The organism is Pseudomonas sp. 21615526 (assembly GCF_013386245.1).
GTDB lineage: Bacteria > Pseudomonadota > Gammaproteobacteria > Pseudomonadales > Pseudomonadaceae > Aquipseudomonas.
This window is the reverse complement of record NZ_JACAOM010000054.1, coordinates 1-115,343: the sequence shown is the minus strand read 5'-3', so window position 1 is coordinate 115,343 and position 115,343 is coordinate 1. Positions and strand designations below refer to the sequence as shown.

The 115,343-nt window shown below is 61.5% G+C and carries 98 protein-coding genes, 1 tRNA gene, 1 pseudogene and 1 riboswitch (1 of these 101 running past the window's edge); of the genes and pseudogenes, 70 read left to right on the top strand and 30 right to left on the bottom strand.

Annotated features, from left to right (window positions below):
• The 6 genes in view from waaC to HX786_RS16370 are tightly spaced (each overlapping or abutting the next) and all read left to right on the top strand, a layout consistent with a single transcriptional unit that may run on beyond the window.
• Positions 1-950: the 3' portion of a lipopolysaccharide heptosyltransferase I gene (waaC, locus tag HX786_RS16395; protein ID WP_003209442.1), read on the top strand. Its footprint begins 109 nt before the window's first position; 950 of the gene's 1,059 nt are visible here — the last part of the coding sequence; its start codon lies beyond the left edge, outside the window; it ends in the stop codon at positions 948-950.
• On the top strand, positions 950-2,074 hold the full coding sequence (locus tag HX786_RS16390; protein WP_003209448.1) for a glycosyltransferase family 4 protein: 1,125 nt from the start codon (positions 950-952) through the stop codon (positions 2,072-2,074). Before waaC ends, HX786_RS16390 begins: the two co-directional genes overlap by 1 nt.
• The gene (gene rfaP / locus HX786_RS16385) at positions 2,071-2,877 is read left to right on the top strand and encodes a lipopolysaccharide core heptose(I) kinase RfaP (protein WP_003209450.1); all 807 of its coding nucleotides are present in this window, start codon (positions 2,071-2,073) and stop codon (positions 2,875-2,877) included. The genes HX786_RS16390 and rfaP overlap by 4 nt, the downstream gene beginning before the upstream one ends.
• Positions 2,877-3,611, top strand: coding sequence for a lipopolysaccharide kinase InaA family protein (locus HX786_RS16380; protein WP_003209451.1), 735 nt, complete (start codon positions 2,877-2,879; stop codon positions 3,609-3,611). Before rfaP ends, HX786_RS16380 begins: the two co-directional genes overlap by 1 nt.
• A complete protein-coding gene (locus HX786_RS16375) occupies positions 3,608-4,360 on the top strand; it encodes a lipopolysaccharide kinase InaA family protein (RefSeq protein WP_008439156.1) in 753 nt (250 codons plus the stop codon). The genes HX786_RS16380 and HX786_RS16375 overlap by 4 nt, the downstream gene beginning before the upstream one ends.
• Positions 4,360-5,802: a lipopolysaccharide kinase InaA family protein gene (locus tag HX786_RS16370; RefSeq protein ID WP_008439147.1), complete on the top strand. Its 1,443-nt coding sequence runs from the start codon at positions 4,360-4,362 to the stop codon at positions 5,800-5,802. The genes HX786_RS16375 and HX786_RS16370 overlap by 1 nt, the downstream gene beginning before the upstream one ends.
• A gap of 66 nt (positions 5,803-5,868) precedes the next feature.
• On the opposite strand, the gene HX786_RS16365 is transcribed toward HX786_RS16370, so the two are convergent.
• Complete coding sequence (locus HX786_RS16365) at positions 5,869-7,959, bottom strand: TonB-dependent receptor (RefSeq protein WP_178912335.1); 2,091 nt, start codon at positions 7,957-7,959, stop codon at positions 5,869-5,871.
• Between the two features lie 157 nt (positions 7,960-8,116).
• Between HX786_RS16365 and HX786_RS16360 the strand changes: the two genes are divergently transcribed.
• The 7 genes from HX786_RS16360 (at position 8,117) to HX786_RS16330 (ending at position 15,183) form a co-directional block, all read left to right on the top strand.
• Positions 8,117-8,449: a YceK/YidQ family lipoprotein gene (locus tag HX786_RS16360; protein ID WP_010169294.1), complete on the top strand. Its 333-nt coding sequence runs from the start codon at positions 8,117-8,119 to the stop codon at positions 8,447-8,449.
• A gap of 53 nt (positions 8,450-8,502) precedes the next feature.
• The gene (locus HX786_RS16355) at positions 8,503-8,856 is read left to right on the top strand and encodes a YceK/YidQ family lipoprotein (protein ID WP_008439144.1); all 354 of its coding nucleotides are present in this window, start codon (positions 8,503-8,505) and stop codon (positions 8,854-8,856) included.
• A 154-nt stretch (positions 8,857-9,010) separates the two neighbouring features.
• Complete coding sequence (locus HX786_RS16350; RefSeq protein ID WP_008439143.1) at positions 9,011-10,768, top strand: carbamoyltransferase; 1,758 nt, start codon at positions 9,011-9,013, stop codon at positions 10,766-10,768.
• Positions 10,769-11,665, top strand: coding sequence for a GNAT family N-acetyltransferase (locus tag HX786_RS16345; RefSeq protein ID WP_178912334.1), 897 nt, complete (start codon positions 10,769-10,771; stop codon positions 11,663-11,665).
• Positions 11,662-13,068 carry a PIG-L deacetylase family protein gene (locus tag HX786_RS16340; RefSeq protein WP_178912333.1) on the top strand — a complete coding sequence of 469 codons (1,407 nt, stop codon included), beginning with the start codon at positions 11,662-11,664 and terminating at the stop codon, positions 13,066-13,068. Before HX786_RS16345 ends, HX786_RS16340 begins: the two co-directional genes overlap by 4 nt.
• Positions 13,069-13,153: 85 nt before the next feature.
• Entirely contained in the window at positions 13,154-14,302 is a 1,149-nt protein-coding gene (locus HX786_RS16335; protein ID WP_134325632.1) for a glycosyltransferase family 4 protein, read from the top strand.
• Positions 14,299-15,183: a glycosyltransferase gene (locus HX786_RS16330; protein WP_102604281.1), complete on the top strand. Its 885-nt coding sequence runs from the start codon at positions 14,299-14,301 to the stop codon at positions 15,181-15,183. The genes HX786_RS16335 and HX786_RS16330 overlap by 4 nt, the downstream gene beginning before the upstream one ends.
• A gap of 66 nt (positions 15,184-15,249) precedes the next feature.
• Here HX786_RS16330 and HX786_RS16325 read toward each other — a convergent pair whose 3' ends face one another.
• A complete protein-coding gene (locus tag HX786_RS16325) occupies positions 15,250-17,127 on the bottom strand; it encodes an O-antigen ligase family protein (RefSeq protein ID WP_178912332.1) in 1,878 nt (625 codons plus the stop codon).
• Positions 17,128-17,286: 159 nt separating this feature from the next.
• Here HX786_RS16325 and msbA point away from each other — a divergent pair, with 159 nt between their 5' ends.
• Both msbA and hldE read left to right on the top strand, forming a co-directional pair.
• Complete coding sequence (gene msbA / locus HX786_RS16320; RefSeq protein ID WP_003209481.1) at positions 17,287-19,092, top strand: lipid A export permease/ATP-binding protein MsbA; 1,806 nt, start codon at positions 17,287-17,289, stop codon at positions 19,090-19,092.
• A gap of 154 nt (positions 19,093-19,246) precedes the next feature.
• Positions 19,247-20,668, top strand: a complete 1,422-nt coding sequence (hldE, locus tag HX786_RS16315) for a bifunctional D-glycero-beta-D-manno-heptose-7-phosphate kinase/D-glycero-beta-D-manno-heptose 1-phosphate adenylyltransferase HldE (protein WP_003209486.1) — start codon at positions 19,247-19,249, stop codon at positions 20,666-20,668.
• 117 nt (positions 20,669-20,785) lie between these two features.
• Here the strand turns inward: hldE and HX786_RS16310 are convergent, their stop codons facing one another.
• From HX786_RS16310 to HX786_RS16295, 4 genes are all read right to left on the bottom strand, one after another.
• Positions 20,786-21,754 carry a hypothetical protein gene (locus HX786_RS16310; RefSeq protein ID WP_003209488.1) on the bottom strand — a complete coding sequence of 323 codons (969 nt, stop codon included), beginning with the start codon at positions 21,752-21,754 and terminating at the stop codon, positions 20,786-20,788.
• A 41-nt stretch (positions 21,755-21,795) separates the two neighbouring features.
• The gene (locus HX786_RS16305) at positions 21,796-22,608 is read right to left on the bottom strand and encodes an aldo/keto reductase (protein ID WP_003209490.1); all 813 of its coding nucleotides are present in this window, start codon (positions 22,606-22,608) and stop codon (positions 21,796-21,798) included.
• Positions 22,605-23,780: an FAD-binding oxidoreductase gene (locus HX786_RS16300; RefSeq protein WP_008439128.1), complete on the bottom strand. Its 1,176-nt coding sequence runs from the start codon at positions 23,778-23,780 to the stop codon at positions 22,605-22,607. Before HX786_RS16300 ends, HX786_RS16305 begins: the two co-directional genes overlap by 4 nt.
• 153 nt (positions 23,781-23,933) lie before the next feature.
• Complete coding sequence (locus HX786_RS16295; protein WP_003209492.1) at positions 23,934-24,269, bottom strand: multidrug efflux SMR transporter; 336 nt, start codon at positions 24,267-24,269, stop codon at positions 23,934-23,936.
• 103 nt (positions 24,270-24,372) lie between these two features.
• On the opposite strand from HX786_RS16295, the gene HX786_RS16290 reads away from it, so the two are divergent.
• On the top strand, positions 24,373-25,263 hold the full coding sequence (locus tag HX786_RS16290; protein WP_008439125.1) for a LysR family transcriptional regulator: 891 nt from the start codon (positions 24,373-24,375) through the stop codon (positions 25,261-25,263).
• Between the two features lie 23 nt (positions 25,264-25,286).
• Entirely contained in the window at positions 25,287-26,564 is a 1,278-nt protein-coding gene (gene waaA, locus HX786_RS16285; RefSeq protein WP_177039703.1) for a lipid IV(A) 3-deoxy-D-manno-octulosonic acid transferase, read from the top strand.
• Between the two features lie 122 nt (positions 26,565-26,686).
• On the opposite strand, the gene HX786_RS16280 is transcribed toward waaA, so the two are convergent.
• Complete coding sequence (locus HX786_RS16280; RefSeq protein WP_102604279.1) at positions 26,687-28,126, bottom strand: TolC family outer membrane protein; 1,440 nt, start codon at positions 28,124-28,126, stop codon at positions 26,687-26,689.
• Between the two features lie 196 nt (positions 28,127-28,322).
• Positions 28,323-28,428: riboswitch (TPP riboswitch) on the top strand.
• Between the two features lie 145 nt (positions 28,429-28,573).
• On the opposite strand from HX786_RS16280, the gene thiC reads away from it, so the two are divergent.
• Both thiC and cytX read left to right on the top strand, forming a co-directional pair.
• On the top strand, positions 28,574-30,478 hold the full coding sequence (gene thiC, locus HX786_RS16275) for a phosphomethylpyrimidine synthase ThiC (protein WP_008439122.1): 1,905 nt from the start codon (positions 28,574-28,576) through the stop codon (positions 30,476-30,478).
• Between the two features lie 189 nt (positions 30,479-30,667).
• On the top strand, positions 30,668-31,957 hold the full coding sequence (gene cytX / locus HX786_RS16270) for a putative hydroxymethylpyrimidine transporter CytX (RefSeq protein ID WP_102604278.1): 1,290 nt from the start codon (positions 30,668-30,670) through the stop codon (positions 31,955-31,957).
• Here the strand turns inward: cytX and HX786_RS16265 are convergent.
• Positions 31,926-32,672, bottom strand: a complete 747-nt coding sequence (locus HX786_RS16265; RefSeq protein WP_087692488.1) for an RsiV family protein — start codon at positions 32,670-32,672, stop codon at positions 31,926-31,928. The genes cytX and HX786_RS16265 overlap by 32 nt on opposite strands.
• Positions 32,673-32,883: 211 nt before the next feature.
• On the opposite strand from HX786_RS16265, the gene HX786_RS16260 reads away from it, so the two are divergent.
• The 9 genes from HX786_RS16260 (at position 32,884) to HX786_RS16220 (ending at position 42,145) form a co-directional block, all read left to right on the top strand.
• Positions 32,884-33,501, top strand: coding sequence for an NUDIX domain-containing protein (locus HX786_RS16260; RefSeq protein ID WP_003209505.1), 618 nt, complete (start codon positions 32,884-32,886; stop codon positions 33,499-33,501).
• Complete coding sequence (locus HX786_RS16255; RefSeq protein ID WP_003209507.1) at positions 33,492-33,941, top strand: DUF1249 domain-containing protein; 450 nt, start codon at positions 33,492-33,494, stop codon at positions 33,939-33,941. Before HX786_RS16260 ends, HX786_RS16255 begins: the two co-directional genes overlap by 10 nt.
• Before the next feature lie 99 nt (positions 33,942-34,040).
• The gene (gene cpdA, locus HX786_RS16250) at positions 34,041-34,856 is read left to right on the top strand and encodes a 3',5'-cyclic-AMP phosphodiesterase (protein ID WP_102370213.1); all 816 of its coding nucleotides are present in this window, start codon (positions 34,041-34,043) and stop codon (positions 34,854-34,856) included.
• Between the two features lie 49 nt (positions 34,857-34,905).
• Positions 34,906-35,514 carry a YqiA/YcfP family alpha/beta fold hydrolase gene (locus HX786_RS16245; RefSeq protein WP_003209516.1) on the top strand — a complete coding sequence of 203 codons (609 nt, stop codon included), beginning with the start codon at positions 34,906-34,908 and terminating at the stop codon, positions 35,512-35,514.
• Positions 35,515-35,558: 44 nt separating this feature from the next.
• Positions 35,559-37,463 (top strand): DNA topoisomerase IV subunit B, encoded by a 1,905-nt coding sequence (parE, locus tag HX786_RS16240; RefSeq protein ID WP_003209518.1) that lies wholly within the window; start codon positions 35,559-35,561, stop codon positions 37,461-37,463.
• Positions 37,463-38,467, top strand: coding sequence for an esterase-like activity of phytase family protein (locus tag HX786_RS16235; protein WP_178912331.1), 1,005 nt, complete (start codon positions 37,463-37,465; stop codon positions 38,465-38,467). Before parE ends, HX786_RS16235 begins: the two co-directional genes overlap by 1 nt.
• Positions 38,464-38,985, top strand: a complete 522-nt coding sequence (locus HX786_RS16230) for a TIGR02281 family clan AA aspartic protease (RefSeq protein WP_008439113.1) — start codon at positions 38,464-38,466, stop codon at positions 38,983-38,985. The genes HX786_RS16235 and HX786_RS16230 overlap by 4 nt, the downstream gene beginning before the upstream one ends.
• 10 nt (positions 38,986-38,995) lie before the next feature.
• Positions 38,996-41,260, top strand: a complete 2,265-nt coding sequence (parC, locus tag HX786_RS16225; RefSeq protein WP_003217539.1) for a DNA topoisomerase IV subunit A — start codon at positions 38,996-38,998, stop codon at positions 41,258-41,260.
• A gap of 177 nt (positions 41,261-41,437) precedes the next feature.
• Complete coding sequence (locus HX786_RS16220; RefSeq protein ID WP_003217538.1) at positions 41,438-42,145, top strand: membrane integrity-associated transporter subunit PqiC; 708 nt, start codon at positions 41,438-41,440, stop codon at positions 42,143-42,145.
• Between the two features lie 187 nt (positions 42,146-42,332).
• Here the strand turns inward: HX786_RS16220 and HX786_RS16215 are convergent, their stop codons facing one another.
• Entirely contained in the window at positions 42,333-43,865 is a 1,533-nt protein-coding gene (locus HX786_RS16215; RefSeq protein ID WP_177039704.1) for an AhpA/YtjB family protein, read from the bottom strand.
• A gap of 134 nt (positions 43,866-43,999) precedes the next feature.
• Here HX786_RS16215 and serB point away from each other — a divergent pair, with 134 nt between their 5' ends.
• Positions 44,000-45,214, top strand: coding sequence for a phosphoserine phosphatase SerB (gene serB / locus HX786_RS16210; RefSeq protein WP_178912330.1), 1,215 nt, complete (start codon positions 44,000-44,002; stop codon positions 45,212-45,214).
• A gap of 144 nt (positions 45,215-45,358) precedes the next feature.
• Here serB and asd read toward each other — a convergent pair whose 3' ends face one another.
• The 3 genes from asd to HX786_RS16195 are packed head-to-tail and all read right to left on the bottom strand — an operon-like array spanning position 45,359 to position 48,645.
• On the bottom strand, positions 45,359-46,219 hold the full coding sequence (gene asd, locus HX786_RS16205) for an archaetidylserine decarboxylase (RefSeq protein WP_003217535.1): 861 nt from the start codon (positions 46,217-46,219) through the stop codon (positions 45,359-45,361).
• A 16-nt stretch (positions 46,220-46,235) separates the two neighbouring features.
• Positions 46,236-47,051 carry a rhodanese-like domain-containing protein gene (locus HX786_RS16200; RefSeq protein ID WP_102367974.1) on the bottom strand — a complete coding sequence of 272 codons (816 nt, stop codon included), beginning with the start codon at positions 47,049-47,051 and terminating at the stop codon, positions 46,236-46,238.
• 58 nt (positions 47,052-47,109) lie between these two features.
• Positions 47,110-48,645, bottom strand: coding sequence for an HDOD domain-containing protein (locus tag HX786_RS16195; RefSeq protein ID WP_003217533.1), 1,536 nt, complete (start codon positions 48,643-48,645; stop codon positions 47,110-47,112).
• 166 nt (positions 48,646-48,811) lie between these two features.
• Between HX786_RS16195 and motA the strand changes: the two genes are divergently transcribed.
• Together motA and motB are read left to right on the top strand one after the other, a co-directional pair.
• Positions 48,812-49,663 carry a flagellar motor stator protein MotA gene (gene motA, locus HX786_RS16190; protein WP_003217532.1) on the top strand — a complete coding sequence of 284 codons (852 nt, stop codon included), beginning with the start codon at positions 48,812-48,814 and terminating at the stop codon, positions 49,661-49,663.
• Positions 49,664-49,666: 3 nt separating this feature from the next.
• A complete protein-coding gene (gene motB, locus HX786_RS16185; protein WP_102367976.1) occupies positions 49,667-50,689 on the top strand; it encodes a flagellar motor protein MotB in 1,023 nt (340 codons plus the stop codon).
• A 75-nt stretch (positions 50,690-50,764) separates the two neighbouring features.
• Here motB and HX786_RS16180 read toward each other — a convergent pair whose 3' ends face one another.
• Both HX786_RS16180 and rsgA read right to left on the bottom strand, forming a co-directional pair.
• A complete protein-coding gene (locus HX786_RS16180; protein WP_102370214.1) occupies positions 50,765-51,160 on the bottom strand; it encodes a type II toxin-antitoxin system PemK/MazF family toxin in 396 nt (131 codons plus the stop codon).
• A 300-nt stretch (positions 51,161-51,460) separates the two neighbouring features.
• Positions 51,461-52,492, bottom strand: coding sequence for a small ribosomal subunit biogenesis GTPase RsgA (gene rsgA / locus HX786_RS16175; protein ID WP_003217530.1), 1,032 nt, complete (start codon positions 52,490-52,492; stop codon positions 51,461-51,463).
• Between the two features lie 106 nt (positions 52,493-52,598).
• Here rsgA and orn point away from each other — a divergent pair, with 106 nt between their 5' ends.
• Entirely contained in the window at positions 52,599-53,141 is a 543-nt protein-coding gene (orn, locus tag HX786_RS16170; protein WP_178912329.1) for an oligoribonuclease, read from the top strand.
• A gap of 197 nt (positions 53,142-53,338) precedes the next feature.
• Positions 53,339-53,956, top strand: coding sequence for a trimeric intracellular cation channel family protein (locus HX786_RS16165; RefSeq protein WP_172834585.1), 618 nt, complete (start codon positions 53,339-53,341; stop codon positions 53,954-53,956).
• Here the strand turns inward: HX786_RS16165 and queG are convergent.
• Positions 53,935-55,017, bottom strand: coding sequence for a tRNA epoxyqueuosine(34) reductase QueG (gene queG / locus HX786_RS16160; protein WP_003217527.1), 1,083 nt, complete (start codon positions 55,015-55,017; stop codon positions 53,935-53,937). The genes HX786_RS16165 and queG overlap by 22 nt on opposite strands.
• Before the next feature lie 62 nt (positions 55,018-55,079).
• On the opposite strand from queG, the gene HX786_RS16155 reads away from it, so the two are divergent.
• The 12 genes from HX786_RS16155 to HX786_RS16100 all read left to right on the top strand — a co-directional run bounded on the left by HX786_RS16155 (position 55,080) and on the right by HX786_RS16100 (position 69,435).
• Positions 55,080-55,940 carry an NAD(P)H-hydrate dehydratase gene (locus HX786_RS16155; protein WP_177020764.1) on the top strand — a complete coding sequence of 287 codons (861 nt, stop codon included), beginning with the start codon at positions 55,080-55,082 and terminating at the stop codon, positions 55,938-55,940.
• Positions 55,928-56,398, top strand: a complete 471-nt coding sequence (gene tsaE / locus HX786_RS16150; protein ID WP_003217524.1) for a tRNA (adenosine(37)-N6)-threonylcarbamoyltransferase complex ATPase subunit type 1 TsaE — start codon at positions 55,928-55,930, stop codon at positions 56,396-56,398. Before HX786_RS16155 ends, tsaE begins: the two co-directional genes overlap by 13 nt.
• Before the next feature lie 3 nt (positions 56,399-56,401).
• Positions 56,402-57,835: an N-acetylmuramoyl-L-alanine amidase gene (locus tag HX786_RS16145; RefSeq protein ID WP_202948682.1), complete on the top strand. Its 1,434-nt coding sequence runs from the start codon at positions 56,402-56,404 to the stop codon at positions 57,833-57,835.
• A gap of 14 nt (positions 57,836-57,849) precedes the next feature.
• Positions 57,850-59,748, top strand: coding sequence for a DNA mismatch repair endonuclease MutL (gene mutL / locus HX786_RS16140; protein WP_003217520.1), 1,899 nt, complete (start codon positions 57,850-57,852; stop codon positions 59,746-59,748).
• Positions 59,748-60,719 (top strand): tRNA (adenosine(37)-N6)-dimethylallyltransferase MiaA, encoded by a 972-nt coding sequence (miaA, locus tag HX786_RS16135; protein ID WP_003217518.1) that lies wholly within the window; start codon positions 59,748-59,750, stop codon positions 60,717-60,719. The genes mutL and miaA overlap by 1 nt, the downstream gene beginning before the upstream one ends.
• A gap of 93 nt (positions 60,720-60,812) precedes the next feature.
• Positions 60,813-61,076 carry an RNA chaperone Hfq gene (hfq, locus tag HX786_RS16130; RefSeq protein ID WP_003217515.1) on the top strand — a complete coding sequence of 88 codons (264 nt, stop codon included), beginning with the start codon at positions 60,813-60,815 and terminating at the stop codon, positions 61,074-61,076.
• 12 nt (positions 61,077-61,088) lie between these two features.
• A complete protein-coding gene (hflX, locus tag HX786_RS16125; RefSeq protein ID WP_003217514.1) occupies positions 61,089-62,390 on the top strand; it encodes a ribosome rescue GTPase HflX in 1,302 nt (433 codons plus the stop codon).
• A 96-nt stretch (positions 62,391-62,486) separates the two neighbouring features.
• Positions 62,487-63,662 (top strand): FtsH protease activity modulator HflK, encoded by a 1,176-nt coding sequence (gene hflK / locus HX786_RS16120; protein WP_087692480.1) that lies wholly within the window; start codon positions 62,487-62,489, stop codon positions 63,660-63,662.
• Positions 63,662-64,528 (top strand): protease modulator HflC, encoded by an 867-nt coding sequence (gene hflC / locus HX786_RS16115; protein WP_003217510.1) that lies wholly within the window; start codon positions 63,662-63,664, stop codon positions 64,526-64,528. The genes hflK and hflC overlap by 1 nt, the downstream gene beginning before the upstream one ends.
• A gap of 301 nt (positions 64,529-64,829) precedes the next feature.
• Positions 64,830-66,017 (top strand): ATP phosphoribosyltransferase regulatory subunit, encoded by a 1,188-nt coding sequence (locus tag HX786_RS16110; protein WP_177028646.1) that lies wholly within the window; start codon positions 64,830-64,832, stop codon positions 66,015-66,017.
• Between the two features lie 54 nt (positions 66,018-66,071).
• Entirely contained in the window at positions 66,072-67,361 is a 1,290-nt protein-coding gene (locus HX786_RS16105) for an adenylosuccinate synthase (protein WP_003217505.1), read from the top strand.
• A 139-nt stretch (positions 67,362-67,500) separates the two neighbouring features.
• Positions 67,501-69,435: a methyl-accepting chemotaxis protein gene (locus HX786_RS16100; protein ID WP_178912328.1), complete on the top strand. Its 1,935-nt coding sequence runs from the start codon at positions 67,501-67,503 to the stop codon at positions 69,433-69,435.
• Positions 69,436-69,543: 108 nt separating this feature from the next.
• Here HX786_RS16100 and HX786_RS16095 read toward each other — a convergent pair whose 3' ends face one another.
• The 3 genes from HX786_RS16095 to HX786_RS16085 all read right to left on the bottom strand — a co-directional run bounded on the left by HX786_RS16095 (position 69,544) and on the right by HX786_RS16085 (position 72,366).
• On the bottom strand, positions 69,544-71,109 hold the full coding sequence (locus tag HX786_RS16095; RefSeq protein ID WP_008439096.1) for an iron ABC transporter permease: 1,566 nt from the start codon (positions 71,107-71,109) through the stop codon (positions 69,544-69,546).
• Entirely contained in the window at positions 71,109-72,134 is a 1,026-nt protein-coding gene (locus HX786_RS16090; RefSeq protein ID WP_008439094.1) for an extracellular solute-binding protein, read from the bottom strand. The genes HX786_RS16095 and HX786_RS16090 overlap by 1 nt, the downstream gene beginning before the upstream one ends.
• A gap of 145 nt (positions 72,135-72,279) precedes the next feature.
• Positions 72,280-72,366: transfer RNA gene (locus HX786_RS16085), tRNA-Leu, on the bottom strand.
• A 224-nt stretch (positions 72,367-72,590) separates the two neighbouring features.
• On the opposite strand from HX786_RS16085, the gene rnr reads away from it, so the two are divergent.
• From rnr to HX786_RS16020, 13 genes are all read left to right on the top strand, one after another.
• On the top strand, positions 72,591-75,224 hold the full coding sequence (rnr, locus tag HX786_RS16080; RefSeq protein ID WP_003217496.1) for a ribonuclease R: 2,634 nt from the start codon (positions 72,591-72,593) through the stop codon (positions 75,222-75,224).
• Positions 75,221-75,976 (top strand): 23S rRNA (guanosine(2251)-2'-O)-methyltransferase RlmB, encoded by a 756-nt coding sequence (gene rlmB / locus HX786_RS16075; protein ID WP_003217493.1) that lies wholly within the window; start codon positions 75,221-75,223, stop codon positions 75,974-75,976. The genes rnr and rlmB overlap by 4 nt, the downstream gene beginning before the upstream one ends.
• A gap of 307 nt (positions 75,977-76,283) precedes the next feature.
• A complete protein-coding gene (rpsF, locus tag HX786_RS16070) occupies positions 76,284-76,706 on the top strand; it encodes a 30S ribosomal protein S6 (protein ID WP_003217491.1) in 423 nt (140 codons plus the stop codon).
• 28 nt (positions 76,707-76,734) lie between these two features.
• Positions 76,735-76,965, top strand: a complete 231-nt coding sequence (gene rpsR, locus HX786_RS16065) for a 30S ribosomal protein S18 (protein ID WP_002551829.1) — start codon at positions 76,735-76,737, stop codon at positions 76,963-76,965.
• Between the two features lie 36 nt (positions 76,966-77,001).
• Complete coding sequence (locus HX786_RS16060) at positions 77,002-77,889, top strand: hypothetical protein (RefSeq protein WP_003217488.1); 888 nt, start codon at positions 77,002-77,004, stop codon at positions 77,887-77,889.
• Positions 77,890-77,907: 18 nt separating this feature from the next.
• The gene (rplI, locus tag HX786_RS16055) at positions 77,908-78,354 is read left to right on the top strand and encodes a 50S ribosomal protein L9 (protein WP_003171376.1); all 447 of its coding nucleotides are present in this window, start codon (positions 77,908-77,910) and stop codon (positions 78,352-78,354) included.
• Between the two features lie 120 nt (positions 78,355-78,474).
• Positions 78,475-79,869: a replicative DNA helicase gene (gene dnaB / locus HX786_RS16050; protein ID WP_003217484.1), complete on the top strand. Its 1,395-nt coding sequence runs from the start codon at positions 78,475-78,477 to the stop codon at positions 79,867-79,869.
• A 99-nt stretch (positions 79,870-79,968) separates the two neighbouring features.
• Positions 79,969-82,272 carry a YgiQ family radical SAM protein gene (locus HX786_RS16045; protein WP_008439091.1) on the top strand — a complete coding sequence of 768 codons (2,304 nt, stop codon included), beginning with the start codon at positions 79,969-79,971 and terminating at the stop codon, positions 82,270-82,272.
• A 222-nt stretch (positions 82,273-82,494) separates the two neighbouring features.
• A complete protein-coding gene (locus HX786_RS16040) occupies positions 82,495-83,415 on the top strand; it encodes an NAD synthetase (protein ID WP_177022497.1) in 921 nt (306 codons plus the stop codon).
• Positions 83,412-83,861 carry a hypothetical protein gene (locus tag HX786_RS16035; RefSeq protein ID WP_134325642.1) on the top strand — a complete coding sequence of 150 codons (450 nt, stop codon included), beginning with the start codon at positions 83,412-83,414 and terminating at the stop codon, positions 83,859-83,861. Before HX786_RS16040 ends, HX786_RS16035 begins: the two co-directional genes overlap by 4 nt.
• Before the next feature lie 187 nt (positions 83,862-84,048).
• Positions 84,049-87,339 (top strand): transglutaminase family protein, encoded by a 3,291-nt coding sequence (locus HX786_RS16030; protein WP_178912327.1) that lies wholly within the window; start codon positions 84,049-84,051, stop codon positions 87,337-87,339.
• A 175-nt stretch (positions 87,340-87,514) separates the two neighbouring features.
• On the top strand, positions 87,515-90,001 hold the full coding sequence (locus HX786_RS16025; protein WP_177036427.1) for a circularly permuted type 2 ATP-grasp protein: 2,487 nt from the start codon (positions 87,515-87,517) through the stop codon (positions 89,999-90,001).
• Positions 90,001-90,891, top strand: a complete 891-nt coding sequence (locus HX786_RS16020) for a transglutaminase family protein (protein ID WP_003217471.1) — start codon at positions 90,001-90,003, stop codon at positions 90,889-90,891. Before HX786_RS16025 ends, HX786_RS16020 begins: the two co-directional genes overlap by 1 nt.
• Before the next feature lie 70 nt (positions 90,892-90,961).
• On the opposite strand, the gene HX786_RS16015 is transcribed toward HX786_RS16020, so the two are convergent.
• Both HX786_RS16015 and HX786_RS16010 read right to left on the bottom strand, forming a co-directional pair.
• Positions 90,962-91,141 carry a hypothetical protein gene (locus HX786_RS16015; RefSeq protein ID WP_003217470.1) on the bottom strand — a complete coding sequence of 60 codons (180 nt, stop codon included), beginning with the start codon at positions 91,139-91,141 and terminating at the stop codon, positions 90,962-90,964.
• A gap of 68 nt (positions 91,142-91,209) precedes the next feature.
• Positions 91,210-91,797, bottom strand: coding sequence for a TIGR00730 family Rossman fold protein (locus HX786_RS16010; RefSeq protein WP_003217468.1), 588 nt, complete (start codon positions 91,795-91,797; stop codon positions 91,210-91,212).
• Positions 91,798-92,134: 337 nt separating this feature from the next.
• Here HX786_RS16010 and azu point away from each other — a divergent pair, with 337 nt between their 5' ends.
• Complete coding sequence (gene azu, locus HX786_RS16005) at positions 92,135-92,581, top strand: azurin (protein WP_008439083.1); 447 nt, start codon at positions 92,135-92,137, stop codon at positions 92,579-92,581.
• Positions 92,582-92,692: 111 nt separating this feature from the next.
• Here azu and nadE read toward each other — a convergent pair whose 3' ends face one another.
• From nadE to HX786_RS15990, 3 genes are all read right to left on the bottom strand, one after another.
• Positions 92,693-93,520 carry an ammonia-dependent NAD(+) synthetase gene (gene nadE, locus HX786_RS16000; RefSeq protein ID WP_003217462.1) on the bottom strand — a complete coding sequence of 276 codons (828 nt, stop codon included), beginning with the start codon at positions 93,518-93,520 and terminating at the stop codon, positions 92,693-92,695.
• A 3-nt stretch (positions 93,521-93,523) separates the two neighbouring features.
• On the bottom strand, positions 93,524-94,738 hold the full coding sequence (gene pncB, locus HX786_RS15995) for a nicotinate phosphoribosyltransferase (RefSeq protein ID WP_003217456.1): 1,215 nt from the start codon (positions 94,736-94,738) through the stop codon (positions 93,524-93,526).
• Between the two features lie 225 nt (positions 94,739-94,963).
• The gene (locus HX786_RS15990; protein WP_178912326.1) at positions 94,964-95,860 is read right to left on the bottom strand and encodes a LysR family transcriptional regulator; all 897 of its coding nucleotides are present in this window, start codon (positions 95,858-95,860) and stop codon (positions 94,964-94,966) included.
• A 154-nt stretch (positions 95,861-96,014) separates the two neighbouring features.
• Here HX786_RS15990 and HX786_RS15985 point away from each other — a divergent pair, with 154 nt between their 5' ends.
• The 9 genes from HX786_RS15985 (at position 96,015) to HX786_RS15945 (ending at position 107,227) form a co-directional block, all read left to right on the top strand.
• Positions 96,015-97,505: an aldehyde dehydrogenase family protein gene (locus HX786_RS15985; protein ID WP_003217452.1), complete on the top strand. Its 1,491-nt coding sequence runs from the start codon at positions 96,015-96,017 to the stop codon at positions 97,503-97,505.
• Between the two features lie 170 nt (positions 97,506-97,675).
• Positions 97,676-98,959, top strand: coding sequence for an FAD-binding oxidoreductase (locus tag HX786_RS15980; RefSeq protein ID WP_177036426.1), 1,284 nt, complete (start codon positions 97,676-97,678; stop codon positions 98,957-98,959).
• Positions 98,960-99,335: 376 nt separating this feature from the next.
• Positions 99,336-100,472: a branched-chain amino acid ABC transporter substrate-binding protein gene (locus HX786_RS15975; RefSeq protein ID WP_003217449.1), complete on the top strand. Its 1,137-nt coding sequence runs from the start codon at positions 99,336-99,338 to the stop codon at positions 100,470-100,472.
• Positions 100,473-100,725: 253 nt separating this feature from the next.
• The gene (locus HX786_RS15970) at positions 100,726-101,640 is read left to right on the top strand and encodes a branched-chain amino acid ABC transporter permease (protein ID WP_003217447.1); all 915 of its coding nucleotides are present in this window, start codon (positions 100,726-100,728) and stop codon (positions 101,638-101,640) included.
• Between the two features lie 2 nt (positions 101,641-101,642).
• Positions 101,643-102,920: a high-affinity branched-chain amino acid ABC transporter permease LivM gene (gene livM / locus HX786_RS15965; RefSeq protein WP_003217445.1), complete on the top strand. Its 1,278-nt coding sequence runs from the start codon at positions 101,643-101,645 to the stop codon at positions 102,918-102,920.
• A complete protein-coding gene (locus tag HX786_RS15960; RefSeq protein ID WP_003217442.1) occupies positions 102,917-103,792 on the top strand; it encodes an ABC transporter ATP-binding protein in 876 nt (291 codons plus the stop codon). The genes livM and HX786_RS15960 overlap by 4 nt, the downstream gene beginning before the upstream one ends.
• Positions 103,789-104,505: an ABC transporter ATP-binding protein gene (locus HX786_RS15955; protein WP_003217439.1), complete on the top strand. Its 717-nt coding sequence runs from the start codon at positions 103,789-103,791 to the stop codon at positions 104,503-104,505. Before HX786_RS15960 ends, HX786_RS15955 begins: the two co-directional genes overlap by 4 nt.
• 824 nt (positions 104,506-105,329) lie before the next feature.
• Positions 105,330-106,097: an SDR family oxidoreductase gene (locus tag HX786_RS15950; protein ID WP_003217437.1), complete on the top strand. Its 768-nt coding sequence runs from the start codon at positions 105,330-105,332 to the stop codon at positions 106,095-106,097.
• Between the two features lie 224 nt (positions 106,098-106,321).
• Positions 106,322-107,227 carry a cation diffusion facilitator family transporter gene (locus tag HX786_RS15945; protein WP_003217435.1) on the top strand — a complete coding sequence of 302 codons (906 nt, stop codon included), beginning with the start codon at positions 106,322-106,324 and terminating at the stop codon, positions 107,225-107,227.
• On the opposite strand, the gene HX786_RS15940 is transcribed toward HX786_RS15945, so the two are convergent.
• The 5 genes and pseudogenes from HX786_RS15940 to ureE all read right to left on the bottom strand — a co-directional run bounded on the left by HX786_RS15940 (position 107,199) and on the right by ureE (position 110,809).
• On the bottom strand, positions 107,199-108,329 hold the full coding sequence (locus HX786_RS15940) for an AGE family epimerase/isomerase (protein WP_178912325.1): 1,131 nt from the start codon (positions 108,327-108,329) through the stop codon (positions 107,199-107,201). The genes HX786_RS15945 and HX786_RS15940 overlap by 29 nt on opposite strands.
• A gap of 79 nt (positions 108,330-108,408) precedes the next feature.
• A pseudogene (locus HX786_RS15935) lies at positions 108,409-108,975 on the bottom strand (HupE/UreJ family protein); the annotation flags it as partial.
• A gap of 24 nt (positions 108,976-108,999) precedes the next feature.
• Complete coding sequence (gene ureG / locus HX786_RS15930; protein ID WP_003217431.1) at positions 109,000-109,614, bottom strand: urease accessory protein UreG; 615 nt, start codon at positions 109,612-109,614, stop codon at positions 109,000-109,002.
• A 23-nt stretch (positions 109,615-109,637) separates the two neighbouring features.
• Entirely contained in the window at positions 109,638-110,312 is a 675-nt protein-coding gene (locus tag HX786_RS15925; protein ID WP_003217429.1) for an urease accessory protein UreF, read from the bottom strand.
• The gene (ureE, locus tag HX786_RS15920) at positions 110,309-110,809 is read right to left on the bottom strand and encodes an urease accessory protein UreE (RefSeq protein ID WP_008439076.1); all 501 of its coding nucleotides are present in this window, start codon (positions 110,807-110,809) and stop codon (positions 110,309-110,311) included. The genes HX786_RS15925 and ureE overlap by 4 nt, the downstream gene beginning before the upstream one ends.
• Before the next feature lie 338 nt (positions 110,810-111,147).
• Here ureE and HX786_RS15915 point away from each other — a divergent pair, with 338 nt between their 5' ends.
• Positions 111,148-111,636 carry a C40 family peptidase gene (locus HX786_RS15915; RefSeq protein WP_087692460.1) on the top strand — a complete coding sequence of 163 codons (489 nt, stop codon included), beginning with the start codon at positions 111,148-111,150 and terminating at the stop codon, positions 111,634-111,636.
• A gap of 1 nt (position 111,637) precedes the next feature.
• Here HX786_RS15915 and HX786_RS15910 read toward each other — a convergent pair whose 3' ends face one another.
• Positions 111,638-112,270: a TetR family transcriptional regulator gene (locus HX786_RS15910; RefSeq protein ID WP_003217423.1), complete on the bottom strand. Its 633-nt coding sequence runs from the start codon at positions 112,268-112,270 to the stop codon at positions 111,638-111,640.
• Between the two features lie 151 nt (positions 112,271-112,421).
• Positions 112,422-112,871, bottom strand: a complete 450-nt coding sequence (locus tag HX786_RS15905; RefSeq protein WP_178912324.1) for a hypothetical protein — start codon at positions 112,869-112,871, stop codon at positions 112,422-112,424.
• A 369-nt stretch (positions 112,872-113,240) separates the two neighbouring features.
• Between HX786_RS15905 and HX786_RS15900 the strand changes: the two genes are divergently transcribed.
• Positions 113,241-115,310, top strand: coding sequence for an AsmA family protein (locus HX786_RS15900; protein ID WP_003217419.1), 2,070 nt, complete (start codon positions 113,241-113,243; stop codon positions 115,308-115,310).
• Positions 115,311-115,343: the final 33 nt, after the last annotated feature.

The window sequence follows — 115,343 nt, the reverse complement described above, 5'->3', positions numbered from 1 at the left end:
TGGAAGAAGGCTTCGCCGAGATTCCCACCTGGCACCCGGCGGTGGACAAGGTGATCCCGGTGGCGATCCGCCGCTGGCGCAAGAACCTCTGGCAGACCTTCAAGAGTGGCGAATGGCGGCGCTTCAAGAAGAGCGTGCAGTCGACCAAATACGACCTGGTGATCGACGCCCAGGGCCTGCTGAAAAGTGCCTGGCTGACCCGCTACGTACGTGCCCCGGTGGCCGGTTTCGACAAACAGTCGGCTCGCGAGCCATTGGCGGCGCACTTCTATTCCCGACGCCTGGCCGTGGCCCGTGGGCAGCACGCGGTGGAGCGCTTGCGCCAGCTGTTTGCCGTCGCCCTCGGTTATGACCTGCCAAAAGGCCTGGGCGACTACGGCCTCAGTGTCGACAAGCTGCTGGGCCTGCCGCCGAAAAAACCGTTTGTACTGCTGCTGCACGGCACCACCTGGGACACCAAGCACTGGCCGGAAGCCTACTGGCGCGACCTGGCCGAGCGCATGGACCGCTTTGGCGTGGACGTGAAGTTGCCGTGGGGCAATGCCGCCGAAAAAGCCCGGGCTGAGCGCCTGGCCCAGGGCCTGAAAAACGCCGAAGTGCTGCCCAGGCTGAACCTCGCGGGCGTGGCCCGGGTGCTGGCGGGTGCGAAGGCGTGTGTCGCGGTCGACACCGGCCTTGGCCACTTGGCCGCAGCGCTGGATGTGCCAACGATTTCCCTGTTCGGCCCTACCAATCCTGGCCTGACCGGGGCTTATGGCAAGGCGCAGATTCACCTGGCCAGCGACTTCCCGTGTGCGCCTTGCCTGCAAAAGAAATGCACTTATCAACCGACTGCCGAAGACCAGCGTCGGTTCGATCTCAAGCGCGAGTGGCCCCTGTGCTTCACTCGCCTGAACCCTGAGCGTGTCGCAACTCGTTTAAGCACGTTGTTACTGGCTGAGGAACACTGATGCAACTGGCTTTTGTCCTCTACAAATACTTCCCCTTTGGTGGCCTGCAGCGCGACTTCATGCGTATTGCCCTGGAGTGCCAGCAGCGCGGGCATCAGATTCGCGTCTATACGCTGATCTGGGAGGGTGACGTGCCGCCGGGCTTTGAAGTGCTGGTGGCGCCGGTCAAGGCGCTGGTCAACCATCGGCGCAATGAAAAGCTCTACGCCTGGATCCAGGCCGACCTGGCCAAGCGCCCGGTGGACCGCGTGGTGGGCTTCAACAAGATGCCGGGGCTGGACCTGTACTTCGCCGCCGACGGCGTGTTCGAAGACAAGGCGCAGAACCTGCGCAACCCGATGTATCGCTGGTTCGGCCGGTACAAGCACTTTGCCGAATACGAGCGTGCAGTGTTCGACAAAGACGCCAAGACGCAGATCATGGTGCTGTCCGAACACCAGCAGCAGCTGTTCACCCAGTATTACGGGACCCAGGCCGAGCGTTTTCATTTGTTGCCGCCGGGCATCGCCCGCGACCGCCGCGCGCCGCCCAATGCTGCCGAGATCCGCGCCGAGTTTCGTCGCGAATTCGGCCTGGCCGACGATGATTTGCTGCTGGTGCAGATTGGCTCGGGCTTCAAGACCAAGGGCGTTGATCGCAGCCTCAAGGCCGTGGCCGCGCTGCCGTCGAGCCTGAAGAAACGCACCCGGCTATTTGTAATCGGCCAGGACGACCCCAAAGTATTCCAATTGCAGAGTGCTGCGCTGGGACTGGGCGACCAGGTGCAGTTCTTCAAGGGCCGCAGCGACATCCCGCGCTTTCTGCTGGGCGCCGACCTGTTGATCCACCCCGCGTACAACGAGGCGGCCGGCATGGTGCTGATCGAAGCGGTGGTCGCCGGCCTCCCGGTGCTGGTGAGCAAGGTCTGCGGCTACGCGTTTTACATCGACAAGGCCCAGAGTGGGCGGGTGTTGGACGAACCGTTCGAGCAGGCCCAGCTCAACCAGTACCTGGTGGATATGCTCGACGATCCACAAGCGCGCGCGGCCTGGAGCCGCAATGGTCTGGCCTTCGCTGAGACGGCCGACCTCTATAGCATGCCGCAGTACGCTGCGGACCTGATTCTGGCGGAGCCAAACCGATGAAGTTGATTCTTGCCGAACCGTTCAAGACCCTGTGGGCCGGACGCGATGCGTTCGCCGAAGTCGAGAAGCTGGACGGCCAGGTGTTTCGTGAGCTGGCCGCGCGCCGTACCCTGCGTACGGAAGTGGAAGGCCGCCATTATTTTGTAAAGATCCACCGGGGAATTGGCTGGGGTGAAATCCTCAAGAACCTGATCACGGCCAAGTTGCCTGTCTTGGGCGCGGGCCAGGAGTGGGACGCGATCCAGCGTCTGCGGGAACTCGGCGTGCCCACCATGACAGGCGTGGCCTTTGGTGAAAAGGGCAGCAACCCGGCCGACCAGCACTCGTTCATCGTCACTGAAGAGCTGGCGCCTATCGTCAGCCTTGAAGACCTGACCATGGACTGGGTCAAACAGCCGCCCGTGCCGGCGATTCGGCATGCCTTGACCGTTGAGCTTGCGCGCACCCTGGGCACGATGCACCGGGGTGGCGTGAACCATCGTGATTGCTACCTGTGCCACTTCCTGTTGCACACCGACCAACCGGTTACCGTGCACAACATCAAGCTCTCGGTGATCGACCTGCACCGTGCCCAGGTGCGTTCGAAGATTCCCCGGCGCTGGCGTGACAAGGATCTGGCGGGGCTTTACTACTCCGCCCTGGAGATCGGTTTGACCCGGCGCGACAAACTGCGGTTTCTCAAGGCGTACTTCCAGCAGCCTTTGCGCCAGATCCTGGGCGAGCAAAGCGCGCTGCTGTCGGCGCTGGAACGCATGGCCGCCAAGCTTTACGCACGCAAGCAACGATACGGGGATGCGCTCTGATGGCGGGTTGGAACCTGGAACCCGCTTACGCCGCCCTGGCGGATGACTTTGGTAGCCTGGAAGCCGTGTTCGCCCTGCAAGGCGAGCGGCTGACCCGCGATCCGTTGTCCGAAGTGATTCGCGTGGAGCGCGGCGGGGTCAACTATTACGTCAAGCGCTACGTCGGTGCGGGCAAGGGTTTGCGCCGCTATCTGGGCAAGCCACGAGTCAAGTCCGAATGGCAGAACCTCAAGCGCTTCGCCAAGTGGGGCATACCCACCGCCGATGTGATCGCCTGGGGTCTGGAGCGTAAAGGCCTGGCGTATCACCGCGGGGCGATGATCACGCGCGAGCTGCCGAAGACTGAAGACTTGTCGGCATTGGCCGAGCGCAATGACCCGCAACTGTCAGACCCGGTGTGGGTCAACAAGATCAGTCGCCAGCTCGCTGAATACACGCGGACCATGCACGACCACCGGTTTACCCACAACGATTTGAAGTGGCGCAATTTGTTGGTGGATGACCAGCAAACCCTGTACCTGATTGATTGCCCCAACGGCGATTTCTGGCGCGGGTTCTGGCTCAAATACCGCATCACCAAGGACCTGGCCTGCCTGGACAAGGTCGCCAAGTATCACTTGTCGGCCACCCAGCGCCTGCGCTTCTACATGCAATACCGTCAGCGCAAACACTTGAGCGCGGCGGACAAACAGCGAATTCGCCACGTGGTGAAGTTTTTCGAGGGGCGAGAATGAGTGATTTCCTGGCGGCCGAAGATCGAGCATTGCTTGAGCGCAACGGCCTCGGCACTTTCGACGCGCTGTGGGCCAAGCAACTGGATGCGGTGGACGAGCCCAATACCAGCCGCGGCGGCTGGAGCAGCGTGTTTCGCCTCGAACTCGAAGGCCAGGGCTACTACCTCAAGCGCCAGAGCAACTACCTGACGCGCACCTTGCACCGCCCGTTTGGCGAGCCGAGTTTTGCCCGCGAATTTCGTAATATCAGCCGCTATCGGCAATTGGGTATTCCGGCATTGCAGGCGGCGTTTTTCGGTGAGCGCAAAGTGGCCGGAGAGCATCGGGCGATGTTGCTGACCCGGGCGCTGGATGGTTGGAATGACCTGGATTCATTGCTGGAGCAATGGTCTGAGTTGAGCGACGTGCAGCAGCGGGCAATCCTGCTGGCCTGCGGTCAGCTTGCTCGTCAGTTGCACAGCGTGGGCCAGGTGCATGGCTGTTTTTATCCCAAGCATATTTTCCTGCAGGCCACCGGCGACGGGTACGCGGCGCAGTTGATCGACCTGGAGAAAACCCGCCCGCTGCTGTTCGGCTGGCGTGACCGGGTCAAGGACCTGGAACCGCTGTTGCGCCGTGCGCCGCAGTGGTCGGACGATCAGGTTCGCCAGCTGTTGGCGGCCTACCTGGACCAGCCGCAGGACAGCGCATTGGTTGCCACCTGGCACCAGCGCCTGGCGGCCCGGCGCAGTCACAAGGAGAACCGCTGATGCGTTTGTCCGAACTGAAAAATGCCGGCCGCACGCCAAGCCTGCCCCTGAGCATCGAACTGGCAGACGCTGCCGGGCCTGGGCAGTTGCAACTGCTGAGCCTGCTGCGGGTATTGCCGGGCCAGCGTTATGTCGGCGCAGCTGTGTGGCGCGGGCGCCCGGTGCTGGCCAAATTGTTGGTGGGCAGCAAGGCGGCGCGGCATTTTCAGCGTGAACTCAAGGGCGTGCGGTTGTTGGCCGAACAAGGCCTGACCACACCGCTGTTGCTGGCCGATGGTCTGCAAGAGGGTGAGGGTGGTTGGCTGCTGTTCGAGTTTCTGGAAGGCGCCGACAGCCTGGCTGATGCGTGGCAGGCTGTTGAACACTTGCCGCCGCTGGCTGACCAGCAGCAAGCGGTGCTCGCCGAAGCGCTGGGTGCGATTGCGCAGATGCACGCCAAGGGCCTGTGGCAGGAAGACCTGCACCTGGACAACCTGCTGCGTCAGGACGGCAAACTGTATTTGATCGACGGCGCCGGGATCTGTGTCGAAGAAGCGGGCAAACCGCTGTCGCGCAACCGGGTGCTGGAAAACCTTGGGGTGTTTTTCGCGCAGTTGCCGAAAAACCTCGAGCCGTTTACCGAAGAGTTGCTGGTGTATTACCTGCTGAGCAATGGCGAACACGCGTTGCCGCTCGAAGCGTTACAGAAGCAGGTACGCAAGGTCAGCGTCTGGCGCTTGAAGGACTTCCTGAGCAAGGTTGGCCGGGAGTGCACGCTGTTCAGCGTCGTGCGCGGGCCGTTCGCCCTGCGCGCGACTCGTCGTGAGGAAGAAGCGGCGATGCTGCCAGTGCTGGCGCAGGCCGATGCGCTGCTCGACCAGGGCCACCTGTATAAAACCGGTGGGGCGGCCAGTGTCGCCAAGGTCGAGGTGGCCGGTCGACCACTCGTGATCAAGCGCTACAACATCAAGGGTTTTGCCCATTGGCTCAAGCGCTTCTGGCGCCCGAGCCGGGCCTGGCATTCGTGGCGCGAAGGCAATCGCCTGGCGTTCCTCGGCATCGCCACGCCCAAGCCGCTGGCGTTGCTGGAAAAGCGCTTCCTGTGGCTGCGCAGCCGCGCGTATCTGGTGACCGAGTACCTGCCGGGGCCGGACATCATCGAGCGGTTCGCGCCGTATGTTGAGAGTGGCGAGGCACCCGAGGCCGAATTGCAGGCCCTGGATTATTTGTTCGCAGAGTTGATCCGCGAGCGCATCAGCCATGGGGATTTCAAGGGGCATAACCTGTTCTGGCACACGGATCGCTGGGCGCTGATCGACCTGGATTCGATGTGTCAGCACACGTCCTTGAGCAGCTTCGCTCCGGCATATGCCAGAGATCGGGCAAGGTTTATGCGTAACTGGCCTGAGAGCAGTGCGTTGTATCGGGTGATTGATCAGCGGTTGCCAAAGGCAGTGGGCTAGGGGTTTAGGGCCGCTGCGCGGCCCAACGGGAGCAAGCTCCCTCGCCACAAGTTCAATGGTCAGTTTCTAAAATGTGTACTCGGCGCCTGCGCCGGCGTACCAGGAGCGTCCCGGCGCTGCTTCGTAATAGCGGCCGTTGCCGTCTCCGACGATGACCGACCCTACGTACTGGCGATCCAGCAAGTTATCCAGACGCAAGGTCTGGTGAAAGGTCCAGTGCTCCACCTTCTGCTCAAACCGCGCGCGCCAGTTGAATACGCTGTAGCCCGGTGCCGCGTGTTGCTGGTTGGTGTCTTCGACGTAGACCTTGCTGCGGTACATGCCTTCCACGGCGGTGCTGACCCAGTCCCGGGGTTTCCAGTTGAGCTCTGCGAATAGTGTGGTTTGTGGCACACCGGGGAGGTAGTTGCCTTTGTCCACCGGTTTGCCGCCGCCGATGAAGTCGCTGTCGTAGGTGGCTTGCAGGCGGGTGTAGGCGATGTTGGTGCTCCACTGTTCGCTGAGCTGGCTTTCGATGCCCAGTTCGAAGCCGCGACGCAGGGTGCGTCCGGCGTTCTGGTAGCTGGTGCGGCCGCCGATCGATTGATCCACCACCAGCTCATCCTCGGTGGTGATCTGGAAGACAGCGGCGTTGACTCGGGTATCGTTCAGCTGTGCCTTCAGGCCCACTTCATATTGAGTGCTTTCAGACGGCTTCAGGCCGAAGTTGAACCCTTCGATATTGCCTGGCGCATAGGCCAGTTCCGCCTGGGTCGGCGTCTCGAAACCCTTGCCGGCACTGACGTAGGCGTGCAGGTCGGGCGTGAAGGCGTACATCACGCTCACGGACGGCGTGTTCTTCTGGTAGGTCTTGTTGCCGCTGGAGTCGCCGTTGCTCAGGAACTGGTCGTCGACGTCCAGTTCCATGGTGCTGTGGCGCACCCCGGCTTGCAGGGTCCAGCGGTCGATGGCCCAGTTGGCCTGGATGTAGGGGTCGAGGCTGCGGGCGGTGTCGATTTCATCCCGGCGCAACTGGCCTTTTACGCCAAGGGTGTTGCCGCTGTAATTCTGGTAGCCGTGGCGGCTGTCTTCGCTCTGGTCGAAATCCAGGCCGGTGATGATCATCAGCTCGCCCGGCACGCTGTCGACCGGTTGCATCCAGCGCACGGAGCCGCCGTAGAACTTGCGGTCGAACTGCACCACGCCGCCGCCGCGTTCGTTAGCGGGCGTTCCCTTGGGAATCGACAGGTACTGAATCACGCTCCGTCGCCCGGTATAGGCATTCACCTGCAGTGTGGCATCACCGAAATACCGCTCGTAATTCATCCCCAGTTGCTGGTGGTCGATGCTTTTGCGGGTGTTGTATAGCTCGGCGGCGCTGCTGACTGAGCGCGGGTCGGCCTTGTACGCATCCCACGCCTGCCCCAGCGGATCCTGCGTGCCGTTCTGTTCCAGGCTGCTGTAGATCAGCGCCAGTTTGCTGTCTTCATCGGGCTCGAAATTGAGCTTGGCAAAGGTCTGGTCGCGGCGGGCGCTGCTGTGGTCGCGATAACCGTCGGTGTCCATGCGCGAGGCGTCCAGCACGAAGCCTGCGCCGTCTGCCGCGCCTTCGGCGGTGAGGTGGTTCTTGCTCAGGCCGTCACTGCCCACCAGCGTCTCGGCACCGATGCGCGGCGGGCCTTCGCCGTTGCGGGAGAACATCTGGATCACGCCGCCGGCATTGCTGCCATACAGTGTGGCGGCCGGGCCGCGCAGGACTTCGATGCGCTCGGCGGTGTCGAGGTTGAACGTGGCCGCCTGGCCCTGACCGTCCGGGGTGCTGGCGGGTATGCCGTCGGCGATCAGCTTGATACCGCGCACACCAAATGCCGAGCGAGCACCGAAGCCACGGGAGGAAATCTGCAAGTCCTGGGCGTAGTTCTGGCGATTTTGAACCACCAGGCCGGGCACGCGGGACAGTGCCTCTGAAGCATTGATGCCCAGTTGGCCATCGCTGATTTGCTCGCGGCTGATGCTGTCCACCGAATACGGCAGGTCAAACGACGGGCTGGCACTGCGCGAACCGGTGACCACGCTGGGGTCCAGGACCAGTGGCGCTTCATCGGCCTGGGCGCTGCTGTACAGGCCAAGCAGTCCGGGAAGCAGCATCGCAAATCGAGTGGGTACAACAACTTTCATGAGTAAACCAGCATCCATGGCGCACAAAAGTGCGCGAGTTTAACGATTCAGCCAGCTTTTGCCATTTCGGAATCTTCTTACATGGCGCGGCGGTGCGTGGGGTCTGGGTCGCCAACAGGGCCGATGTTAGCGTTGCTGGCCATTCAGAGGGCTTGCCATGACGCTAAAAATGACTGCTGCGCTAAGCATTGGAATCCTTGTGTTGAGCGGCTGTGGAACGGCCAATACGCTGTTGCGCGAAGACGCGGCGGCGGCACGTGAACTCAGGAAGCAAAAAACCTACTGCCAGTCGATTCCCCGTGTCTACAGCGGGGTTGCCTTTGATTTCTGCCTGCTGCACGCCGCGCCGGACCTCACTGGCGTGCTGATGCCATTCGTTCTATTGGATATAACGGTCTCGGGCATTGTTGATACAGTGGTCCTGCCCTATACGGTCTACAAGCAAGGTACCGATGGCAACATCAGTATCTATTGGCGCCCGGGTTCATAAACGGATCCGGCAAGGTTGTATGGGGCAGGGATGAATGCCCACACTTATGCCAAATGGAGTTGTCCGTGAGTCTTGCAACCAGAGTCCTTCTCGCCGCTGTACTGGTATCCACCACCGGTTGCGGCACCATCAACACGGTGTTTCGCCCGGACGCCGTTGCCAGCCAGAACCTCAAGGAATCGCGCAGTTATTGTGAAAACGTGCCGCGTATCTACAGTGGGGTGATCTACGGTTTCTGCACCTTGAACGGCGCGCCCGACACCACCAAAGAGCACACGCGCGATGCCTCCGGCTCCCTGCCGATCTTCGCCGCCGAGCTCGTGGCCTCCGGCTTGCTCGACACCCTTGTGCTGCCCTACACGGTCTACCGCCAGAACAGGGACGGCAGCATCGAGATTTTCCGCTAGGCCTGCAGTGACAACCGGTCGCCACAATCCCTAGATCATCCCGCGCCGTGTTTACGCTATAATCCCGCCCTTTAGCTGTTTCTCGCCCAGGCGGGGAGCACACTTTTTTCAGGCGTGACGCGCCTGCATGCAGACTAAAAGAGGCTAGACCCCTGTGGCATTGACGATTCTTGGCCTGTCCGGCGCCCTTAGCCATGATCCTTCCGCAGCCTTGTACATCGACGGCAAGCTGATCGCGGCCGCCGAAGAAGAGCGCTTCGTACGCGACAAACATGCAAAGAACCGCATGCCCTACGAGTCGGCGAAGTTCTGCCTGGAACAAGCCGGTATCAAGCCTTCCGACGTTGATGTGGTGGCGATTCCGTTCGCCCCCATCAGCCTGTTCGGCGAGGCCCGCTGGCACTATGCCAAGCGTTACTGGTACGCCCCGGACCGCGCCCTCGACGCGATCCTGATGGGCAACCGTCGCTACAAGCGCTATCGCAACAAGATCGTCTGGTGCCTGGAGCAACTGGGCTTCGATCCGAAGAAAATCAAGATCGAACCGGTTGAACACCACCTGGCCCACGCCTCCAGTGCCTACCATTGCTCGGGCTTCCAGGAGAAGACCGCGATCCTCGGGATCGACGGCAAGGGCGAGTACGCCACCACCTTCTTCGGCTACGGCGAAAACGGCAAGATCCACAAGATCAAGGAATTCTACGATCCGGACTCCCTCGGCGGCCTGTATGGCGCGATCACCGAGTTCCTCGGTTTCGAGATGCTCGACGGTGAGTTCAAGGTCATGGGCATGGCGCCGTATGGCGATGCCAGCAAGTACGATTTCTCGCGCCTGGCCTCCTTTGAAAACGGCGAGCTGGTGATCAACACCGACTACGCCAACGTCATCGGCCTGCGCCGCTACAAAGAGAAGGGCAAGGGTTTCTACTTCTCGCCAAAACTGATCGAGTGGCTGGGTCCGAAGCGCGAAGGCGATATCGCCGACGAGCCGTACATCCACTACGCGGCCAGCATGCAGGCGCTGTTCGAGAAGCTGGCGTTGCAGATGATCGACCATTACCTGGGCGACATCCTCAAAGACACCGGCAAGCTGGCCTTCGCCGGCGGCTGTGCGCTGAACGTCAAGCTGAACCAGAAGATCATTGCCCGCGACGACGTCAAGGAGCTGTTCGTGCAGCCGGCGTCCGGCGATGCCGGTACTGCGGTGGGTGCAGCCGCCTACGTGTCTCACGCCCGTGGCGTACCGGTTGAGAAGATGGAACACGTCTATCTCGGCCCGTCCTACAGCAACGAAGACGTGATCGCGGCGTGCGCCAAGCACGAGAGCAAGCCGGTTTGGCGCAAGATTGAAAACATGCCCAAGCGCATCGCCAGGATCATGGTCGACGGCAACCCGGTGGCCTGGTTCCAGGGCCGCATGGAGTTTGGCCCGCGTGCCCTGGGCGGTCGTTCGATCATCGGTTGCCCAAGCGCCACCGGCGTGGCTGACCGGATCAACCACCAGATCAAGTTCCGCGAGCGCTGGAGGCCTTTCTGCCCGTCGATGCTCGACACCGTTGCGCCACAGATGATCAAGGTCGATCACCCGGCGCCGTTCATGACCTTCACTTTTGAAGTGTCGGAAGAGTGGAAAACCCGCGTGCCGGAAGTGGTCCATGAAGATGGTACCTCCCGTGCCCAGGTGCTCAAGCGCGAATACAACCCGCGCTACTACGACATGATGAAAGAACTGGAAGTACTGACCGGCAATGGTGTGTCGCTGAACACCTCGCTCAACCGTCGTGGCGAAGCGATGATCTGCTCGCCGACCGACGCGCTGAACATGTTCTTCGGTTCCGACCTGCAGTACCTGATCATGGAAGACATCCTCGTGGTCAAGGACGGCGTGGACCCTTATGACGCCGTGGTCTAAATGCTGAACCGCTTCCAGGGCTGGCGTGAACGTGGCTGGACGCCTGTCGAGGCCGAGGTTTACGCCCAGGCCTGGCAGCGTTTTGGCGGCAGCGTGGCGACTCATCCGCAGATCGTCGAGCGGCTGGCGCACCTGGCGCAGATTCCGGTGCGCTACCTGGGCTGGGAGCAGGACGGTGAGCTGAAGGGCGCAATTGCTACCTGGGGGCGCGACCTGGCCCTGTCCAAGGACGTGCTCAAGCGCAAAGGCAAAAAAGGCCTGTTTGATCTGGGTAACGCCGAGATCATCCTGCCGCTTGCCGCCGATGCGCAGGTGCCGTTGCGCCATCGCGCGCGCTATCTCTCTGCACTGAATGAGGGGCGCGTAAGCACCCTCAAGCCCCAGGCCGAGCAGTTGGCCATGGCGCGCACACCGGAAGAGCTGTCGAAGAAGTTTCGCTACAACCAGCGCCGCGAACTGCGTTTGCTGGAAGAGGCGGGCGGCGTGGTAAGGGCGGTCGGCGAGTTTTCCAGCAGCGAACTGGCGGCGATTTATTGCGACCTGTTCCAGCGGCGTTGGGGTTTCCCGGCCGCAGGTGCCGAGCGTTTGGCCGAGGTGCTGGAGTTGCTCAAGGAATTCCTGTTCGGCTCGGTGCTGTTTCTCAATGACGCGGCGATTGCCGTGCAACTGGTGTATCAGGTGCAGGCGCCGCAGTGGGTCAGCGCCGAATACGTCAACGGCGGTGTCGACCCTGAAACCAAGACGTTCAGCCCCGGCAGCGTGCTGAGCTTCCTCAATACCCAAAGTGCCTGGGAGCAAGCGCGGGCGAGCGACAAGCCGCTGCGTTTCTCCTTCGGGCGTTCCGACCGTGAATACAAGGAGCGCTGGTGCAACCCGGTGCCGGTGTTCAGCGTATGAGTCGCAAACAGCAATTGCTCAAGCAGCACCGGCGCAACAAGCGTATTGCGCTGTTGGTGGGTCTGTTGCTATTGGTGGCTGTCGGTGTGCTGGTGGCCTGGTGGTTGCCACTGGTGCTGGCCGTGGTGCTGTGGGCCGCGCATGAGGCCTGGTTTGCCGATCATCTGTTATACTCGCCTAAAGACGACTATGAGTACGCGTTTCCTGAAGGGAGCGAGTGCACGGGCCTGCGTCTTGAAGCCGGGCGCCTGCTGTTGGACACGCCTCTGGTAGGCGATGAAACCCTGATCGTCAGGGTTGAACTCAAAAGCTCTTGGCTCGGGCGTTTTCTCGATCCTGCGGTGGACGTGTCGGGCCTGGATGCACCCGACCGGCAAGTCTTCGAGCGTGGTCTTTCAGGCCGGCGTTACCTCAACCTGACGGGCATGGGCGAAGCACTCGCCGGCGGTAAGCTGCGCTTGCGCGGGCGCTTCTGCCGGATCAAGGGGCAGCCGACGCTCTGGTTGTTCCGCCAACCGGACTACCGTCGCCAACGGGTGATGGTCATCGCGCCCCATGCCGACGATGCCGAACTCGCCGCTTTCAGCCTCTACAGCCAAGCCGACGAGAGCTGGATCGTCACCCTGACGGCGGGCGAAATCGAAGCCGATCACTATCAGCAGATGGGCATGCCCAAGGCCGATGCCGCACGACTCAAAGGCCGCCTGCGTGCCTGGGACAGCGTCACCGTGCCGCGTTGGGCGGGCGTTCCCGAAGCGCAGTGCGTGCAGTTGGGGTACTTCTGCATGCAGCTTGCAGCGATGCAGGCCGCACCGGATCAGCCCCAGGCTTCCCGGGAAGCCCAGTTGGACGATACGCGGCTGTTTCGCCAGTTCAATGCCCTGGCCTTGCCCGGGGATGTGGACGGCGCCCCGACCTGGAATAACCTGATTGCCGACCTGCGGGCATTGCTGCTCAAGGCGCGCCCGCAGGTGATCGTGTTGCCAACGCCGTTGCTGGATCCGCACCCGGATCACATCTGCGCCCACGCTGCGATTCTCGAAGCCTTGCAAGGCCTGGAGTGGCAACCGGGCACGTTGCTCGGCTACGCCAACCACCTGCATGATAACGATCGTTGGCCCATGGGGGATTCGGGCGCTGGCGTGGCCTTGCCGCCGCGTTTTGATGCCTCCCGTGAACTTGTGCCTTGCAGTTTGCCGCTGACGCTGAGCCAGCAGCAGGACAAGGCCATGGCCCTGGGCATGATGCACGACTTGCAGCCGCGGGCGCCGTTCAAGCGCCGCGTGCGCAGGTGGTTGCAGCAATTACTGGCGGGCCGTAGTCCATCGCCTTACGGAGAGAATGAGTTCTTCCGCAAGGCGGTGCGCCGTCATGAGTTGCTCTGGGTGTTGAAGCAGGATTGAGACCTTATTGAAGGCAGGCTTGCAGCGCCTGCCGCCCCTTTTCGCCGGGCTGCGCGCCCGCAGCCAGATTGCAGCATGGAGAGTTATGAAACCTCGTTTCAAGGTTTTGCAGTTACAGCCGGACTACAACGTCAAGACCCACGACTTCGCCGACCTCGGCGAGCAGATCGTCAAGGCCTTGCCGGCTGAACGTTTCGAGGTCACATCCGGGTTCCTCAGCGGCCGCCCGCTGCCCGGCCAGCCCCTGAGCGTGGCTGAGCACTCCCATTATTTCGAGTTGCCGGAAAAGTCCCTCAAGGGCATTCGTTTCGGCGCGATGTGGCAGATCTACAAATATTGCCGCGAGCAGAAATTCGACGTGGTCATCTGTAACCGCTTCAAGTCGGTGAACATGATGCTGTCGCTCAACCGCTGGTTGAAGATCCCCCTGTGCATCGGCATTTCCCACGGTTTTGGCGAGTACGCCCGGGGCTACCGCCGGCGCCAGACGCAGAAGTGGGTCAGCCCGGCGTGGCGATTCGTCGGGGTGTCGGCAGCGGTCAGGGATTACCTGGTGGACCTCAACTGCGGGTTCACCCGCGAAAACACCACCTTTGTCACCAATGCCATCGACATCCCCCAGGCCGAAGCCTTGCAGTTGCCACGGGATGAAGCGCGCGAGGCCCTGGGCCTGCCGCTGGATGCACGGATGATTGGCGCCCTGGGCCGCCTGGTGCCGATCAAGGGCCACACCCATTTGTTGCAAGCGTTCGCCACCCTCAAGGACAAATACCCTGAGGCCCAGGTGGGGATCATCGGCTCCGGCCGCGCCGAAGCAGACCTGCGCGCCGATATCGAGCGCCTGGGCCTGACCGGCCGTGCGCACCTGCTGGGCTTTCGCGAAGATGGCATGAAGTATGTGCGCGGTTTCGACATCTGGACCATGCCGTCGTTGTTCGAAGGCCTGGGCCTGGCGCTGCTGGAAGGCATGAGCGGCCATCTGCCGGTCATCGCCTCCAATGGCCCGGCGATGCTGCCGTTGGTGCAAGGTGCCGGCGGCCTCTCCCATGATCCGGGCAATGTCGAGCAGTTGGCGGCAGCACTGGACACTTACCTGGCGCTGAGCGACGAAGAACTGCGCGCCAAGGGTGAGCAAGTGTTCCGCTACCTGGAAGAAAACCACACCCTGGACGAGTTCCGGCACAAGTATTTGAACCTGATCGAAACCGGTCTGCGTGAAGTAGGTAAAGCATGAGTCTGCAGCAACCCCTGGTCACTGTGATCATCGCCTCCTACAACCACGGGCCGTACATCGAGCAGAGCATTCTCAGTGTGCTCGGCCAGACCTACCCCAACATCGAGTTGCTGGTGGTAGACGATGGCTCCAGGGATGACAGCGTGGAGCGCATCCAGCGCTTGCAGGCCGAACACGGGTTTGATTTCCAGGTGCAGCAGAACCAGGGCCTGACCAATACCCTGAACGGTGCCATCGCTCGCGCCAAAGGCAGCCTGATCGCGCCATTCGGCTCCGATGACATCATGCTGCCCGAGCGCATCGCCACCCAGGTTGCCTACATGGAAGGCAAGCCGAAGGTGGGCATTTGCGCCGGCAATATCGAGTTGATTGATGGGGACGGCAAGCCATACCCGGAGAAGAAGCAGCGCCGCGACTTGCCGTTTCGCAGCCTGGATTTCGATGACCTGTTCCTCGATCGCAAGCCCTTTCCGCCGGCACCGACGCTGATGATCCGTCGGCAGGCGCTGGAAGAGGTCGGAGGGTTCGATCCGCTGATTCCGCTGGAAGACTTGCTGATCGAATTGAAGATCACCCACGCCGGGTACACCATCGACGTGTTGAACGTGGTGATGGCGCGCTATCGCCAGCACGCGACCAACACCTACAAGAATCACCGCTACATGATCCAGAACATCCTCAAGACCTACGGGTTGTTCAGCGATCATCCCGCCTACGATCAGGTTCGCTACAACTTCCTGAACTCGATGTTCCTCAAGACCGCCGACCGTGACCGCCCACTGGCGCGGGAGATCCTCAAGCAGATTCCGTTGAAGTTCTGGGGTCGCAAGACCTTGCGTGGGTTGGTGCGGCTGTACCTGGCGCCGCAGCGCAGCTCATAGGGCTTCGGCCGGGCCATTGCGTTCACCGCAATGGCCCGGGGCCTGCAACCCCGGCGCTTCAAACCATCACTTGGCCGGGTTCGCTACCTGCGCAACCGGACGATTGAGCCTGGACACCTGGTCACGGATCTTCGCCGTGGCGCTTGGCGATGCTGCCGAAGCGTAGCCAGCGGCGAGTTGTTCAAAGTGGGTTTCGAACAACCAGTTGCGGTCCTGGGGATAACGCTGCATGTGCCGCAGGTTGCGCTGGCGCAGGGCGTTACGCAGCGGCGATGGGTAGATGCGCATGTCTGCCACGTCAATCAGGCCGAACTCGCCATCATCCATCAAAAGTACGTTGCCCAGGTGCAGGGAGCGGAAGTACACGCCGCGCTCGTGGAGCTGGGCCATGAACCGGCCGAAACGTTCGATCAGCGATTCCCGCAGGCTGCTGTCCAGGCTTTGCAGGGCCTGGCGCAGGGTCAGGCCGGGCAGCGGCTGATAACGTACGGCGCTGCTCGCATCCTTTAACTGATAGAGATTGAGGATGACCGGTGATGGAATCCCCAATGCACGCAGTTGCTCGCTGTTGCTGGCAAAGCGCTCTGAATAGGGATTGAAGCTGCCTGAGGTGTACCAGCGACGAGGGCGGAACAGCTTGAGGAAGCTGCCATCCTCCAGGCGCAGGACCTTGGGCCCCAGGCCATCGGCTTCGATCACGTGGGCGTTGGCGCACAGCTGTTCGAAGTCTTGCGAGTTCAGGCGTTGAACCGGCATGCGCAGCAGGCTGCGGCGACGCTGGGCGATGCTCAGGCCGGCGATCAGTGCCAGCGGGATCCACAGCAGGAACCAGTGCTCTTTTGGTCGCGAGAGAATGCCGCCGCCTTCGGTCAGGCCGGCACCGATGCCATAGGCCAGCAGGGAGGAGGCCAGGATGAACAATGGCTGCGCACGTTCCTTGAGGCTTTTGTACAGGCCCCAGCCGAGCATGAATATCCACGGGATGAAGCCGATGGTGCCGACGTAATAGAGCACGCCGAGGGCAAAGCTGTGGGGTTCGCGCAGTTGATTGCCGTCGGCGAGTGTCAGGTACAACTCTGAGTCGTAGCTGTGGCCGATCCAGGGGTGTTCGGCAATACGCGCAAGCGACATGCTCCAGAGTTCGAAGCGGGACGAGCTGCCACGATTGGTGATCAGTTCGGGATAGAGCAGCAGCAGCGCCGCGGCCGCCAGCGCCATACAGGCGATCAGCAGGGCCGAGCGCCGATTGCGAGTGATGAAACTCATCCAGAGCACGGCAAGGAGCAGGGCAACCAGCGGCGTTCTCGAGCCGGTGGCCATCACTGCAGCGCCCATGATTGCCAGTGCCGGAACGCTGAACCAGAGTACGTGCGCACGCTTGGTGGTCATGCATACGTACAGCCAGTAAATGCAGAAGAATCCGAATACGTGAGAGCTCAGCAGCGGATTATCAAGAGCGCCACGCCCGCCGATCATTCGCGAGCCATCCGAGAGGTGGGGAGCAAAAGCCACCAGGCTGCAGGCGCTCGATATCAGCGCAATCAGCGCGGCACAGAAGAAGATCGGCTTGAACAGTTCGCTGCGGTAATGCAGCAACAGTCCTAAGCCGACAAACAACGTGAAGGTATTCGGTGGCCGCTTGAACAGGTCGGAGTCTGTCGTGGCCTCAGGGCTCCAGAGCAGGCTGGTGAGCGCCCAGCCCGAGAAAACCAGGAAGGCAATCGCCAGGGGCTCGCGCAATACCTGCTTGAATTCCGTCGGGCGCAGGCACAGCAGCAACAGTGTCGGCGCTGCGAACAGCAGGTAGTAGAACCTGTGCAGCACGTTTCGATTGGTGACGAAGAACAGCGAACTCAGGAGCAACAACAAGCCGATGGGCAGAATCCACAAACAGAGGAAGTCGAAAACGCGATTTGAGCCATAGGTAAGGCGCTTGGAGTGCATACAGAAAAGCCGTTCCAGAATAAAGAAAGCCGACCATACTAAAGTAGTGGCTATATAATGTCGTCCGTTGGATCCAACGGGGCTGCGGTTGTGCCGCGTGCAAGTACAACAGAGAAGCTGTGCTAAAGTCAGCCTCCTTTTTCAAAACCGCCGCGTGATATGACCGACTCCAGTCCGAGCGCAAGCCCTTCGAGCTTGAAAATATACTTCCGCCTGCTCAGCTACGTTAAGCCCTATGCCGGCTTGTTCGCGTTGAGTATCGTCGGCTTTCTGATTTTCGCTTCGACCCAGCCGATGCTGGGCTACATCCTCAAGTACTTTGTCGATGGCCTGTCCAACCCTGAAGCGGTGTTGTTCCCCACGGTGCCTTTCCTGCGTGACCTGCAACTGCTGCAGGCCGTGCCGTTGCTGATCATCCTGATCGCCGCGTGGCAGGGCCTCGGTTCGTTCCTGGGCAACTACCTGCTGGCCAAGGTTTCCCTGGGCCTGGTCCACGACCTGCGGGTGCAGTTGTTCAACAACCTGCTGACCCTGCCGAACCGCTATTTCGACAATCACAACTCCGGGCACCTGATCTCCCGCATCACCTTCAACGTGACCATGGTCACCGGTGCTGCGACCGATGCCATCAAGGTGGTGATTCGCGAAGGCATGACGGTGATCTTCCTGTTCGCCTCGCTGCTGTTCATGAACTGGCGGCTGACCCTGGTGATGATCGCCATCCTGCCGTTGATTGCCGTGATGGTCAGCACCGCAAGCAAGAAATTCCGCAAGCAGAGCAAGAAGATCCAGGTTGCGATGGGTGACGTCACCCACGTTGCCTCGGAAACCATCCAGGGCTACCGCGTGGTGCGCAGCTTCGGCGGTGAGGTGTATGAGCAGAAGCGCTTCCTCAAGGCGAGCCTGAGCAACACCAACAAGCAACTGCGCATGACCCGCACCGGCGCGATCTATACGCCGGCGCTGCAACTGGTGATCTACAGCGCCATGGCAGTGTTGATGTTCCTGGTCCTGTACCTTCGCGGTGATGCGTCGGCGGGTGACATGGTGGCCTACATCACGTTGGCCGGCCTGTTGCCCAAGCCAATCCGCCAGCTGTCCGAAGTCAGCTCGACCATCCAGAAAGGCGTGGCCGGTGCCGAAAGTATTTTCGAGCAGTTGGACGAAGACGTGGAAATCGATCGCGGCACCATCGAGCGCGACAAGGTCAGCGGCCGCCTGGAAGTGCGCAACCTGAACTTCACCTACCCGGGCACCGAGCGTCATGTGCTCAAGGACATCACTTTTACCGCAGAGCCCGGGCAGATGGTTGCCCTGGTGGGGCGTTCGGGTAGCGGCAAGTCGACACTGGCCAGCCTGATCCCGCGTTTCTACCACCATGAGAGCGGTGAGATCCTGCTCGACGGCGTGGAAATCGAAGACTATCGCCTGCTCAACCTGCGTCGGCACATCGCCCAGGTGACCCAGCACGTGACCCTGTTCAGCGACACGGTGACCAACAACATCGCCTACGGTGACCTGGCCGGCGCACCGCGAGCCGATGTCGAGGCGGCAGCGGCCGATGCCTATGCCAAGGACTTCATCGACCAGTTGCCCAAGGGCTTCGACACCCAGGTCGGCGAAAACGGCGTGCTGCTGTCCGGCGGCCAGCGCCAGCGCCTGGCAATCGCCCGGGCCTTGCTCAAGAACGCGCCATTGCTGATCCTCGACGAGGCCACCTCGGCGCTGGACACCGAATCGGAGCGCCATATCCAGGCCGCCCTGGACAAGGTCATGCAAGGCCGCACGACCCTGGTGATCGCTCACCGCCTGTCGACCATCGAGAAAGCCGACCTGATCCTGGTGATGGACGATGGACGGATAGTCGAGCGCGGTACCCACGGCGAATTGCTGGCGCAAAACGGTTACTACGCCCGGCTGCATGCCATGGGCCTGGACGCGCCGATCCCGGCCGACATCACCTGATCTGCAGGAGCCGGCTTGTCGGCGATGGCCACCGCGGTTGCACTGAAAAACCGCGGTGGCCGCATCGCCGGCAAGCCGGCTCCTACATTGCACAAGCCTTTGACAACCCTGTGGTAATATCGCGCCCCTGTTCATTTTGTATGTGGGTTGCTCCATGAAGTTGTCCATGCCGCGATTCGATCAAGCCCCTGTCTTGGTGGTCGGCGATGTCATGCTCGACCGTTACTGGCATGGCGGTACCTCACGGATTTCCCCTGAGGCACCGGTACCGGTAGTCAAGGTCGAGCAAATCGAAGACCGTCCAGGTGGCGCTGCCAACGTTGCCCTCAATATTGCCGCCCTCGGCGCCCCGGCATCCCTCGTGGGTGTGACCGGCGACGACGAGGCTGCCGACAGCCTGGCCAACAGCCTGAAGGGTGCGGGTGTGCGTGCGCTGTTCCAGCGCATTCCCCACCAGCCGACCATCGTCAAGCTGCGGGTCATGAGCCGGCACCAGCAATTGCTGCGTATCGATTTTGAAGAACCCTTCGCCACCGACGCCCTGGTGCTCAGCGCCCAGGTCGACGAGATGCTCGAAGGTATCAAGGTGCTGGTGCTGTCCGACTACGGGAAAGGCGCCTTGAAAAACCATCAGGTACTGATCCAGGCCGCCAAGGCCCGGGGCATTCCGGTGCTGGCAGATCCCAAGGGCAAGGACTTCTCGATTTATCGGGGCGCCAGCCTGATCACGCCGAACCTCAGCGAATTTGAAACCATCGTCGGCGGTTGTGTCGATGAGCACGAGCTGGTGACCAAGGGCGCCCAACTCATGGCCGACCTCGACCTGGGTGCCTTGCTGGTGACCCGTGGCGAACACGGCATGACCTTGCTGCGTCCTGATCACCCGGCCATGCACCTGCCGGCGCGGGCCCGTGAAGTGTTCGACGTGACCGGTGCCGGTGATACCGTGATTTCCACCCTGGCCGCGGCAATTGCGGCGGGCGAGGAACTTCCCCATGCGGTGGCCCTGGCCAACCTGGCAGCAGGTATCGTGGTCGGCAAGCTCGGTACGGCGGCCATCAGTGCACCTGAGCTGCGCCGCGCCATCCAGCGATCCGAAGGCTCGGAGCGCGGCGTGTTGAGCCTTGAGCAACTGTTGCTGGCGATTGACGATGCCCGTGCCCATAACGAGAGCATTGTCTTCACCAACGGTTGCTTCGACATCCTCCACGCCGGTCACGTGACCTACCTGGAGCAGGCGCGGGCCCAGGGCGATCGCTTGATCGTGGCAGTCAACGATGATGCGTCGGTCAGCCGCCTCAAGGGGCCAGGCCGGCCGATCAACAGTGTCGACCGTCGCATGGCGGTGCTGGCAGGTTTGGGGGCGGTGGACTGGGTGATCAGCTTTGCCGAGGCGACCCCGGAAAACCTGCTGGCCCAGGTCAAGCCGGACGTGCTGGTCAAGGGCGGTGATTATTCCGTCGACCAGGTGGTGGGTGCCGATATCGTCAGTGCCTACGGTGGCAAGGTCAAAGTGCTGGGGTTGGTGGAAAACAGCTCGACCACGGCGATTGTCGAGAAGATCCGCAATAACTGATGGTGGGAGCGGGCTTGCTCGCGAAAGCGGTGGGTCAGCTGGCATATGCAGTGACTGATACACCGCATTCGCGAGCAAGCCCGCTCCCACATTCGACCGCCGCGACCTGATGTCCGGTTACGGGTTGGCTTTTTTCTTCGGCACGATCTTGCGCAAGATCTGCCGCGCCTTACCCGTCAAGCGCTTCAATTTCGATTCTTTCTCCGGCGCACTCAGTCCTTGCTGGCGCAGCCAGTCCTTCCAGCGGATCCGCTCATCCCGCACGATCCAGCCTTCCTGCTGGGCAAAGCTTTCAGCCAGATACAACCCTCGCGTACTCGCCGGATACAGCTGATCCTTCTTCAAGGTATACAGCTCCGCACACGGCTGCCCGTCCTTCAGCGGCATCAGGTACAGGTCCGGGCGCTGGCGGTCCAGGCGGGCCACCAATTGGTCGCCCTCCAGGCGCTCGTCCACATGAAACAGGCTCAGGGACTTCGCCTCCTTGGGCACTTCCAGGCGCAAGTCATAAATCAACTGCAGCGAAGCCGTGGGCAGGTGCACGTAGGCGCGTGGCCGTTCAATCAATTGCATGGTGGCGCAGCGCACCGGGCGCGCGGCTCCGGACAGCGGTGAGAGACGGAACGGCAACGCTTCGCGGTAGTGCAGGGCCGACGAGTAGGGCGCCGGCAGCCAGGTGTCATTGAAACGACCGCCGAGCCAGCCTTCCGGGGTTTCCAGCAGGCATTCCTCGGCGATTTCCTGGATGGCGGTGTGCAGTGGCAGGTTCAGTTCGTGGGCCGGCACATAGCCGGAGATCAGCTTGAGCACGACGTCGCCACGGTCTTGTCGGCGCTGGCGCACCAGCACCCAGTAATCGCGGTTCTGCCAGTGCAGCGTCAGGCGCACCGAGACCCCAAGGTTGGCCAGTTCCAGCACGAAACGCTCGGTGTCTTTCACCTCCACCGGCTTGCGCCGTTGCAGGGTCTGGGCGAAGTTGAGCGGCATGCCGACGCTCTGGTAGCTCAAGCCTTCGGGGGTTGCTTCGACGTGCAGCGGCAGTGTCTTGAAGTTGCTGGGGTTCTTTCTTATGAGCGTTCGCGGCATGTCGGCTCCTTCTTGCGTCGGGGTCGGCCGCGTCGGCGGCATCAGAGTTGGCGAATGACCTTGGCAGCGGTCGCCACGTTGTGGGCGAGGTGCAGCGGATTAATGGTCCCGACAATAGCACTGGCAACGCCAGTTTGCGCAAACAACAGCATGAAACTGGCGTGAATTGGATCCACTCCGGATTCCAGGCAGACATGGCCACTGGCTAGTGCCTTTTTCACCAGGATGCCCTTGCCGTGTGCGGCGGCATAATCAATGACGGCTTTCTCGGCCTGTTCGTTCAAATTGTAGGTGACCATGGCGCAATCACCTTGTTCCAGAGCCTTTACACCGCCCTCGACGGTTTTGCCGGAGAAGCCGAAACCACGGATCTTGCCCTCGCGCTTGAGGTCTTCCAGGGTCTGGTAAACCTCGCAATCATTGAGAATATGCAGGTCGTTGCCGTCGGAGTGCACCAGCACCAGATCGATAAAATCCGTTTCCAGTCGTTTCAGGCTGCGCTCCACCGAAAGCCGGGTGTGGGCTGCGCTGAAGTCGTGATGGGATACGCCTTCGGCAAATTCTTCGCCCACCTTGCTGACAATTACCCATTCCTGGCGCTGGCCGCGCAACAGCGGGCCCAGGCGTTCTTCGCTGCGGCCATAGGCGGGCGCAGTGTCGATCAGGTTGATGCCCAATTGCCGGGCCTGGCGTAACAGCATCCGCGCCGCATCGTCATCGGGAATCTGGAAGCCACTGGGGTATTTCACCCCTTGGTCGCGGCCCAGCTTGACGGTGCCCAGGCCCAGCGGCGAGACCAGCAGGCCGGTGCTGCCCAGTGGGCGGTGGAGGTCGTGCAGAGTCGGCAGGGTCATGGCAGCAGTTGCTCCCAGGCAGGTTGGGCGATGGCGGGTTTCGGCAGCTCGGGCAGTTTTTCGGTAGTTCCGGGCTTGATGCCGTCACGTTCCAGTGCGTTGATCACTCGATCGGCGAAATCCGGTGCCAATGCCAGCTTGGTCGGCCAGCCCACCAACAGGCGATCCTGTTCGGCGAGGAACGCGTTGTCCGGGCGGGTCAGGCCTGACTGCAATGGTTCGGCGCGGTCGACGCGCAAGGTGGCCCATTGGGTCTGGCTCATGTCGATCCAGGGCAGCAACTGCCCCAGCTCTTTTTGGGCGGTGGCGATCTGTTGCTCCGGGGTACGGGCCACACCTTCGGCTTCGGCGATATCGCCGCCCAGGTACCACACCCAATTGCCGTCGGCGGCGGGATGCGTGGTCACGGTAATGCGCGGCTTGGTGCCGCCCCCCAGGCAGTGGGCGTACAGCGGCTTCAGGCCGGGGCCCTTGGCGATGATCATGTGCAGAGGTCGGCGTTGCATGGCGGGCTGGCTCAGGCCCAGGGCGCCGAGCAGGTCAGCGGTGCCGCCGCCGGCGCTGACGACGATACGCTGGGCGCGGATCTCACGGCCATCGACCTTCAGGCCGACCAGTGTGCCTTGTTCCAGCAAGGGTTCGATCTGTTTGCCCGCGAGCAAGCCGTCACCGGCCAATTGCGCCAGGCGTTCGATAAGGCTTGGGACGTCGATCACCAGTTCGGCCAGGCGATAGACCTTGCCCTTGAAGCGGCGATCTTGCAGGGCCGGTGGCAGGTCATCGCCCTTCACTTGATCCACGCGGCCACGCACGGCCTTGCTCGCGAAGAAACTGGTGAGGTTGCCGGCGATGGTGCCCGGCGACCACAAATAGTGGGCTTCGGACAGCAGGCGCACGCCGGAGAGATCCAGTTCACCGTTGCCCGCCAGGGCTTCGCGCCAGCGGCGGGGCATGTCGGCGATGGCTTCGGAGGCACCGGTCAGGGCGCCGTGCAGTGCGTATTTGGCGCCGCCGTGGATGATCCCCTGGGACTTCACGCTTTGCCCGCCACCGAGGGTGGCGCTTTCCACCAATACCGTGGAAAAGCCCTGGCGGCGCAGGCGCGCATTGAGCCAGAGGCCGGCAACCCCGGCGCCGACAATCAGAACGTCGGTGGAAATAACGGATGGCATGCAGCGACCTCAGTGTTCAAGACAGGCTGCGCAGTATACAGGCTCATGAAGTGAATCTTCGCCCCAACGCTCCCTGATGACAGACGCACCGCAGGAGCTGTCGAGTGGAACGAGGCTGCGAGTTTCAGCCTCAATTGAATCTCACGTGAACGCTCAGTGCCCGGCCGTTTTCGAGAACAACTGAATCACCACCACGCCCAGCACAATCAGGCCCATGCCCAGCATCGCCGGGATATCCAGTTTCTGCCCGTAGATAAACAGCGCGGCGATGCTGACCATCACGATGCCCATCCCGGCCCACACTGCATACGCGACACCCACCGGCACGGTGCGCACCACCAGCGTGAGCATCCAGAAGGCCACGCCGTAGCCGACGATCACCAGCAACAACGGGATTGGCGTGCTGAAACCCTTGATCGCTTTCATGGAAACGGTGGCGATCACTTCCGAGCAGATGGCAATGGCCAGGTAATAGTAGGCGGCGTTCATGGGGTAAATCCTCGGTACAGGGTCGCTTGATAAGGTTGGCATTTTAGAGACTTGTCAGATGCGGTAAAGTCATTACCTATCCGAATTGAAGATGGGTTGAGCCATGAGCGTGCAGTGGAGTCTTGAGCAAATGCGCCTGTTTGTCAGCGTCGCCGAGCAGCGTTCATTTTCGGCGGTGGCGCGGGACCAGCGTCGGGCGCAATCGGCGGTCAGCAATGGGATTGCCCTGTTGGAGGCGGACCTGGGCGTATCCCTGTTTGACCGCAGCAGCGGCCGCCAGCCCCGTTTGACCGAGGCGGGCACTGCACTGCTCGAGGAGGCGCGGGAAGTCTTGCGCCAGTGCGAGCGCCTGAATGGCCGTGCCTTGTCATTGATGCGCGGTGAAGAGGCGCGCCTGCGCCTGGCCCAGGATGAAGCCATGCTCTATCAGCCGGTGCTCGATAGCCTCGAAGCGCTGGCGGGAAAATTTCCCAGCCTGGAAGTGCAGTTGTCCAGCGCCGCCCAAGGCGATGTCGCGCGCAAGCTGGTGGAGCGCAAGGCGGATCTGGGCCTGCTGTTCTATCACGATCAGATCCCCGAAGCGTTGGAGCGCCGCGTGCTGGGCAGTGTGGAGATGGTGACCGTGTGCGGTATCGGGCATCCCATGGCCAAGGAGCAGTTCGTGGATTGCCAGCGCCTGGCGCAGTTTCGCCAATTGCTGATGGCGACCCAGACCAGTGTGTATCCCGGCAGCGAGGCCGCCAGCCCGCAAGTGTGGCGGGCTGACAGTTTCTACGTGCTGGCCGAATGGCTGGCGCGCGGCCTGGGTTGGGCCTGGTTGCCGCGGCATGTGGTGCAGTATCCGGCCTATCAGAACCAGATGGTCGAACTGAACAGCGAATGGACCCCGCCGGCGCTGGTGGTGGAGCTGGTCTGGCGTCGCGACGAGCCCCTCGGCCCGGCCGCGCGTTTCCTCGCCGAACGTTTTGCCGAGTGCTTGCAGGCGATCGACTGAAAAAGCCGATAAACTCCGCCGCCATGAATAGAACTCTCTACAGCTGTCTGTTTTACCTGGCGCTGCCGTTGGTGGCTTTACGTCTGTGGCTGCGGGCCCGCAAAGCGCCTGCTTACGCGAAGCGCGTGGGTGAACGCTTCTCCTGGGGCTTGCCGGTGATGCAACCCGGCGGGATCTGGGTGCATGCGGTGTCGGTGGGCGAAAGCATCGCCGCTGCGCCGATGATTCGCGGGCTGCTGGAACGTTATCCACAGCTGCCGATCACCGTCACCTGCATGACGCCCACCGGTTCCGAGCGCATCCAGGCGTTGTTCGCCAACGAGCCGCGCATCCAGCACTGCTACCTGCCGTACGATTTGCCCTGTGCGGCCAAGCGGTTTCTCGATCGCGTGCAGCCGAAACTGGCGGTGATCATGGAGACCGAACTGTGGCCCAACCATATTCACCAGTGCGCCAAACGCGGGATTCCCGTGGCATTGGCCAACGCGCGGCTGTCGGCTCGCTCGGCCAAGGGCTACGGGCGTTTCGCCAGGCTGACCGCGCCGATGCTGGCGGAAATGAGCCTGTTCGCCGTCCAGACCGAAACCGAGGCCGAGCGTTTTCGCAGCCTGGGTGCACGGCCCGAGACTGTCGAAGTCACCGGCTCGATCAAGTTCGACCTGACCATCGACCCGCAACTGCTGGCGCGCGCCGCCGCGTTGCGTGAACAGTGGCACGCCAGTGAACGCCCGGTATGGATCGCCGCCAGCACCCACGAAGGCGAAGACGAAGTGGTGCTCGCCGCCCATCGCCAGTTGCTTGCCAGTTATCCCAATGCGTTGCTGATCCTGGTGCCGCGCCATCAGGAGCGCTTCAACCCGATGTTCGAGCTGTGCCAGCAGCAGGGTTTCGCCACGGTGCGTCGCTCCAGCGGCGAGGCGGTGACGGCGCAAACCTCGGTGTTGCTGGGCGACACCATGGGCGAGTTGCTGTTTCTGTATGCCCTGGCCGACAGCGCTTTTGTCGGCGGTAGCCTGGTTGCCACGGGCGGGCATAACCCGTTGGAGCCGGCGGCCTTGGCCAAGCCGGTGATCTGCGGGCCCCACGTGTTCAACTTCCTGGAAATCAGCGCAATGATGCGCGACGCCGGCGCGTTGCAGGAAGTGGACGATGCCGAGGGTTTGGCGGTGGCGGTGCAGCGTTTGTTCGAGCTGCCGCAGGACGCGCAGAAGATGGGGCAGGCGGGGCTGGCGGTGATGCGCGCCAATCAGGGGGCATTGAAGCGTTTGCTGGACGGATTGGGCAGACTGCTTAACGTCTAACAACACAAATCAAATGTGGGAGCGGGCTTGCTCGCGAATGCGCAGTGTCAGTCAGCGAATAAGTCGACTGATACACCGCTTTCGCGAGCAAGCCCGCTCCCACATTGGGTTAACGGGCGGTCTTAGTAACCCGGGTTAGCCTTCAGCTGCGCCGCGGCGGCCTTGGCCAGGTCCGGCGGCAGGAAGTCCTTGTCCGGGTTGTAGTCCGCCTTCAGGTAACGCGCCAGATCCTGCAAGTCCCCCGGGTTCAACGTGCCCGCCGCCTGCTTCAAGCGCAGGTTGTCGAGGATGTAGTCGTAGCGGCTGTTGTTGTAGTTGCGCACCGAGGTGTACAGCTGGCGCTGGGCGTCCAGCACATCGACGATGTTGCGCGTGCCCACCTGGTAACCGATTTCCGTGGCTTCCACCGCGCTCTGGTTGGAGATGATCGACTGGCGGCGCGCCTGTACCTGCTCCACATCGGTGTTCACCGCGCGGTGCAGGTTGCGGGTGTTTTCCACCACCTGGCGACGCAGGCCTTCGCGTTGCTGCTCGGTCTGGCCCAGGCGGGAATAGGATTCGCGCACTTGCGAGCTGGTCAGGCCGCCGCTGTACAGCGGGATGCTCAACTGCAAGCCTACGGTGCGTTGCGACACGTCACCGTGATACGGCTGGCCAAAGGCGCTCGGGTTGCTGAAGCCCAGGGCGTCGTTGTCACCTTTTTCATATTGCGCCACGGCATCCAGCGTCGGCGCGTGGCCGGCCTTGCGTTGCTTGAGGGTTTCTTCGGCGGCGGTGACGGCATAGTTGCTGGCCAGCAGGTTCAGGTTCTGGCGGCCGGCGGTTTCGACCCAGGCCTTGGCGTCGTTCGGCGCCGGCGGCAGCACCGGCAGCGTGTGGACGATGCCCTGGATCGAGTTGTACTGGCGGTTGGTCAGGGTGATCAGCGCTTCGAAGGCGTCGTCCACCTGACGCTGGGCCAGGATGCGGTTGGCCCGTGCGGTGTCGTAGCTGGCCTGGGATTGCAGCACGTCGGTCTTGTCCGACAGGCCGACGTCAAAGCGTTCGTTGGACTGGTCCAGCTGGCGCTTGAACGCGGCTTCCTCGGCCTTGGTGGACGCCAGGTTGTCCTGGGCCCGCAGCACGGCGAAGTAGTTTTCGGCGCTTTGCAGGATCAGGTTCTGTTCGGTGGCCGAGAGTTGCAGCGCGGCCTGCTCGTTGACGGCTTCAGCGGCTTGCAGCTGGAACCAGCGATCAGCGCGGAACAGCGGCTGGCTCAAGGTCGCGCGCCAGGAATGGGCGTCGCGGTTGACCGTGGCGGCGGGCTGGTCCAGCTGGGTGCGCACATTGTTGATGTCGGCACCGGCCGACAGGTTCGGCAGCAACCCGGCGCGGGCCTGGGGCACCACTTCTTTCTGCGCGCCGTATTGGGCGCGGGCGGCGGCCAGGTCGGCGTTGTTGTCCACCGCTTCCTGGTAGACGCTGACCAGGTCGGTTTTGGTCGTCAGGGGCGCTTCAGCTGCCCAGACCAGTCCGTTGGTCGCACAAGACACGGCGAGAGCCAGTGAAAGTTTGCGCAGCATGAGGCGATCCCTAGATTAAATATTACGGCGATAATTTGGTGCCCAAGGCTAAGGCGGCCCATTCCTGGCGTCAAGACCTCAGGCAGTCACCGAGTGTAGTGGCGCTATCACGGCACAACAATCCTGTAATTACGCCATTCATCACGATGAATGCACCGCCATTGGCAATTTGCCTGCTCCATGGTCTAGACTGGCCGCGTTCTTGTCGGGGTGCCTTGTTGGAAGGCTGAGATCGGTAAATACCGGATCCCGTTGAACCTGATCAGGTTAGCGCCTGCGTAGGGAACAAGATTTCTCGTCACCCGGCGAGTCCTCTTGTGCTTCGTCCGGGATGTTGTTCGACAATCGAACAGCCCGTGCGCCAAGCACAGCACTGGCACAGTGCGTCCATCCGTCACAGGTTCACTCCGACAAAAATCCACCGCCTGGATAGTTGGAGAGCCCGTGATGAGCATCGAATTAAAAAGCCAAAAATCAAAAAACACCGTGCACTTGAGTGAATCGGCCAAGGTCGACTCCGGTTCCGTGCAGCCGTTTACCCGCTCGCAAAAAATCTACGTTCAGGGCACCCGTCCGGATATCCGCGTGCCGATGCGCGAAGTCAGTCTCGACGTGACCCCCACCGACTTCGGCGGCGAAATCAATGCGCCCGTAGTGGTCTACGACACCTCAGGCCCCTACACCGACCCGAACGTGATCATCGACGTGCGCAAAGGCCTGGGCGATGTGCGCTCGCCGTGGATCGAATCCCGTGGCGACACTGAGCGCCTGTCGGGCTTGAGCTCGCACTTCGGCCAACAGCGCCTGAGCGATGCCGAGCTGACCGCGCTGCGTTTTGCCCACGTGAAAAACCCGCGCCGTGCCAAGGCCGGGGCCAACGTCACCCAGATGCACTACGCCCGCAAAGGCATCATCACCGCCGAGATGGAATACGTCGCCATCCGCGAAAACATGAAGCTGGAAGAGGCCCGCGCCGCCGGCCTGCTGGACCAGCAGCACGCCGGCCACAGCTTCGGCGCCAGCGTGCCGAAAATCATCACTCCGGAATTTGTCCGCGAAGAAATCGCCCGTGGCCGCGCGATCATCCCGGCCAACATCAACCACACCGAACTGGAACCGATGATCATCGGCCGTAACTTCCTGGTGAAGATCAACGGCAACATCGGCAACAGCGCCCTGGGTTCGTCCATCGAAGAAGAGGTGGCGAAACTGACGTGGGGCATTCGCTGGGGTTCGGACACGGTGATGGACCTGTCCACCGGCAAGCACATCCATGAAACCCGCGAGTGGATCATCCGCAACTCGCCGGTGCCGATCGGTACCGTGCCGATCTACCAGGCCCTGGAAAAAGTCGGCGGCGCCGCTGAAGACCTGACCTGGGAGCTGTTCCGCGACACCCTGATCGAACAGGCCGAGCAGGGCGTCGACTACTTCACCATCCACGCCGGCGTATTGCTGCGCTATGTACCGCTGACCGCCAAGCGCGTCACCGGCATCGTGTCCCGTGGTGGTTCGATCATGGCCAAGTGGTGCCTGGCGCACCACAAAGAGAACTTCACCTACACCCATTTCGACGAAATCTGCGAAATCATGAAGGCCTACGACGTCAGCTTCTCCCTGGGAGACGGCCTGCGCCCGGGCTCGATTGCCGACGCCAACGACGCCGCGCAATTCGGCGAGCTGGAAACCCTCGGCGAGTTGACCAAGATTGCCTGGAAGCACGACGTGCAAACCATGATCGAAGGCCCGGGCCACGTGCCGATGCAGTTGATCAAGGAGAACATGGACAAGCAGCTGGAGTGCTGCGACGAAGCGCCGTTCTACACCCTCGGTCCGCTGACCACCGACATCGCCCCGGGTTATGACCACATCACCTCGGGCATCGGGGCGGCGATGATCGGCTGGTTCGGTTGCGCGATGCTCTGCTACGTCACGCCGAAGGAGCATTTGGGCCTGCCGAACAAGGACGATGTGAAGACCGGGATCATCACCTACAAGATCGCGGCCCATGCGGCGGACTTGGCCAAGGGGCATCCGGGGGCGCAGATTCGTGACAACGCGTTGAGCAAGGCGCGCTTTGAATTCCGCTGGGAAGACCAGTTCAACCTGGGCCTGGACCCGGACACGGCGCGTTCGTACCACGACGAAACCTTGCCGAAGGACTCGGCCAAGGTCGCGCATTTCTGCTCGATGTGCGGGCCGAAATTCTGCTCGATGAAGATCACCCAGGAAGTGCGTGAGTACGCGGCCAACCAGCGCATTGAAGCGGTGGATGTGGACGTGGCCAAGGGACTGGCGGAGCAGGCGGAGCGGTTCAAGCAGGAAGGTAGCCAGCTGTACAAAAAGGTCTGAATCAGAACCTGTGGCGAGGGAGCTTGCTCCCGCTGGAGTGCGCAGCGCTCCCGGAATCTGGATCGGTGTCTTGACTGACACTCATCGGTTGCAGGTTTTGGGGCGGCTTCGCCGCCCAGCGGGAGCAAGCTCCCTCGCCACAGGGGACTTTGCTGATTCAAATAATAGTGTCCCTCTGAGATAACACCCTTGAGCATTCAACCCAGCACCTATTCCCCAGACATCGCGGTGCCCACCGACAAACGCGTCTTCGGCGCCCGCGATCTCTTTTCCCTGTGGTTCTCCCTGGGCATCGGCCTGATGGTCCTGCAAACCGGTGCACTGTTGGCGCCGGGCCTGGGCCTCTCCGGTTCCTTACTGGCAATTTTCCTCGGCACTTTGGTCGGCGTGCTGTTGCTGGCCGCCGTCGGCGTGATCGGCAGCGATACCGGCCTGTCATCCATGGCCGCCCTGAAACTCAGCCTCGGCACCAAGGGCGCAAGCCTGCCGGCGCTGCTGAACCTGCTGCAGCTGATCGGCTGGGGCTCATTCGAAATCATCGTGATGCGCGACGCCGCCAGCCTGTTGGGCGCCCGCGCGTTCAGCGAAGGCAGCCTGCTGACCAGCCCATTGTTCTGGACCCTGGTATTCGGCGCCCTCGCGACCTTGCTTGCCGTCAGCGGTCCGCTGACCTTCGTGCGGCAGATCCTGCGCAAGTGGGGCATCTGGCTGCTGCTGGCCGCCTGCCTTTGGCTGACCTGGAACCTGTTCGCCAAAGCCGACCTGGCCGCACTCTGGGCCCAGGCTGGTGACGGTTCGATGCCGTTTGCCGTTGGCTTCGATATCGCGATTGCCATGCCGCTGTCCTGGCTGCCACTGATTGCCGACTACTCACGTTTCGGCAAACGCGCGAAAAACGTGTTCGGCGGCACGGCACTGGGTTTCTTCATCGGTAACTTCTGGCTGATGAGCCTTGGCGTGGCCTACACCCTGGCGTTTGCGCCGAGCGGTGAAGTGAATGCGTTGCTGCTGGCATTGGCCGGAGCCGGCCTGGGGATTCCTCTGCTGCTGATCCTGTTGGATGAATCAGAAAACGCGTTCGCCGATATTCACTCGGCGGCGGTGTCCAGCGGGATTCTGTTGCGCTTGAAAGTCGAGCACCTGGCATTGGCCATTGGCGTTATCTGCACGCTGATCGCCTGCTTTGCACCGTTGGCGCAGTACCAGAACTTCCTGCTGCTGATCGGCTCGGTGTTCGCGCCGCTGTTCGGCGTGGTGCTGGTGGATCACTTCATCCTGCGCCGTCGTGGCCATGGTGTTGCCGCCAACCTGCGCTGGCCGGCACTGCTGGCGTGGCTTGGAGGGATCAGCACCTATCACCTGTTGGCGAATCTGTACCCTGATGTCGGCGCGACCCTGCCGGCGCTGGTGCTGGCAGGGCTGTTGCACTTCATTCTGGGCCGGGCCTTCAGTGGCGTGCGGGCACCAGCTCAGGCTTGATCACGCCGGTGAGGCGCGCATAGGGGATGGTCATTTCGATCAGCCCCAATGCGTACGGCGCGATGGTGGTCACGTTGTACTTGAGCACCACGCCATTGCTGGTCAGCGCCACATTCGGGGTCTTCTGGAACGGCCAGTTCTTCACGAACTCCGGGTCACGGTCCATCTGCGAGTTGATCAGCCAGTTGTTGTGGGCGACTTTCGCGGTCTTCCAGAATGCATCTTCCTGGCCCGGCAACAGCATGTCGGTCAGGCTCAGCTCTTTGTGCAGCAGGCGTGAATAGTTGATGAAGCCGCGGCCCGGCTCGCCGTGGGCGGTGCCGGTGTCCAGGTAGCTGGACACTTCGATGATCACCAGTCCGTCATGCTGCTCACGTACCTTGGCCTGCAAGTACATGCTGTTGCGGTCCGGGGACTCACGCAAGAACTTGTCGCGGTAGGCGTTCAGGGTGGCGGGCATGGCCTGGCCAGGTGAAGTGCGGGCCATCTGCAGCAGGCGCTGTTCGATGATCTGGTCCAACTGCGGCTCGGACGGGAAGTGCACGGTGTCGATATTTACCAGCGGGCAATCCGGACTGCTGCAGCCGGGTTTGATCTGCTCGGAGGCGTCGGCGGTGGTGTCCAGCGGCTTCAGGTAGGCCGGTTGGAACAGGCTCTGGCAAGCACCCAGGGTCAAGGCGATACAGGCCACGGAGGCGATTTTTAAAAGCGACATGTGTGTCCTTCATAAATCGAGGAAAGGTGAAAATGTGGAGCTTCGACTCCCGACAAGGCAGTCAGTTCGCCACTAAGCTGATTAGAGTGAGTTTGACGCCCGCCGTCTATCCCGGCAACCGGAAAGGGGCTGCATCAAGGGGCACGAGCGCGTTAGGATGGCGCGATGTCGAGGCCGCCTCGATACCGCAAGGCAATAAACGAGGGTTGATATGACGGACACAGCGAAATCGACGCCGAGCAAGGTCGAGATTGTTCAGCGCGACAATGCCTACAAGGGCTTCTACAAACTGGATCGGCTGAAACTGCGGCACGAGAAGTTTGATGGCGGCATGAGCCGTGAACTCAATCGCGAAGTCTTTGTGCGTCATGACGCCGTGTGTGTACTGCCCTACGACCCGCAGCGCGATGAAGTGGTGCTGATCGAGCAGTTTCGCGTCGGCGCCATGGGGCGTACCGACAACCCGTGGCTGATCGAAATGGTCGCTGGCCTGATCGACAAGGATGAGCAACCGGAGGAGGTTGCACACCGCGAAGCCGAGGAGGAAGCTGGCCTTACATTCTCCGCACTCTGGCCGATCACCAAGTACTTTCCGTCGCCGGGTGGCAGCACCGAATTTGTCCACTTGTTCCTGGGCCGTTGCGAAAGCGCCGGGGCCGGTGGCGTCCATGGACTGGAAGAGGAAGCCGAAGATATCCGCGTCACCGTCTGGGCCTTTGAAGACGCCCTGCAGGCGGTACGTGACGGTAAAATTTCCAACGCAGCGAGCATTATTGCCCTGCAATGGCTTGCGCTTAATCGCGCGGAAGTGAGGGGGTTATGGCAGTAAAGGCACGGGAGCGATATCGGGTTGACCTGATCGGGCTGCAAGCAGCCTGCGAGGCCAACTATGCACGGCTGATGCGGCTGCTGCCAGACATGCGCCACACCCCCGAGGCGCGGCGCATTGCCGTGACCCACGGCGACCAGATGCTCGGCGTGCTGACCCTGGAAGTGATCGTGAACTGCCCGTACACCACCACTTTGCGGGTGCGTCAGGAGCACAGCCTGCCGTGGCTGCCGGTGCCGCAGCTGGAAGTGCAGGTGTACCACGACGCACGCATGGCCGAAGTGATCAGCGCCGAACATGCACGACGCTTTCGCAGCATCTATCCTTACCCCAACGTGTTCATGCACCAACCCGATGAGAAAGCACAGCTCAATGTGTTCCTCGGTGAATGGTTGAGTCACTGCCTGGCCCTGGGCCACGAGTTCGAAGTCGTTCGATAGATGTGAACTGCGTCCGCTTCACGGGTTTCCTCTTTGTGTCCTGCCCCAGCATAATCGCCTCAAATGTCCATTCCTGTGATCACGCCCTGGGAGAACGCCTTGCCGAGCGTATCCGCCTTGAACCCTGACGCTTCGGCGTTGCTGGTGCAGTTGTCCGACAGTCACCTGTTTGCCGAGGCGGACGGCGGCCTGCTGGGCATGAATACCCGCGAGAGCCTGCAACGGGTGATCGACACGGTGTTGGTGCAGCAGCCGCAGATTGATCTGGTGCTGGCCACCGGGGATTTGTCCCAGGACGGTACGCTGGAGTCGTATCAGGCGTTTCGTGACATGACGCGGCAGATTCAGGCGCCGGCGCGCTGGATCCCGGGGAATCACGATGAGCCGCAGGTGATGCAGCAGGCGGCGGTCAACAGCGCGTTGCTGGAACCGGTGGTGGATGTGGGTAACTGGCGGATTACCCTGCTGGACTCGGCGGTGCCGGGTTCGGTGCCGGGGTATTTGCAGGATCAGCAGCTGCAATTGCTGGCGCAGTCGTTGAGTGAGGCGCCCGCTCGGCATCATCTGGTGTGTTTTCACCATCATCCGGTGTCGATTGGGTGCGCTTGGATGGAGCCCATCGGTTTGCGCAATCCTGAGGCGTTGTTTGCGGTGCTGGATCGGTTTCCGCAGGTGCGGGCGGTGCTTTGGGGGCATGTGCATCAGGAAATTGACCGGGAACGCAATGGGGTGCGTTTGTTGGCTTCGCCTTCTACCTGTATTCAGTTCGCTCCCGGGAGTGAGGATTTCAGCGTGAGTGAGCAGGCACCCGGGTATCGCTGGCTGCGGTTGCATGCCGACGGGCGGTTGGAAACCGGTGTGGAGCGGGTGCAGGGCTTCGCGTTTCAGGTGGATTACGGTAGCAACGGCTACTGAGATTTCCCTGTAAACTGCGCCTCTTTGGCAGACCCACAGAGGACCCGGAATGTCCGCATCGATCTTGTATATCCACGGTTTCAACAGCGCACCAGCCTCCAACAAGGCCAGCCAGTTGATCACCGTGATGGACAGCCTCGGTCTGGCCGACCAACTGCGCGTGCCGGCCCTGCATCACCACCCCCGCCAGGCGATCCCCCAGTTGGAGGCGGCTATCCGTGACCTCGGAAGGCCACTGCTGGTAGGCAGCTCACTCGGCGGCTACTATGCAACCCATCTTGCCGAACGCCATGGCCTCAACGCCTTGCTGGTCAACCCGGCAGTCAGCCCTCATCGGATGTTCGACGGTTACCTGGGCACCCAGAAGAACCTCTACACCGATGAGACCTGGGAGCTGACCCACGACCACGTCGCGGCCCTGGCCGAGCTGGAAGTGCCGGCGCCCCAGGACGCCCAGCGTTATCAGGTGTGGTTGCAGACCGGCGATGAAACACTGGATTATCGCCTCGCCCAGCAGTATTACCGGGCCTGTGCCTTGCGCATCCAGGCCGGTGGCGATCACGGTTACCAGGGCTTCGCCCAACAGTTACCGGCGCTGTTGAGTTTTGCCGGCATAGGCTCCGATCAGTACCAATCCTTCGATTTCACCGCATTGTGAAACCGCAGGTTACTTTTTAATCGAACGACTCACGACGAGACCCCATGGCCACTCCCAGCGCTAGCTCTTATAACGCCGACGCCATCGAAGTCCTCTCGGGCCTCGACCCGGTGCGCAAACGCCCCGGCATGTACACCGACACCAGTCGGCCGAACCACCTTGCCCAGGAAGTCATCGACAACAGCGTCGACGAAGCCTTGGCCGGGCACGCCAAGTCGGTACAAGTCATCCTTCACGCCGACCATTCCCTGGAAGTGTCCGACGACGGTCGTGGCATGCCGGTGGACATTCACCCGGAAGAGGGTGTGTCGGGCGTCGAGCTGATCCTCACCAAGCTGCACGCCGGCGGCAAGTTCTCCAACAAGAACTACCAGTTCTCCGGTGGCTTGCACGGTGTGGGTATTTCCGTGGTCAACGCCCTGTCGAACCACGTACGGGTCAAGGTCAAGCGCGACGGCAACGAGTATCAGATGACTTTCGCCGATGGCTACAAGGCCACCGACCTGGAAGTGATCGGCACCGTCGGCAAGCGCAACACCGGCACCAGCGTGTACTTCGCGCCGGACCCGAAATACTTCGATTCACCCAAATTCTCCATCAGCCGCCTCAAGCATGTGCTCAAGGCCAAGGCTGTTCTGTGCCCGGGCCTGCTGGTCAGCTTTGAAGACAAAGGCACCGGCGAAAAGGTCGAGTGGCATTACGAAGACGGCCTGCGGTCCTACCTGGAAGACTCTGTCAGCGAATTCGAGCGCCTGCCGAACGAGCCGTTCTGCGGCAGCCTGGCGGGTAATAAAGAAGCCGTGGACTGGGCCTTGTTGTGGCTGCCGGAAGGTGGCGACAGCGTCCAGGAAAGCTACGTCAACCTGATCCCGACGGCCCAGGGCGGTACCCACGTCAACGGTTTGCGCCAGGGCTTGCTGGATGCCATGCGCGAATTCTGCGAATACCGCAGCCTGCTGCCGCGCGGCGTGAAGCTGGCGCCGGAAGACGTCTGGGAGCGGATCGCGTTCGTCCTGTCGATGAAAATGCAGGAGCCGCAATTCTCCGGCCAGACCAAGGAGCGCCTGTCGTCCCGTGAGGCAGCGGCGTTTGTCTCCGGTGTGGTCAAGGACGCTTTCAGCCTGTGGCTCAACGAACACCCTGAATTGGGCCTGGCCCTGGCGGAGCTGGCGATCAACAACGCCGGCCGTCGCCTGAAGGCCAGCAAGAAAGTCGAACGCAAGCGCATTACCCAGGGGCCGGCACTGCCGGGCAAGCTGGCGGACTGCGCCGGGCAAGACCCGATGCGCTCCGAGCTGTTCCTGGTGGAAGGTGATTCTGCCGGCGGTTCCGCCAAGCAAGCGCGGGACAAGGAATTCCAGGCGATCCTGCCCCTGCGCGGCAAGATCCTAAACACCTGGGAAGTCGATGGCAGTGAAGTGCTGGCCAGCCAGGAAGTGCACAACATTGCCGTGGCCATCGGTGTCGACCCGGGCGCGGCGGACATGAGTCAGCTGCGCTACGGCAAGATCTGCATCCTCGCCGACGCCGACTCCGACGGCTTGCACATTGCGACCTTGCTGTGCGCGCTGTTCGTCCAGCACTTCCGCCCGTTGGTGGATGCGGGTCACGTCTACGTCGCCATGCCGCCGCTGTACCGCATCGACCTGGGCAAAGAGATTTTCTACGCCCTGGACGAAGCCGAGCGCGATGGCATTCTCGACCGCCTGGTGGCCGAGAAGAAACGCGGCAAGCCGCAGGTCACCCGATTCAAGGGCCTGGGTGAGATGAACCCGCCGCAGCTGCGGGAAACCACCATGGACCCGAACACTCGGCGCCTGGTGCAGTTGACCCTGGAAGATTTCGCCGCCACCTCGGAAATGATGGACATGTTGCTGGCGAAGAAACGCGCGCCGGATCGCAAGAACTGGCTGGAGTCCAAGGGCAACCTGGCCGAGGTTCTGGGCTGATGCGCAGCAGTTTCGCCCTGGCGATTCTGTTGTTGAGCGGGTTGGCGACCACCTCGGTGGTCGCGGCGCCCGTGGCTGAGCTGAAGCTGTTGGCGGAACACCCGGTGGAAGGCATGCGCGGCGGTAACCTGTCGGGCCTGGCCTTATGCGGTAGCGAATTGTGGACAGTCTCCGATCGCGATGACGACCAGATCTACCGGCTCGATACCGCCGGTGACGTCTGGAAAGCAGAGACATACGGGATTGATGTGCCGCCGGTGCCGGCGTCGGGTTTGCCCTTTGGCCTGCGCTCACGCACCAAGGCGGCTTCGTTGATTCGCGGTGGTGATCTGGATTTTGAAGGCATCAGCTGCGATGCGGCGGGTAACCGTTACATTGTCAGCGAAGCCCACGCGGCGGTTCTCAGGGTGCCTTTCTCCTCAGAACACGGTGAAACGGAGTGGCTGAAGATCGCCCCGGGCATGGTTCGCGAAGCTCGGGCCAGTGGCATGTTGCTGCACTTCAACGCGCTGTTTGAAGGCATCGTGGTGAACCCGGAAGGCAATCAAATCTGGCTCGCAGCAGAGCGTGAGCGGCGCGGGTTGATCTCCATCAAGCGCCCGCAAACCCTCTGGGATTGTGACGGCCCTTGTGTATTGCTGAGCGAGGCCGGCCAGGAGATGCAGCCGGCGCAGTTTCCGGGCGCCAAGGCGGTGTCCAAGGACTTTGCCGACCTGGCGCTGTTCAATGGCAAGCTGTTTACCCTGGAGCGCAATGCGTTTCAGGTGTGTCGCCGGGATGCGGTCACGGCCCAGGTGGAGTTGTGCTGGTCGTTTGCCGATGAAGCGCTGACGCCGAATCGGCGTTATGCCCAGGCCTATGGATTGGCCGAAGCCTTGGTGGTGGACGCTGACGGTGCCTGGATCGGCATCGACAATAACTTCGGTGCCCGCGCCGATGGCGAAAAGCGGCCGGTGGTCTATCGTTTCGCCGCCCCTGCGGGTGGCTGGAGCGCCAAGCCATGAGTGCGCAACCACCCGGCAAGCGCGCCGGGCGTGTGTTGATGTTCGTCGCGTGGGGCGCCGGCCTGTTTTTGGCGACACGATTTTTTGGGCAGTGGGAAGCGCGACAGGAAAACCCCAATGCCGTGGTGACCTCGGAGCAGCACGAGGGTTATATCGAAGTAAAACTGCTGGGCAACGGCCAAGGGCATTTTGTCGCCACTGGCCAGATCAACGGCAAGCCGGTGCAGTTCATGCTCGACACCGGGGCCACCGACGTGGCGGTTCCGGCTGAATTGGCCGACCGTCTCGGGCTTGAACGCGGCATGCCGGTTGGCGTGAGTACGGCCAACGGGCGAACCCAGGGCTTTCGGACCGAGTTGGGCCGCCTGCAACTGGGCGATATCGTCCTTCGGGACGTGCGCGCCATCGTGGTACCGGGTTTGGGCGATGAACAGGTATTGCTGGGCATGAGTGCATTGAAACAACTTGAATTTACCCAGCGCAGCGGCACTTTGCTGCTGCGCCAGACCAAACAATGATGAGGCCCGCATGAGTGACATCCTTGCAGACAGCTTAGATGGCGTTGAACGCCGGTCGCTGGCTGACTTCACCGAAAATGCCTACCTCAACTACTCCATGTACGTGATCATGGACCGTGCCTTGCCGCATATCGGCGACGGCCTGAAGCCCGTACAGCGGCGCATTATCTATGCGATGAGTGAGTTGGGCCTGGACGCTGACTCCAAGCACAAGAAGTCGGCGCGTACCGTCGGTGACGTGCTCGGTAAATTCCACCCTCACGGCGACTCGGCGTGCTACGAAGCCATGGTGCTGATGGCCCAGCCGTTCAGCTACCGCTACACGCTGGTGGACGGCCAGGGTAACTGGGGTGCGCCGGATGATCCGAAGTCCTTCGCCGCCATGCGTTACACCGAAGCGCGTCTGTCGCGATATTCGGAAGTGCTGCTCAGCGAACTGGGCCAGGGCACGGCCAACTGGGGCCCGAACTTTGACGGCACCCTCGACGAGCCGCTGGTGTTGCCGGCACGTTTGCCGAATATCCTGCTCAATGGCACCACGGGTATCGCCGTGGGCATGGCCACTGACGTACCGCCCCACAACCTGCGGGAAGTGGCCAGCGCCTGCGTGCGCCTGCTGGATGAGCCGAAGGCTACGGTCGAACAGCTCTGCGAGCATATCCAGGGCCCGGATTACCCGACCGAAGCAGAAATCATCACGCCTCGCGCCGACCTGCTGAAAATCTACCAGACCGGTAAAGGCTCGGTGCGCATGCGCGCCGTGTACCACATCGAAGACGGCGACATCATCGTCACCGCGCTGCCGCATCAGGTATCCGGGGCCAAGGTGCTGGAGCAGATTGCCGCGCTGATGCAGGCCAAGCCGTCGAAGCTGCCGCAAGTCGCCGACCTGCGTGACGAGTCCGACCACGAAAACCCGTGCCGCATCGTGATCATCCCGACCAACAGCCGGGTCGACCATGAAGTGCTGATGCAGCATCTGTTCGCCAGCACCGAGCTGGAGTCCAGCTATCGGGTCAACATCAACATCATTGGCCTGGACGGCAAGCCGCAGTTGAAGAACCTGCGGGCTTTGCTGGTGGAATGGCTGGAATTCCGGGTGCAGACCGTGCGTCGCCGCCTGCAATTCCGCCTGGACAAGGTCGAACGCCGCCTGCACCTGTTGGACGGCTTGCTGATCGCTTACCTCAACCTGGATGAAGTGATCCATATCATCCGTACCGCCGAGCACCCGAAGGCCGAGCTGATCGCGCGCTTCGAACTCAGCGAAATCCAGGCCGACTACATCCTCGACACCCGTCTGCGTCAGTTGGCGCGACTGGAAGAGATGAAGCTGCGGGACGAACAGGACGCGCTGCTCAAGGAACAAGCCAAGCTCCAGGCCCTGCTGGGCAGCGAGGCCAAGCTGAAGAAGCTGGTGCGCACCGAGCTGATCAAGGACGCCGAAACCTATGGCGACGACCGCCGCTCGCCGATTGTCGAACGCGCCGAAGCCAAGGCCCTGACCGAAACCGAGTTGCTGCCCAACGAGAAAATTACCGTCGTTCTGTCGGAAAAGGGTTGGGTTCGCTCAGCCAAAGGGCATGATATTGACGCCACCGGCCTGTCTTACAAGGCTGGCGACGGTTTCAAAACCGCGGCGGCGGGGCGTTCCAACCAGTTTGCGGTGTTTATCGACTCCACCGGTCGCAGTTATTCGGTGCCGGCGCACACGTTGCCATCGGCGCGGGGGCAGGGCGAACCGTTGACCGGGCGCCTGACACCGCCACCGGGTGCGAATTTTGAATGCGTGCTGCTGCCGGACGATGATTCGCTGTACGTCATCGCCTCCGATGCGGGCTATGGGTTCGTGGTCAAGGGTGAAGACCTGCAGGCCAAGAACAAGGCGGGCAAGGCGTTGTTGAGCCTGCCGAACAACGCCAAGGTGATCCTGCCGCGTCCGGTGGAAGACCGTGAAGGCAACTGGCTGGCGTCGGTGACGACCGAAGGGCGCCTGCTGGTGTTCAAGATCAGCGATTTGCCGCAGTTGGGCAAAGGCAAGGGCAACAAGATCATTGGTATTCCCGGGGAGCGGGTGGCCAGTCGCGAAGAGTACGTGACCGACATCGCCGTGATCCCGGAAGGCTCGACCCTGGTGTTGCAGGCCGGCAAGCGCACGTTGTCACTGCGCCCTGACGACCTCGAGCACTACAAGGGTGAGCGGGGTCGTCGTGGCAATAAACTGCCGCGCGGCTTCCAGCGAGTGGACGCTTTACTGGTGGAAACGCCCGTTTAAGGCGATATAGAGCGCCCGATCTACGATTTAACCCGTAGATCGACGCTTTCGCGCTGGAGTCATGGCGCATATTCACGGATGATATGGCCTTTCCAGCGCCGGCGTGGCTGAGCGCGTACAGGTTATTTTTGAGTATTACATTGTGGTTCGCCTTGTGGCAGCCACCTGGATGGGATGATGACTGCTCCGCGCCTTCCTTTATTTTTGTTGCTCGCTGGCCTTTTGGGCCTGGCGGGTTGCAGCACACACCAACCGGTGTCGCTGTATCAGCTGGACAGTGGAAGTCCGGCTCAGCCTGCACAAAGTGCCGGCATGGCTGTATTGCTTGGCCCTGTTGTAGTGGCCGACTATCTGCAACGTGAAACCCTGCTGCAACGTCAGAACGACGGCAGCCTGCAAGGTTCCACCGATGGCCGCTGGGCCGGTAGCCTTTCGTCCGACATCAATCAGTTGATGTTGCGCCAGGTGGCTGGCCACCTGGACAGCCAGCGTGTGGTATTGGCGCCGGCGCCGTTGGGTTTTGCCCCGGACGTACAGGTGCTGCTGACCATTACGCGACTGGACTCGGGCGTTTCGCAGCCCGCTATCCTCGACGCGCAATGGCGCTTGATCGACCGTCGTGGCCAGGTGCGGGATAACCGCATCGTGCACTTGCAGGAAGAGCACAGCGGCAGCACCGCGTCCCAGGTCCAGGCCCAGGGTGTGTTGCTGCAACGTTTGGCTGACCAGCTGTCGGTGGCCCTCAAGCCATTGGCCAATCAGCCAGCGGTGGCAGAAGCGCCACGCAAACAGGCCCCGGCGCAGCCCAAGGCTGCGGCACCAGAGAAGCCGAAGATGCCGATGGCCGTGCCGATTCGCACCGATATGGAAGTGTTCAGGTTCTGACCTGAATACAGACCAACAAAAAGGCCCGCTGATGAGCGGGCCTTTTGTTTGTGCGGGATTTGAGCGGTACGCAGATCTAATGTGGGAGCGGGCTTGCTCGCGAAGGCGGCGGATCAGTCGATACATAGGCTGACTGACAGGCCGCTTTCGCGAGCAAGCCCGCTCCCACATTGATTTGCGTTGTTCTTTAGTTCTTCGCCCGCGTCTCATGCATCCGCGCCAGCTGGCGCTCAAGCATCGACGGGTAAGGCTCCATCAACCGCTCCACACAGCACGCACCTTCAGGGCTGGCAATCGGGCGGATCCGCGCACGCTGGCGAATCAGCACGTCGTCACTGATCTTGCGTTCCACCAGCAGCAGGTTGCGGCTGTGTTGCGACAAGGCCAGCGCATCCTGGGCAATCTCGGTCAGGAGCAGATCGATCTGGCTCATGCCATACAGATCGTCGCCCACCGTCAAGCCCAATTGCAGTTGCAGGGTGATGCCGCTGTCGGCCACTTCGATTTGCAGCGCATGGCCCAGGGCCCGCAGCAGTTCACCGCAGCAGATGGCGTTGGTCAGGTAGTCTTCGCCGCTGTCTTCGCTGTGGAACAGCATCAAGGTGCTGCCGTCGTTCAGGGTGTGCAGTTCGCTCTGATACAGCGAGGCCGCCTGGTCGAGGCAGTCACGATAACGTTCCAGCAGCTCGGTCAGGCGTGCCCGCGGCAAGCGACGCAGTTGATCCTGTGCGCCCAGTTGCACGGCCAATACGGCGCTGTGCTGGGGCTGGGTGCTGCGCACCGGAGCAGGCTGCATAGCAGGAGCGGTTGGCACTGAAGTATCGCGAAGATCGGCGAACGGGTCTTCTTCGTCCAGTTCGTCTTCTTCTGCCTTGATCACATGACGGGTCGCCGGCTTTTGGGCCGCTACCGGCGCAGACTCGTCGAAGCTCGGGTCCCGCAGGTTGCGCACTTCAAACTCGGGCTCGTCGTCTTCGTAGTCGGTGTCGTCGAACTCGGGCTCGGGTTCAACCTCGGGCACTACGGGCTCCGGCGCGAAGCTGGTGTGCAGTTGGCGGGCGAGGTCGCCGATTTCGTCCTGGCGGTCGGTGGCCGGGGTGTGTTCATCGATATCCCGCAGCCAGATGCGCAGTTGCATCAGTGGCGTGGAGATATGCCGGCCCAGGCGCAGGCTCAAGGCCAGGGACAGTGCCAGCAGGATCGCACTCAAGATACCCATGCTTTGCAGGCTGATGGTCATCGGCTGCTGGAACTGTTGCATGTCCAGGCTGATGCGCAGTTGGCCGGCCTTCACGTCCTGAAACGTGATATTGCTCTGGTACAGGCCTTCGGCTTCACCCAGCAGGCCGTTTTTCGGGCGTTGCCCGGCTTCGGCCATGATCCGGTTGTCCACGCTATAGATAGCGGCGTGGGCCACCAGCGGGTTCTTGGTCAGGTTGTTGAGCAGCACGTTGAGGCTGAGGATGTCGTTGGACACCAACAACTCAGTCGCCGAGGTGGCGGTCTGGGTGGTCAGGCTCTCGCCCAAAGCGTCGGCTTGCTCGTGCATGGCCTGCTTGAACTGCAAACCCATCACGCAGGCGTAGATGACCAGGGCCAGGGCGACCAGGATCACGTTATGGCTGGCGATGCGTAATGCGATCGGTACACGGCGGTGGCGCAGTGCCCGGAAGATCAGCAGGAAGAAGTTATCGGTTTTTACTGGCGTGGGCCGGTTCACTTAAGCTCGGCTCTTTAGTCCGTGAAGTTGACGCGCAGTATAGCGACAGGCCCAAGACCGGCAAAGCGCTGGCTGTGCCCGATGGTCACTGAAAGTGGGTAGAATGCGGTTTTTTTCCAGCTCGGGGGTGCGCTTTGCGCGAAATTGTCCTGATTAACATCACAGGTGAGGACCGTCCGGGTCTCACCGCAGCCATTACCGGTGTTCTGGCCCAGGGTGGTGTGAACATTCTCGACATCGGCCAGGCAGTGATTCACGACACGCTGTCGTTCGGCATCCTGGTGGAAATTCCCAGCACCGAGCAAGCCTCGTCCGTGCTCAAGGACATCCTGTTTACGGCGTATAAGCTCGATCAGCAGGTGCGTTTCACCCCGGTGTCCGAAGAGCATTACCAGAGCTGGGTGGCCGGCCAGGGCAAAAAACGCCACATCGTGACCCTGTTGACCCGCAAGGTGACGGCCGAGCAATTGCAGCGTGTCAGTTCGATCACGGCTCAGTACGGTTTGAATATCGACCACATTGACCGTCTGTCGGGTCGTATGCCGTTGGACACGCCGGCGGACAAGGGCAAGGGCTGCATTGAGTTCTCCGTACGCGGTGAGCCGGCAGATCCTCAGGCCCTGCGTGCCGAATTCCTGAGCGTTGCCCAGGAGCTGAATGTCGATATCGCCTTCCAGGAAGACTCGCTGTTCCGCCGCAATCGCCGCCTGGCGGTGTTCGACATGGACTCGACGCTGATCGAAGCCGAAGTCATCGACGAATTGGCCAAGGCTGCCGGTGTAGGTGAGCAAGTCTCGGAAATCACCGAGCGTGCCATGGCCGGTGAGCTGGATTTCCGTGCCAGCTTCAAGGAGCGCCTGGCGCTGCTCAAGGGCCTGGATGTGAGCGTACTGGACTCCATCGGCGCCTCGCTGCGCCTGACCGAAGGCGCCGAAACCCTGTTCGCCGAACTCAAGCGCCTGGGCTACAAGACCGCGATCCTGTCGGGCGGTTTCACTTACTTCGCCAAGCAATTGCAGGCCAAGCTGGGTATCGACTATGTGTTCGCCAACGAGCTGGAAGTGGTAGACGGCAAGGTGACGGGCGTGGCCGTGGAGCCGATTGTCGACGCACAGCGTAAGGCTGACCTGTTGCGGGAATTGGCACACAAGGAAGGGTTGCGTCTGGAGCAGACCATTGCGGTCGGCGACGGGGCAAATGACTTGCCGATGCTGGCGATTGCCGGGTTGGGTGTGGCGTTCCGGGCCAAGCCGCTGGTCAAGCAATCGGCCAAGCAGGCGATTTCGACTTTAGGGCTGGATGGCGTGTTGTACCTGTTGGGCTTTCGCGACCGCGACGGTCAACTGTAAACGACACAAAGCTTAAGGTCTGAACCGGATCAATGTGGGAGTCGGGCTTGCCCGCGATGCAGGCGCCTCGTTCTTTCAGAGGGACCGCGCCGATGCTATCGCAGGCAAGCCAGCTCCCACATTTTGATCTTCAATCGCCTTGAGTCAGGCTTTCGGCAAACCCATGCCCTGGCCCATCTGCACCGGCGTCCCCGCCTGCAGTGCTTCCGACCATTGAACCTGGTCCGGCCCAAACAGCACGATTGCCGTCGAACCCAGCTTGAAGCGCCCCAGTTCCGCACCTTTTTCCAGGTGGATCGGCCCACGGGCAGCTTCGTCATAACGGAAGGTTTTCAGCTCGCGTTTTGGCGGCGTTACCAAGCCTGCCCAAACCGTTTCAATCGACGCCACGATCATCGCGCCAACCAGCACCACGGCCATCGGGCCGCGTTCGGTGTCGAAGATGCAGGCAACACGCTCGTTACGCGCAAACAGTTCCGGCACATTTTCGGCCGTGGTCTGGTTCACCGAGAAGATTCGGCCAGGGATATAAACCATTTCCCGCAGGGTGCCGGCCAATGGCATATGCACCCGGTGGTAGTCCTTCGGCGACAGGTAAACAGTGGCGAAATCGCCGCCCATGAACGGCGCAGCCACCGCCGCATCGCCGCCCAGCAATTCCAGCACGCTGAAGCTGTGGCCCTTGGCCTGGAACACCCGGCCATGTTCAATCGGGCCCAACTGGCTGACCGCGCCATCGGCCGGGCTCAACACCGCGCCTGGGGTCTGATCCAGCGGGCGTGCACCGTCTTTCAGTGCGCGGGTGAAGAAGGCGTTGAAGTGCTCGTAAGCGGTCACGTCTTCAACCAGGGCCTGGGACATGTCCACTTGATAACGCTTGGCAAACCAGCTGGTGAACGCATTCTTGAACCAGCGCACGCGGCATTCGGCAATGCAACCGGCCAGACGCGACAGCAGGTGGTGGGGCAGCAAGTACTGGCTGAGGATGAACAACTGCTTTTTCATTAACTGTCCTTAAACCTTAAATCTCAACGGGGGTGTCGGGGTGGTTGCCCCATTCGCCCCAGGAACCGGCATAACCTTTGACTCGCGGATAACCGAGCGCCTTGGCCACCAGGTAGGTGAAGCCAGAACGATGGTGAGTCTGGCAGTGGGTGATGATTTCTTTGTCGCGGGTCAGCCCGAGGTCTTCGAGGATCTGCGGCATGTCGCGGCGGATGCGCAGTTGGCGTGCCTTGTCCATGCCGGCGGTCCATTCGAAGTTCACCGCGCCCGGGATGTGTCCACCCTTGGCCGCGAGGACTTTCTCGCCGGAGTATTCCAGCGGGCCACGGGCGTCCCAGATGCCGAGGTCGGCAGCGCCGAGACGGCTTTGCAGGTATTCGCGGGTGGCGGTGGGTTCTTCATGCAACGTCAGGCTGACCGGGCCGCCGGCGCTGGCCGGTACCTCGGTGGACACTGGGTGTTTTTCTTCCAGCCACGCCAGCAGGCCGCCGTCGAGGTAGTGGTACTTCTTGTGGCCGATGACGTCGAGCATCCAGATGAATCGCCCGGCCCAGCCACCGCCTTCGTCGTCATACACCACGTAAGTGGCATCCGGGGTGTGGCCCAGTTCGCCGAACAGCTTTTCAAGATCGGCCTTGCCCGGCAGCAGGCCCGGCGCTGGTGGCTGGCCCAGTTGAGTGCGTTTTGGATCAACGAAACGTGCGCCGGGGATATGCCCTTCGGCGTAACGCGCAGCGCTGGTGAGGTCCACCAGGATCAGGTGTTCGGCATCGAGGCGACCGAGCAGGTCACTGGCCTCGATGACCAGCGGCAAGCCAGAGAAGTCAGGCATGTGAGGTCTCCTGGGCATAAAAATTGGGCGCTAAGGGAGGGCGATTGTAGCGCAAGCGTCAGGCACTGCGGTTGGTAAAGCTGTGCAGGGCCTTTTCGATGCATTGGGCGGTTTTGCCGAAGGCCTGCACGGTGGTTTCCGAGAACGGCCCGCCGCCCTGGTCGGCCACCATCAGCATCACCACCCGGCCATTGCAACTCAGGGAGCGCAGCAGCAGGTGTTCGCCCTTGAACAGGCGGCGCAGTTCCGGCGGCAGCAGTGCCGAGAACTGGGCGTGGTTGTCGGGGTTGAGGCGCACCTGGGCGGACTTGGCCAGCAGGCGTTGCAGCAGGGTGCTTTGCGCCACGTCGAGGCTCATGTGGTCGGCGTCCTTCGGCAGGCCGTCGACTTGATGCACACGTAGCGTGCTCAAGGTTTTGTCCGCCATCAGCAGCATCACCCGTTGCATGCCGCAGGCCACGAGGGCTTCCTTGGCGCAGGTGGTCAGGTGCATGGCATTGGCAAAGCGGCTCGGCTCTACGAGCAATTCGGTGCAGCGCTTGCGCCAGATCGCCAGGGACTCGGCGGTGGGCGGGGGGGCCGGCAGCAAACCGTGGTGAACGCGCTGCACATCCCATGGCCAGATCAACGACAGCGCCGGGTGCCACAGGTCGCGCATCAGGGTGCTGCGGGCGCTGATCGCCGCGTGTTGGTGGGACTGTTGCTGCACTTCGGCCAACGGTTGTTGAAGGTAAAGCGCAGTGAGGTATTGCCAGCGCTGGGTGTGCGGGCAGGTCCAGGACTCCTGCGCCGCCAGCGCCAGGCCGTTGGCCAACAGCACAGTGTTGGCCGGCTGGTTCAGCCAGCGGCGCAGGTTCGGGTCGGCATCCAGCAACTGCTGTTGGCGCAACGGCTCGTCTTCACGGGCAATGCTCAGCGCCTTGACCAGCAAGCGTTGTTCCGTCAGCAGTAACGTATAACCCTGGGATACCCAGATCGGCAGGCGCCAGGTGTTGGTCAACCCGAGGCACAGGTCCAGCAGGCGTACGCCGAACAGCTCCTGTTCGACTGTGCGGGCCGATTCACCCTTGTGGATCACCCGCAGCTCCCATTCTTCCAGCAGCTTGGGATAGGCAATCGCCATCGGCCACAGCGGCGAAAGGAACAGCAGGCTGCCCCAGTGAATGTCTTGCCATAATCGCGCCAGGCGGCTGGCGAACAGGCCGCTGGCTTGTTGCGACGCGTGCTGGCTGATCATCTGCAGCTGGCGCAGGGCCACGGGGATTTCATTCAGCGGCACGGAAGGCAGGCGCCGCAGCAGCTCCTCGGTGCGCTTGAGGCCGAGGCGATTGATCGCCACTTCGAGATTTTCTGCCGGCTCCGCGAGGCTGCCGTGGGCCTGGTTGTTGGCCTCGCGCATCACGCTCAGCACCAGCGCCGGGCTGTTCTGCATCAGCTCTGCAATATCCCGCAACGAACTGCGGTTGTCGCCGATGGCCTTGCAAACCCGGTCGTGGCTCGCCTGTGGAACAGGCAACAGCACATCGTCCAGGCGCTTTATCCAAGCGGCGAGGGTGGCGGGTTTTTGAGTTGGGACTGTCGTTTCATTTGCCATGATTGGGGCGCGATCATCACTTGCGGTCAACACGCCCGGGACGGGCCGAACTGGTTTTTCGCCATAACGGGCTATAGTCTGGCGCAGATTTGCCGATAAGTAGAACAAGAGTTTTCAACTCTTGCGAATATGACCCTGAACCCGACGGCGCAAGTACTCATCCCCTATGGCTAAAATTATCGGCATCATCGTCGTCATCGCGAGCGTGCTCGGCGGATACGTCCTTTCCCACGGCAAGATTGCGGCGCTGATCCAGCCTTTCGAAGTGCTGATTATCGGCGGTGCGGCGTTCGGCGCATTCCTGCAGGCCAACCCCGGCTACATGACGATGCACGTGATCAAGAAGTCGCTGGGCATGTTCAGCTCGCGCTTCTCCCACACCTTCTACCTGGAAGTGCTGGGGCTGATCTACGAGATCCTCAACAAGAGCCGCCGCGAAGGCATGATGGCCATCGAAGGCGACATCGAGGACGCCGCGGCGAGCCCGATTTTCGCCAAGTACCCGGCCGTGCTCAAAGACGAGCGCATGACCGCCTACATCTGTGATTACCTGCGCATCATGTCGTCCGGCAACATGGCGCCCCATGAGCTGGAAGGCCTGTTCGACATGGAACTGTTCAGCCTCAAGGAAGAGCTCGAGCACCCATCCCACGCCGTGACCGGCATCGCCGACGGCATGCCCGGTTTCGGTATTGTTGCCGCGGTGCTTGGGATCGTGGTGACCATGGCCTCCCTCGGTGAAGGCGACCAGAAAGCCATCGGCATGCACGTAGGTGCGGCACTGGTAGGTACCTTCTTCGGTATTCTCGCGGCCTACGGTTTCTTCGGCCCGCTGGCCACGTCCCTGGCCCACGATGCCAAGGAAGAAGTGAATCTGTACGAAGCCATCAAGGCCTGCCTGGTGGCTTCGGCTTCCGGCATGCCGCCATCGTTGGCAGTGGAGTTCGGGCGCAAGGTTCTGTATCCGAAGCACCGTCCAAGCTTCGCTGAGCTGGAACAAGCGGTTCGCGGTCGCTAAGCCATGGAAAACAACCAGCCGATCATCATCAAGCGCGTCAAGCGCTTCGCTGCGGGGCACCATGGCGGCGCCTGGAAAATCGCCTTCGCCGACTTTGCGACGGCGATGATGGCGTTCTTCCTGGTGCTGTGGCTGATGTCCACTGCCACGCCGGAACAGAAGATCGCCATCGCCGGGTACTTCAAGGACCCCATCGGTTTCTCCGAGAGCGGCACGCCTTTTGTGATCGACCTCGGTGGTTCGCCGCAACTGGCGCCAGAGCGCACCATCAACCCGGAAATCAAGACCGACTCACCCCAGGAAAAGATCCCGATCGAGCGCGACACCGTCGAGAGCATGGCCGAACAGGTCGAGCAGGAACGCCTGGAATTGCTGCTGCAGGAACTGCAAACCAAGGTTGAGGAAAACCCGCAACTGCTGAAGTTCAAGGACCAGATTTCCTTCGAGATCACCCCGGATGGCTTGCGCATCCAGATCACGGACGCCGCCAACCGGCCGATGTTCGATTCCGGCAGTGCACGCTTGAAGCCGTACTTTGAAGACATCCTGCTGGCCATGGCCGACACCATCAAGGCGGTGCCGAACAAGATCAGCATCAGCGGCCACACCGACGCCAAGCCGTATGCAGGCCAGGGCGACTTCGGCAACTGGGAGCTCTCGGCCAACCGGGCCAATGCCGCGCGTCGTGCACTGGTGGCCGGCAGCTATCCGGACCCGCAAGTGGCACGGGTGGTGGGGTTTGCTTCCTCGCAGCTGTTTGATCCCAAGGATCCGTTCAATCCGATCAACCGACGCATCGATATCGTCGTGCTGACCAAAAAGGCCCAGCGTGCAATTGAAGGTGACCCGCCTGCGACGCCACCGGTACCGACCCAGGGTGAAGGCGCGCCGGGCGAAGTGCCGGCAGACCCGAACGCACTGCCGCCGGAGCAGGAGCCGTTGCCGGCCCATGAGCTGCGGCAGAAGCTGAACCTGTTTGATGACGGCGGGATGAAAGACCCGACTCTGCCCGCCACGGGTTCATGAGGCCGTCAGACTCAATCGGTTGCTTCGACGATTAAAAAAGCCCCGGGTTCTCGGGGCTTTTTTCTGTCGGTTGTATCAGAGCGGGAGGTAGGCCTTCACACCGTCAATCACGCCTCGCATATCTTCCGCGCCCAAGCGCGGCACGAAATACTCTCGCCCAGTGGTCCTGGTCTTTCTGTGCAGTTTGTCCAGTCGTTCGAAACTGACCGTGTAGATCATGTCGCATTTCACCCACAGCGCTTTATAGCCATCGGTATGCAGCGGATTGGTTCGCAATAAATGGTGCCAGTCGTGCTGGATGTCAGGCGCTGTGGAGGAAATCGGGACCACTGTGCACAGTTTTCGGCTGTGGGTGACAGTCGGCGAGATCACAACGACTTTGCGGATCTTCAGCATTTCGGGCGCTACAAAGCCCCGAGTGAAGTCGCACAGAAGAACATCGCCTTGTTTGGGATGGTAGTAGAGAGGCAATCGTTGATTCCCCGGAAAAAGCAAAGCCGCCCGAAGGCGGCTTCATTCGACACGCAGTGGAGCTTGCTTCGCCCCTTCTGCGCCGCTGGATCAACCCCGAAAAGGATCCAGACTCCTGCCAGCTTGCGCTGGTGACGGAGCGAGTATGAGCATTGGGAAAATCGAATTCAAGCTGGCTTGCGTCATGGGCCGCCCAGTTGCAGCGGATTCTTGATGGCTGACTCGATTTAATCAATGGGGTCGGGGGTTTCGTGCCGTGCCTTATGTGTATCAAGGCATGGCACGGCACCGGTTTGCTGCTTAGTAACTGGTCTCGGGCAAGCTGGCGATGATCGAGCGATAGCTGTTCATTCGCTGCTGCTGCACGCGGCCGTCTTCCAGTGCCTTGAGCAGGGCGCAACCCGGCTCGCGGTCATGTTTGCAGTCACGGAAGCGGCAGGTGCCGATCAAGTCGTTGAACTCGATAAAGCCCGCTTCAACATCGGCACGGCTCACATGGCCCAGGCCGAATTCACGGATGCCGGGGGAGTCGATCAGCTCGCCGCCGCCCGGAAAGTGGAACAATCGCGCGGTGGTGGTGGTGTGGGTGCCCTGGCCGGACAGCTCCGACAGCGGGCCAACACGGGTTTCGACTTCCGGCAACAGGCTGTTGACCAGGGACGACTTGCCCACGCCCGACTGGCCGACGAACACGCTGATGCGCCCGTCCAGTTCAGTCTGTAACTGTTCCATGCCATTGCCGTGATGCGCCGAGACTTCCAGCACCGGGTAGCCGAGGGTGCGGTACACCGCCAGCAGCGCGTTGAGCGCCGGGGCGTTCTGTTCGTCGATCAGGTCGAATTTGTTCAGCAGCAACAGCGGGCGAATGCCGGCGTGTTCGGCGGCTACCAGGTAGCGGTCGATCAGGTTGGCATGGGGTTCGGGCAGTGGCGCGAAGACAATGACGATCATGTCGACGTTGGCCGCTACCGGCTTGAGCTGGCCACGGCTGTCGGGGCGACGCAGTTCGGTGGTACGTGGCAGTTGGGCGACGATGACGCCGATGCCCTGGTTGCCGGCACGCCATACCACCTTGTCGCCGGTCACCAGCGCAGGCAGGTTGGCGCGCAGGTGGCAACGGAACACCTGGCCGGCGTGATCGCCTTCGGTGGCCTCGACTTCGACCTGCACACCGAAGTGCGCGATCACCAGGCCCGTTTGCTCGGGGCCCAGGTCGCCGCCCTCAAGCGCTTCCACGGCGGAGGATTCACGTTTGGCGGCGCGGGCAGCGCGTTCGCCCTGAATCTTTTCGATGCGCCAGTTTTGGCGACGGTTGAGCTGGCGTTTGGCCATTGGTGTTCCGTGTCGATAATGCAAAGGTTAGGTGAAACGGTCGCGAGTCTAGCACGCCCTGCCTGCTAAACTGCGCAGCTACGCCAAGGTGCCAAGGAACCACGACATGCAAAACCCACAGAACCTGATTTGGATCGATCTGGAAATGACCGGTCTGAACCCTGACACCGACGTCATCATCGAGATGGCGACCATTGTCACCGACAGCAACCTCAACACCTTGGCCGAAGGTCCGGTGATCGCCATTCACCACAGCGACGCGGTGCTGGCCACCATGGACGAGTGGAACACCCGCACCCACGGCAACTCGGGCCTGACCCATCGTGTGCGCGACAGCCGCGTGAGCATGGCCGAGGCTGAAGCGGAAACCATCGCCTTCCTGGAAAAGTGGGTACCCAAGGGCAAGTCGCCAATCTGCGGCAACAGCATTTGCCAGGACCGCCGCTTTCTCTATACCCACATGAAGGCGCTGGAAAGCTACTTCCACTACCGCAACCTGGACGTGTCGACCTTGAAGGAGCTGGCCGCGCGCTGGGCGCCGGAAGTCAAAGACAGCTTCCACAAGGGCAGCACCCACCTGGCGCTGGACGATATTCGCGAGTCGATTGCCGAGCTGCAGCATTACCGCAAGCATTTCATCAAGTTCTAAAGCGGTAATACCTGAGCCCAGCGGGCTTTTGTGGCGAGGGGCTTGTCTGTGGCGAGGGGGCTTGTCCCCCGTTGGGCTGCGAAGCGGCCCTAAAATCTGACATCCCGATCTACCTGAAAACTCTATTGCCTTTAAAGGGGCTGCTTCGCACCCCAACGGGGGACAAGCCCCCTCGCCACAACTTTGCAAGGATCGCCATCATGCTGCTGATGCTCTACCTCATCGCCATCACCGCCGAAGCCATGACGGGTGCCTTGTCCGCCGGGCGGCGCGGGATGGACTGGTTCGGTGTGGTGCTGATCGCCTGCGTGACGGCGCTGGGCGGCGGTTCGGTGCGTGACGTGTTGCTCGGCCACTACCCGCTGACCTGGGTCAAACACCCGGAGTACCTGGTGCTGACCTCCGTCGCGGCCCTGGTGACCATCTTCATCGCTCCATTGATGCGCCACCTGCGCTCGCTGTTCCTCGCGCTGGACGCCGTGGGCCTGGTGGCCTTCACCCTGATCGGCAGCATGACCGCCCTGGAAATGGGCCACGGCATGCTGGTGGCGTCAGTCAGCGGTGTGATCACCGGGGTATTCGGCGGCATCCTGCGGGATATCTTCTGCAACGACATTCCGTTGATCTTCCGCCGCGAGCTGTACGCCAGCGTGTCGTTCCTGGCCGCCTGGTTCTACATGCTGTGCATCTACCTTGAGCTGCCAAGTGAGCAATCGATCCTGCTGACGCTGTTCAGCGGCTTTCTATTGCGCCTGCTGGCGATCCGTTTTCACTGGGAAATGCCCAAGTTCGTCTACAACGACGACGTGCACTGACGTTCGGCGTGCTGGTTCAGCGCCCATTCCACATGTTCGCGCACCAGTTCCGAGGGGTATTCCCGACGCGCCTTCAGCGCTTCCAGCACCGGAATGCTTGATGGCGCATTGCCCAGGCCCACCGCCAGGTTGCGCAGCCAGCGCTCATAGCCGGCGCGGCGCAGGGGAGAACCTTCGGTGCTGCTGAGGAATTTGTCCTCGTCCCACATAAACAACTCGGCGAGCTCTGCGTTATCCAGGTTGTGCCGTGGCTTGAAATCGCCTTCGTCGGTAGGCCGCGCGAAACGATTCCACGGGCAAACGATCTGACAGTCATCGCAGCCGAATACCCGATTGCCGATCAGTGGGCGCAGTTCTTCGGGGATCGCGCTTTTCAGCTCGATGGTCAGGTAGGAAATGCAGCGCCGGGCGTCCAGCACGTAGGGCCCGACGAAGGCGTTGGTAGGGCAGATATCCAGGCAGGCGGTGCAGCGGCCACAATGTTCGGTGGCGTGGGGTGGGTCGACCGGCAACGGCAGGTCGACAAACAGCTCGCTCAGGAAGAAGTAACTGCCCGCCTTGCGATTGAGTACCAGGGTGTTCTTGCCGATCCAGCCGAGCCCGGCCTGCTCGGCGATGGCTTTTTCCAGCACGGGGGCGCTGTCGACAAAGGCGCGGAAGCCGAACGGGCCGATTTGCGCCTGGATGCGGTCGGCCAGTTGCTGCACGCGCTTGCGGATCAGCTTGTGGTAGTCGCGGCCCAGGGCGTAGCGGGAGATGTAGGCTTTTTCGGGTTTGGCCAGCAGTTGGGCCATTTGGGTGTCGCCCGGCAAGTAGTCCATGCGCAGTGAGACCACGCGCAAGGTGCCGGGTACCAGCTCCTCCGGGTGTGAGCGCTTGCTGCCGTGGGCGCCCATGTAGTCCATTTCGCCGTGGTAGCCGGCGTCGAGCCAGCGTTGCAGGTGCTGTTCATGCTCGGCGAGGTCGAGGCCGCTGATGCCCACTTGTTGAAAGCCCAGCTCGCGGCCCCAGTCTTTGATCGATTGGGCGAGGGCGGGCAGGTCGTAGGTAATAGCAGGCATGAACAAGAGAAACCGCAGGTTAGATGCGTATAATTCTGCCAGACATCGGAGCTTGAAGACGCATGCCGCAGACAAAACACGAAATACCCGACGTTCAGCACCTGTTGCCCGGCCAATTGCCGCAACTCGCTGCGCGTTCCCCGGACGCCCATAAAGGCCAGTTCGGCCATGTATTGCTGATCGGCGGCGACCGAGGTTTTGGCGGCGCCGCCTTGCTCAGTGCTGAAAGTGCCCTGCGCAGTGGTGCCGGCATGGTTTCCCTGGCGACCCGTAGCGAACACGTCGGTGCGGCGCTGGCGCGGTTGCCGGAAGTGATGACGGTGGGCGTGCACTCGGCCAATCAATTGATGGGCCTGCTGGAAAAGATTTCCGTGATCGTCATCGGCCCGGGCCTGGGCGAGGTCTCCTGGGGCAAAAGCCTGCTGTCGGTAGCGGCCAATGCCAGGCAGCCGCAAGTCTGGGACGCCGATGCCTTGAACCTGCTGGCGGCGGGCAGCGCCAGCCTGCCGGCCAATTGCGTGATCACTCCGCATCCTGGCGAAGCGGCCCGCTTGATGGGTATTTCGACAGCCGAGGTTCAGGCCGACCGCCTTAACGTGGCGCGCGCCTTGAGTCAGAAATTCAATGCGGTGGCGATCCTCAAGGGTGCCGGCAGCTTGATCGCCAGCCCGGACGGTCGGGTTGCCCGCTGCGATCAGGGCCATCCTGCAATGGCAACCGCTGGCCTGGGCGATGTGTTGGCCGGCCTGGTCGGTGCTTTGCTGGCGCAAGGCATGCCGGCATTTGATGCCGCCTGCCTGGCGGTCTGGCTGCATGCCACTGCCGGAGATCGCCAGGGTACCTACGGTCGCGGGCTGGCCGCCAGTGACCTGATTCCTGCCATTCGTCAGTTGCTGGAGGAGCAATCGCCGTGTCTGAAGTAGTTCTTTTCCTGCCTGATGAAGACGCCATGGTCGCCTTGGGCAACCGTATTGCCCGGGTCACTCAAGGCTCAGGGCTGATCTTTCTGGAAGGCGATCTCGGCGCCGGAAAAACCACCTTGTCCCGGGGCATCATTCGCGGGTTGGGGCACGCGGGTGCTGTGAAAAGCCCTACGTTCACCTTGGTAGAACCCTACGAAATCGGTGACGTACGAGCGTTCCACTTCGACCTGTATCGCCTGGTGGACCCGGAAGAACTGGAATACATGGGCATTCGTGATTACTTCGATGAGGACGCCTTGTGCCTGATCGAGTGGCCAGATAAAGGCACAGGCTTTTTGCCAAAGCCGGACCTGACCATTACCATTACCCCGCATAAGCAAGGACGTCAGCTGAAGTTGTTGTCCCAGAGCGCGCGCGGCGAGTCGTGGTGCGCCGCCTTGGCATTGGAATTCAAATAATTGATGGGGTTAGGTATGCGCTTTCGCGCGTTGGTTACTGTCGTAGGGGTGTTGCTTGCGGCAATGACTTTCAATGCACTGGCGGCCTCACAGGTGAAAAGTGTTCGCCTGTGGCGGGCACCGGATAACACGCGACTGGTATTCGACCTGTCTGGCCCGGTTCAGCACAGCGTCTTCACCCTCACGGCGCCCGATCGCCTGGTGATTGATATCAACGGTGCGACCCTGGCCGCGCCGTTGAAAGTCGCCATGGCCAATACCCCGATTACCGCGATGCGCTCGGCCCAACGTACGCCGACCGACCTGCGGGTGGTCATCGACCTGAAAAAGGCCGTGACCCCGAAAAGCTTCGTGCTGGCGCCCAACGCGCAGTATGGCAACCGGCTGGTGGTCGACCTGTTCGACAACGCCGCCGATGCCGCGCCGCCGCCTGCGCCAACTCCAAGCGTCGCGACGATACCTGCGGTGCCGGTCAACCAGTCGCAACCCCAGGTCAAATTGCCGCCGCTGCCACCGGCTCCGGCGGGCAAACGTGACATTATCGTGGTCATCGATGCCGGTCACGGCGGCGAAGACCCGGGTGCCTCGGGCTCGCGCGGCCAGCATGAAAAAGACGTAGTACTGGCCATCGCCCGCGAACTGCAGCGCCAGATCAATGGCATGAAAGGCTACCGCGCCGAGCTGACCCGGACCGGCGACTACTTTATTCCGCTGCGTGGCCGTACCGAAATCGCCCGCAAGAAGGGCGCCGACCTGTTCGTCTCGATCCACGCCGACGCCGCACCTTCGGCCGCGGCGTTTGGTGCCTCGGTGTTTGCCCTGTCTGATCGCGGCGCTACGTCCGAGACCGCCCGCTGGCTGGCGGACAGTGAAAACCGTTCCGACTTGATCGGCGGGGCTGGCAACGTATCCCTCGACGACAAGGACAAGATGCTCGCTGGCGTATTGCTCGATCTGTCGATGACTGCCTCGCTGACCTCCAGCCTGAACGTGGGGCAGAAAGTCCTGAGCAACATTGGTCGCGTCACCTCGCTGCACAAACAGCGCGTGGAACAGGCCGGGTTCATGGTGCTCAAGTCGCCGGATATTCCGTCGATCCTGGTGGAAACCGGGTTTATCTCCAACTCCAACGAAGCCTCGAAACTGGCCTCGGCCAGCCACCAGCAGGCGTTGGCGCGCTCCATCAGCGCCGGTGTTCGCCAGTTCTTCCAGCAGAACCCGCCGCCGGGCACTTATATAGCCTGGCTGCGTGACTCCGGGAAAATCGCCCAGGGCCCGCGTGACCATCGCGTGCAGCCGGGCGACACCCTGGCGATGCTGGCGGTGCGCTTCCAGGTGTCAGCGGCAACCTTGCGCAGTGCCAACAACCTCAAGACCGATGAATTGAAGGTCGGCCAGGTGTTGACCATCCCGGGCACTGAACTGGCGGCGCAATAATGAGCGAAACAGTCTTGAGCAATACCTCGCGCATCGAGCTGCTAAGCCCGCGTCTCGCCAACCAGATCGCGGCGGGTGAGGTGGTCGAGCGGCCAGCGTCGGTGATCAAGGAGTTGCTGGAAAACAGTATCGACTCCGGCGCCAGGCGCATTGATGTCGATGTTGAGCAAGGCGGCGTCAAGCTGCTGCGAGTGCGCGACGACGGCAGCGGGATTTCCTCCGATGACCTGCCGCTGGCCCTGGCCCGTCACGCCACCAGCAAGATTCGTGACCTGGAAGACCTGGAGCGGGTGATGAGCCTCGGGTTTCGTGGTGAGGCCCTGGCCTCCATCAGCTCCGTGGCTCGCCTGACCCTGACTTCCCGCACCCGCGACGCCGACCAGGCCTGGCAGGTTGAAACCGAAGGCCGCGACATGGCGCCCCGGGTCCAGCCGGCGGCACATCCGGTGGGCACCTCGGTGGAAGTACGCGACCTGTTCTTCAATACCCCGGCCCGGCGTAAATTCCTCAAGGCCGAAAAAACCGAATTCGATCACCTGCAGGAAGTCATCAAGCGCCTGGCCCTGGCTCGGTTTGATGTGGCTTTCCACCTGCGCCACAACGGCAAGACCATCCTCAGCCTGCACGAGGCCCATGATGATGCGGCCCGTGCGCGGCGTGTCTCGGCCATCTGCGGCGCGGGGTTCCTGGAGCAGGCGCTGCCGATCGAGATCGAGCGCAATGGCCTGCGGCTGTGGGGTTGGGTGGGTTTGCCGACTTTCTCCCGTAGCCAGGCGGACATGCAGTATTTCTTCGTGAATGGCCGGGCGGTGCGCGACAAGCTGGTGGCCCACGCGGTGCGCCAGGCGTATCGCGACGTGCTGTTCAACGGGCGGCATCCGACGTTTGTGCTGTTTTTCGAGGTCGACCCGTCGGTGGTCGACGTCAACGTGCACCCGACCAAGCACGAAGTGCGCTTCCGTGACGGTCGCATGGTCCACGACTTTCTTTACGGCACCCTGCACCGCGCCTTGGGCGATGTGCGGCCGGATGATCACCTGGCGGCGCCGATTGTCACGGCTGTTGTCCGTCCTTCAGGGCCGGAAGCCGGCGAGTTCGGGCCCCAGGGCGAAATGAGCCTGGCGGCCAACCTGCTGCAATCGCCGCAAGCCCAGCCGAGCTTTACCGCACCTGGTTCAGGCGCCGGCGCCGGTTATCAATACCAGTACACCCCGCGTCCGCAATCGGCGGTGCCGGTGGCCGAGGCCCAGGCGGCCTATCGCGAGTTTTTCGCGCCGCTGCCCGGCGCCGAGCCAGGCGCTGCCGCGTTGCCGGAAGGCCAGGGCGACGTGCCGCCGTTGGGTTACGCGCTGGCACAGCTCAAGGGTATCTATATTCTTGCGGAAAACGCCCATGGCCTGGTGCTGGTGGACATGCACGCCGCCCACGAGCGGATCATGTACGAGCGCCTGAAGATCGCCATGGCCAGCGAAGGCCTGAGCGGCCAGCCGCTGCTGGTGCCGGAATCCCTGGCGGTCAGCCAGCGGGAAGCGGATTGCGCCGAAGAGCACGTCAGCGTGTTCCAGAAGCTGGGCTTTGAGTTGCAACGCCTGGGGCCGGAAACCCTGGCTATCCGCCAGATTCCGGCTTTGCTCAAGCAGGCAGAGGCCAACCGGCTGGTGGCCGACGTACTGGCAGACCTGATGGAATACGGCACCAGTGACCGGATCCAGGCCCACATCAATGAACTGCTCGGCACCATGGCCTGTCACGGCGCCATCCGGGCCAACCGCCGGCTGGCCTTGCCGGAAATGAACGGCCTGCTGCGGGACATGGAAAACACCGAGCGCAGCGGCCAGTGCAACCATGGCCGCCCGACCTGGACCCAGATGGGCCTGGACGACCTCGACAAACTGTTCTTGCGCGGCCGTTGATGAGTGCCTTGCCCCCCGCCATCTTCCTGATGGGCCCGACGGCCGCCGGCAAGACCGACCTGGCCATCGAGCTGACCAAGGTCTTGCCGTGCGAGTTGATCAGTGTCGACTCTGCACTGGTTTACCGGGACATGGACATCGGCACTGCCAAACCTTCAAAAGAGCTGCTGGCCCAGTATCCGCACCGGTTGATCGACATTATTGATCCCAGCGAGAGCTATTCGGCGGCGGATTTTCGCATCGATGCGCTGGCCGCCATGGCCGATATCACCGCGCGGGGCAAGATTCCGCTGCTGGTCGGCGGCACGATGCTCTACTACAAGGCCTTGCAGGAAGGTCTGGCTGATATGCCGCCAGCTGATCCACAGGTGCGCGCCGAACTTGAAGAAGAGGCTGCGCGCCTTGGCTGGCAGGCCTTACACGATCAGTTGGCCATTGTGGATCCGGTTTCCGCCGCGCGAATTCATCCCAATGACCCCCAGCGCCTGACGCGAGCGTTGGAAGTCTGGCGGGTCAGTGGCCAGACCATGACTGAACACAGGCTGAAACAAACTGCGCAAAGTGCTGAAGCAGGCGCCTCGGGACACTCACAATTGCCCTATACTGTGGCGAATCTGGCCATCGCTCCGACGGATCGCCAGGTGCTGCATGAACGAATTGCACAAAGATTCACAATTATGTTGGAACAGGGGTTTGTGGAGGAGGTCGTAGCACTGCGTTCAAGAGGTGACCTGCATCCAGGGCTGCCTTCGATACGTGCTGTAGGCTACCGCCAAGTCTGGGATCATCTGGATGGCAAGCTGACGTCAGCCGAAATGCAGGAGCGCGGCATCATTGCCACGCGCCAATTGGCGAAGCGTCAGTTCACCTGGTTGCGCAGTTGGAGCGATTTGCACTGGCTGGACAGCCTGGACAGCGACAATCTGTCACGCGCCTTGAAATACTTGGGAACGGTCTCCATATTGAGCTGAGTCCTTGCAATTGCCGTCTATCCTTGGGGGTGTGACGGCCATGAGCTATCTATTTTCCGATTTTTATTATTGATCCTTAAAGGAGTGCGGCACATGTCAAAAGGGCATTCGCTACAAGACCCTTACTTGAATACTTTACGTAAAGAGAAAGTTGGGGTTTCCATCTATCTGGTCAACGGTATCAAGCTGCAAGGTACGATCGAGTCGTTCGACCAGTTCGTGATCCTGCTGAAAAACACCGTAAGCCAAATGGTTTACAAGCACGCTATCTCGACCGTAGTGCCGGTTCGTCCAATTCGTCTGCCTAGCGCAACCGAAGAACAGGGTGACGCCGAGCCTGCACCAGGTAACGCCTGATAGGAGTCTCCTTTGTTCTTTGAGCGCCACGGTGGTGGTGAGCGAGTAATCCTCGTTCACTTGGATGGACAGGACCCTGAGGCGCGCGAAGATCCGCAGGAGTTTCAGGAGTTGGCAAATTCGGCCGGCGCCGAGACCGTCGCGTTTTTTAACGTGCCGCGTCATCGGCCAACCGCCAAATTCCTGATCGGCAGCGGCAAGGTCGAGGAGCTGCGCGACCTGGTCCACGCCGAAAAGGCCGATCTGGTGATTTTCAATCACATCCTCACGCCCAGTCAGGAACGTAACCTCGAACGAGTTTTCGAGTGTCGCGTGATCGACCGCACGGGTCTGATTCTCGATATTTTCGCTCAACGCGCCCGTACCCATGAAGGCAAGCTCCAGGTAGAACTGGCCCAGCTTGACCACATGAGCACCCGGCTGGTTCGTGGCTGGACTCACCTTGAGCGCCAGGGTGGCGGCATCGGCATGCGCGGCCCGGGTGAAACCCAGCTGGAAACCGACCGGCGTCTGCTGCGGGTCCGCCTGCGACAGATCAAGGGCCGCCTGGAGAAGGTGCGCAGCCAGCGCGAACAATCGCGACGTGGCCGTATGCGTGCGGATATCCCGACCGTTTCCCTGGTGGGCTATACCAACGCCGGCAAATCCACACTCTTCAACAACGTGACGAAATCGGACGTGTACGCGGCCGACCAACTGTTCGCGACCCTCGACCCGACCTTGCGCCGTCTGGAACTGGACGACCTGGGGCCGATTGTCCTGGCCGATACCGTGGGTTTCATTCGTCACTTGCCCCACAAGCTGGTCGAGGCATTTCGGTCTACGCTCGAAGAGTCGAGCAATTCCGACCTGCTGTTGCACGTGATCGATGCGGCCGAACCGGATCGCATGTTGCAGATTGAACAGGTCATGGTGGTGCTGGGCGAGATTGGTGCCCAGGACTTGCCGATCCTCGAGGTCTATAACAAACTCGATTTGCTTGAAGGCGTTGAGCCACAAATCCAGCGCGACGAAAACGGCAAGCCCCAGCGGGTCTGGCTGTCGGCGCGTGATGGCAGTGGCCTGGAATTGCTTGAACAAGCCATTGCCGAGCTGTTGGGCAGCGATTTGTTCGTCGGCACCTTGCGCTTGCCGCAGCGTTTTGCTCGACTGCGTGCACAGTTTTTCGAGCTGGGCGCGGTACAGAAAGAAGAACACGACGAAGAAGGTGTCAGCTTGCTGGCCGTTCGATTGCCGCGCTCGGAGCTGAATCGGCTGGTCAGCCGTGAAGGCGTTGTGCCGACAGAGTTCATCGAACAACACACTTTGCAATAAAAGCCTGAGAAAGCGGTTGTGCCGCTGTGACAGGCATTCTGTAGCATTGGTCGGCGCGCCGTGGGTGCGTCTTTGCTTTATCAGATGGAGAGCGCTATGGCTTGGAATGAGCCGGGTGGCAACTCGAATAATCAGGATCCTTGGGGTGGTAAACGCCGTAATAATGGCGACCGCAAGGGGCCACCAGATCTCGACGAGGCCTTCCGAAAGCTGCAGGAAAGCCTGAATGGGTTGTTCGGTGGTGGAAAAAAACGTGGTGGTGACGAAGGCGGTCGTACGAGCAAGGGTGGTGGTTACGGCCTGCTCGGCATCGGCCTCGTCGTGCTGGCGGCCGTCTGGCTGTACAGCGCCGTCTATGTGGTGGACGAGCAGGAGCAAGCCGTGGTGCTGCGCTTCGGCAAGTACTACGAGACTGTCGGCCCTGGCCTGAACATCTACTTCCCGCCGATCGACAAGAAGTACATGGAAAACGTCACGCGTGAGCGTGCCTACACCAAGCAGGGCCAGATGCTGACCGAAGACGAGAACATCGTCGAAGTGCCGCTGACCGTGCAGTACAAGATCAGCAACCTGCAGGACTTCGTGCTGAACGTCGACCAGCCGGAGATCAGCCTGCAACATGCGACCGAAAGCGCCCTGCGCCACGTGGTGGGTTCCACCGCAATGGACCAGGTGCTGACGGAAGGCCGTGAATTGATGGCCAGCGAAATCAAGGAGCGCCTGCAACGGTTCCTCGACACGTACCGCACCGGTATCACCGTGACCCAGGTCAACGTACAGAGCGCAGCGGCACCGCGTGAAGTGCAGGAAGCCTTCGATGACGTGATCCGTGCCCGTGAAGACGAGCAGCGTTCGCGCAACCAGGCTGAAACCTACGCCAACGGCGTGGTGCCGGAAGCCCGTGGCCAGGCCCAGCGCATCCTTGAGGATGCCAACGGTTACCGCGACGAAGTGGTCTCCCGCGCCAAGGGTGAGGCAGATCGTTTCACCAAGCTGGTGGCCGAGTACCGCAAGGCACCGGAAGTCACCCGTGAGCGTCTGTACCTGGACACCATGCAGGAAGTCTTCAGCAACACCAGCAAGGTTCTCGTGACCGGCAGCAAGGGCGGGCAGAACAATCTGCTGTACCTGCCGCTGGACAAGATGATCGAAGGTGGTCGTAGCAGCACCAGCGCACCGGCTACCGGTTCCAATGCTGCTGCCAACGAAGCGAGCGCCCGTGCGGCCGCTGACCTGCTGCAACAGCAAACACGTACCAGGGAGAGTCGTTGATGAGCAATAAATCGCTGACCGCCCTGATTGTGGGCGTCGTCGTGGTCATCGCTGCCTGGAACTGCTTCTATATCGTGTCTCAGACCGAGCGCGCGGTGTTGCTGCAATTCGGTCGCGTGGTCCAGGCGGATGTCCAGCCGGGCCTGCATGTGAAAGTCCCCTACGTCAACCAGGTGCGCAAGTTCGACGGCCGCCTGATGACCCTGGATGCACCGACACAACGCTTCCTGACCCTGGAAAAGAAAGCCGTGATGGTTGACGCCTACGCCAAGTGGCGCGTCAAGGATGCCGAGCGTTTCTATACCGCGACCTCCGGCCTCAAGCAGATTGCCGACGAGCGTTTGTCGCGCCGTCTGGAATCGGGCCTGCGTGACCAGTTTGGTAAGCGCACCCTGCACGAGGTGGTATCCGGTGAACGTGACGCGCTGATGGCGGACATCACGCGTTCGTTGAATGCGATGGCGGAAAAAGAGCTGGGCATCGAGGTGATCGATGTTCGGGTCAAGGCCATCGACCTTCCGAAGGAAGTGAACCGCAGCGTGTTCGAACGTATGAGCACCGAGCGTGAGCGCGAGGCTCGTGAGCACCGCGCCAAGGGTAACGAACTGGCAGAAGGGATCCGCGCGGATGCCGACCGTCAGCGTCGCGTACTGTTGGCTGAAGCCTATCGCGAGTCTGAAGAGGCCCGTGGTGATGGTGATGCTCAAGCCGCTTCGATCTACGCCAAGGCCTATGGTCAGGACCAGGAGTTCTACGCGTTCTACCGTAGCCTGCGCGCCTACCGTGAAAGCTTTGCGAACAAAACCGACGTCATGGTGCTGGACCCAAGTAGCGATTTCTTCCGCTACCTGGAAAAGTCCAAGTAACCCGCATGTAGTCTGAGAATCGCTCCGTCGGGCGGCTAAAATGCCGGGCGGGGTGATCCTTTCAGAAAACGGGTGTATGATGCGGCAGCCGGGAAATTCCCGGCTTTTTTGCGTCTGCATGTTTGATTGTGGTTTTGCTCCGCAGGCGCCACAGGTTTTTCGAGGAAAGTGCCCGACGAGGCCGATTGTTGGTCGTTCGTCACGTCGCTCTTGCGCGTGGTTTATGCAGGGGCCGGGTATTTTCTGCTTCACTCAAGGCTCGCCCGAGGGCTGGCCGCCCGGATCATAGGGGAATGGCGTAATGGCAACGGTAGACCGCTGGCTGCTGCCAGATGGCATCGAAGAAGTACTGCCACCAGAAGCTGCGCGCATTGAAATCGCGCGCCGCCAGGTGTTGGATCTGTTCCAGAGCTGGGGTTACGAGTTTGTCGTGACCCCCCATATCGAGTACCTGGAATCCCTGCTGACCGGCGCGGGCCAGGACCTGGATCTGCGCACCTTCAAGGTCATCGACCCGCAATCGGGCCGGCAAATGGGCTTTCGTGCCGACATCACGCCGCAAGTCGCGCGCATTGATGCGCACACCCTGCGTCGCGAAGGGCCAAGCCGCCTGTGCTACGCCGGCAGCGTGCTGCATGCTCAGCCGCGTGCCTTGTCGTCTTCCCGTAGCCCGATCCAGTTGGGCGCCGAGTTGTACGGCGATGCGAGCCCGAGCAGCGACGTGGAAGTCATCAGCCTGATGCTGGCCATGCTGCAATTGGCCGATGTGCCGGATGTGCACATGGACCTTGGGCATGTCGGTATCTACCGCGGCCTGGCCCGTGCGGCCGGCTTGTCGGGTGAAGTGGAACAACAGTTGTTCGATGCCTTGCAGCGCAAGGCCATCGATGAAGTGATTGCCCTTACGGCGAGCGTGCCTGCCGACCTGGCCGGCATGCTGCGTGCGCTGGTGGATCTGTGTGGCGGCCGTGAAGTACTGACCGCCGCCCGTGATCGCCTGGCGAATGCGCCGGCTGATGTATTGGCGGCCCTGGACGATGTGCTGGCGATTGCCGAGCAGTTGTCTGCGCGCTTCCCGCAGTTGCCGCTGTATTTTGATTTGGGTGAGTTGCGCGGCTACCACTACCACACCGGTGTGGTGTTCGCGGTGTTTGTCCCGGGTGTTGGCCAGGCCATCGCCCAGGGCGGTCGTTACGACGATATCGGCGCCGACTTCGGTCGCGCTCGTCCGGCGACCGGTTTTTCCACCGATTTGAAAACCCTGGTGACCCTGGGGCGTGCTGAGGTCGAACTGCCGTCTGGCGGTATCTGGATGCCCGACAGTACGGACGCAGCACTCTGGCAGCAGGTTTGCCAGTTGCGCAGTGAGGGTCAGCGTGTGGTCCAGGCCTTGCCTGGGCAGCCATTGGCCGCCGCCCGTGAAGCGGACTGCGACCGGCAATTGATTCAGCAGAACGGGCTTTGGCAAGTTTCGCCACTGGCTTCTTGAGTTTTCCTGCCGGCCACTGCCGGCACCAAGTTTGCGCGAATGAGGACAAGTGTTATGGGTAAGAATGTCGTAGTCCTGGGCACCCAATGGGGTGATGAGGGCAAAGGCAAGATCGTTGATCTGCTGACCGAACATGCTGCCGCCGTAGTGCGCTACCAAGGTGGCCACAACGCTGGCCACACCCTGGTCATCGATGGCGAAAAAACCGTCTTGCACCTGATCCCGTCGGGTGTACTGCGCGAAGGCGTGCAGTGCCTGATCGGCAACGGCGTGGTGGTTGCACCTGACGCCCTGTTGCGCGAGATCACCAAGCTGGAAGAGAAAGGCGTGCCAGTGCGCGAGCGCCTGCGTATCAGCCCTTCCTGCCCGCTGATCCTGTCCTTCCACGTTGCGCTGGACCAGGCCCGTGAAAAGGCCCGTGGCGAGCTGAAGATCGGCACGACCGGTCGCGGCATCGGCCCGGCCTACGAAGACAAGGTTGCACGTCGTGGCCTGCGTGTGGGCGACCTGCTCAACATGCCGCGCTTTGAAGACAAGCTGCGTGAACTGGTGGATTACCACAACTTCATGCTGGTGGGTTACTACAAAGAGCCGGCCATCGAGTTTGAAAAGACCCTGGCCGAGTGCAAGGAATACGCCGAGCTGCTCAAGCCGCTGATGCTGGACGTGACTGCCGAGCTGCACGACCTGCGTCGCGCCGGCAAAGACATCATGTTCGAAGGCGCCCAGGGCTCGTTGCTGGACATCGACCACGGCACCTACCCGTACGTCACCAGTTCCAACACCACCGCTGGCGGCGTTGCGACGGGTTCGGGCGTTGGCCCGATGTTCCTGGACTACATCCTCGGCATCACCAAGGCATACACCACGCGTGTAGGTTCGGGTCCATTCCCGACTGAACTGTTCGACGACGTCGGCGCGCACCTGGCCAAACAAGGCCACGAGTTCGGCGCGACGACCGGCCGTGCCCGCCGTTGTGGCTGGTTCGACGCCGTTATCCTGCGTCGCGCTATCGATGTGAACAGCATCTCGGGCATCTGCCTGACCAAGCTGGACGTACTCGACGGCCTGGAAACCATCAACATCTGCATCGGCTACAAGGATGCGGAAGGCAAGGACGTTGCCCCGACTGACGCGGACAGCTACGTAGGCCTGCAGCCTGTGTACGAAGAAGTGCCAGGCTGGACCGAATCGACCGTGGGCGCCAAGACCCTGGAAGAACTGCCAGCCAACGCCCGCGCTTACATCAAGCGCGTTGAAGAGCTGATCGGTGCGCCAATCGACATTATTTCGACGGGCCCGGACCGCAACGAGACCATCGTTCTGCGTCACCCGTTCGCTTAATAAGCTGTTGATGTAAAAAGCAAAGGGCTCCTTCGGGAGCCCTTTGTCGTTTCCGCCTGGTAAACGGCACGACCCTTGCTATGGTTCTTTCTTTCGCGGTGCTATCAAATTAATGGCACCCGTGGTGGAGGGATTCCCAGTGTCTGCCGTTCTCTCATTGTTACAAAGCCGGCTGTTGCGGCCGGTGTTCGTTACCCTAGGTATCGCTCTTTTGGTGCAGGTACTGGTGGCCGTCGCCCTGACGCGAAGCACCGTCACTGCATTGGAAGCTGATTTGGGCAATCGCCTGGGCGTCGACAGCCAGAAACTGTCCGGCGAGTTGGCGCAAGCCGGCAAGGAAGTGACATCCAGCCTGGACAGTCTGTCTTCCAGCACGCGCCAGCGTCTGACGGCGGGGCTTTCCACGCGCCTGCAGGAAGAGCAGAAGCAACTGCGTGCGACCCTGGAAAAAGACCTGCAGGACTCTGCCAATGACATGGCGCAACTGCTCGCTTCGGTGGCGCCGCGCGCCATGTGGGACAGCGACGTGCCGACGCTGTCGGAATTCGCCCGCAGAGCCCAGCGCAATCCCAACGTGTTGTTTGTGGTGTATGACGACGCGGCTGGCGAGCACCTGACCCGTTACCTTAATCGTGAAAACCCGATCAACCAGGCGCTGCTGGAAAAGGGCAAGGGCGAACGTGCCCTGGATAAAGTGCTGGATGCGGCGAAGAATGATCCCTCGGTGTTCTACGTCGAAGCGTCCATCAGCCCCAATGGCGTAGAGATCGGTAAGGTCCGCATGGGGGTTTCGACTGCCTCGGTCGAGGCTGACCTGGCCGCGCTGGACAAGCGTTTTGCTGCACTGATTGCCAGCGGTGACCAGTTGGTGGGCGACAGCCTCAAGGGTGCCGCGGCTGACAGCGCGGCGGCCATGGGCGCGCGTTTGCAGTCGGCGCAAGCCACCGCCACCCAGATGACCGCCAATACCACCAGCGCCGTGCAAGAGGCGGCGGGCACCTTGCGCTGGCGCATCGGCATGGGCCTGGCGGTGGTAGGTTTTGGTGTATTGCTGTTGATTGCTGTAGTGCTCGGCCGTCGGGTGGTCAATCGCCTGAAGCTGCTGATTGCAGCGATGGACGATCTGGCGGCAGGCGAGGGCGACCTGACCAAGCGTGTGCAGATCAATAGCCGGGACGAAATCGGCGACATGGCCTCGGCGGTCAATCGCTTTGTGGATAAGTTGCAGCCGATCGTGCGTGAAGCCGGTGATGTGGCCCAGCGTACCGGCGTGGAAATCGGCGCGATGACCCTGCGCAATGCGGGTGCCGATGCGGCCGCCGGCTTGCAGCGTGATGAGGTTGCCGAAAGCCTGCGGGCGCTGTCGCAAATGGCGGATGAGGCCCAGGCGGAAAGCCATGCGATGCAGGCCGCCTTGCAGCAGGTGGTGGATATTCGCCAGGCGACTGATGAAAATTCCCGCACTTCAGCCGAAGTCGGCAGCTTGATCGAGGCGTTGGCGGGGCAGGTGCAGGCCGGTTCCAAGGTGATCGAGCGGCTGGCGCAGCAGAGCGAGCAGATCGAGGTGGTGTTGACGGTGATCCACGGGATTGCCGAGCAAACCAACCTGCTGGCGCTCAACGCGGCTATTGAGGCGGCGCGAGCCGGTGAGACCGGGCGCGGCTTTGCGGTGGTGGCGGACGAGGTTCGCGCCCTGGCCAGTAAAACCCAGAGTTCTACCGGCGACATCCAGGCCCACATCGTGGCCTTGCAGCAAGGCGCCCGTGAGGCCGTGGAAACCATCGGCAAGGCCGGGCGCCAGGCCAGCGAAGGTTTGCTGGTGTTGCGCGACAGCGTGCGCCTGCAGCAGTCGGTGCAGGCCTCGGTGGAGCAGGTGCATGCAGCGATTGGCCTGGCGACGCGGGCGGCTGAGCATCAGGCGCAGGGTGCGCATGCGGTGCGTGGGCGGGTGGAAATCATCCATGCCCAGGCAGAGCGGGCCGCTCAGGCGGTGGTAGAGACCACCGCCAGTGGCAAGGTGCTGGATGGGTTGGCGGCGCAGTTGAAGACGAGCCTGGGGCAGTTCCGGGCTTGATGTCGCCTGGTGCGGCCCTTTCGCGAGCAAGCCCGCTCCCACATTCGACCGAGTTCCACTTCTGGAATGCGAGCAAATGTGGGAGCGGGCTTGCTCGCGAAAGCTATTTCAGCGGCTCAGGTACATCCGCGTCGTAAGCAGATACACCGGCAGCCCCGACACTAGAATCAACAATGCCGCATAGGGCGCCGCTGCCGCGAATTCCACATTCGAGGTGTGCGCCCACACGGCAGTTGCCAAGGTGTTCAGCCCGGTCGGACTAAGCAGCAACGTCGCCGTCAATTCCTTCATCGCATCCAGGAATACCAGCGCAAACGCCGCCCCCAATGCCGGGAAAATAATCGGCAGCGTCACCCGGCAAAACGCACTGAACGACGACGCGCCCAGCGTTCTCGCCGCCTCTTCCAGCTGGGGTGCTGCTTTGTTCAGCGCCGTGCGGATCGGCGCCTGGGCCAGGGGCAAAAACAGCAGCGCATAAGCGATCAGCAGCAATGCCGACGTTTGATACAGCGCCGGCACGTAATGCAGGGCGAAATACACCAGTGTCAGCGCAATCACCAGGCCGGGCAGGGCGTGCAGCAGGTACGGCAGACGCTCGGCCCACAGTGCGAGCTGGCCCTTGTAGCGCACCACCAGCAAGCCCACGGGCACGGCAAACAACAGGCAAAGCGCGGCGCCGCCCAGGGACAGCGCCAACGAAGAAAGCAGCGCCTCGCTGATCTCAGCTATCGGAAATGCCGCCGAACTGCCCACTGCCAGCCAGTAACCGAGCATGCCCAGTGGAATGCCGCTGCCGATGATCGCCAGGAGCAGGCAATACAGCTGCCCCAGCGCCGCCCATTTGCCGAGTCGAACCTGTTCGGCATGCCGCGCCGCGCCCTGGCCGGTACGCACGTGTCGGCCCTTGCCGCGCACCCGCAGCTCCAGCCAGAGCAGCGTCAGGCACATCACCAGCAGCACCGCCGAGAGCATCGCCGCATTGGCGTTGCTGAACTCCAGCTCGAATTGCTGGTAGATCGCGGTGGTAAACGTCTGCAAGCCGATGATCGACAAGGCGCCGAACTCCACCAGCATATGCAGGGCAATCAACAGTGCCCCGGCCAGCAGTGACGGCCACAGTAAAGGCAAGGTGATGCGAAAGAACACGCCCCAGCGATTCAGGCCAAGGGTGCGGGCCGATTCTTCCAGGGATGGATCAAGATTGCGCAGGGTTGCCGCCACCGGCAGAAACACCAGCGGGTATTTGGACAGGGTCATCACCAGGATCGCTCCGCCCAACCCTTCAAAGTTGGCGCTTAACGAAACCCAGGTAAAGCTGCTGACAAACGCCGGCACCGCGAACGGCAGGCACAGGATCACTCCCCAGATCCGCCGCCCCGGCAGGTTGCTGCGTTCCAGCAGCCAGGCCAGGGACAAGCCGATCACGCCGCAGGCCACGGTGACGCCGACCATCAGCGCCAGGGTGTTGCGCAGCAACCCGAATACATAGGGCCGCCACAGCAAATGCACCGCCTCGGCCCATCCTGCCTGCCAGGCCTTGAGGCCGACATACGCCAGCGGCAACAGGCTCAGGCCTACCAGCAGCAGGACTGGTAGCAGCAACCAGATCGAAGGGCGTTTGCGTCTCGGCGTAAAACCCCCGCGCAAGGCGAGGGCGGGGAGCGATGGGTTCATCAGTTCAAGCCAACGTCACGTTCCAGTTCCAGGGCTTCTTCGGCGTTGCCCAGGTCGGCAGGGGTGACTTTCGGCGGTTGCAGCTCGCTGAAAGGCTTGAGGCCGCGGTTGGATTCCATGCCCTTGCGCAGCGGGTATTCGGCGGAAGTGTTGGTGATCACCCGCTGGCCTTCTTCGCTGGCCATGAATGCCAGCAGTTGCTGGGCTTCCTTTGGATGCTTGCTGGATTTCAGTGCAGCCGCGGCAGACACGGTGATCAGGCCACCGGCATCGCCGTTGGTGAAGTAGTGCAGCTGCGAATCCAGGTTGGTTTTTTCTTTCTTCAGGGCGAACCAGTAGTAGTTGTTCACCAAGACAGTGGCGACTTCGCCATTTTCCACGGCCTTGAGCGCAACCATGTTGTTGCTGTAGACCTTGCCGAAAGCGCGCAGGCCGGTCAGCCACTCTTCAGCCGCTTCGCGACCGTGCAGCTTGATGATCGCTACGGCTTGTTCCTGGAACGCGCCGCTGGTGGGCACGAAACCGACCTTGCCTTGCCACTCGGGCCCGGCGAAATCCAGTACCGACTTGGGCAGGTCTTTCTCGGCGATCAGCTTCGGGTTGAAGGCCACGACGCGGGTGCGTGCGGTTACGCCCATCCAGGCGCCGTTGGCGGCCACGTATTCCTTCGGCAGAACGTCGAGGGTGCTGGCGTCGATGGTTGCCAGCAGGCCTTGCTCGCCGAGTTTATTCAGCGGCGGCGATTCTTCGGTGTAGATCACGTCGGCAGGGGAGCGGTCACCTTCTTCGACGACCTGGCTGGCCAGCTGGTTGCTGCTGCCCTTGCGCACATTGACGTGGATGCCGGTCTTGGCTTCGAAGGCCTTGGCAAGTTCATCGCCGACCTCCTTGTGTTGGCCGTTGTACAAGGTCAGTGCAACCTTGTCGGCAGAATAGGCAGCGGGCGAGAGCAGGGTCAGGCCGAGCAGAGTGATGGTCAGGCCACGCAGAAGGGATGTCTTGAGACGGGTATCGCGGATCATCATCCGGGGTTTTCCTCACTTGAGTGCAACAAATCCTTACAAGGATAAACGATAAAACTTCTCAAGTGCGGACGAGGGGGGAAATCACCGGTCAGGTTTTCAAACCCCGGAAACGAAAAAACCCGCTTTCGCGGGTTTGATCTGAATTTGGTGCCCAGGAGAAGACTCGAACTTCCACGACCTTGCGATCACCAGCACCTGAAGCTGGCGTGTCTACCAATTTCACCACCTGGGCAACATCAACAACGTTGCCGTCGTCGATGGCGCGCACTATACGGAGGCTGTTTTGAGCTGTAAAGCCCTGCCATGAAAAAAGTCTGGAATATTTCGCCGACGGTCGCGCAAGGTGCATTCCAAGGGCTACAAAGTGCTTTTACGGGCTTGTTGACACCTGAAATTTCCCGTTTCAATACGCGTATGCCAAACTAACCCGCATATAGACAAGGTGAAAACTCTCTAATGGCCGATTGGCAGTCCCTCGATCCCGAGGCCGCTCGTGAAGCGGAAAAATATGAAAACCCTATTCCTAGCCGCGAACTGATCCTGGCGCACCTCGCCGATCGGGGTTCGCCTGCTAGCCGCGAGCAGCTGGTTGAAGAATTCGGTCTGACCACCGAAGACCAACTCGAAGCCCTGCGTCGCCGCCTGCGCGCCATGGAGCGCGATGCCCAGTTGATCTACACCCGCCGCGGCACCTACGCGCCGGTGGACAAGCTCGACCTGATCCTCGGCCGCATCGCCGGCCACCGTGACGGTTTCGGCTTCCTGATCCCGGACGATGGCAGCGACGACCTGTTCATGAGCCCTGCGCAAATGCGCCTGGTGTTCGATGGCGACCGTGCCCTGGCGCGCGTTTCCGGCCTCGACCGTCGCGGTCGCCGTGAAGGCGTGATCGTCGAAGTGGTGTCCCGTGCCCACGAGTCCATCGTCGGCCGTTACTTCGAAGAAGGCGGCATCGGCTTCGTGGTGCCGGATAACCCCAAGGTCCAGCAGGAAGTGCTGATCACTCCGGGGCGCAATGGCGCCGCCAAAGTGGGCCAGTTCGTCGAGGTGAAAATCACCCACTGGCCCACTGCGCGCTTCCAGCCACAGGGCGATATCGTTGAAGTGGTCGGCAACTACATGGCGCCGGGCATGGAGATCGATGTTGCGCTGCGCACCTACGATATCCCTCACGTCTGGCCTGAGGCTGTGCTCAAAGAAGCCGCCAAGCTCAAGCCGGAAGTCGAAGAAAAAGACAAAGAGAAGCGCATCGACCTGCGTCATCTGCCGTTCGTCACCATTGACGGCGAAGATGCCCGCGACTTCGACGATGCGGTCTACTGCGAAGCCAAGCCTGGCAAACTGCGCCTGTTCTCCGGCGGCTGGAAGTTGTTCGTCGCGATTGCCGACGTGTCCAGCTACGTGAAGATCGGTTCGGCCCTGGACAACGAAGCCCAGGTGCGCGGCAACTCGGTGTACTTCCCCGAGCGCGTCATCCCGATGCTGCCTGAGCAGCTGTCCAACGGCCTGTGCTCCCTGAACCCGAAAGTCGACCGTTTGGCCATGGTGTGCGAGATGACCATCTCGAAAACCGGCGAAATGACCGACTACCAGTTCTACGAAGCGGTGATTCACTCCCAGGCGCGCCTGACCTACAACAAGGTCAGCACCATCCTGGAACAGCCGAAAACCAGCGAAGCCAAGGCCCTGCGCGGTGAGTACGGGCATGTCGTGCCGCACCTCAAGCAGCTCTACGCGCTGTACAAGGTGCTGTTGGGCGCTCGTCACGTGCGTGGCGCGATCGACTTTGAAACTCAGGAAACCCGGATTGTCTTCGGTTCCGAGCGCAAGATCGCCGCGATCACCCCGACCACGCGCAACGATGCTCACAAGCTGATCGAGGAATGCATGCTGGCGGCCAACGTGGCCACCGCAGAATTCCTCAAAAAGCACGAGATTCCTGCGTTGTACCGGGTGCACGACGGCCCGCCGCCGGAGCGTCTGGAGAAGCTGCGCGCGTTCCTCGGTGAGCTCGGCCTGTCCCTGCACAAAGGCAAGGACGGCCCGACGCCGAAGGACTACCAGGCTCTGCTCGCGAGCATCAAGGACCGTCCGGATTACCACGTGATCCAGACCGTCATGCTGCGCTCCCTGAGCCAGGCGGTGTACAGCGCCGATAACCAGGGCCACTTCGGCCTGAATTACGAAGCGTACACCCACTTCACCTCGCCGATTCGTCGTTACCCGGACTTGCTCACGCACCGGGCGATCCGCAGCGTGATCCATTCCAAGCAGAACACCCCGCACGTCAAGCGTGCTGGTGCCATGACCATTCCGAAGGCACGGATCTATCCGTACGACGAAGCGGCCCTGGAACAGTTGGGCGAGCAGTGCTCCATGAGCGAGCGCCGTGCCGACGAAGCCACCCGCGACGTAGTGAACTGGCTCAAGTGCGAGTTCATGAAAGACCGCGTGGGCGAGTCGTTCCCGGGTGTGATCACCGCCGTGACCGGTTTTGGCCTGTTCGTCGAATTGACCGACATCTACGTCGAGGGTCTGGTACACGTCACCGCCTTGCCGGGTGACTACTACCACTTCGACCCTGTGCATCACCGCCTGGCGGGCGAGCGCACCGGTCGCAGCTTCCGTCTGGGCGATACCGTGGAAGTGCAGGTCATGCGCGTCGACCTCGACGAGCGCAAGATCGATTTCGGTATGCCTGACAAGCCGGCTGAACCGACTGGCCGTAAAAAACGTGGCAGCGAAACTGCAGCCCCGGCCAGCAAAGGCAAAGGCGCTCCTGCGAAAGCAGCGGTCGCCGAGCCTGCGCCAGCCAAGCCTGCGCGTCGTTCGTCTGCCAAGGACAAGGCCCCCGAAGCCTACCGCCCTAGCGATGCCGCGGCGAAAAACGCCGAGCTGCGCAAGAGCCGCGAGTTGAAGCAGCAGTTGCTCAACGAAGCCAAAAGCGGTGGTAAAGCGGCGTCTGGGGGAAAGTCCCGCGAGGCGGAAAAGCCGTCGAGCAAGCCGAGTAAACACCGTAAAGGCCCGCCAAAAGCGGGTTCGGCCCCCGCGAAAAGCGGCGGGTCGCGCAAACCTAAGGCCAAGTCATGAGTCTGGAAAAAATCTACGGCGTACACGCCGTAGAAGCATTGCTGCGTCACCACCCGAAACGCGTCAAGCAGGTGTGGTTGGCAGAAGGCCGCAGTGAGCCGCGTGTTCAAGCGCTGGTCGAACTGGCCAATCAGAACAAAGTTGCCATCGGCCAGGCCGAGCGGCGCGAGATGGACGTCTGGGTCGAAGGCGTTCACCAGGGCGTGGTAGCCGACGTCAGTCCAAGCCAGGTCTGGGGCGAAGCGATGCTCGACGAGCTGCTCGACCGCACCGAAGGCGCACCGCTGTTGCTGGTGCTCGACGGCGTGACCGATCCGCACAACCTCGGCGCCTGCCTGCGTTCGGCGGATGCTGCCGGTGCGTTGGCGGTGATCGTACCTAAAGACAAGTCGGCAACCTTGACGCCTGTCGTGCGTAAAGTCGCCTGCGGTGCGGCGGAAGTGATTCCGTTGGTGGCCGTGACCAACCTGGCGCGCACCCTGGAGAAACTCCAGCAGCGCGGCCTGTGGGTCGTGGGTACGGCGGGAGAGGCCGAGGTCAGCATTTATGACCAGGACCTCACCGGCCCGACCATCCTGATCATGGGTGCCGAAGGCAAGGGCATGCGTCGCCTGACCCGTGAGCATTGCGATTACCTGGTGCACCTGCCGATGGCCGGTAGCGTCAGCAGCCTCAACGTTTCAGTCGCAACGGGCGTCTGCCTGTTCGAAGCCCAGCGCCAGCGCGGCGCCAAGGCTAAAGCCAAGAAATAACCAAGTCTGGCGCAGGTCAAAATGTGGGAGGGGGCTTGCTCCCGAATACGGTGTATCAGTCAGTGCATTTGGTGACTGGCACATCGCTTTCGGGAGCAAGCCCCCTCCCACATTTGTTTTTGTGGTGTATGGGGGCTGTTCAAATAATCACCAATCACCTTGCACCCTTTCTCCCCCTTCTCTACAATTGCGCCCCTTGCCTTCATGGCAGGCACGCATGTGCCTCCCTTCGGCAAGATCCATAAGTGTCATTCACTCCTTGTCTGACCGTTTTTGAGCGGCAGGCTACAACCCGTAAGGAGCATTCATGCGTCATTACGAAATCATCTTTTTGGTCCACCCGGATCAAAGCGAGCAAGTCGGCGGCATGGTAGAGCGTTACACCAAGCTGATCGAAGAAGACGGCGGCAAAATCCACCGTCTGGAAGATTGGGGCCGTCGTCAACTGGCCTACGCAATCAACAATGTTCACAAGGCTCACTACGTGATGCTGAACGTTGAGTGCACTGGCAAGGCCCTGGCCGAGCTGGAAGACAACTTCCGCTACAACGATGCAGTGATCCGTAACCTGGTCATCCGTCGCGAAGAAGCCGTTACCGGCCAATCCGAGATGCTCAAGGCTGAAGAAAACCGCAGTGAGCGCCGTGAGCGTCGCGACCGTCCTGAGCACGAAGGCGCTGAAAGCGCTGATAGTGATGACAGCGACAACAGCGATAACGCTGACGAGTAATCCACGGACCTTTTAAGGAGCCTATCAAATGGCACGTTTCTTCCGTCGTCGTAAATTCTGCCGCTTCACCGCTGAAGACGTGAAGGAGATCGATTACAAAGATCTCAACACTCTGAAAGCCTACGTATCCGAGACCGGCAAAATTGTTCCAAGCCGCATCACCGGTACCAAAGCTCGTTATCAGCGTCAGCTGGCCACCGCTATCAAGCGCGCCCGCTTCCTGGCCCTGCTGGCCTACACCGACAGCCACGGCCGCTGAGACCGGGCAGTCGACAAGTAGTAAGGGATTGAATGCATGCGCGCCTTAGCTGAGTTCATCATGCGCGGTCGTGTGCAGGCCACTCTGGTAGTGGCTGGATGTGCAGCATTGCCGTTGTTGTATTGGTTGGGTGCTGCCGCGGGTTGCCTTGTGCTTCTGCGGCGCGGTTTGAAGGACGCCCTTGGCGTTCTTGCCCTGGGAATACTGCCGGCCTTGGTCTGGTGGTTGAAATTCGATGATCCACGGGTACTTCTGGTACTGCTCGGTTCATCGACCCTTGCGTTGGTTTTGCGCGCAAGTGAGTCCTGGGTCCGTACGCTGCTGGTCAGCGTGGCATTGGGGTTGGTGTATTCACTGGCGCTTGGCGCGGCTTTCCGCCCGCAAATCGAGGCGCTGGCGCAGGAGATCATCAAGATCCTGCCGCTGGCCCTCGGGGATCTCTACCAGCAGTTATCGGTAGAGGAGCGAGCGCGCTTTGCGTCAGTGGTTGCACCGATGCTTACCGGCCTGATAGCGGCACTGTTGCAGATTGTCAGCTTGCTGAGCCTGATTCTTGGGCGTTACTGGCAGGCGTTGTTGTATAACCCGGGTGGTTTTGGTCGCGAGTTTCGCAGTATCAGAATCCCCGCTGGACCGGCGATGTTGCTGCTGGCGTTCATGGTGGTCGGGCCGACTTTTGGCCTGGCGCTGTTGGTGCCGTTGTGCAGCGTACCGTTGGTATTCGCCGGCCTGTCCCTGATTCATGGGCTGGTGGCGCAAAAGCGACTGGGCAGATTCTGGCTGGTGGGGTTGTACGTGACGCTGTTGCTGTTCATGCAGCTGATCTATCCGTTACTCGTGGTTTTGGCCATTGTCGACGGCCTGATTGATTTTCGCGGTCGTCTGGCGCCGAAAGACGCCGATAACGCGAACGGTGAAGGTTAAAAGTTAGAGGATTTTCACATGCAACTGATCCTTCTGGAAAAAGTCGCCAACCTGGGCAACCTGGGCGACAAAGTGAACGTTAAGGCCGGCTACGGTCGTAACTACCTGCTGCCATACGGCAAAGCCACCGCTGCAACCGCTGCCAACCTGGCTGCGTTTGAAGAGCGTCGTGCTGAGCTGGAAAAAGCAGCAGCAGACAAAAAAGCTTCGGCCGAAACTCGCGCTGCCCAACTGGCTGAGCTGGAAGTGACTATCACTGCCACCGCCGGTGACGAAGGCAAGCTGTTCGGTTCGATCGGCACCCACGACATCGCTGATGCACTGACCGCCTCCGGCGTTGAAGTGCAGAAGAGCGAAGTTCGTCTGCCGAACGGCACCATCCGCAACGTTGGCGAATTCGATGTAGCCGTGCACCTGCACGCTGAAGTCGAAGCAACCGTACGCGTTGTTGTGGTAGCAGCTTAAGCAACACCTAACTGACTGGCACCTCGCGTGCCAGGCAGTTAACATCGGGCACGATCCTGTTCACAGGTCGTGCCTTTTGTTTTTCTGTAGCTCCTGATTCTCCAACTATTCCAAGTGGCCATGAACGATATCTCCGCTCCTGAGCAATATGACCTGCAAACCGCTGCCCTGAAGGTGCCGCCGCATTCCATCGAGGCCGAACAGGCCGTGCTCGGTGGCTTGATGCTGGACAACAACGCCTGGGAACGCGTGCTGGATCAAGTCTCGGACGGCGATTTCTACCGTCATGACCACCGCCTGATCTTCCGCGCCATTGCCAAGCTGGCCGACCAGAACTCACCGATCGACGTGGTGACCCTGGCCGAGCAGTTGGACAAGGAAGGCCAGACGTCCCAAGTGGGCGGCCTGGGTTACCTGGGCGAGCTGGCGAAAAACACGCCATCGGTTGCCAACATCAAGGCCTATGCACAGATCGTCCGTGCGCGGGCCACGTTGCGCCAGTTGATCGGCATCGCCACCGAGATCGCCGACAGCGCGTTCAACCCGGAAGGCCGCACCGCCGAAGAGATTCTCGACGAAGCCGAACGGCAGATCTTCCAGATCGCCGAGGCCCGGCCTAAAACCGGCGGCCCGGTCAGCGTCAACGACTTGCTGACCAAGGCCATCGACCGTATCGACACCTTGTTCAACACCGACAACGCCATCACCGGCCTGTCCACCGGCTACACCGACCTCGACGGCATGACCAGCGGCCTGCAGCCAGCCGACTTGATCATCGTCGCCGGCCGTCCGTCCATGGGTAAAACCACCTTCGCCATGAACCTGGTGGAAAACGCCGTGTTGCGCAGCGACAAGGCCGTACTGGTTTATTCCCTGGAGATGCCAGGCGAATCGCTGATCATGCGTATGTTGTCGTCCCTGGGCCGCATCGACCAGACCAAGGTGCGTGCCGGCCGCCTGGAAGACGACGACTGGCCGCGGCTGACCTCGGCGGTCAACCTGCTCAACGATCGCAAGCTGTTTATCGATGACACCGCGGGCATCAGTCCGTCGGAAATGCGCGCGCGTACCCGACGCCTGGTGCGTGAGCACGGCGACATCGCCCTGATCATGATCGACTACCTGCAGTTGATGCAGATCCCGGGCTCCAGCGGTGACAGCCGGACCAACGAGATTTCCGAGATTTCCCGCTCGTTGAAAGCCCTGGCCAAGGAATTCAACTGCCCGGTGGTTGCCCTGTCGCAGCTCAACCGATCTCTTGAGCAGCGTCCGAACAAACGCCCGATCAACTCCGACTTGCGGGAATCCGGAGCGATCGAGCAGGATGCTGACGTGATCATGTTCGTATACCGGGACGAGGTGTATCACCCGGAGACCGAGCATAAAGGCATCGCTGAAATCATTATCGGTAAACAGCGTAACGGGCCAATCGGCACCACGCGTCTGGCCTTCATCGGTAAATACACCCGCTTCGAGAACCTGGCGCCGGGCAGCTATAACTTCGAAGACGAGTAAAAGCGCTGCCCGCCAATTCCGACTGCAAAGGTCGGAATTGGTCAAATTTTGTGCTATATTCCGCGCCCGCGATTTTTCATCTCAACACCGGTCACCGTCATGCAAACAGCCAAGCCGTTATTTGACTATCCCAAGTACTGGGCCGAATGTTTCGGTCCTGCGCCATTCCTGCCGATGAGCAGGGAGGAGATGGATCAGCTTGGCTGGGATTCATGCGACATCATCATCGTCACCGGTGACGCGTACGTGGACCATCCGTCGTTCGGCATGGCAATCATCGGCCGGCTGCTGGAGTCCCAGGGCTTTCGCGTCGGGATCATTGCCCAGCCCAACTGGCAGTCCAAAGACGACTTCATGAAGCTCGGCGAGCCGAACCTGTTCTTCGGCGTCGCGGCCGGCAACATGGACTCGATGATCAACCGCTACACCGCCGACAAGAAAATCCGCTCCGATGACGCCTACACCCCAGGCGGCATGGCCGGCAAACGTCCGGACCGCGCGAGCCTGGTCTACAGCCAGCGCTGCAAGGAAGCCTACAAGCACGTGCCGATCGTGCTCGGCGGCATCGAAGCCTCCCTGCGCCGCATCGCCCACTACGACTACTGGCAGGACCGTGTACGCAACTCGATCCTGATCGACGCCTGCGCCGATATCCTGCTGTACGGCAACGCCGAGCGGGCCATCGTCGAAGTCGCCCAGCGCCTGTCGTGGGGCCACAAGATCGAAGACATCACCGACGTGCGCGGCACTGCGTTCATTCGCCGTGACACGCCCGAAGGCTGGTACGAGGTGGACTCCACCCGTATCGACCGTCCGGGCAAGATCGACAAGATCATCAACCCGTACGTGAACACCCAGGACACCCAGGCCTGCGCCATCGAGCAGGAAAAGGGCCCGGTCGAAGATCCGGAAGAGGCCAAGGTCGTACAGATCCTGGCAAGCCCGCGCATGACCCGTGACAAGACCGTGATCCGTCTGCCGTCCGTGGAAAAAGTCCGTGGCGACTCGGTGCTGTATGCCCACGCCAACCGCGTGCTCCACCTGGAAACCAACCCGGGCAACGCCCGCGCGCTGGTACAGAAGCACGGCGAAGTGGATGTGTGGTTCAACCCGCCGCCCATTCCCATGACTACCGAAGAAATGGACTACGTGTTCGGCATGCCTTACGCCCGTGTTCCACACCCGGCGTACGGCAAGGAAAAGATCCCGGCCTACGACATGATCCGCTTCTCGGTGAACATCATGCGTGGCTGCTTCGGCGGCTGCACCTTCTGCTCGATCACCGAGCACGAAGGCCGAATCATCCAGAACCGTTCCGAAGAGTCGATCATTCGCGAAATCGAAGAGATCCGCGACAAGGTGCCAGGCTTCACCGGTGTCATTTCCGACCTCGGCGGCCCGACCGCGAACATGTACCGCATTGCCTGCAAGAGCCCGGAAATCGAATCCGCGTGCCGCAAGCCATCCTGCGTGTTCCCGGGCATCTGCCCGAACCTGAACACCGACCACTCGTCGTTGATCCAGCTGTACCGCAGCGCCCGTGCGTTGCCGGGTGTGAAGAAGATCCTGATCGCTTCCGGCCTGCGCTACGACCTCGCGGTCGAGTCGCCGGAGTATGTGAAGGAGCTGGTGACCCACCACGTCGGTGGTTACCTGAAGATCGCCCCGGAACACACCGAGGAAGGTCCGCTCAACCAGATGATGAAACCGGGCATCGGCAGCTATGACAAGTTCAAGCGCATGTTCGAGAAGTACACCAAGGAAGCGGGCAAGGAGCAGTACCTGATTCCTTACTTCATCGCCGCCCACCCGGGCACCACCGATGAAGACATGATGAACCTGGCCCTGTGGCTCAAGGGCAACGGCTTCCGCGCCGACCAGGTGCAGGCGTTCTACCCGTCGCCAATGGCCACCGCCACGGCGATGTACCACTCGGGCAAGAACCCGCTGCGCAAGGTCACCTACAAGAGCGACGCGGTGACCATCGTCAAGAGCGAAGAACAGCGCCGCCTGCACAAGGCCTTCCTGCGCTACCACGACCCGAAGGGCTGGCCGATGCTGCGTGAAGCATTGACTCGCATGGGCCGTGCAGACCTGATCGGGCCGGGCAAGGAGCAACTGATCCCGTTGCACCAACCGTCCACCGACAGCTACCAGAGCGCCCGTCGCAAAAACTCGACGCCGGCTGGCAGCCACAAGGTTGCGAAGGAAACCACCACCAGGATCCTCACCCAGCATACCGGCTTGCCGCCCCGTGGCAGTGACGGCAGCAACCCGTGGGACAAGCGTGAGCAAGCCAAGGCCGCGGCCATGGCGCGCAACAAGCAGGCCGCCAAGGAGCGCACCGACGCCGCCAAGGGCAAAGGCAAGAAGCCAGCCCGCAAGCCGGTCGTGCCGCGTTGATCGCTGCCTGAAACGCAAAAACGCCAGCCTCGTGCTGGCGTTTTGCTTTCTAGCGGGTGGGTAGCCTGTTTGTTAAGGTGGCGCCCATTCGAGCGCCATCGCAGGCAAGCCAGCTCCCACATGTGACCGGGTTTCAGCATGAGAATGCGGTCGAATGTGGGAGCGGGCTTGCTCGCGAAAGCGCCAGTTCAGACACCACCCATTTCAAGGAAGAACACCCCCATGAGCAGCCCCCTGCTTGGCATCGGCATGGACTCCAACCGCTCCCAGTTCATGGCCCGCCAGCGCATCGAAAGCCAGATCAACCTGCCACGCCTGTTTGCCGCCATCGACGCCGACCCCGGCATCGTGGGGGCGGGTGTGGTGTATATCGATGCCGACTTCAACGTCGTCACCCTGCGCGAATTCCAACCCATCTGCAGCATTGCGCCCAAACGCGTGATCCTGCGGGAAGCGCAGCGGTACATAGCGCCGGCGCAGTTCGCCCAGCAGGTGCAAGACAATCCCCGTGAATCGCGGCTGGTGGGTGAAGCGATCAACACCACGCTGTCGTGTGCCGGTGCAGTCATCGGCTGGGTAGTGGTGCTCAGCGGCTCTGTCGCGATACCGTTTTCGGCGGGTGCCAGTACGGTGGTCGCAGCCCTCGGCTACACCGCTGCGGCAGCCAGTACCGTTCAGTGTTTTGCCGGTGGCTACCGGACCGTCAACGAAATAAGAAATCCGTCGCGCAACGACGAGCTCGACGGCGAGGAATGGTATCAATACACGATGATCGCGTTGGACGCCGCATCGTTGGTCGGAGTCGGTGCATCGTCACTCACCACCCTCAAGTTGGTCCGGCTGAATAAGGCGACCACCGGCAAAAGTGTTCGGGAGGTACTGAAAGGCTTGAATCGACAAGAGCGCGCCAAACTGACCAAGGAGTTGCTGAGCATTAACGACCCTCGCTTGAGCTCGAAGATGCTCAAGTTGCGACAGTTGTCAGGTGAGCTGCCCAAGCGCTTCACGCCCACACAGGTCAAGCACGCAACGGTCACGCAAATACAGGATGCGTTGGGCGCCTCGATTGGCTTCACGGGCAGTGCGCTCTCCGGGAATGTCCGAACCATTGCCGTAGGTCTATACGAGGAGATTGAGCAATGAACCAAGCACCGAGCATTCGTGCCTTTCTATCCCGGTACTTTCCGGTTTTCATGGGGGCGATATTTGCAGCGGTATTTTCCCTGGTCTTCGCGGTGCCTTTGTTTTTTGACAGCTATTTCCGGGACCTTCCCCTGGCGGATAACGCCAAGTACTCCTTTCTCGGCGGAATCGCTCTGACGTTGGTCATCGTGCACTGCAACTTCATGATCGCCCGCGGACGCCCGCAATGGGTGTGGCCGCTGGTGGTGTTGCTGGGGCTTTGTCTTGTGTGTGTGCTGCCCACGATCGAGTACCGACCGCATCCATTTATTTATGGCATGAGCGTGCTGTTGCCGTTGCTGGCGCTGCTGGTGCTTAACAGCAAGCGCCACCGCGAAATGCGCCAGAAACTGGTCGAAGTGCGCCACCTGCGTGAAGCCGTGATCGCCAGGCACAAAGCCCGTTGACTGGGTAGATTCACCACCCACCCTCACACTCCCGCCACAAATATGTGCAACCCTCGCACCACGACGGCAGCCATCGCGCCGTTTTGGTGCTGTACTGCACCGGGTCCCACGATAAAGCGCAATGACCACTGCTCTGGCATAAGTCTTGCGCGCTTTGTTTCCATGCCCTGGCTCGCAGGAGGCCGCCGTGTCGATTCATGTCGCGTTGCACCACGTTACGCATTACCGCTACGACCGCGCGGTCGAACTCGGCCCACAGATTGTTCGTCTGCGTCCGGCGGCCCATAGCCGCACGCGGATTCTTTCCTACGCGCTGAAGGTGCTGCCGGAACAGCACTTCATCAATTGGCAACAAGATCCCCAGGGCAATTACCTGGCGCGTCTGGTGTTCCCGGAAAAAACTGACGAACTGCGCATCGAAGTCGACCTGGTCGCGGAGATGGCGGTATTCAATCCGTTCGATTTCTTCCTGGAACCCTACGCCGAAAAAATCCCGTTCAGCTACGCCGCCGATGAGCAGCGCGAGCTGGCGCCGTACCTCGAAACATTGCCGCTGACCCCGAGATTCGCCGCGTATCTGGCGGGTATCGACCGCACGCCGTTGCCGGCGGTGGATTTCCTGGTGGGCCTGAATCAGCGTCTGGCCGCCGACATCGGCTACCTGATTCGCATGGAGCCGGGGGTACAAACTCCGGAATTCACCCTGGAAAACGCCTCCGGTTCCTGCCGGGATTCGGCGTGGTTGCTGGTGCAACTGCTGCGCAACCTTGGGTTGGCGGCACGGTTTGTGTCGGGCTATCTGATCCAGCTGACCGCCGATGTCAAAGCCCTCGACGGCCCATCCGGCACCGAGGTGGATTTCACCGACCTGCACGCCTGGTGCGAAGTGTATTTGCCCGGCGCCGGCTGGATCGGCCTCGATGCCACCTCCGGTTTGTTCGCCGGTGAAGGTCATATCCCGTTGGCCTGTAGTCCTGATCCTTCTTCCGCGGCGCCCATCAGTGGCCTGGTGGAACCCTGCGAGTGCGAATTTACCCACGAGATGTCCGTGGAGCGGATTTGGGAAGCCCCCAGGGTTACCAAGCCCTACACCGAAGAGCAGTGGCTGGCGATCCAGGCCCTGGGCCGGCAGATCGACGGTGACCTGCACAAGGACGACGTACGCCTGACCATGGGCGGCGAACCCACCTTCGTTTCCATCGACGACCCCGACGGCGCCGAATGGAACACCGCCGCCCTGGGCCCGGACAAACGCCGGCTGTCCGCCGAGCTGTTCCAGCGCATGCGCAAGCACTACGCACCCAAGGGCCTGGTGCATTTCGGCCAGGGCAAGTGGTACCCCGGCGAGCAACTGCCGCGCTGGTCCCTCAACTGCTACTGGCGCCGCGACGGCGTGCCGATCTGGCACAACAGCGCGCTGATCGCCGATGAGCAGCAAAGCTACGGTGCCGATGGCGTGATGGCCGGGCGTTTTCTGGCCAGCGTTGCCGAGCGCCTGAAACTGCCCGCGCAGTTTGTATTCCCGGCCTACGAAGACAATTTCTATTACCTGTGGCGCGAAGGCGCCTTGCCGCAAAACGTCAGCGCCGAAGATCCGCGCCTGGAGGACAAGCTTGAGCGCGAGCGCCTGCGCAAGGTCTTCAGCCAGGGCCTGGATAAAGTCATCGGCCAGGTGCTGCCGCTGGCGCGCACGGCGGCCAATGACCGCTGGCAGAGCGGGCGCTGGTACCTGCGGGACAACCATTGCCGCCTGGTGCCGGGCGATTCACCGTTGGGTTATCGCCTGCCACTGGCCTCGCAACCGTGGGTAACGGCGGCGGACTATCCGTTCGTGCACCCCACCGATCCCAATCAGGACCTGGCAGACCTGCCGACCACCTCGCAACTGCAAAGCCATGGCGAGGCAGCTGCCAGCCAAGACCGTATCCCGAAGATCGACGAGTCTGCCGACTGGCTGACCCGCACCGCCCTGTGCGCCGAGGCACGGGACGGCCGCTTGTACCTGTTCATGCCGCCGCTGGAACGGGTCGAGGATTACCTGGAACTGGTGGCCGCCATCGAAGCCACCGCCGAAGAACTGCATTGCCCGGTGTTGCTGGAGGGTTATGAGCCGCCGAGCGACCCACGCCTGAGCAACTTCCGGGTGACGCCGGATCCGGGTGTGATCGAGGTCAACGTGCAGCCGTCCGCCACCTGGGACGAGTTGGTGGAACGCACCGAGTTTCTCTACGAAGAAGCCCGGCAAACCCGCCTCACCACAGAAAAATTCATGATCGACGGGCGCCACACCGGCACCGGCGGCGGTAACCACTTTGTGCTCGGTGGCGCTACGCCCAAGGATTCGCCGTTCCTGCGGCGTCCCGATCTGCTGCGCAGCCTGATCAGCTATTGGCATAACCATCCGTCATTGTCCTACCTGTTTTCCGGCCTGTTCATCGGCCCGACTTCCCAGGCACCACGGGTCGACGAAGCGCGCAACGATGCGCTGTATGAGCTGGAAATCGCCTTCGCGCAGATGCCCGAAGCGGGCGAAGAATGCCCGCCATGGTTGGTGGACCGCCTGCTGCGCAACCTGCTGATCGACGTCACTGGCAATACCCACCGCGCCGAGTTCTGCATCGACAAGCTCTACTCGCCGGACGGTGCCACCGGCCGCCTGGGCCTGCTGGAATTGCGTGCCTTTGAAATGCCGCCCCACGCCCGCATGAGCCTGACCCAACAATTGCTGCTGCGGGCACTGGTCGCGCGGTTCTGGCGTGAACCCTATGCGCCGCCGAAGCTGGCGCGCTGGGGCACAGAGCTGCATGACCGCTTCCTGCTGCCGCACTTTATCGAGCAGGATTTTGCCGACGTGATCGTCGAGTTGAACGCTGCCGGTTATCCGCTGCGGGCCGAATGGTTTGCCGCGCACCTGGAGTTCCGTTTTCCCAAGGTCGGTGACTACGCCGTCAGCGGCATCGAACTGGAATTGCGCCAGGCCCTTGAGCCCTGGCATGTGATGGGCGAGGAGGGCGCGGTGGGCGGTACGGTGCGTTACGTGGATTCGTCCCTGGAGCGCCTGCAGGTCAAGTTGAGTGGCCTGCCGCCCCAGCGTTACCTGCTGACCTGCAATGGCATCCCGGTGCCGCTGCAACCCACCGGGCGTGTCGGCGAGTTTGTGGCTGGCGTGCGTTATCGCGCCTGGCAACCGGCCAACTGCCTGCAGCCAACGATCCCGGTGCATGCACCACTGGTGTTCGATCTTTTGGACACATGGATGCAGCGCTCGCTGGGCGGTTGCCAGTACCATGTCGCCCACCCGGGCGGGCGCAATTACGACAGCCTGCCGGTGAATGCCAATGAAGCTGAAAGCCGGCGGATGGCGCGGTTTTTCCGCTTGGGACACAGCCCCGGGAAACTGCCGGTGCCGAGTGTGGTGATCAATGATGAATTGCCGATGACCCTGGATTTGCGGCGCTTCCCCAATAAGAATGACTAAATGCGATTCAAAATGTGGGAGCGGGCTTGCTCGCGAATACGGTGTATCAGAAACACATTAAGTGACTGACACTCCGCTTTCGCGAGCAAGCCCGCTCCCACACAAGCCCGCTCCCACAGTTGGATCGCGTGGTTTGTGAGTTAATTCGACTTCCCTTGCCTCTGCCGAGCGTTCCATGCCCGACTTGCTCGACCGTTACCCGCTGACCGCGGGCACTTATCACGAACTGCTGGACGACAGCGGCGCGGTTCGCGCCCATTGGCAGCGGCTGCTCGATCACTTGCAACGCAGCACCCCGGCGCAACTGGCCCAGCGCCAAGCCTTGCTGACTCGGCAGATCCAGGAAAACGGCGTGACCTACAACGTCTACGCCGACCCCAAGGGCGCCGATCGTCCCTGGGAGCTGGACCTGCTGCCCCACGTGCTGGCCGCCGATGAATGGAAGCAACTTGCCGCCGGCATCGCCCAGCGTGCGCGCCTGCTGAATGCAGTACTGGCCGACCTCTACGGCCCGCAACGCCTGATCGCCGAAGGCTTGCTGCCGGCAGAACTGGTGTTCGGCCATAACAATTTCCTGTGGCCGTGCCAGGGCATCCAGCCGCCCGACGGCGCGTTCCTGCACCTGTACGCCGTGGACCTGGCGCGTACGCCGGATGGCCGCTGGTGGGTCACCGCCGACCGGACCCAGGCCCCGTCCGGCGCCGGTTATGCTTTGGAAAACCGCACCATCGTGTCCCGCGCCTTCCCGGACCTTTACCGCGACTTGCAGGTGCAGCACCTCACCGGGTTCTTCCGCACCTTGCAGGAAACCCTGGCCCGCCAGGCGCCGAGCGACGACCAGCCACCGCTGATCGTGCTGCTGACCCCGGGCCGTTTCAACGAAAGCTATTTCGAGCATCTGTACCTCGCCCGCCAGCTTGGCTACCCGCTGGTGGAAGGCGGCGACCTGACCGTGCGCGACGCCACGGTGTACCTCAAGACCCTCAGCGGCCTGCGCCGGGTGCACGCGATCATGCGCCGCCTGGACGACGATTTCTGCGACCCGCTGGAACTGCGCACCGACTCGGCCCTCGGCGTGCCCGGCCTGCTGGATGCCGTGCGCCAGGGCAATGTGCTGGTGGCCAACGCCCTGGGCAGTGGCGTGCTGGAATCCCCTGGCCTGTTGGGATTTCTGCCGAAGATCAATCAATTCCTGTTTGGCGAAGAGCTGATCCTGCCGTCCATCGCGACCTGGTGGTGCGGTGAGCCGCCGGTGCTGGCCGAAGCCCTGGAGAAACTGCCGGAACTGCTGATCAAGCCGGCGTTTCCGTCGCAAAGCTTTACCCCGGTATTTGGCCGCGACTTGAACGACGAACAACGCGAGGCCCTGGCTGAGCGCATGCGCGCGCGGCCTTACGCCTATGTCGCCCAGGAACTTGCGCAGTTGTCCCAGGCGCCGGTCTGGCACACCGTTGACGATCACCTTCAGCACCGCGCCATCGGCATGCGTGTGTACGCCGTAGCCAGCGCCGACGGTTATCGGGTACTGCCCGGTGGCCTGACCCGTGTGGCCGCCGATGCCGATGCCGAAGTGGTGTCGATGCAGCGCGGCGGTGCGAGCAAGGACACCTGGGTGCTCGGCGAACGCGCCCACGGCACCGAGCAATGGCGCGCCCAGCGGGCCATCGGCGCCCATGACCTGGTGCGACGTGATCCGTACCTGCCGTCGCGGGTGGTGGAAAACCTGTTCTGGTTTGGCCGTTATTGCGAGCGCTGTGATGACAGTGCGCGCTGGTTGCGGATCGTCCTTGCCCGCTATGTCGACGGAGACGACCCGCTGGCGCTGCAGGCGGCGGTTGAACTGGGTGAGAACCTGCGACTGTTGCCGGAGGAGGGCGAGTTGCCTGAGCGGCTTCAGGCGGCGTTGCTCGGTGACGACTGGCCGTCGAGCCTGCGGGCCAACTTGCAGCGCTTGCAGTGGGCGGCGTCCCAGGTGCGCGGCAAGCTGTCCCGGGAAAACTGGCAGGCGCTGGTGGAGTTGCAGCGCGAAGCCCTGGAACTGGAAAGCGAAGAGCCGGACTTCGGCGAACTGCTGGATTTCCTCAACCGCCTGGTGATGTCCCTGGCCGCGCTGTCGGGCTTTGCCCTTGACGACATGACCCGCGACGAGGGCTGGCGCTTCCTGATGATGGGCCGGCGCATCGAGCGCCTGCAGTTTCTCAGCAGCAGCCTGGCGGCGTTCCTGCGCGGCGTGGCGGTGTTCGATCAGGCCGGGCTGGAGTGGTTGCTGGAGCTGGGCAACAGCAGCATCACCTATCGTTCGCGCTACCTTGCGGTGCCGCAGCTGATTCCGGTGCTGGACCTGTTGCTGCTGGATGAGCAAAACCCCCACGCAGTGCTGTTCCAGCTGAAACTGGTGAGCCGCACCTTGCGTCGCTTGAATGACGATTTCGGCGTGCCCCGGGAAACCGGGCTGGCGCCGTTGGTGGAGCGCCTGGCGCGCTTTGACCTGGGCTGCCTGGAGAACCCGCTGTTCGGCGAGTCCAGTGTGCGCGCTGCGCTGGACGGCCTGGCCGACCTGTTGCAAGCGGTGGCCGATGAAAGTGGGCAAGTCTCGGATCGCCTGGCCTTGCGCCATTTTGCCCATGTGGACGATGTCAGCCAGCAAACGGTGTCTGTGTGATGAGTGCCCGCTACCAGATTTTCCACGATACCCACTACCACTACGACAGCCCGGTGTCCCTGGCCCAGCAGCTGGCGCACCTGTGGCCGCGGCCTTGCGCCTGGCAGCGCTGCAGCTCGCAGCAACTGGAGATCAGCCCCGAGCCGACCTCGCGCCGGGATGAACTGGATGTGTTCGGCAACCCGATCACCCGGCTGGCATTCGAGCGGCCCCATGATGAACTGCTGGTGAACGCTGGGCTGACAGTGGAGGTGTTGGCGCGGCCGCTGCTGGATTTCAGCCTGTCGCCGGCCTGGGACCAGACCCGCAACGGCCTGACCTACAGCAGCCAGCCGCTGTCGGCCGAAGTGATCGAGGCGTGCCGCTATCGGTTCGAATCGCCCTATGTGCATTTGAAGAAAAGCTTCGTCGAGTTCTCCGAAGACTGTTTCCCGGCCGGTCGTCCGTTGCTGTTGGGTGTGCAGGCGCTGATGCAGAAGATCTTCAGCGAATTTACTTTCGATGCCGAAGCCACCCAGGTCGCCACGCCGTTGGTGGAAGTGCTGGAGCGCCGGCGCGGCGTGTGCCAGGACTTCGCCCACCTGATGCTCGCGTGCCTGCGTTCCCGGGGCCTGGCGGCGCGGTATATCAGCGGTTACCTGCTGACCCAGCCACCGCCCGGCCAACCACGGTTGATCGGCGCGGATGCGTCCCACGCGTGGGTGTCGGTGTTTTGCCCGGTGTCGGGTTGGGTGGATTTTGACCCGACCAACAATGTGCAGCCGGCACTGGAACACATCACCCTGGCCTGGGGCCGGGACTTTTCCGATGTTTCGCCGTTGCGGGGGGTGATTCTGGGGGGAGGGAGCCATGACCCGGAAGTGCGGGTGACGGTGATGCCGCTGGAGTAATGCACATATCTCAAATCGGGACGCGGAGCGCCCCAGGATGCATTCCCACGCGGAGCGTGGGAACGATCACCTATTCAGCGTCTTTCGGTGCTTCGGTTTCGTCTGTAGCCACTGTACCTTCAGCATCCGGGTTCAGTGCACCGGCTTCTTCGTCGGCTGCAATTTTCTTGCGCTGCAGCTTTTCCTCTTTCTTCTGCTCTTTGGCCAAGTCTCTCTGACGTTTGGCGAAGGAGTAATTAGGTTTTGCCATGGGCGATCCTCTGGGGTCGAAGGTGAGGTTGAGCGGCGCGTATTCTGCCTTTAATCGCGTCCCAAGGGTTAATCGGGTTTTTGGTCCACCCATTTGGGCAGGACCAGCGGTTGCCAGGCATCCAGTACGTCAAGCAGCTCAGCCGGCGATTCGCTCATTTGCAGCATGGCACGATGCGGTGCCCGGACGAAGCCTTCGCCGACGATATGATCAAGAAAATCGGTCAACTTGCGGTAAAAACCGTTCACTTCGAGCAAACCCAGCGGTTTGCCGTGGTAGCCGAGCTGGCCCCAGGTCCAGACTTCGAACAGTTCTTCCAGGGTGCCCAGGCCGCCCGGCAGCGCAATAAAGGCGTCGCTCAGTTCGGCCATGCGCGCCTTGCGGGCGTGCATGCCGTCGACCACCTCCAGGCGGGTCAGGCCTTTGTGGCCGATTTCGAGGTTTTTCAGGCTTTCGGGAATAATTCCGATCACCTCGCCGCCGGCTTCCAGCGCCGCATCGGCGACGATACCCATCAGGCCCACGGCGCCGCCGCCGTACACCAGGGTCAGCTTGCGCTCGGCCAGCGCGCGCCCGAGGGCCACGGCTGCTTCACGGTAGGCCGGGTTGGTGCCGCTGCTGGCACCGCAAAACACACAGACAGACTTCAAGGACATACCTGACTCCACTCAGTTGTGGCTAAAGAGTAAAGGCTGGCTTGCGTCTCTCAAAGGATTAAACCTCGCGTTGAGGTGTTTCGCAGGTGCCGCTGGCACCACAGGCATAGGCGGCAAGCAGGCTGCGGAACAGACTATTGAGGTGCATGGCTGGAACTCCGGATGAGTGATGGACCGATCATAGGCCGGCACCCGCACTTTGGCCGGTAGATTGTGTCGATGAGTCTGATAGCCTAAAGTTGTATACAATCTGTTGATACAGATCATATGAAGTCCTGCCTGACTCAGGCACCCTTGTCGCAATATGCGTTTTTTAAACCCTGCCCTGGAGATTCACATGTTTGCCAAACTCGTTGCTGTTTCCCTGCTGACTCTGGCTAGCGGCCAGTTGCTTGCTGCAGAGTGCAAGGTCACTGTCGACTCCACTGACCAGATGTCCTTCAACACCAAGGCCATCGAAATCGACAAGAGCTGCAAGACGTTCACCGTTGAGTTGACCCACTCCGGCAGCTTGCCGAAAAACGTCATGGGCCATAACTGGGTGCTGAGTTCCGCCGCCGACATGCCTGGCATCGCCAGCGACGGCATGGCTGCCGGCATCGACAAGAACTACCTGAAAGACGGCGACACCCGCATCATCGCCCACACCAAGATCATCGGTGCCGGCGAGAAAGACTCCGTGACCTTCGATGTGTCGAAGCTGGCGGCAGGCACTGACTACGCGTTCTTCTGCTCGTTCCCAGGCCACATCTCGATGATGAAAGGCACTGTGACCCTGAAGTAAACACTCTTGTAGGAGCGAGCTTGCTCGCGAAAACCTCAAAGGCACCGCGCTCATCCAGGATGGGCGCGTTTTCGTTGACGATCTTCGCGAGCAAGCTCGCTCCTACAGTGCTCAGGGTGCAAACGGCATCACCCGCTTGTGCTCGGTCTTGCGATAGGTGTCGCAGATGATCTTGAAGGCTTCCTCGCGCACCGGCTCGCCGTGCAGGAACGCGTCGATCTCGGCATAGGTCACGCCATGGGACGCTTCGTCCGGCTTGCCCGGCGACAGGTCTTCCAGGTCGGCCGTCGGGATCTTCTCTACCAGCGATTCCGGAGCACCAAAGTGCCGGGCAATCGCGCGCACCTGGTTCTTCACCAGCCCGCTCAGCGGTGCCAGGTCGCAGGCGCCGTCACCGAACTTGGTGAAAAAGCCCATCACGGCTTCCGCCGCATGGTCGGTACCGATCACCAAACCACCGGCCGCGCCGGCGATGGTGTACTGCGCCACCATGCGCATGCGCGCCTTGGTGTTGCCCAGCACGAAGTCCCGGGAGACTGCGGCCTTGCCTTCAAACGCCGCCACTTCATTGGCCAGGGATTTCACCGCCGGGCCGATGTTCACTGTGTGGCGCTCGTCGGGCTCGATAAAGTCCACGGACGCCTGGGCATCGTGTTCGTCGAACTGGGTTTCGTACGGCAGGCGCACCGCGATAAAGCGGTACGCATCGTCACCCTTGGCAGCCCGCAACTCTTGCATTGCACGCTGGGCCAGCAGGCCGGCGGTCAGGGAGTCGACGCCGCCGCTGATGCCCAGCACCAACGTCTTGAGGCCTGAATTGAGCAGGCAATCCTGGATAAAGGTAACGCGCCGGGCGACCTCCGCCTCAAGGGCGGCCTGGTCCTTGAACGGTGGTTGGACCTTGAGCTGTTCAGCAATCTCGCGCTGTACGGCTTGCATGATTCACTCCTTGCTGGGTAGGGCAGGTACTTTGAAAACGTGGCGCAAATAGGCGACAAAGTTCGGATCGGTGCAGTGGGTCTTGCCCGCTTCATCGGAAATCTTCGCGACGGGCTGGCCATTACAGGCAGTCATTTTAAGCACGATGCTCATCGGTTCCACACCTGGAATATCACAGGTCAGGTTGGTGCCGATGCCGAAGCTCACATTGATCCGACCACGCAGCGCGCGGAAAATCTCCAGCGCCTTGGGCAGCGACAGGCTGTCGGAGAACACCAGGGTCTTGCTCATCGGCTCGATCCCCAGCTTGTGATAGTGGGCGATTGCCTTTTCGGCCCATTGCACCGGGTCACCGGAGTCGTGGCGCAGGCCGTCGAAGAGCTTGGCGAAGTACAGGTCGAAATCGCTGAGAAACGCATCGGTGGTGATGCAATCGGTCAGGGCGATGCCCAGCAGGCCACGGTACTCGCGCACCCAGCAGTCGAGGGCGGCGATCTGGCTGTCGATCAGGCGCGGGCCGAGTTGCTGGTGGGCCATGATCCATTCGTGGGCCATGGTGCCCAGCGGCTTCATGTTCAGCTCGCGGGCCAGGTGCACGTTGCTGGTGCCGACAAAACGCCCGGGGAAGTCGTGCTTGAGCACGTTCACCACTTCTTCCTGCACGCGGTAGGAGAAGCGTCGACGCGTGCCGAAATCCGCGACCTGCAGTTCGGACAGTTCTTCGACGCTGGCGTTGGCCGTCAGCCAGTCGAACTTGCGATACAGCTGCTCGCGGGCCTGTTCGAGGATCACGCTTTGGTAGCGATAGCGGTTACGCACTTCGCTGACGATGGCCAGCATCGGCACTTCAAACAGGATCACGTGCAGCCATGGCCCGCGCAGGCGGATAAACAGCTCACCGTTTTCGATACCGGTGTGCACGTAGCGCAGGTTGAAGCGAAACAGCCCGAGGAAGCGCAGGAAATCCGGCTTCATGAAGCTGATGCGTTCCAGGAAGCCCAGTTGGTCGGGGCTCAGGCTCAGCTCGGCGAGGCGCTCGATCTGGTAGCGGATCTCCGCCAGGTACGGGCGCAGGTCTTCACTGTTGCGGCAACGAAACTCCCATTCAACTTCCACGTTCGGGTAGTTGTGCAGCACCGCCTGCATCATGGTCAGCTTGTAGAAGTCGGTGTCGAGCAGGTTCTGCACGATGCGATCGGCAAACACACTCTCGCTCATAACGGGAATCTCCAGACGGGTCGACGATGGGCGCCGACCTTTACGCACAATTAAGGAATGGCGCTAGTGGCGCATAGACCTGTGCTGTTTTGCCAGTGTTTTTTCAGCTGGGCATTGTTGTGTGGCCCCTGACGCCTTCGCGAGCAAGCCCGCTCCCACATTTGAAATGCGTTCCAAATGTGGGAGCGGGCTTGCTCGCGAAGGCGGTATTGCAGGCAACGCGCCTCAATCAGACTCAACCTGCTCCATCATCCACTTCACAAAATCCCGCACCTTGGGCACTTCCGCCGAGTGCTCGGGGTAGGCCAGGTAATACGCATCCTGGCTCGGCATCGCATGCTGCCAGGGGATCACCAGCTTGCCTTCTGCTAGCTCTTCTTCCACCAGAAACCTGGGCAGCAGCGCCACACCGCAGCCAACCTGTGCGGCGCGAATGCACATATAAAAGGTCTCGAAGCGCGGCCCATGGTAGCTGTGCTCGGTGTGATGACCCTGGGCGGCGAACCAGTCATGCCAGCCTTGCGGGCGCGAGGCGTTTTGCAGCAACACCAGTTCGCTCAGTTGCGTGGGGTCGGTAAATGCTTGGGCGGGCAGGCTGTCGGGTGAGCACACGGGCACCAGTTCTTCGCTGAACAGCTTGAGGCTCTCGGTGCCGGGCCGTGAGCCCTGGCCAAAGTAGAAGGCCAGGTCGGCCTTGCCTTGCAGCAGCTCGTCGGGCTCCTGTTCGTTGCACAGGTCCAGGTGAATCTGCGGATGGCGCAGTCGCCAGCCCTTGAGGCGCGGCACCAGCCAGCGGGCGCCGAAGGTGTAGGGCGTGGACACCCGCAGCACTTCAGTCTCGCCGCCGTAGGAGCGCAGGTAATGGGTGGATATCTCCACCTGGGTGAGGATCTTGCGCACTTCCACCAGGTACAGATCGCCCGCCGGGGTCATCTGCAAGCGGCGGCGCACCCGGCGAAACAGCAGGTGCTGCAACAGTTCTTCCAGCTGCGCGACCTGTTTGCTGACAGCGCTCTGGGTGAGGTTCAGCTCTTCGGCGGCGCGGGTAAAACTCAGGTGGCGGGTGACCGCTTCGAAGCACTGCAGGGCGGTGATCGAGGGCAAATGTCTTTTATTCAGCACGGCACGCCTCTTTTTGTTCTTAGCATGAATAAACGGAATGATATCTCGCCTAATCGTCGTTTGTTGGCAAGTCTTGGGCCAGCTACAAATAAGGTCTGGATCGCCGCGACCGCTGGCGGCGCAAATTTCTGTTTGTAGATTGAAGGAGTGACCCATGGTTGCCGCATTGCTTGATCGTCTCGGGGTAAACCCGGCGCTGTACCAGTCGGGTAAACAACCCGTGCATTCGCCCATTGATGGCAGCCGGATTGCCAGTGTGCACTGGGAAGGCGCCGCCGAGGTGGAGCAGCAGGTCAGTCGCGCCGAGCATGCATTCGAGGCCTGGCGCAAGGTGCCGGCCCCCCGTCGTGGTGAGCTGGTGCGCCAGTTCGGTGACGTTTTGCGCGAGTACAAGGCCGACCTCGGCGAGCTGGTGTCGTGGGAAGCCGGCAAGATCACCCAGGAAGGTTTGGGTGAAGTGCAGGAAATGATCGACATCTGCGACTTCGCCGTCGGCCTGTCGCGCCAGCTGTACGGCTTGACCATCGCCTCCGAGCGTCCGGGCCACCACATGCGTGAAACCTGGCACCCGCTGGGCGTGGTTGGCGTGATCAGCGCCTTCAACTTCCCGGTCGCCGTATGGGCGTGGAACACCGCGCTGGCGCTGGTGTGCGGCAACGCAGTGATCTGGAAACCGTCGGAAAAAACCCCGCTTACCGCCCTGGCCTGCCAGGCACTGTTCGAGCGCGTACTGAAGAACTTCAGCGATGCGCCGCCGTACCTCAGCCAGGTGATCATCGGTGGCCGCGATGCCGGCGCCGCACTCGTGGATGACCCGCGTGTTGCGCTGATCAGCGCCACCGGCAGCACCCGCATGGGCCGCGAAGTAGCGCCGAAAGTCGCTGCACGTTTTGCCCGCAGCATTCTCGAACTGGGCGGCAACAACGCGATGATCCTCGGCCCAAGCGCCGACCTGGACATGGCCGTGCGCGCGATTCTGTTCAGCGCCGTCGGTACCGCCGGCCAGCGCTGCACCAGCCTGCGCCGCTTGATCGCCCATGAGTCGGTGAAGGAGGAAATCGTCACCCGCCTCAAGGCTGCGTATTCCAAAGTGCGCATCGGCCATCCGCTGGAAGGCAACCTGATCGGCCCGCTGATCGACAAGCACAGCTTCGAAAACATGCAGGACGCCCTGGAGCAGGCCTTGAGCGAAGGCGGCCGGGTGTTTGGCGGCAAGCGTCAGTTGGAAGACACGTTCCCCAACGCTTACTACGTGTCGCCGGCCATCGTGGAAATGCCGGAGCAGAGTGATGTGGTGTGCACCGAGACGTTCGCGCCGATTCTGTATGTGGTCGGCTATACCGATTTCGCTGAAGCGCTGCGCCTGAACAATGCGGTGCCACAAGGCCTGTCTTCGTGCATCTTTACCACTGACGTGCGCGAGGCCGAGCAGTTCATGTCGGCGGTGGGCAGTGACTGCGGGATTGCCAACGTCAACATCGGCCCGAGCGGCGCGGAGATTGGTGGCGCGTTTGGCGGTGAGAAAGAGACCGGTGGCGGGCGTGAGTCGGGCTCGGATGCATGGCGCGGGTACATGCGTCGCCAGACCAACACCGTGAACTACTCGCTGGAACTGCCGCTGGCCCAGGGCATTACCTTCGACTGATACCTCAAGTCGGAGTGAGGTCAATGTGGGAGCGGGCTTGCTCGCGAAAGCGGTGTGTCAGTCAACGAATGCTTATCTGATCCACCGCTTTCGCGAGCAAGCCCGCTCCCACATTTGACCGTATTTACAATTCGGAAAAGTGGTTTGTTAGGTCTCATCGGAGTCTGGCAATGGCATTACGCGAAGCATGTTTGTGGGAACAACTCACTCCTGGCCGGCCGGATCGTGCCGCGCTCAAGGGCGAGGCAAAAGTGGATGTGTGCGTGATCGGCGCCGGCATCACCGGTTTGTCGGCAGCCATTCACTTGCTGGAGCAAGGAAAAAGTGTCGCCGTACTCGAGGCCCATCGCACCGGCCACGGTGGTTCGGGGCGCAACGTAGGGCTGGTCAATGCAGGGATGTGGATTCCCCCGGACGAGATCGAAGCCGGTTTTGGTACCGCGGTGGGCAGCCAGCTCAACCGCATGCTCGGCGCGGCACCGTCCCTGGTGTTCAGCCTGATCGACAAATACAACATCGACTGCCAACTGCGTCGCGAGGGCACCTTGCACATGGCGCACAACGCCCGTGGCGAGGCGGATTTGCGCAGTCGTGAGGAACAATGGAAGCGTCGCGGTGCACCGGTGGAGCTGTTGACCGGCGCTGCATGCGAACAAGCCACCGGTACCAAAAAGATTGCTGCCGCCTTGCTCGACCGGCGGGCCGGCACCTTGAACCCGATGGCCTACACCAGTGGTTTGGCCAATGCCGCCGTCGGGCTCGGCGGACAGTTGTTCGATCACTCCCCAGTCACCCAACTGGAACGCCAGGGCCAGCACTGGTCTGTGCAGACTGCCCAAGGCTCGGTGCAGGCCGAACAGGTGGTGATCGCTTCGAACGCCTACACCGAAGGCGAGTGGACCGAGCTGCGCCGCAACTTTTTCCCCGGTTATTACTATCAGGTGGCGTCGGCCCCTCTGACCGACGACGCCGCCCAACAAATCCTTCCGGGCGGCCAAGGCTCCTGGGACACTCGCCAGGTACTCAGCAGCATCCGCCGCGACGCCGAAGGCCGCCTGCTGCTCGGCAGCCTGGGCAACGGCAACCAGAAACCCGCGTGGTTCCTCAAGGCCTGGGCCGATCGGGTGCAACAGCACTACTTCCCGTACCTCAAACCGGTGCAGTGGGAGTGCACCTGGACCGGCTGCATCGCGTTCACCCCGGACCACTTGATGCGCCTGTTCGAGCCGGCGCCCGGGCTGGTGGCGGTCACCGGTTACAACGGGCGCGGGGTGACGACCGGCAGTGTCGTGGGCAAAGCCTTCGCGGATTATCTGTGTCACCAGGATCCACAGGCACTGCCGATCCCCTTTGCGCCGATGCAGCCGTTGGCCGGTGTGGGCCTGCGCAGCTGTTTGTACGAGGCGGGATTCTCGCTGTATCACGCGGGCCAATGCCTGCGGATCGTGATCTGATCAACGAAATACCCCTCAGAAGCCTGCATTTTCTTAGCCGGCTACTAATCTGTATTGGTGCGAGTCGTAGCAGTAACGCACTGTAAATGTGCACTTCCGTTACGCACGCTGTTACATGTTTAAGGGTGGCCGTTTAGTGGCCGGGTTGCAGTGCTTGATTGGTCGGGTTGCACTTTATAGGTCCAATGGTTGCACCTGGTTGAGATAGACGGTTGCACGTCCAATCAAAAGGCGCCCAAAAACCTGCAATAACAATGACACCGTGTCTTTTTGAATAATAAAAACGTAATGGCACGACGCTTGCTCTGGGCTTTCTCCGAAAGTTTTTGAAGTGAAGCTGCAGTGCCAATTCAACAAAAACCTCGGAGCACCACTCATGTCCCAGACGTTTTACAAGAAAGGTTTTCTAGCCCTCGCCGTTGCTGCGGCGCTGGGTGTTTCTGCGTTTGCTCAAGCTGATGTGAAGATTGGCGTAGCGGGGCCGATGACCGGCGCCAACGCGGCATTTGGTGAGCAGTACATGAAAGGTGCCCAGGCGGCAGCCGATGTCATCAACAAGGCCGGCGGCATCAACGGCGAGCAGATCAAGCTGGTGGCCGGCGATGACGCCTGCGAACCCAAGCAGGCCGTGGCCGTGGCCAACCGCCTGGTTGACCAGGACAAAGTGATTGGCGTGGTCGGGCACTTCTGCTCGTCGAACACTATCCCAGCCTCCGAGGTGTATGCCGATGCGGGCGTGATCATGATCACCCCGGGCTCCACCAACCCGCAGGTTACCGAGCGTGGCCTGTCGGCCGTGTTCCGCATGTGTGGTCGTGACGATCAGCAAGGCATCGTGGCCGGCGACTACATCGTCGACGTGCTCAAGGGCAAGAAAGTTGCCGTTATCAACGACAAGGACACCTACGGCAAAGGCCTGGCCGACGCCACTGCGGCGCAGTTGACCAAGCGCGGCGTGAAGCCGGTGCTGGAAGAAGGCCTGACCCGTGGCGAGAAAGATTTCAGCGCCCTGGTCACCAAGATCCGCTCCACCGGTGCTGACGTCGTGTACTTCGGCGGCCTGCACCCGGAAGCCGGCCCACTGGTTCGGCAGATTCGTGAAGCCGGCCTGAAAGACGTCAAGTTCATGTCCGATGACGGCGTGGTGACCGACGAACTGGTGGCCACCGCCGGTGGTGCACAGTACGTGGATGGCGTGTACATGACCTTCGGCGCCGACCCACGCCTGCTGCCAGACAGCAAGACCGTGGTGGAAGAGTTCCGCAAAAATGGCACCGAGCCTGAAGGCTACACCCTGTACGCCTACGCCTCGATCCAGGCCCTGGCCGCCGGTTTCAATGGCGCCAAGTCCGACAAGGGCGAAGACGCAGCCAAATGGCTGAAATCCCACCCGGTCAAAACCGTCATGGGCGAGAAGAACTGGGACGCCAAGGGCGACCTGAAAATCTCCGACTATGTGGTTTACCAGTGGGACAAGGACGGCAAGTATCACCAGCTGGAAAAGCAGAAGTAATAGTTAGCGCGATGGGTTAGACGCCACTTGACCCTGTGGGAACCGGGCTTTTGTGGGGGCTGGCTTGCCTGCGATAGCGTCACCTCGGGTTGACTGACATTCCGAGGTGTCGCTATCGCGGGCAAGCCCGGCGCCCACACACGCCAGCTCCTACACGGGGACTTGGTTGCCAGCCCCTTTTGTGTCTGTCTTTTCCTCCTAGAAGATCCGCACACCCACAGGTGTGCAGGCTCTCACTGCGTGAGATTGCGTTATGGATGGTATTTTCCTGCAGCAACTGGTCAATGGGCTGACCCTCGGGTCGGTCTATGGCTTGATCGCCATCGGCTACACAATGGTCTATGGCATCATTGGCATGATCAACTTCGCCCATGGCGAGGTTTATATGATTTCCGCTTACCTCGCGGCGATCAGTCTGGCACTGCTGGCTTACTTCGGCATCGAATCCTTCCCGCTGCTCATCCTTGGCACCCTGATCTTCACCGTCGTCGTCACCGGCGTCTACGGCTGGGTCATCGAGCGTGTCGCCTACAAACCGCTGCGCAACTCCACCCGACTGGCACCGCTGATCAGCGCCATCGGTATTTCGCTGATCCTGCAGAACTACGCGCAGATCGCCCAGGGCGCCAAGCAACAAGGCATCCCGACGCTGCTGGCCGGCGCCTGGAGAGTCGATATCGGCACCGGCTTCGTGCAATTGACCTACACCAAGGTGTTCATCCTGGTGGCCGCGTTCGTCGGCATGGGCCTGCTGACCTACATCATCAAGTACACCAAGCTCGGCCGCATGTGCCGCGCTACCCAGCAAGACCGCAAGATGGCGTCGATCCTCGGTATCAACACCGACCGGGTCATCTCCTACGTATTCGTGATTGGTGCCGCCATGGCCGCGCTGGCCGGTGTGCTGATCACCCTGAACTACGGCACGTTCGACTTCTATGCCGGCTTCATCATCGGCATCAAGGCATTTACCGCAGCGGTACTGGGCGGCATCGGCTCCCTGCCTGGGGCCATGCTGGGGGGGATCATCCTGGGTATTTCCGAGTCGCTGTTCTCGGGGTTGATCAACTCTGACTACAAAGACGTGTTCAGTTTCTCCCTGCTGGTGGTGATCCTGATTTTCCGTCCCCAGGGCCTGCTCGGTCGCCCACTCGTGGCGAAGGTATAACTATGTCTGCTGCCTACTCTATCGATATCAAGAAAAGTGTCGTCGATGCGGTACTCGCCGGGCTGATTTCGCTGATCGTGTTCGGTCCGATCGTCGGCGTGGTCCTCGACGGCTACAGCTTCAACCTGCAACCGGCGCGTGTCGGCATCCTGGTGGCCATCGTGATGGTCGGCCGGTTCGCCATGAGCCTGTTCCTGCAAACCCCAAGGGGCCTGCGGATTCTGCAGGGGTTTGAAAGTACCGGCTCCGGTGTGCATGTACTCAAGCCGGACTACAAGTCGCGCCTGCGCTGGATCATCCCGGCGTTGATCGTGATTGCCATCGTGTTCCCGTTCTTCGCCAACAAATACCTGCTGACCGTGGTGATCCTCGGGTTGATCTACGTGTTGCTGGGCCTTGGCCTGAACATCGTGGTCGGCCTGGCCGGGCTGCTCGACCTGGGTTACGTGGCGTTCTACGCCATCGGCGCCTATGGCCTGGCGCTGGGTTACCAGTACCTCGGCCTGGGCTTCTGGTCGGTGCTGCCGCTGGCGGCGATTTGTGCGGCGCTGGCGGGGTGCATACTCGGGTTTCCGGTGCTGCGAATGCACGGCGATTACCTGGCGATCGTGACCCTGGGCTTCGGTGAAATCATCCGCCTGGTGCTGAATAACTGGCTGTCGTTTACCGGTGGCCCGAACGGCATGCCGGTGCCGTCGCCAACGTTTTTCGGCCTGGAGTTCGTGCGCAAGGCGAAGGATGGCGGGGTGCCGTTCCACGAGTTCTTCGGCATCGACTACAACCCCAACATCAAATTCCTGTTCATCTACATCGTGCTGTTCCTGGTGGTGCTGCTGGTGCTGTACATCAAGCACCGCCTGACCCGCATGCCGGTGGGGCGCGCGTGGGAAGCCTTGCGCGAAGACGAAATCGCCTGCCGTTCCATGGGCCTCAACCACGTGCTGGTGAAGCTCTCGGCGTTCACCATCGGCGCGTCCACTGCCGGTCTGGCCGGGGTGTTTTTCGCCAGCTACCAGGGCTTCGTCAACCCGTCGTCGTTCACCTTCTTCGAGTCGGCGCTGATCCTCGCCATCGTGGTATTGGGCGGCATGGGCTCGACCGTCGGCGTGGTGATTGCCGCGTTCGTGCTGACGGTGGCGCCGGAGCTGCTGCGCAGCTTCTCCGAGTACCGCGTGCTGCTCTTCGGCGTGTTGATGGTGGTGATGATGATCTGGCGACCACGAGGCCTGATTCGTATCAGCCGTACCGGTGTTGTCCCGCGTAAAGGAGTGGCGCCATGAGCAAGGAAGTCGTTCTTTCCGTGGAACACCTGATGATGCACTTTGGTGGCATCAAGGCCTTGAGCGACGTAAGTCTCAAGGTCAAGCGCAACTCGATCTTCGCCCTGATCGGTCCCAACGGTGCCGGCAAGACCACCGTGTTCAACTGCCTGACCGGTTTCTACAAAGCCTCCGGCGGCAAGATCGAACTCAATGTGCGCGGCAAGCAGACCAACGTGATCCAACTGCTGGGCGAGCGCTTCAAGGCCACCGACTTTGTCTCGCCGAAAAGCTTCGTCAGCCGGGTGTTCTACAAGATGTTCGGCGGCACTCACCTGGTGAACCGGGCGGGTTTGGCGCGCACCTTCCAGAACATTCGCCTGTTCAAGGAAATGTCGGTGGTGGAGAACCTGCTGGTGGCCCAGCACATGTGGGTCAACCGCAACATGCTCGCGGGCATCCTCAATACCAAGGGCTACCGCAAGGCTGAAAGCGACGCCCTCGACCATGCGTTCTACTGGCTGGAAGTGGTGGACCTGGTGGACTGCGCCAACCGCCTGGCCGGCGAGCTGTCCTACGGCCAGCAGCGCCGCCTGGAAATCGCCCGTGCCATGTGCACCCGGCCGCAGATTATTTGCCTCGACGAACCGGCCGCCGGCCTCAATCCCCAGGAAACCGAAGCCCTCAGCGCGATGATTCGCCTGCTGCGGGACGAGCACGACCTGACGGTGGTGCTGATCGAACACGACATGGGCATGGTGATGAGTATTTCCGACCACATCGTGGTGCTGGACCACGGCAACGTGATTGCCGAGGGCGGGCCGGAAGCGATCCGCAATGATCCGAAGGTGATCGCGGCTTATCTGGGCGCTGACGAAGAGGAGCTGGTATGAGTGAGCCAATCCTCGAACTGAAAGACCTGGACGTGTTCTACGGCCCGATCCAGGCCCTGAAGAAAGTTTCGCTGCACATCAACGAAGGCGAAACCGTGAGCCTGATCGGCTCCAACGGTGCGGGTAAATCCACGCTGCTGATGTCGATCTTTGGCCAGCCACGGGCCGAGTCCGGGCAGATCATCTACCGCGGCGTCGACATTACCCACAAGTCGTCCCACTACATCGCCTCCAACGGCATTGCGCAGTCGCCGGAAGGGCGGCGGGTGTTCCCCGACATGACCGTCGAGGAAAACCTGCTGATGGGCACTATCCCGATTGGCGACAAGTTCGCCACCGAAGACATGCAGCGCATGTTCGAGCTGTTCCCGCGTCTCAAGGAGCGGCGCAACCAGCGGGCGATGACCATGTCCGGTGGTGAACAGCAGATGCTTGCCATCGCCCGCGCACTGATGAGCCGGCCCAAGCTGTTGCTGCTGGACGAGCCGAGCCTGGGGCTGGCGCCGATCGTGGTGAAGCAGATCTTTTCCACGCTGCGGGAGCTGGCGTCTACCGGCATGACCATCTTCCTGGTGGAGCAGAACGCCAACCATGCGTTGCGCTTGTCGGACCGGGCGTACGTGATGGTCAACGGCGAGATTCGCCTTACCGGCACCGGCAAGGAGCTGCTGGTGAATGAGGAGGTGCGTAACGCCTACCTCGGCGGGCATTAAGTCGTTCGCAGGTCCAATGTGGGAGCGGGCTTGTGTGGGAGCGGGCTTGCTCGCGAAGACGGTGGGTCAGTCACATTTGCATTGACTGATACGCCGCTTTCGCGAGCAAGCCCGCTCCCACACAAAGCCCGCTCCCACATTTTTTTGCGTCGCCTGCAGGCTTTCCTGAAATTGTGGACAACAAATCCGGGCACCTGCCAAAGCGCGACATATAGCCGCCGCAAATCCCTGTTTTGTCACAGTTTTGACTTGTCCCCAAGCACTGTGGAACCGGCTGTGGGTAACGTGGGAGTAGCTGGCTGGAGGCCTTTGTTTTCGCGGCTTGCAGCGTGGTGGTTGTTTATTGATCAGTGAGTTTTTCGTGACCACCCGAGGGGTTTGTCAACCTGTTTAAAGACACAGGTATATGACCGGAATATGTCACTCCGGCCTGTGGATAAGTCTGTGACTAAACTCTGGAAAGAGTGCCGCAGAGGCCGGAATGACTGGCCTGGAGCCATCGTCCTGGTTGCACCGTTTTGAACCGGGCTACATACGGGCTGCGCAAGGTCAAGCAAAAAACTTTTTGAATCGCGCTGAAAGCCTTGTGTAGCGCGGCTTTCAGCTTTTGTACTTGCCCCCAAAGACTGTGGACGGGGCTGTGGATAAGGTGCGCGCACATGGCTGCACGCCACGGCCTGTATGGCTTTCGGGCGGTTGGTTGAATTTCGTACAGCATGAGCGGCATTCACCTGTGTCCACAGCGTGTATCAGTTGCCGCCAGCCCGGCAGCCGGGCATTCTGCTGGCTGATTTTTTACCTCGTAGCCCCGCAAGGAGAACACCATGTCCAATACGCTGTTTATTACTGGCGCGACCTCCGGTTTTGGCGAAGCCTGTGCCCGCCGTTTTGCCGAAGCCGGCTGGAAACTGGTGCTCACCGGCCGCCGCGCAGAGCGCTTGAACGCCCTGTGCGCCGAGCTTTCCAAGCAGACCGAAGTGCTCGGCCTGGTGGTGGACGTGCGTGACCGCAAGGCCATGGAAGAGGCGATCGCGAACCTGCCGCCGTCCTTTGCCACGCTGCGCGGGCTGATCAACAACGCCGGCCTGGCGGTGGGCACCGACCCTGCGCCGAAGTGCAGCCTCGACGATTGGGAAACCATGGTCGACACCAACATTAAGGGCCTGCTGACCACCACCAGCCTGCTGTTGCCGCGCCTGATCGCCCATGGCCGTGGCGCCGGTATCATCAACCTCGGTTCCATTGCCGGCAGCTACCCGTACCCGGGCAGCCACGTGTATGGCGGCACCAAGGCCTTCGTCAAACAGTTCTCGCTGAACCTGCGTTGCGACCTGCAGGGCACCGGCGTGCGCGTGACCAACATTGAGCCGGGCCTGTGTGAGAGTGAGTTCTCGCTGGTGCGCTTTGCCGGTGACCAGGCGCGTTATGACGCGACTTATGCCGGTGCCGAGCCGATCCAGCCGCAGGACATTGCGGATACGATCTTCTGGGTGCTTAACACCCCGGCACACGTGAACATCAACCGCCTGGAGCTGATGCCAGTGAGCCAGACCTGGGCCGGGTTTGCGATTGAGCGTGGCGCCAAGGCCTAAGTTCGTCGAGCTGTTGTGGCGAGGGAGCTTGCTCCCGCTGGGCTGCGAAGCGGCCCTGGCTTTTTTGGGGCGGCTTCGCCGCCCAGCGGGAGCAAGCTCCCTCGCCACAGGGTTTTTGTCAGGCTTGAATATGCGGCAAATCGGCCAAAACAGGACATAAGGTACACTCCACCCCTGAAAACCCCGCCGCGCTGTGCGGTTCAAAGGTTTTGACAGGAGGATATGTGAGTAACCGAGGTGAGCAGTCGCTGCTCAAACAATCGACCATCCTGATGTTCGCCGTGGCGATCGCCGGGATTGTCACGGGGGTGGTGTCGGGCGCCCAATCGATTTTATTCGACGGCTTTTTCTCGCTGATCGCCACCGCCATCAAGGTGCTGATGCTGATCACGGCCAAGCTGATCGCCAAGAAAAGCAACGAACGTTTCCAGTTCGGCTACTGGCACCTGGAACCCATGGTGCTGCTGATCGAGGGCAGCTTTTTGCTGTTGATCGCCATCTACGCGTTTCTCAACGGCGTGTTCGGCATTATCAATGGCGGGCGCGATATCGAGTTGGGCCTGGTGATCATCTATGCGGCGGTGTTTACCGTCGTCGAGTTCGCCTATTTTTTCTACGTGCGTTACCGCAATCGCACGCTCAAGTCGTCGCTGATCCAGTTCGACAACATCAGTTGGTTGGTGGACGCGATGCTGTCGGTGGGGCTGCTGGTGAGCTTCCTGGCGGCGCTGTTGCTCAAGTCCCAGGGCTATGGGCAGTGGGCGGTGTATGTGGACCCGTTGATCCTGATCCTGCTGGCGTTGAGCATGCTGGCGCCGGCCTTCAAGATCCTGCGCCCGGCGCTACGCGACGTGTTGGGGATTGTGCCGGACCAGTTGGACGGCAAAGTGCGCGAAGTGATGGATGCGGCCCAGGCCAGGCATGGTTTCGATGATTACGTGTCCTACGTGCAGAAGCACGGGCGGGCGCGGTTTATCGAAATTCATGTGGTGCTGCCGGCGGATTACCCGGTGGATAACGTCGCCACCCTGGACGGGCTGCGCGAAGAAATATCCACAGGGTTGGGCAAGCCGGATGCGGCCCGCTGGCTGACGATCAGTTTTACCGGGGACCGCAAATGGATTGCGTAAGGCCCAGGTAGCACGTCGCCAAGTGGTAAGGCGTGGTCGACGGCATGTCCCGCCGGCTCACGTGCCCCTTGGCATCCAGGCACTCATTCCAGCCTTTGTCGTGCAGGAAGCGTTGTTGCAGCGCCAGCAATTGGCGGTGCAGCACGGCTTCACTGTCGGGCCGCAAGGTCAGCGCCCGCAGGTATTCGGCCTGGGCCCAGATGCGCTGGGTGCCGTCGCGCACGCTGCCGTCCAGGGCGAGCATGCCGCTGACCGCACCGGTCAGGTTATCCACACCCTTTTGCTCGGCATAGGTGAACGCTTTGCTCAGTGATGTGTGCAGCGGTGTGCCCCGCAGCAAATCCGAAGATTCCAGCAGGAAGAACCATTCGAACTGATGCCCCGGTTCAAACCAGTTATCCACAGCGCCCAGCGGTTTTTCCATCATCACCCCGTGTTGGCGGTCGATGAAGCGCTTCTGCATGGCGTTGGCCAGGTCCAGCAACGCGTCTTGGGTGACGGCGTCCTCCCGCACGGCCAACGTGGCGAGGAAACCTTCGGCAAGGTGCATCAGCGGGTTTTGCAGAGGGCCAGACTTGAGGGATGACCAGTTACGTTCCAGCACCGCTTCGTACAGGCCGTCGCCGGTGGCGAAGCGTTCGGCGACCACTTCCAGGGCGGCGTCGAGTACCGATTCCACCAGCGATTCACGTACCTTGGCCCAATAGTGGGCGCAGGCGAAGATGATGAAGGCGTGGGTGTAGAGGTCCTTGCGCTTATCCAGCGGCTTGCCGTGGGCGTCGATGCTGTAGAACCAGCCGCCGTGCTCGGCGTCGTGGAAGTGCCGTTGCAGGGAACGGAACAGCGCGGCGGCGCGCTCCTCGGCAAAGGCTGCGCCGGGCTCGCCGATCAGGCTGGCGAACAGGTACAACTGCCGTGCGCAGGCCATGGCGCGGTAGCGTTGCGGGGGCAACGGCCGATGATCGGCGTCCAGGGCCTCATAGGGCAGCGCCAGGTCGGCATTCCAGCCCGGGCCTTGCCAGAGCGGCACGATCTGGTCGTGGAAGTGCATCAACACGGCGGTCAATTGAGGCTTGAGGGCGGAGCTTGGAGCGATGGGCATCGGCTGGCGTCGTCACGGCAGGGGTGTTTGCGCGACATGGTATCAGGCTTGGGATCGGTGTTGTCTTTACTGCCGCCTTCGCGAGCAACCAAACCCCAGTCGCCGCCGAAACCGCACCCGCCACCCGCACCAACGGCGCAGCCGCCGCCGGCAGGAAACGCACCGCGGCATAACCGGCAGCATGCAAAACCGCCGTCGCACCCACAAACCCTATGGCATACGCCCAAGGGCTGGACATGTCCGGCAGTTCCAAACCATGGGCCACGCCATGGAACAGTGCAAACAGCGCCGTCGCCGCCACCGCCACGAACAACGGCGGCCGCACCGCCAGCGCTACCGCCAGGCCCAGCGCCAGCACCGACGCGGCAATCCCGCTTTCCAGCGCCGGCAGTTCCAGCCCTTCAAAGCCCAGCATCCCGCCGATCAGCATGGTGCCGACAAACGTGCACGGCAGCGCCCAGCGCGCCGAGCCTTTTTGTTGAGCGGCCCACAGGCCCACGGCGACCATTGCCAGCAAGTGGTCGATGCCGCCCAGCGGGTGGCTGATACCGGCCACCAGGCCGTTGTCGCCATGGCCGGGGTGGGCGAAGGCGAGGGCGGGAGTGAGCAGCAAGGCTGCGGCAGCGAGAAGTGTATTGAGGCGCATGGACAGGCTCCTTGTGGGGGTTGATCAGGCTGCGGTCAGCAAGCCCTGGCGTTCGATGAAGGCGACGATTTCTTCCAGGCCGACGCCGGTTTTCTGATTGCTGAAGACGAAAGGTTTACCGCCGCGCATGCGCTGGGTATCGCTGTTCATCAGCTCCAGGGATGCGCCTACCAGCGGCGCCAGGTCGATCTTGTTGATCACCAGCAGGTCGGATTTGCAGATTCCCGGCCCGCCTTTGCGCGGCAGCTTGTCGCCGGCCGACACATCGATCACGTAGATGGTCAGGTCCGACAGTTCCGGGCTGAAGGTGGCCGACAGGTTGTCGCCGCCGGATTCCACCAGGATCAGGTCCAGGCCGGGAAAGCGACGGTTCAACTGGTCTACTGCTTCGAGGTTGATGGAGGCGTCTTCGCGAATCGCGGTGTGGGGGCAGCCGCCGGTTTCCACACCGATGATGCGCTCGGGCGCCAGGGCCTGGTTGCGCACCAGGAAGTCGGCGTCTTCGCGGGTGTAGATATCGTTGGTGACCACCGCCAGGTTGTAGCGATCACGCAGAGCCAGGCACAGGGCCAGGGTCAGGGCGGTCTTGCCGGAGCCGACCGGGCCGCCGATGCCGACGCGCAGGGGTTGGGTGTTCATGTGATTCTCCAAGATAAAGTGCCCTAGGAACGGAACAGGCGGCTGTACTGGCGCTCATGGGCCATGCACGCCAGGGACAGGCCAAACGCGGCGCTGCCGTAGTGATTGGGGTCAAGCTGGCTGGCGTCCTGCTGGGCTTGTTGCAGCAGCGGCAGCAGTTCGCTGGTCAGGCGCTGGGCGGCTTGTTGGCCCAGAGGCAGCGTCTTCATCAGCACCGCCAATTGGTTTTCCAGCCAACTCCACAGCCAGGCGGCCAGGGCGTCATCCGGGCTGATCTGCCAGGCGCGGGCGGCCAGGGCCCAGCCCAGGGCCAGGTGCGGTTCGGAGCGCTGTGCCAGGAATTCTCGGGCGGCGTCATCCAGCTCCGGTAAACCGTTCAATAGCTGGTGCAGGGAATAGCCCATCTGCCGGCTTTCCTGATAAAGCTCGCGGGTTTCACGGCTGGCGCGGTGTTCCTCGCACAACTGCGCGAGGCGTGGCCAGTCCTGTTCGGCGGCGGCCTGGCAGTGGGCAAGCAGCAGCGGCGCTTCGAAGCGCGCCAGGTTGAGCAACAGTTGATCGCTGATCCAGCGCCCGGCACTTGCCGGGTCGGTCACGCGGGCTTGCTCCACGGCCATTTCCAGGCCCTGAGAATAGCTGTAGCCACCAATCGGCAGCTGCGGACTGGCCAGACGCAACAGCGCCCAGGCTGGGTTCATAGACGTACGCCGAACTGGTGCAGCTTGGGCGGGTAGTTGAAGTCTTCGTCGCCATGGCGGGAGTGGTGGTGGCCGCCGCCATAGGCGCCGTGTTCCGGCTGGAAGGGGGCCTCGATGGTCTCGGTCGTCGCGCCCAACTGATCGAGCATGGCCTTGAGCACGTAGTCATCGAGCAGGCGCAGCCAACCGTCACCCACTTGCAGCGCCACGTGGCGGTTGCCCAGGTGATAGGCGGCGCGGGTCAGTTCAAAGGCGTTGCCGCAGGTGACGTGCAGCAGTTGTTCAGGCCGGGCACACACGCGTACGACACGTCCGTCTTCAGCCTGTAGGAATTCGCCATCGTGCAGCGGCGGTTGGCCGCGCTCCAGAAACAGGCCGACGTCTTCTCCGTCGGCACTGAAACAGCGCAGGCGGCTTTTGCTGCGGGCTTCGAAATTCAGCAGCAACTCTGCGGCCCAGACGGGTTGGGGGGCGATTCGGCGGTGGATCACCAGCATCAGAAAGCTTCCAGCTATGAGCGATAAGCAAGCTAGAGCAAGGGTCTTGCCAACCACGCGGGGAGTAGGAATTCCCTGTAGGCAGGCGACTTGTGCCACCTGATGGCGCAGGAAATTATTCCAAAATGTTTCATTTTGGTGCGTGGTTGGATTTATAGCACCGGATCCGGGCGCTCGGCGTTGAATTCCATTGCTTGGTGCATGAAATTTCTTTCATCTTTTTTTGAGTTTTGATTGCTTGGGACTTTTCCTACGCACTTGCAGGATTTGCCGTGCGTTGCGTTACGCGCTGTTTCATTAGGATTCCGCTCCGTATTTAATCTTCAGCGGTTTCCACCATGTACAAGTCATTTTTCTGTTTACTCATTGTCAGTTTGTCGCTCGCCATTTCATCTGCTTCGGCCAACCTTCAGCGTGCCCCGGCATTCGCGCCGCCACCTTCTATCGACAACGTGATCGACCGCGCCCACGAGCTGTTGGGCACGCCCTATAAATTGGGCGGCGCTTCGGTGAAGCAGGGCTTCGATTGCAGCAGCTTCCTGGTGTACCTGTTCAAGACCGAAGCCAACATTCATCTGCCTCGCACCACCTCGGCGATGCACCGCTCAACCGCGGCCACGGTCAAGCGCAATGCGTTGCAACCGGGTGATGCGGTGTTTTTCAGGGGCAATGGGCGCGGCCAGGTCAGCCACGTTGGTCTCTATATAGGAGAGGGCAAGTTCATCCACTCGCCACGCACGGGCAAAAGCGTGCGCATCGACTCACTGGCCAACAGCTATTGGAACCGGAACTACACCACCGCCAAGCGTTTTCACACCGTGCGCTGAGTTATTCGGTGCTGCCCAGGCCTTGCCAATGCTTGAGGCCGATAAAGATGAAACGCAGCTGCTGGGTGATCTTGGCTTGTGGCGTGAGGTGCGCAGGCAGCGCTTCGGCGGGCGGGTCGATAATGTCGGGCAGGGTGGCGAACACGCTCTTGACGATCAGGTCGGCCATCACGTGCAGGCCGTCGGCATCCAGGTGCTGGAGCTTGGGCATCAGGGTCAGGTCGGCGGCGAGGTCGCTGGCGATGTCTTCACGCAGGGCACCAATGGCTTGGCGAACGGCGAGGCTGCCACCGTATTGCTCGCGGGCCAGGAACAGGAATTGCGAACGGTTGGCGGCGACCACATCCAGGAAAATCCGCACGGAGGCATCGATGATGCCGCCCATCACGAATTCGTTGTGGCGCACCAGGCGAATCGTCGCGCGAAAGGTCTGGCCGACTTCGCTGACCAATACCAGGCCCAGCTGATCCATATCGGCAAAGTGACGGTAGAAACCGGTGGGCACGATGCCGGCGGTCTTGGCCACTTCACGCAGGCTGAGGCTGCCGAACCCACGGCCACACTCCATCAGATGGCGGGCTGCGTCCATCAGGGCGAGTCGGGTCTGTTGCTTCTGTTCGGCGCGGGGCAGCATTGGCAGGCGGGCTTTGTGGACAAGGACAGCGACGCACTCTAGCAAATCAGCTTTGCCAGCGTCGAACTTCAAAAGGGAGAAGGGCGTTGCGGTTCACACAAAGTCAAAGCCCGATCGGCTGATCGGGCTTTTTTCCAGGGCCAGCACGGGCTTAGCTCTGTGCTTGATGCAGTTCTGCCAGACGGTCAGCACCGCCTTCCACTACGCCGTCAGCATAAGCGCGTTTGTTGGCGCGGCTCGAACCATCTTCAACCAGGCCTTTCTGTTCCAGGCGATCACGGCCACCTTCGGCAACAGCGTTGCGTTCCATCAGGCGATCAGCGCCACCTTCAACCAGGCCTTTCTGTTCCAGACGGTCACGGCCACCTTCAGCAACGCCTTCGGTGTAAGCACGTTTGTTGGCTTGTTCCGAACCGTTTTCAGTGATGCTGCCGTTGTAGTCGGTGTTGTTCTTGTCCGAAGCGCCGCTGCGAGCCAGGGTTTGGCTGAAGTGGGAAGCGTCGGCTTTCACTTGTGGGGTTGCCTGTTCAGCAGCTGGCAGGGCAAATGCGCTGCTGGCCAGGAGGGAAAGTGCAAAGCTTGCGAGTATTTGGCGTTTCATGATGGGTTGCTCCTTGGGAGGGCGATAAATTGGGTACAGGGCTAATGCTACTCTTGATAAGTCGATATAAAAGTTCATAAACACAATGGTAATAATCAACAGAATTGATTGTTCCCTGCGAAGGCTCTATCTCGCAGGTCTCAAGCCCGCGCTTTTGCACCGAGGTGGGTATTTTCGACACGAACGTGGGTAACAACGGTGCGTCGTTGATGATTGAAACTGTCTGGTTGGTCAGGAAAGGCGGTTTTTATGAGTAATTCCATCAATGGGGTTAAACCCCCGCGCCGTTTGTCAGTCGTAGCCATATAAGCTGTAGTCAAAACGCGCGCCGCAAAGCGCCCGCTCAGTCGTAACCTGGAGTCCTGTGCAATGACGCGCACTCGTAAAATTCTCGCCTGGAGCTGCGCCAGCTTCGTTTTGTTAATCGCCATTGTGGTGTTGGTCCTGGTGTTCTTTGACTGGAACCGGATCAAGCCGCCCCTCAACGCCAAGGTCTCCGAAGAGCTGCATCGACCGTTTGCCATCAATGGCAACCTGGCCGTGGTGTGGCAGCGCGAGCCCGATGAGGGCGGCTGGCGCGCCTGGATTCCGTGGCCCCATGTGATTGCCGAAGACCTGACCCTGGGCAATCCCGACTGGTCGAAAGCCCCGCAGATGGTCACCCTCAAGCGCGTGGAGTTGCGTATCTCGCCCCTGGCGTTGCTGGCCCAGCGCGTGGTGATCCCGCGTATCGACCTCACCGAACCGAGTGCGCAGTTGCAGCGCCTGGCCGATGGCCGCGCCAACTGGACCTTCAAGTTCGACCCCAAGGACCCGAATGCCGAACCGTCCAACTGGGTGGTGGACATCGGCGCCATCGGCTTCGACAAAGGCCATGTGACCCTCGACGACCAGACTCTCAAGACCCAGCTCGACGTCGTGATCGACCTGCTCGGCAAGCCGATCCCCTTCGGCGAGATCGTCGGCGATGCCGACGCCAGGAAAGCCCTGGAAAAAGGCTCGGCGCCGCAGGATTACGCGTTCGGCCTCAAGGTCAAGGGCCAATACCACGGCCAGAAACTCGATGGCACCGGCAAGATCGGTGGCCTGCTGGCCTTGCAGGACGCGGCCAAGCCGTTCCCGCTGCAAGCCCAGGCCAGGATCGGCGACACCAGCATCGCGCTGGCCGGCACCCTGACCGACCCGATGAACCTCGGCGCCCTCGACCTGCGCCTCAAACTCTCCGGCAGCAGCCTGGGCAACCTGTACCCCCTGACCGGCGTGACCTTGCCGGATTCGCCGGCCTATTCCACCGACGGCCACCTGATCGCCAAGTTGCATGAGGCCAGTGGCGCGTCGTTCCAGTATGAAAACTTCAACGGCAAGATCGGCAACAGCGACATCCACGGCAACCTCGGCTACGTCGCCAGCCAGCCGCGGCCCAAGCTCACCGGGGCGCTGGTCTCCAACCAGCTGTTGATGACCGACCTGGCGCCGCTGATCGGTGCCGACTCCAACGCCAAGCAAAAAGCCCGTGGCGGCGAAAGCAAGCAGCCGGCGACCAAGGTGCTGCCGGTGGAAGAGTTCCGCACCGAGCGCTGGCGCGACATGGATGCCGACGTCGAATTCACCGGCAAACGCATCGTCCACAGTGCCGAATTGCCGTTCACCGATCTCTACACTCACCTGGTGCTGAACGACGGGCAGTTGAGCCTGGAGCCCCTGCGTTTCGGCGTGGCCGGTGGCAAGCTCGACGCGCAGATTCGTCTCAACGGGCGCACCACGCCGATGGAAGGCCAGGCCAGACTCACCGCGCGCAATTTCAAGCTCAAGCAGCTGTTCCCGACCTTCGAGCCGATGAAAACCAGCTTCGGTGAGCTCAACGGCGACGCGGACATTTCCGGGCGCGGCAACTCCGTCGCGGCATTGCTTGGCACGTCGAATGGCGATCTGAAGATGTTGATCAACGACGGCGCCATCAGCCGCGGACTGATGGAAATCGCCGGGCTCAACGTTGGCAACTACGTGGTCGGCCGCCTGTTTGGCGACAAGGAAGTGAAGATCAACTGTGCGGCCGCAGACTTCGGCATCAAGTCGGGCCTGGCGACGACTCGCCTGTTTGTGTTCGATACCGAGAACGCGATCATCTACATCGATGGCACCGCGAACATGGCCAGCGAGCAGCTTGACCTGACCATTACCCCGGAGTCCAAAGGCTTCCGCCTGTTTTCCCTGCGCTCGCCGTTGTACGTCAACGGGCCGTTTATCAAACCGAATGCTGGCGTGAAGGCGGTGCCGCTGATGCTGCGTGGTGCGGGCATGGTTGCCTTGGGTGTGATTGCCGGCCCGGCGGCGGGCTTGCTGGCGCTGGTGGCACCGAGCGGCGATGAGCCGAACCAGTGTGCGCCGCTGCTGCAACAGATGAAGGAAGGCAAGGCACCTAAAACAGTGAAAGGCTAGCTGACAAAACCGTGAACCAAATGTGGGAGCGGG

Excerpts from the sequence above, each read along its gene's own strand:
- rpsF (WP_003217491.1), top strand. The coding sequence starts at position 76,284 with ATGCGTCATTACGAAATCATCTTTTTGGTCCACCCGGATCAAAGCGAG.
- rsgA (WP_003217530.1), bottom strand. The coding sequence starts at position 52,492 with ATGGCCAAACGCCAGCTCAACCGTCGCCAAAACTGGCGCATCGAAAAG.
- msbA (WP_003209481.1), top strand. The coding sequence starts at position 17,287 with ATGACCGACTCCAGTCCGAGCGCAAGCCCTTCGAGCTTGAAAATATAC.
- HX786_RS16305 (WP_003209490.1), bottom strand. The coding sequence starts at position 22,608 with ATGACCCTGCCGACTCTGCACGACCTCCACCGCCCACTGGGCAGCACC.
- HX786_RS16195 (WP_003217533.1), bottom strand. The coding sequence starts at position 48,645 with ATGGCAAATGAAACGACAGTCCCAACTCAAAAACCCGCCACCCTCGCC.
- HX786_RS16265 (WP_087692488.1), bottom strand. The coding sequence starts at position 32,672 with ATGTCGCTTTTAAAAATCGCCTCCGTGGCCTGTATCGCCTTGACCCTG.
- HX786_RS15940 (WP_178912325.1), bottom strand. The coding sequence starts at position 108,329 with ATGCCCATCGCTCCAAGCTCCGCCCTCAAGCCTCAATTGACCGCCGTG.
- hfq (WP_003217515.1), top strand. The coding sequence starts at position 60,813 with ATGTCAAAAGGGCATTCGCTACAAGACCCTTACTTGAATACTTTACGT.
- HX786_RS16145 (WP_202948682.1), top strand. The coding sequence starts at position 56,402 with ATGGGGTTAGGTATGCGCTTTCGCGCGTTGGTTACTGTCGTAGGGGTG.
- HX786_RS15955 (WP_003217439.1), top strand. The coding sequence starts at position 103,789 with ATGAGTGAGCCAATCCTCGAACTGAAAGACCTGGACGTGTTCTACGGC.
- waaA (WP_177039703.1), top strand. The coding sequence starts at position 25,287 with ATGAATAGAACTCTCTACAGCTGTCTGTTTTACCTGGCGCTGCCGTTG.
- nadE (WP_003217462.1), bottom strand. The coding sequence starts at position 93,520 with ATGCAAGCCGTACAGCGCGAGATTGCTGAACAGCTCAAGGTCCAACCA.
- HX786_RS16340 (WP_178912333.1), top strand. The coding sequence starts at position 11,662 with ATGAGTCGCAAACAGCAATTGCTCAAGCAGCACCGGCGCAACAAGCGT.
- rlmB (WP_003217493.1), top strand. The coding sequence starts at position 75,221 with ATGAGTCTGGAAAAAATCTACGGCGTACACGCCGTAGAAGCATTGCTG.
- rfaP (WP_003209450.1), top strand. The coding sequence starts at position 2,071 with ATGAAGTTGATTCTTGCCGAACCGTTCAAGACCCTGTGGGCCGGACGC.
- motA (WP_003217532.1), top strand. The coding sequence starts at position 48,812 with ATGGCTAAAATTATCGGCATCATCGTCGTCATCGCGAGCGTGCTCGGC.
- HX786_RS16040 (WP_177022497.1), top strand. The coding sequence starts at position 82,495 with ATGAGCAGCCCCCTGCTTGGCATCGGCATGGACTCCAACCGCTCCCAG.
- parC (WP_003217539.1), top strand. The coding sequence starts at position 38,996 with ATGAGTGACATCCTTGCAGACAGCTTAGATGGCGTTGAACGCCGGTCG.
- HX786_RS16155 (WP_177020764.1), top strand. The coding sequence starts at position 55,080 with ATGCCGCAGACAAAACACGAAATACCCGACGTTCAGCACCTGTTGCCC.
- HX786_RS16025 (WP_177036427.1), top strand. The coding sequence starts at position 87,515 with ATGCCCGACTTGCTCGACCGTTACCCGCTGACCGCGGGCACTTATCAC.
- HX786_RS16045 (WP_008439091.1), top strand. The coding sequence starts at position 79,969 with ATGCAAACAGCCAAGCCGTTATTTGACTATCCCAAGTACTGGGCCGAA.
- HX786_RS15970 (WP_003217447.1), top strand. The coding sequence starts at position 100,726 with ATGGATGGTATTTTCCTGCAGCAACTGGTCAATGGGCTGACCCTCGGG.
- HX786_RS16375 (WP_008439156.1), top strand. The coding sequence starts at position 3,608 with ATGAGTGATTTCCTGGCGGCCGAAGATCGAGCATTGCTTGAGCGCAAC.
- HX786_RS16310 (WP_003209488.1), bottom strand. The coding sequence starts at position 21,754 with ATGCCGCGAACGCTCATAAGAAAGAACCCCAGCAACTTCAAGACACTG.
- HX786_RS15960 (WP_003217442.1), top strand. The coding sequence starts at position 102,917 with ATGAGCAAGGAAGTCGTTCTTTCCGTGGAACACCTGATGATGCACTTT.
- HX786_RS15915 (WP_087692460.1), top strand. The coding sequence starts at position 111,148 with ATGTACAAGTCATTTTTCTGTTTACTCATTGTCAGTTTGTCGCTCGCC.
- HX786_RS16220 (WP_003217538.1), top strand. The coding sequence starts at position 41,438 with ATGACTGCTCCGCGCCTTCCTTTATTTTTGTTGCTCGCTGGCCTTTTG.
- HX786_RS16235 (WP_178912331.1), top strand. The coding sequence starts at position 37,463 with ATGCGCAGCAGTTTCGCCCTGGCGATTCTGTTGTTGAGCGGGTTGGCG.
- HX786_RS15975 (WP_003217449.1), top strand. The coding sequence starts at position 99,336 with ATGTCCCAGACGTTTTACAAGAAAGGTTTTCTAGCCCTCGCCGTTGCT.
- HX786_RS16200 (WP_102367974.1), bottom strand. The coding sequence starts at position 47,051 with ATGCCTGACTTCTCTGGCTTGCCGCTGGTCATCGAGGCCAGTGACCTG.
- HX786_RS16345 (WP_178912334.1), top strand. The coding sequence starts at position 10,769 with ATGCTGAACCGCTTCCAGGGCTGGCGTGAACGTGGCTGGACGCCTGTC.
- HX786_RS16300 (WP_008439128.1), bottom strand. The coding sequence starts at position 23,780 with ATGCCATCCGTTATTTCCACCGACGTTCTGATTGTCGGCGCCGGGGTT.
- dnaB (WP_003217484.1), top strand. The coding sequence starts at position 78,475 with ATGAACGATATCTCCGCTCCTGAGCAATATGACCTGCAAACCGCTGCC.
- pncB (WP_003217456.1), bottom strand. The coding sequence starts at position 94,738 with ATGAGCGAGAGTGTGTTTGCCGATCGCATCGTGCAGAACCTGCTCGAC.
- parE (WP_003209518.1), top strand. The coding sequence starts at position 35,559 with ATGGCCACTCCCAGCGCTAGCTCTTATAACGCCGACGCCATCGAAGTC.
- HX786_RS15950 (WP_003217437.1), top strand. The coding sequence starts at position 105,330 with ATGTCCAATACGCTGTTTATTACTGGCGCGACCTCCGGTTTTGGCGAA.
- HX786_RS16330 (WP_102604281.1), top strand. The coding sequence starts at position 14,299 with ATGAGTCTGCAGCAACCCCTGGTCACTGTGATCATCGCCTCCTACAAC.
- HX786_RS16090 (WP_008439094.1), bottom strand. The coding sequence starts at position 72,134 with ATGATGATCCGCGATACCCGTCTCAAGACATCCCTTCTGCGTGGCCTG.
- HX786_RS16365 (WP_178912335.1), bottom strand. The coding sequence starts at position 7,959 with ATGAAAGTTGTTGTACCCACTCGATTTGCGATGCTGCTTCCCGGACTG.
- HX786_RS15910 (WP_003217423.1), bottom strand. The coding sequence starts at position 112,270 with ATGCTGCCCCGCGCCGAACAGAAGCAACAGACCCGACTCGCCCTGATG.
- HX786_RS16010 (WP_003217468.1), bottom strand. The coding sequence starts at position 91,797 with ATGTCCTTGAAGTCTGTCTGTGTGTTTTGCGGTGCCAGCAGCGGCACC.
- HX786_RS15985 (WP_003217452.1), top strand. The coding sequence starts at position 96,015 with ATGGTTGCCGCATTGCTTGATCGTCTCGGGGTAAACCCGGCGCTGTAC.
- HX786_RS16255 (WP_003209507.1), top strand. The coding sequence starts at position 33,492 with ATGGCAGTAAAGGCACGGGAGCGATATCGGGTTGACCTGATCGGGCTG.
- HX786_RS16060 (WP_003217488.1), top strand. The coding sequence starts at position 77,002 with ATGCGCGCCTTAGCTGAGTTCATCATGCGCGGTCGTGTGCAGGCCACT.
- hflC (WP_003217510.1), top strand. The coding sequence starts at position 63,662 with ATGAGCAATAAATCGCTGACCGCCCTGATTGTGGGCGTCGTCGTGGTC.
- HX786_RS16295 (WP_003209492.1), bottom strand. The coding sequence starts at position 24,269 with ATGAACGCCGCCTACTATTACCTGGCCATTGCCATCTGCTCGGAAGTG.
- rplI (WP_003171376.1), top strand. The coding sequence starts at position 77,908 with ATGCAACTGATCCTTCTGGAAAAAGTCGCCAACCTGGGCAACCTGGGC.
- HX786_RS16390 (WP_003209448.1), top strand. The coding sequence starts at position 950 with ATGCAACTGGCTTTTGTCCTCTACAAATACTTCCCCTTTGGTGGCCTG.
- hflK (WP_087692480.1), top strand. The coding sequence starts at position 62,487 with ATGGCTTGGAATGAGCCGGGTGGCAACTCGAATAATCAGGATCCTTGG.
- HX786_RS16015 (WP_003217470.1), bottom strand. The coding sequence starts at position 91,141 with ATGGCAAAACCTAATTACTCCTTCGCCAAACGTCAGAGAGACTTGGCC.
- rnr (WP_003217496.1), top strand. The coding sequence starts at position 72,591 with ATGGCCGATTGGCAGTCCCTCGATCCCGAGGCCGCTCGTGAAGCGGAA.
- hldE (WP_003209486.1), top strand. The coding sequence starts at position 19,247 with ATGAAGTTGTCCATGCCGCGATTCGATCAAGCCCCTGTCTTGGTGGTC.
- HX786_RS16355 (WP_008439144.1), top strand. The coding sequence starts at position 8,503 with ATGGAGTTGTCCGTGAGTCTTGCAACCAGAGTCCTTCTCGCCGCTGTA.
- HX786_RS16280 (WP_102604279.1), bottom strand. The coding sequence starts at position 28,126 with ATGCTGCGCAAACTTTCACTGGCTCTCGCCGTGTCTTGTGCGACCAAC.
- HX786_RS16230 (WP_008439113.1), top strand. The coding sequence starts at position 38,464 with ATGAGTGCGCAACCACCCGGCAAGCGCGCCGGGCGTGTGTTGATGTTC.
- HX786_RS16110 (WP_177028646.1), top strand. The coding sequence starts at position 64,830 with ATGGCAACGGTAGACCGCTGGCTGCTGCCAGATGGCATCGAAGAAGTA.
- HX786_RS16105 (WP_003217505.1), top strand. The coding sequence starts at position 66,072 with ATGGGTAAGAATGTCGTAGTCCTGGGCACCCAATGGGGTGATGAGGGC.
- miaA (WP_003217518.1), top strand. The coding sequence starts at position 59,748 with ATGAGTGCCTTGCCCCCCGCCATCTTCCTGATGGGCCCGACGGCCGCC.
- HX786_RS16020 (WP_003217471.1), top strand. The coding sequence starts at position 90,001 with ATGAGTGCCCGCTACCAGATTTTCCACGATACCCACTACCACTACGAC.
- HX786_RS16360 (WP_010169294.1), top strand. The coding sequence starts at position 8,117 with ATGACGCTAAAAATGACTGCTGCGCTAAGCATTGGAATCCTTGTGTTG.
- HX786_RS16245 (WP_003209516.1), top strand. The coding sequence starts at position 34,906 with ATGTCCGCATCGATCTTGTATATCCACGGTTTCAACAGCGCACCAGCC.
- motB (WP_102367976.1), top strand. The coding sequence starts at position 49,667 with ATGGAAAACAACCAGCCGATCATCATCAAGCGCGTCAAGCGCTTCGCT.
- HX786_RS16325 (WP_178912332.1), bottom strand. The coding sequence starts at position 17,127 with ATGCACTCCAAGCGCCTTACCTATGGCTCAAATCGCGTTTTCGACTTC.
- HX786_RS16370 (WP_008439147.1), top strand. The coding sequence starts at position 4,360 with ATGCGTTTGTCCGAACTGAAAAATGCCGGCCGCACGCCAAGCCTGCCC.
- orn (WP_178912329.1), top strand. The coding sequence starts at position 52,599 with ATGCAAAACCCACAGAACCTGATTTGGATCGATCTGGAAATGACCGGT.
- HX786_RS16035 (WP_134325642.1), top strand. The coding sequence starts at position 83,412 with ATGAACCAAGCACCGAGCATTCGTGCCTTTCTATCCCGGTACTTTCCG.
- HX786_RS16260 (WP_003209505.1), top strand. The coding sequence starts at position 32,884 with ATGACGGACACAGCGAAATCGACGCCGAGCAAGGTCGAGATTGTTCAG.
- ureG (WP_003217431.1), bottom strand. The coding sequence starts at position 109,614 with ATGAACACCCAACCCCTGCGCGTCGGCATCGGCGGCCCGGTCGGCTCC.
- HX786_RS15980 (WP_177036426.1), top strand. The coding sequence starts at position 97,676 with ATGGCATTACGCGAAGCATGTTTGTGGGAACAACTCACTCCTGGCCGG.
- asd (WP_003217535.1), bottom strand. The coding sequence starts at position 46,219 with ATGAAAAAGCAGTTGTTCATCCTCAGCCAGTACTTGCTGCCCCACCAC.
- thiC (WP_008439122.1), top strand. The coding sequence starts at position 28,574 with ATGAGCATCGAATTAAAAAGCCAAAAATCAAAAAACACCGTGCACTTG.
- livM (WP_003217445.1), top strand. The coding sequence starts at position 101,643 with ATGTCTGCTGCCTACTCTATCGATATCAAGAAAAGTGTCGTCGATGCG.
- HX786_RS16380 (WP_003209451.1), top strand. The coding sequence starts at position 2,877 with ATGGCGGGTTGGAACCTGGAACCCGCTTACGCCGCCCTGGCGGATGAC.
- HX786_RS15900 (WP_003217419.1), top strand. The coding sequence starts at position 113,241 with ATGACGCGCACTCGTAAAATTCTCGCCTGGAGCTGCGCCAGCTTCGTT.
- ureE (WP_008439076.1), bottom strand. The coding sequence starts at position 110,809 with ATGCTGGTGATCCACCGCCGAATCGCCCCCCAACCCGTCTGGGCCGCA.
- HX786_RS15925 (WP_003217429.1), bottom strand. The coding sequence starts at position 110,312 with ATGAACCCAGCCTGGGCGCTGTTGCGTCTGGCCAGTCCGCAGCTGCCG.
- HX786_RS15905 (WP_178912324.1), bottom strand. The coding sequence starts at position 112,871 with ATGAAACGCCAAATACTCGCAAGCTTTGCACTTTCCCTCCTGGCCAGC.
- HX786_RS16095 (WP_008439096.1), bottom strand. The coding sequence starts at position 71,109 with ATGAACCCATCGCTCCCCGCCCTCGCCTTGCGCGGGGGTTTTACGCCG.
- HX786_RS16290 (WP_008439125.1), top strand. The coding sequence starts at position 24,373 with ATGAGCGTGCAGTGGAGTCTTGAGCAAATGCGCCTGTTTGTCAGCGTC.
- rpsR (WP_002551829.1), top strand. The coding sequence starts at position 76,735 with ATGGCACGTTTCTTCCGTCGTCGTAAATTCTGCCGCTTCACCGCTGAA.
- queG (WP_003217527.1), bottom strand. The coding sequence starts at position 55,017 with ATGCCTGCTATTACCTACGACCTGCCCGCCCTCGCCCAATCGATCAAA.
- azu (WP_008439083.1), top strand. The coding sequence starts at position 92,135 with ATGTTTGCCAAACTCGTTGCTGTTTCCCTGCTGACTCTGGCTAGCGGC.
- HX786_RS16335 (WP_134325632.1), top strand. The coding sequence starts at position 13,154 with ATGAAACCTCGTTTCAAGGTTTTGCAGTTACAGCCGGACTACAACGTC.